Consider the following 109,337-nt stretch of genomic DNA (forward strand, 5'->3'; position numbering starts at 1 on the left):
ATCCTAAAGCGTTTCAGCTATTCACATTAGGCACCTTCGGGTGCCTTTTTTATTTCCGAAATTCAACTCAACATACATTAAAACTTTAAACTCATATTAATCAATAAGTTGAAGTTAAATTGAATTTAAAATGGAAATTGTTTTTGATTTTGGAAAAAATAGAGATAGTCTTAATTCTGCTGAGCGAAAACTACACAACGATCTTTCGTTCGCATTGGGGATGTGAATTTGGATCTTTGATGAGGAGTCGAGTGATGACTCAACAGGCAACGACGGTCGATGAACTGGCCTTTACCCAGCCGTATAGCGAGCAAGAACAGCAAATTTTGACGGCTGAGGCGGTTGAATTCCTGACTGAACTGGTGACCCGCTTTACGCCGCAGCGCAATAAGCTGCTGGCTGCACGCATTCATCAACAGCAGGAAATTGATAATGGCAAGCTGCCTGGGTTTATTTCGGAAACCGCTTCCATTCGACGCGGCGACTGGAAAATCCGCGGCATCCCTGAAGATTTGCAGGATCGCCGCGTTGAGATCACTGGCCCGGTAGAGCGCAAAATGGTGATCAACGCCATGAACGCCAACGTCAAAGTCTTTATGGCGGATTTTGAGGACTCCCTGGCCCCGGACTGGCGTAAAGTGATCGACGGGCAGATCAACCTGCGCGATGCCGTTAATGGCACCATCAGCTATACCAACGAAGCCGGTAAAATTTATCAGCTGAAACCCAATCCGGCGGTTCTGATCTGCCGCGTACGCGGCCTGCACCTGCCGGAAAAACACGTCACGTGGCGCGGAGAAGCGATTCCGGGCAGCCTGTTTGATTTTGCCCTCTATTTCTTCCACAACCACAAAAACCTGCTGGCAAAAGGCAGTGGCCCCTATTTCTACCTGCCGAAGACCCAGGGCTGGCAGGAAGCGGCCTGGTGGAGTGAGGTGTTCAGCTACGCGGAAGATCGCTTCAACCTGCCGCGTGGCACCATTAAAGCCACCCTGCTGATTGAAACGCTGCCTGCCGTATTCCAGATGCATGAAATCCTGCACGCTCTGCGCGATCACATTGTGGGTCTGAACTGCGGACGCTGGGACTACATCTTCAGCTATATCAAAACGTTGAAAAACCACCCCGATCGCGTACTGCCGGATCGCCAGGTTGTCACCATGGATAAACCGTTCCTCAGCGCCTATTCGCGCCTGCTGATTAAAACCTGCCACAAGCGCGGTGCCTTTGCGATGGGCGGCATGGCGGCCTTTATTCCGAGCAAAGACGCTGAGCGTAACAATCAGGTGCTCAACAAGGTGAAAGCTGACAAGGAGCTTGAAGCGCGTAACGGTCACGACGGCACGTGGATCGCCCATCCGGGCCTGGCCGATACGGCAATGGAAGTCTTTAACCACGTACTCGGTGACAACAAAAACCAGCTGTTTGTCACCCGTGATGACGATGCCCCAATCGCAGAAGAGCAACTTCTGGCGCCGTGCTCGGGTGAACGCACGGAAGAGGGCATGCGTGCCAATATCCGCGTGGCCGTGCAGTACATCGAAGCGTGGATCTCCGGTAACGGCTGTGTGCCCATCTACGGTCTTATGGAAGACGCGGCGACGGCAGAAATCTCCCGTACCTCTATCTGGCAGTGGATCCACCATCAGAAAACGCTCAGCAACGGCAAGCCGGTGACCAAATCCCTGTTCCGCCAGATGCTGGCCGAAGAGATGCGCGTCATTCAGGACGAGCTGGGCGAACACCGCTTTAGCAGCGGACGTTTTGATGATGCCGCCCGCCTGATGGAGCAAATCACAACCTCAGATGACTTAATCGACTTCCTCACCCTGCCAGGCTACCGCCTGCTTGCGTAAATCCACCACATAACAATATGGAGCATCTGCACATGAAAACCCGTACCCAACAAATCGAAGAACTGAAGAAAGAGTGGACACAGCCGCGCTGGGAAGGTATCCGTCGCCCGTACAGCGCTGAGGAAGTGGTGAAACTGCGTGGCTCGGTCAATCCGGAATGCACGCTGGCGCAAAATGGCGCGGCGAAGATGTGGCATCTGCTGCATGGCGGCTCCAAAAAGGGCTACATCAACAGCCTCGGTGCACTGACCGGCGGTCAGGCATTGCAGCAGGCGAAGGCCGGTATCGAAGCCATTTATCTTTCCGGCTGGCAGGTTGCGGCGGATGCCAACCTGGCCTCCAGCATGTATCCGGATCAGTCGCTCTATCCGGCAAACTCGGTGCCGTCGGTGGTGGATCGGATCAACAACACCTTCCGCCGTGCGGATCAGATCCAGTGGGCGGCAGGTATTGAGCCAAACGATCCGCGCTTTATTGACTACTTCCTGCCGATCGTCGCGGATGCAGAAGCCGGTTTCGGCGGCGTGCTGAACGCCTTTGAGTTGATGAAATCGATGATTGAGGCTGGTGCAGCGGCCGTACACTTCGAAGATCAGCTGGCCTCGGTGAAGAAATGCGGACACATGGGCGGCAAAGTGCTGGTCCCGACCCAGGAAGCGATTCAGAAGCTGGTCGCTGCGCGTCTTGCCGCTGACGTGCTCGGCGTGCCGACGCTGGTGATTGCCCGTACCGACGCGGACGCGGCTGACCTGATCACCTCTGACTGCGATCCATACGACAGCGAGTTCATTACCGGCGAGCGCACCAGCGAAGGATTCTATCGTACCCATGCTGGCATTGAGCAGGCCATCAGCCGTGGCCTGGCGTATGCACCGTATGCGGATCTGGTCTGGTGCGAAACCTCCACGCCAGATCTGGCGCTGGCAAAACGCTTTGCCGATGCTATCCACGCCAAATACCCGGGCAAACTGCTGGCCTATAATTGCTCGCCGTCCTTCAACTGGCAGAAGAATCTGGACGATAAAACCATCGCCAGCTTCCAGCAGCAGCTGTCAGACATGGGCTACAAGTATCAGTTCATCACCCTGGCGGGGATCCACAGCATGTGGTTCAACATGTTCGACCTGGCGCACGCCTACGCGCAGGGTGAAGGCATGAAGCACTATGTCGAGAAAGTGCAGCAGCCGGAGTTTGCCGCGGGCAAAGAGGGCTATACCTTTGTTTCTCATCAGCAGGAGGTGGGAACCGGTTACTTTGATAATGTGACCACGATTATTCAGGGCGGCACCTCCTCCGTCACTGCCTTAACGGGGTCAACAGAAGAAGCACAGTTCTAATCTTTTCCCCCTCTCCCTTCTGGGGAGAGGGTTGGGGTGAGGGGGAATCTATGTCGCGTGGTCTGGAATTACTGATTGCACAGACTATTTTGCAGGGCTTCGATGCCCAGTATGGTCGTTTTCTGGAAGTCACCTCCGGCGCGCAGCAGCGCTTTGAGCACGCCGACTGGCATGCGGTCCAGCAGGCCATGAAGCAGCGTATTCACCTCTACGATCATCACGTGGGTTTGGTGGTGGAACAACTGCGCTGCATTACCGACGGTAAAAACCCTGACGCGGCATTTTTACTGCGCGTTAAGGAGCACTACACCCATTTGTTGCCAGACTACCCGCGCTTCGAGATTGCGGAGAGCTTTTTCAACTCCGTGTATTGCCGGTTATTTGACCACCGCTCATTATCTCCTGAGCGGTTATTTATTTTTAGCTCCCAGCCGGAGCGCCGTTTTCGCACCATTCCGCGCCCGCTGGCGAAGGATTTTTTCCCCGACCACGGCTGGGAGAAGCTCCTGCACCGCGTGTTAACAGATTTACCGCTGCGTTTGCCGTGGGAGAATAAAGCCCGCGATATTGGCTTTATCATCGCCCATCTCCACGAATCCTTTGGCGAAGAGGTTCTCAGCCACTGCCATTTGCAGGTCGCCAACGAGCTTTTCTACCGCAATAAAGCCGCATGGCTGGTGGGCAAGCTCGTGACGCCCTCCGCCACCGTGCCGTTTCTGCTGCCCATACACCGTACCGATGACGGCGAACTGTTTGTCGATACCTGCCTGACCACCAGCGCTGAGGCCAGCATTGTGTTTGGCTTCGCCCGCTCCTATTTTATGGTCTACGCTCCGCTGCCTGCCGCCCTGGTGGAGTGGCTGCGCGAGATCCTGCCGGGCAAAACCACCGCCGAGCTGTATATGGCGATTGGCTGTCAAAAGCATGCCAAAACGGAAAGCTACCGGGAGTATTTGCGTTATGTCACCACCGCCGATGAGCAATTTATCGAAGCGCCCGGCATTCGCGGCATGGTGATGCTGGTCTTTACGCTGCCGGGGTTTGACCGGGTGTTTAAGGTCATCAAAGATACATTTGCGCCGCAGAAAGAGATGACCGCAGCGCATGTTCGTGCCTGCTATCAGCTGGTGAAAGAACACGATCGCGTCGGACGTATGGCGGATACGCAGGAGTTTGAAAATTTTGTGCTGGATAAGCGGCAGATCGATCCGGCTTTAATGGCCCTGTTACTGCAGGAAGCACCGGCAAAAATCACCGATCTGGGCGACAAAATAGCGATTAGCCATCTGTATATCGAGCGCCGTATGGTGCCGCTGAATATCTGGCTGGAACAGGCCGACGGTCAGGCTTTAAAAGATGCCATTGAAGAGTACGGCAACGCGATTCGTCAGCTTGCCGCCGCCAATATCTTCCCCGGCGACATGCTGTTTAAAAACTTCGGCGTGACCCGACACGGGCGGGTAGTGTTCTATGATTACGATGAAATTTGCTACATGACCGAGGTTAATTTCCGCGATATCCCGCCGCCCCGTTACCCGGAAGATGAACTCTCCGGCGAGCCGTGGTACAGCGTCTCACCGGGCGATGTCTTTCCCGAGGAGTTTCGCCACTGGCTGTGCGCCGACCCGCGTATTGGGCCATTGTTTGAAGAGATGCATGCCGATCTGTTTCGTGCCAGCTACTGGCGCGGGCTGCAAACGCGGATCAAAAACGGGCATGTGGAAGATGTGTACGCCTACCGTCGTAAGCAGCGGTTTTGCATCCGGTTTTCTCCCTCTCCCTGTGGGAGAGGGCCGGGGTGAGGGCAACAGATCGCACTCAATCCTAGCGAATCCCACCATACGCCAGGGTGACCTCTTTCGCCGCCTTAATCACCAGCGCACCCAGCTCGGTGACGCGATCGTCGGTCATACGGGAAATCGGCCCCGAGATGGAGATAGCGGCAAACGGTTCGCGATGCTCGTCAAAGATACAGGCCGCAATGCAGCGCAGGCCCAGGGCGTGCTCCTCGTCGTCAAACGAATAGCCGCGCTTACGGGTCAACGCCAGATCTTCTTTCAGATGCACCGGTGAAACCAGCGTGGCGTGGGTATAGGCGTGCAGCCCTTTGCGGTGCAGCAGCCCCGTCACCTGTTCCTCGCTCAGCTGTGACAGAAAGGCTTTCCCCGCGCCGGACGCGTGCATAGGCAGCTTACCGCCAATGGGGGCTGACATACGCATCAGCTGGGTACACTGTACCTGGTCAATGATGATCGCCTGATGGTCGCTCTGGTCGAGCACGGCCAGATTCACGGTCTCGCCCGACTCTTCCATTAATTTGCGCAGGATAGGATGCACAATCGCCAGCAGGTTGCGGCTTTGCAGGAAGCTGCTGCCGACGATGAACGCATGGGCGCCGACTGCCCAGTGCCCCAGCTCGCCAACCTGACGCACAAAGCCAAGCTGTTGCATGGTGGTCAGCAGCCTGTGCGTAGTGGAGTTCGGCAAACCAGCCTGTTGGGCCAGCTCCGTCAGGGCCACGCTGCTGTGCGACTCGGCTATCCATTCCAGCAGCTTCAAACCGCGTGTAAGCGATTGAACCTGTCCACCCTGTTGTGCGGCGGGGGTGGCAGCAGGTTTTCTGCCGCGTTTCGCGGGAACGGTCGTGACCATGACGATCTCCTTTTTCTGTATCGTGGAAATCATTTTCGTTTTATTTGGTGATTTTGCAACCGTTATCCTGACTGATCGGATGAGTGATAGTGAACATGTCTCATGTTACCGCCGTGTGACTTTTCCACCCTGCAAGATTGTGCCAGTATGGACCGCAGCCTTTTGGCCTGGTTGAGCGTTGTCGGGAGCAAGTGTGAGCAGCAAAGTAGAGCAACTGCGTGCGCAGTTAAATGAACGAATTCTGGTGCTGGACGGCGGCATGGGCACCATGATCCAGAGCTATCGCCTCAGTGAAGACGATTTCCGTGGCGAACGTTTTGCGGACTGGCCATGCGATCTCAAAGGTAACAATGACCTGCTGGTATTAAGCAAACCGCAGGTGATTGCGGATATCCACAACGCCTACTTCGAAGCGGGTGCGGATATCGTTGAAACCAACACCTTCAACTCGACAACTATCGCCATGGCGGATTACCAGATGGAATCCCTGTCGGCGGAGATAAACTATGAGGCGGCGAAGCTGGCCCGCGCCTGTGCCGACGCGTGGACGGCGCGCACGCCGGAGAAACCGCGCTACGTTGCCGGGGTGCTGGGCCCAACCAACCGCACCGCCTCTATTTCACCGGACGTAAACGACCCGGCGTTTCGTAACATCACCTTTGACCAGCTGGTGGCAGCCTACCGTGAATCAACCAAAGCGCTGGTGGAAGGCGGTTCCGACCTGATCCTGATTGAAACGGTTTTCGATACCCTCAATGCCAAAGCCGCGATTTACGCGGTGAAAGAGGAGTTCGAGGCGCTGGGCGTCGAGCTGCCAATCATGATTTCTGGCACCATTACCGATGCCTCTGGCCGTACTTTGTCCGGGCAGACCACCGAAGCGTTTTATAACTCCTTGCGCCACGCGGAAGCGCTCTCCTTCGGCCTGAACTGCGCGCTGGGTCCGGATGAGCTGCGCCAGTATGTGCAGGAACTGTCACGCATTGCGGAATGCTACGTCACCGCACACCCGAACGCCGGTCTGCCAAACGCCTTTGGCGAATATGATCTGGATGCGGACACCATGGCGGCGCAGATCCGCGAATGGGCCGAATCCGGTTTCCTGAATATCGTTGGCGGCTGCTGCGGTACCACGCCGGAGCACATCACCGCCATGAGCAATGCCGTGGCCGGTTTGCCGCCGCGTAAACTGCCCGAGCTGCCGGTTGCCTGCCGTCTCTCCGGCCTTGAGCCGTTGACTATCGGCGATGACAGCCTGTTTGTTAACGTTGGGGAACGTACCAACGTCACCGGTTCCGCTAAATTCAAACGCCTGATCAAAGAAGAGAAGTACAGTGAAGCGCTTGACGTTGCCCGCCAGCAGGTAGAAAGCGGCGCGCAGATCATCGACATCAACATGGATGAGGGGATGCTCGACGCCGAGGCGGCGATGGTACGTTTCCTCAACCTGATCGCCGGCGAGCCGGATATCGCTCGCGTGCCGATCATGATTGACTCCTCCAAATGGGAAGTGATCGAAAAAGGGCTGAAGTGCATTCAGGGCAAAGGTATTGTCAACTCCATCTCAATGAAAGAAGGGGTCGATATCTTTATTCACCACGCGAAGATGGTGCGCCGCTACGGCGCGGCCGTGGTGGTGATGGCCTTTGATGAAGTGGGCCAGGCGGACACCCGCGAGCGCAAAATTGAGATTTGCCGCCGTGCGTACAAGATCCTGACCGAAGAGGTGGGCTTCCCGCCGGAAGACATCATCTTTGACCCGAACATCTTCGCCGTCGCCACCGGGATTGAAGAGCACAATAACTACGCTCAGGACTTTATCGGCGCGTGTGAAGACATCAAACGTGAGCTGCCGCATGCGCTGATCTCCGGCGGCGTCTCGAACGTGTCGTTCTCGTTCCGCGGCAACGACCCGGTACGTGAAGCGATCCACGCCGTATTCCTCTACTACGCCATCCGCAACGGGATGGATATGGGGATCGTCAACGCCGGACAGCTGGCGATTTATGACGATCTGCCCGCAGAACTGCGCGACGCGGTGGAGGATGTGATCCTCAACCGCCGTGACGACGCCACCGAGCGGCTGCTCGATCTGGCAGAAAAATACCGCGGCAGCAAATCGGACGACGCTGCCAACGTCCAGCAGGCCGAGTGGCGTAGCTGGGATGTCAAGAAGCGGCTGGAATATTCGCTGGTAAAAGGCATCACCGAATTTATCGAGCAGGATACCGAAGAGGCGCGCCAGCAGGCCGCCCGGCCCATCGAGGTTATCGAAGGGCCGCTGATGGACGGCATGAACGTGGTGGGCGATCTGTTCGGCGAGGGCAAGATGTTCCTGCCGCAGGTGGTTAAGTCCGCGCGCGTGATGAAGCAGGCCGTGGCGTATCTGGAGCCGTTCATCGAAGCCAGCAAAGAGCAGGGCTCCAGCAACGGTAAAATGGTTATCGCCACCGTGAAGGGCGACGTGCATGACATCGGAAAGAACATTGTCGGTGTGGTGCTGCAGTGCAATAACTACGAGATTATTGACCTTGGCGTAATGGTGCCGGCGGATAAAATCCTCAGGACCGCGCGCGAAGTCAATGCTGACCTGATTGGCCTTTCCGGGCTGATTACCCCGTCGCTCGACGAGATGGTTAACGTGGCGAAAGAGATGGAGCGTCAGGGCTTCACCATTCCGCTGCTGATTGGCGGGGCGACCACCTCAAAAGCGCATACTGCGGTGAAGATTGAGCAGAACTACAGCGGCCCGACGGTCTATGTTCAGAACGCCTCGCGCACCGTGGGCGTGGTCTCAGCGCTGCTCTCCGACACCCAGCGCGATGACTTTGTGGCCCGGACCCGCAAAGAGTACGAAACCGTCCGCATTCAGCATGCCCGCAAGAAACCGCGCACCCCACCGGTGACACTTCAGGCGGCGCGCGATAACGATCTGGCGTTTGACTGGGCGAGCTATACGCCGCCGGTTGCCCATCGCTTGGGCGTGCAGGAGGTGACCGCCAGCATCGAAACGCTGCGCAACTACATCGACTGGACACCATTCTTTATGACATGGTCGCTGGCGGGCAAATATCCGCGCATCCTGGAAGATGAGGTTGTCGGCGAAGAGGCGAAGCGCCTGTTTAAAGACGCTAACGACATGCTCGACAAACTCAGCGCCGAGAAAGCCCTTAACCCGCGCGGCGTGGTGGGGCTGTTCCCGGCTAACCGCGTGGGCGACGACATCGAAATTTATCGCGATGAGACGCGCACTCACGTGCTGACAGTAAGCCATCACCTGCGCCAGCAAACCGAAAAGGTCGGGTTTGCCAACTACTGTCTGGCCGATTTTGTTGCGCCGAAGCTGAGTGGTAAAGCCGACTACATCGGTGCCTTCGCCGTGACCGGCGGTCTGGAAGAGGACGCCCTGGCGGATGCCTTTGAAGCGCAGCACGATGATTACAACAAAATCATGGTCAAAGCGATTGCCGATCGTCTGGCGGAAGCGTTCGCAGAGTATCTGCATGAGCGCGTACGCAAGGTTTACTGGGGCTATGCGGCGAATGAAAATCTCAGCAATGAGGAGCTGATCCGCGAAAACTACCAGGGGATCCGCCCGGCACCCGGCTACCCGGCCTGTCCGGAACATACCGAAAAGGGCACCATCTGGCAGCTGCTGGACGTTGAGGCCCATACCGGAATGAAACTGACCGAATCTTTCGCGATGTGGCCTGGGGCATCGGTATCCGGCTGGTACTTCAGCCATCCGGACAGCAAATACTTTGCCGTGGCGCAGCTGCAGCGCGATCAGATTGAAGATTATGCACTGCGTAAAGGCATGAGCGTCTCTGAAGTTGAGCGTTGGTTAGCGCCGAATCTCGGCTACGACGCCGACTGACCGTCACTTTTCCTTACAACTAACAGGGCGCTCATTGAGCGCCCTGTCTCTTTCTTACGTTTAAACCCTTATACTGACCTAAGGAAAATGAATAACGATAAGGAGGATAACCTTCCGTGCTGACCCTGTTACATCTGCTCTCGGCAGTCGCACTGCTGGTCTGGGGCACCCATATTGTCCGTACCGGCGTGATGCGCGTGTTTGGCGCACGTTTACGTACTGTTCTCAGCAGCAGCGTGGAGAAGAAACCGCTCGCCTTCTGCGCGGGTATTGGCGTAACGGCGCTGGTTCAGAGCAGTAATGCGACCACATTGCTCGTGACATCGTTTGTCGCTCAGGATCTGGTGGCGCTGGCCCCTGCACTGGTTATTGTGCTGGGCGCTGACGTGGGTACCGCGCTGATGGCACGTATCCTGACTTTCGATCTCTCCTGGCTGTCGCCGCTGCTGATATTTATCGGGGTCATCTTTTTCCTTGGGCGTAAGCAGACGCGCGCTGGCCAGCTTGGACGCGTGGGGATTGGCCTCGGGCTGATTCTGCTGGCGCTGGAGCTGATTGTGCAGGCGGTAACGCCCATTACCGAAGCCAACGGCGTGCAGGTTATCTTCGCCTCGTTAACCGGCGATATTATGCTGGATGCGCTCATCGGCGCGGTGTTTGCCATCGTCAGTTACTCCAGCCTGGCGGCGGTGCTGCTGACGGCCACGCTCACCGCCGCAGGGGCGATCTCCTTCCCGGTCGCACTGTGTCTGGTGATCGGGGCTAACCTCGGCTCGGGCCTGCTGGCGATGCTCAATAACAGCGCTGCCAATGCTGCCGCGCGCCGCGTGGCGCTCGGCAGTCTGCTGTTTAAGCTGGTGGGCAGCCTGATTATTCTGCCGTTTGTGCACCCACTGGCGAACCTGATGGACAACCTCTCTCTGCCGAAGGCAGAGCTGGTGATCTATTTCCACGTCTTCTATAACCTGGTGCGTTGCCTGGCGATGGTGCCGTTTGCTGAACCAATGGCGCGCTTCTGCGAACGGCTTATACGCGATGAACCGGAGCTGGATGCGCGCCTGAAACCGAAGCATCTGGACACCTCCGCGCTGGATACTCCTGCGCTGGCGCTGGCCAATGCCGCCCGCGAGACGCTGCGCATGGGTGATGCCATGGAAACCATGCTCGAAGGCTTGCAAAAGGTGATGCACGGCGAGCCGCGGGAAGAGAAAGAGCTGCGCCGGCTGGCGGATGATATCAACGTGCTTTATACCGCTATCAAGCTCTATCTGGCGCGCATCCCGCAGGATGAACTGGCGGAAGAGGAGTCCCGCCGCTGGGCGGAAATCATAGAGATGTCGCTTAACCTTGAGCAGGCTTCGGATATTGTGGAGCGGATGGGCAGTGAAATTGCTGACAAATCTCTGGCTGCCCGCCGTGCGTTCTCCGTCGAAGGGCTGAAGGAGCTGGAAGCCCTGCACGAACAACTTCTTAGCAACCTGAAGCTGGCGATGTTGGTCTTCTTCTCAAGCGATGTGCCGAGCGCACGCCGTCTGCGCCGCAACAAGCATCGCTTCCGTATCCTCAACCGCCGCTACTCGCACGCCCACGTTGAACGTCTGCACCAGCAGAACGTGCAGAGTATCGAAACCAGCTCCCTGCACCTGGGGCTACTGGGGGATATGAAACGCCTTAACTCATTGTTCTGTGCGGTGGCGTACAGCGTGATGGAACAGCCGGATGAAGATGACGAGCGGGATGAGTATTAATCCCTGAAAGCGCCTCGCAAAACCCATTTGCGAGGCGTGACGCTTTATAAAGAGCAATTTACTCTTCAGACCTTATATTTTGAAGGGAATAGAAAATGCTCGTTTATTACGCTACACTTCGCCAATTCATGCGCATTCCAATGGGGGTTCTCATGCGCACTACCCATGGTATTAAAAAATCGGTCAATGTCTCGTTAGCACCTGAAATTCTTGAAGAAGCGCGACGGCTTAAACTCAATCTCTCTGCTGTACTCACGACCGCTCTACAGGAGCAGTTTCGTGCGCATCAGCGCGCAGAGTGGTTAGCAGAAAATAAAGCGTCTATAGAGGCCATCAACCAGTGGGTTGATGAAAACGGCTCCTTTAGTGATTTTCAGAGGTCGTTCTGATGGAGCAATATTTTGCTTATGAGAATGAAGGCAATGGGAGAAAAGCCTATCCATGGCTTATTAATATGCAGCACCCTGTTGCTAATGTGATGAAACATGTACTTGTCGCTCCCGCCGTTGAATTAAGCCTGCTGGGCGGCATTCGTCCGCCTGCGAAAGTGTGCCCTGTCGTTGAAATCGCGGGTAAGCCCTGCGTTGTCATGATGCATATGCTGTCAGGCATATCTTCAAAAGAGTTAGGTGAACGTGTTGCCGATCTCACTGACAACAGTGCTTCATTGCGGGATGCACTCGATTTTCTGATCAACGGTTACTAGGACTTTTTTGTCAGCCGCAAGGTAAGGTATATTTCGCCCTTCACAGGAGAAACTATGCTGCCAACTCAATCAACCCGATTAAACAAATACATTAGCGAGAGCGGGATCTGCTCACGTCGCGAGGCGGACCGTTACATCGAACAAGGTAATGTGTTCCTCAACGGCAAACGCGCCACTATTGGTGACCAGGTGATGCCTGGCGACGTGGTCAAAGTGAATGGTCAGCTCATCGAACCGCGTGATGCAGAAGACCTGGTGTTTATCGCGTTGAATAAACCGGTTGGGATTGTCAGCACCACGGAAGATGGCGAGCGGGACAACATCGTTGATTTCGTTAACCACAGCAGCCGTATCTTCCCGATTGGCCGTCTGGATAAAGACTCGCAGGGGCTGATTTTCCTCACTAACCACGGCGATCTGGTGAATAAGATTCTGCGTGCCGGGAATGACCACGAGAAAGAGTATATCGTGACGGTGAATAAGCCGGTCACGGATGAATTTATTCGGGGCATGGGCGCCGGTGTACCCATCCTCGGTACCGTCACGAAAAAGTGTAAGGTGAAGAAAGAAGCGCCGTTCGCGTTCCGCATTACCCTGGTGCAGGGCCTGAATCGTCAGATCCGCCGTATGTGCGAATACTTCGGTTATGAAGTGACGAAGCTGGAACGCACGCGCATCATGAACGTCAGCCTGTCCGGTATCCCGCTGGGCGAGTGGCGTGACTTAACGGACGACGAGCTGATTGAGCTGTTCAAACTTATCGAGAACTCCTCGTCTGAAGCAAAGCCGAAGGCCAAAGCCAAACCGAAAACTCAGGCGATTAAACGCCCGGTCGTGAAAGCACCGCAGTCGGAAGAGAAAGGGCGAGGCAAGCCCGCAGGTAAACGCTTTACGCAACCGGGACGTAAAAAGAAGGGGCGTTAAGCCCCTTTTTTCCCCGGCTTGCGCGTGCGGAGAGTGTAGGTCGGGTTAGCGTAGCGCCACCCGACTGTTAAAGACGATATTCATCTGTTTTCTGTGGTTTTTCTTCTATCGGTTTGCCGGACCAGTATCCCGCCAGCAGCGAACCGGACAGGTTATGCCAGACCGAGAAGAGCGCACCAGGCAGAGCCGCCAGCGGCGAGAAGTAAATTTTCCCGAGTGCCGCTGCCAGACCGGAGTTCTGCATCCCTACTTCAATTGCCAGCGTCCGGCAGGTGGATTCATCGAAGCCAAACAGTTTCCCGCCCCAGTATCCGCCCAGCAGGCCAATGGTGTTATGCAACACTATCGCGATAATCACGACAAAGCCCACGGATGCAATGTGCGACGCAGAACCGGCCACCACGGCGCTGATGATGGCCAGAATACAGACCATCGAAAACGCAGGCAGATAGGGCTCAACGGCTTTTACCACGCGCGGGAACAGGTGGTGAATGACAAGGCCCAACGCGATCGGAATCACCACGATTTGCAAAATGCTCAGCAGCATTCCCATCACGTCCACCTGAATATGGGCGTCAACGTACAGGCGTGTTAGCAGCGGCGTGGCGATCACACCCACCAGCGTGGATACCGAAGAGATGGTCACGGAGAGCGCCACATCGCCTTTTGCCAGATAGATCATGACATTGGAGGCGGTTCCGCTGGCCACGCTGCCCACCAGCACCATCCCGGCGGAGAGGTCGGGTGGCATCTTAAAGGCCATTGCCAGCAGCCAGGCCGCAAGGGGCATCACCAGGTAGTGCAGGAAAATCCCTGCAGCAACCGGAGCCGGGCGCGAGAGCACGCGTTTAAAGTCGTCGATTTTTAGATGCACACCCATGCCGAACATAATCAGCATCAGCAACGTGGTCACCCACGGACCAATGCCCGTGAACGTAGTGGGGGTGTAATACGCGAGTATGGAGAGCAGCAGCGCCCATAACGGGAACAGCCGGGTGATGGCGGATAACATAGATATTCCTTGCAGTATTGTCGTGTTGTTTAGTTATAAAAAAGCCGGGTCTGTGCCCGGCTTATAGATATTGTTTATCGTGCTAACGAATTTTATTCAAACAAATTCTGATGAAGTTTCTGCACCACCTGTTCTGCCTGCTCAGCAGGCACCAGGAAGCAGAGGTTGTAGCTGGAGGCACCGTAGCAAATCATGCGGATATTGAACGGGTCGAGCACACCGAAGACCTCTTTGCCCACGCCACAGGCGCGCGACAGCTTATTGCCGATGATGGCTACCAGCGCCAGGTTTTCTTCTACTTCCACGCGGCACAGTTCTGACAGCTCAATCAGCAGCGACTGCGTCAGCAGGGTGTCACCCGTTGAGGTTGAACCGGTGGTGTCCAGCGTCAGTGCGATACTCACTTCGGAGGTGGTGATCAGATCCACGGAGATGTTATGACGCGCCAGGATGCCAAACACTTCCGCCAGGAAGCCGCGCGAGTGCAGCATATTATGGCTGTGCAGCGTAACCAGCGTTTGCTTACGGCGCAGGGCCAGCGCGCGGAACAGCGGTGGATTTTCGGTTTTCTTGCACACCAGCGTACCGCCCGCTTTCGGATCTTTACTTGAACCGACGAAGACCGGGATATCACTACGCACGGCAGGCAGCAGCGTTGCCGGGTGCAGCACTTTCGCACCGAAGGTCGCCATTTCCGCCGCTTCTTCAAACGCAATCACATCAATACGTTTTGCCGCAGAGACGACGCGTGGATCGGTGGTGTAAATCCCCGGGACGTCAGTCCAGATATCCACACGGGTCGCGTGCAGCGCTTCACCCAGCAGCGCCGCGGTGTAATCACTGCCGCCACGGCCAAGCGTGGTGGTGCGTCCTTTGGCTTCGCTGCCGATAAAGCCCTGGGTGATCACGATCCCCTCATTCAGACGCGGGGCCAGTTGCTGATTGGTCAGCTCGGCCAGCGCTTCCACGTCCGGCTCGGCGCGGCCAAAGCGATCGCTGGTGCGCATGATTTTACGCACGTCGAACCACTGTGCCTGAACGTTACGTTCACGCATGATTTCAACAAACAGCAGGGTGGACATGAGCTCACCGTGGCTGACCAGCTCATCGGTCAGGGCGGTGGAGGTGGCCAGAGAAGCCGCTTCTGCCAGCGTGGTGATATTTTCCAGCAGACGCTCCACTTCTTCGCGGATCACGTTCGGGTTCTGCAGACGTTCGAGGATGTCGAACTGAATTTTGCGCAGTGCGTCCAGCTTAACGAAGCGCTCGGTGGCCTCCAGCCCTTCAGACAGAGAAACCAGCAGGTTCGTCACGCCAGCAGAGGCAGAAAGCACTACCAGGCGGGTATTCGGATCGGCCAGCACCACATCGGCGCTGCGGTTCATGGCATCGTAATCTGCCACACTGGTGCCGCCAAACTTGGCGACCACAAAACTCGTCATAACAACCTCGTGTCAGGGAATGAATAAAGCGACCATGGCACAAGAATGAAACGAAAACAGGTGCAGGCGCAAAATACGGCCCTATAAATAAAATGCGGGGGAGGTCCTGTCAATGCCGGGATTATGCGGATTTTTCATGGGGGGGTACCCCTGAGAAACAGGACTTATAACAGGGCCATATTTTATGCTTCGTTTTCCCCGGTTTTGACCGACATTTCGCCGCCACGGGTGTGCGCGTCAGCAGCTATACTTTTCGGGTCTTTTCACCTGCGTTTGATGCAGGCCAGGGCAATGGCATAAAAACCATCACAATTTTTATTTGCAGGCGCTACAATCGACCGCAGTCACAATTCTCAAATCAGAAGAGTATTGCTAATGAAAAACATCAACCCAACGCAGACCGCTGCCTGGCAGGCACTACAAAAACATTTTGATGAAATGAAAGACGTCACCATCGCGGAGCTGTTCGCGAAAGATGCCGATCGTTTCAACAAATTCTCCGCGACCTTCGATGATCTGATGCTGGTGGATTTCTCCAAAAACCGCATCACCGAAGAGACGCTGGCGAAACTGCAGGATTTGGCGAAAGAGACGGAACTGGCAGACGCCATCAAATCCATGTTCTCCGGTGAGAAGATCAACCGTACCGAAGACCGTGCCGTGCTGCACGTGGCTCTGCGTAACCGTAGCAATACGCCAATTATCGTTGACGGCAAAGATGTGATGCCGGAAGTGAACGCGGTGCTGGAAAAGATGAAAGCCTTCTCTGAAGCAATCATCTCCGGAAGCTGGAAAGGCTACACCGGCAAAGCCATCACCGACGTGGTGAACATCGGTATCGGCGGTTCTGACCTCGGCCCGTTCATGGTGACCGAAGCGCTGCGTCCATACAAAAATCATCTCAACATGCACTTTGTCTCCAACGTCGATGGTACCCACATCGCCGAAGTGCTGAAGAACGTGAACCCGGAAACTACACTGTTCCTGGTGGCTTCTAAAACCTTCACCACCCAGGAAACCATGACCAACGCCCACAGCGCACGCGACTGGTTCCTGAAAACCGCAGGTGACAACAAGCACGTGGCGAAACACTTCGCAGCGCTGTCCACCAACGGTAAAGCGGTTGGCGAGTTCGGTATCGACACCGCGAACATGTTCGAGTTCTGGGACTGGGTTGGTGGCCGCTACTCTCTGTGGTCTGCGATCGGCCTGTCTATCATTCTCTCCGTGGGCTTCGACAACTTTGTTGAGCTGCTCTCCGGTGCGCACGCGATGGACAAACACTTCTCCACCACCGCACCTGAGAAAAACCTGCCGGTGCTGCTGGCGCTGATCGGTATCTGGTACAACAACTTCTTCGGCGCAGAGACCGAAGCGATCCTGCCGTACGACCAGTACATGCACCGCTTCGCGGCCTACTTCCAGCAGGGCAATATGGAATCCAACGGTAAATACGTTGACCGTAACGGCAACGCGGTGGATTACCAGACTGGCCCAATCATCTGGGGTGAGCCAGGCACCAACGGTCAGCACGCGTTCTACCAGCTGATTCACCAGGGGACCAAAATGGTACCGTGCGATTTCATCGCCCCGGCTATCACCCACAATCCACTGTCTGATCATCATCCTAAACTGCTGTCTAACTTCTTTGCTCAGACCGAAGCGCTGGCGTTTGGTAAATCCCGCGAGGTGGTAGAGCAGGAATATCGTGACCAGGGTAAAGATCCGGCCACCCTGGAACACGTTGTGCCGTTCAAAGTGTTCGAAGGCAACCGTCCAACCAACTCCATCCTGCTGCGTGAAATCACGCCGTTCAGCCTGGGTGCGCTGATTGCTCTGTATGAGCATAAGATCTTCACGCAGGGCGCAATCCTGAACATCTTCACCTTCGATCAGTGGGGCGTTGAGCTGGGTAAACAGCTGGCGAACCGTATTCTGCCTGAACTGGGTGATGACAAAGCGATCAGCAGCCACGACAGCTCGACAAATGGTTTGATTAACCGTTATAAAGCATGGCGCGCGTAATTAAATCGTCATAAAAACGTGCCGGCGATATGCCGGCATTTTTTTATCAGACAATTCCTGATGTCTGTTATTTAACTCAAATTCCCGTTATGAGTTTTATCCGAAAATACCTTTTAACCCGTTAATGAGTGCGGTTTATTTTAGGATTATACGGAGAGTTAATTTCTCCTTATGTAATTATATCTATTTGATTTTAAATAAATAATTTATTAGTTAATTATTCTTATACTTCACATTTATCCAATAGTCCGAAAACCCTTCCTCTATTTATCCGTACGGCAATCCCTCTGCTTTAGTTGTGTATACTCGAATCCGCCTGAATTTCTTTTCGGGCAAATCTCCATTCATTCATTGAAGGGAAATTGTTATGAAGAAAGTACTGTATGGCATTTTTGCCATATCTGCACTTGCGGCGACATCTGTCTATGCAGCTCCGGTCCAGGTCGGGGAAGCAGCAGGGTCGGCAGCGACGTCTGCGTCTGCGGGGAGTTCTACCGCGGCCAGCACCAGCACCGTAAGTTCAGCCGTGGGTGTCGCGCTGGCGGCAACCGGTGGCGGTGATGGCTCCAATACCGGAACCACGACCACTACGACGACCAGCACCCAGTAATTCCGGGTGTTTTAATCATAACCACACTTCGGTGTGGTTATTTCGCCCCTTCGGAGAAGAGTCGTGAAGCGACCTGCAATCATCCTGATTTGCCTGCTGTTGCAGGCGTGCTCGGCCACCACCAAAGGGCTGGGCAACTCACTGTGGGACAGCATATTCGGTACGCCGGGTGTGCATTTGACCGATGATGAACTTCAGAACATGCCGTATGCCAGCCAGTACATGCAGCTCAACGATGGTCCGCAACTGTTTGTGGTGCTCGCTTTCGATGAAAACGGGCAGCAGAAATGGGTGACGCAGGATCAGGCCACCATCGTGACGCAACATAGCCGTATTGTGAAAACCCTGCTCGGTGGCGATAACCTTCTTGAGGTCAACAACCTTGCGGCCGATCCGCTCAGCAAACCGAACCAGATCACCGACGGGGCAAGCTGGACGCGGACAATGGGCTGGACGGAACACAAGCAGGTGCGTTACGCCACTGCCCGCTCTACCTTCCGCTGGGACGGTACGGACAGCGTCAGGGTAGGCAGCGACGAAACCCGGGTTCGCGTACTGGATGAAGAGGTCACGACCGATCGGGCAACCTGGCATAACCGTTTCTGGGTGGATGATGAAGGGCAGATCCGTCAGTCCCTGCAATATTTGGGTGCCGGATTCTTCCCGGTTAAAACCACGCTGATCAAGGCCGCGAAATCATGAAAACACTTATTCGCGTTGCGCTGATCGCAAGCTTTGCCACACCGCTCGCCTGGTCTGCCGGGACGGTGAAGGTCTACACGCCGGACAGCACGCAGCCCAAAACGTTGACGAACGCCGGCCACCTGATCGATCTCGTCGGCCAGCCAAGGCTGGCAAACAGCTGGTGGACAGGTGCGGTGATCGCTGAGCGGCAGGCAACGGTGGCGGCGGAACAAAAGCACAAGGCGCTGCTCGCCAGATTAACGGGGTTAGCAGAGCAGGAAGACGGCGACGATGCGGCAGCCATTAACAGCCTTCGCCAGCAGCTTCTGGCGCTGAAGGTTACCGGAAGACAAAACATCAATCTCGATCCGGATGAAGTCCGCGTGACGGAAAAAGGTAATCCGGCCCTGGAGGGAGATTACACGCTCTGGCTCCCGGCGCAGCCTTCCACCATCACGGTGATGGGGCTTATCAGCAGCCCGGGTAAAAAACCGTTTACTCCCGGCCGCGACGTGGCGAGCTATCTCGACGAGCAGAGCCTGCTGAGTGGTGCGGATAACAGCTACGCCTGGGTGATTTATCCTGACGGGAACACGCAAAAGGCGCCGGTTGCCTACTGGAACAAGCGGCATGTCGAACCCATGCCAGGCAGCATCATTTTTGTCGGTTTTGCCGACCATTTCTGGACGAAGGCATATGACGGGCTGAATGCCGATATCCTTCATTCCCTGACACAGCGGATACCGGAATAATGAAAAAGACCTATCTCTACAGCATGTTGGCACTGTGTGTGAGTGCCGCCTGTCATGCAGAAACGTATCCGGCCCCCATTGGCCCGTCTCAGTCAGACTTCGGTGGCGTCGGTTTACTGCAAACCCCTACCGCGCGTATGGCGCGAGAAGGGGAAATTAGCCTTAACTATCGTGATAACGACCAGTACCGCTACTATTCTGCATCCGTACAGCTGTTCCCATGGCTCGAAACCACGCTGCGCTACACCGACGTACGTACGAAACAGTACAGCAGCGTGGACGCGTTTTCGGGCGATCAGACCTACAAAGATAAAGCCTTCGATCTCAAACTGCGCCTGTGGGAAGAGAGCTACTGGATGCCGCAGGTTTCCGTGGGGGCCAAAGATATCGGCGGTACCGGCCTGTTCGACGCGGAGTACATTGTCGCCAGTAAGGCCTGGGGGCCATTTGACTTCTCGCTGGGGCTTGGCTGGGGCTATCTCGGCACCAGCGGCAACGTGAAAAACCCGTTCTGCACCTACAGCGACAAATTCTGCTATCGCGACAACAGCTATCAGAAAGCGGGTTCCATTAACGGTGATCAGATGTTCCACGGTCCGGCTGCCCTGTTTGGCGGCGTGGAGTATCAGACGCCGTGGCAGCCGCTGCGCCTGAAGCTGGAGTACGAAGGTAACGACTACTCGCAAGAGTTCGCCGGAAAGATTGAGCAAAAGAGCAAGTTTAACGTCGGCGCCATTTACCGCGTCACCGATTGGGCCGACGTTAACCTCAGCTACGAGCGCGGCAACACCGTGATGTTTGGCTTTACGCTGCGTACTAACTTTAACGACATGCGGCCGCACTATAACGACAACGCGCGGCCTGCGTACCAGCCGGAGCCGCAGGATGCCATTCTGCAGCACTCCGTGGTGGCCAACCAACTGACGCTGCTGAAGTACAACGCCGGTCTGGCGGATCCGAAAATCCAGGTGAAAGGCGATACGCTGTACGTGACCGGTGAGCAGGTGAAATACCGCGACTCGCGGGAAGGGATCGAACGTGCTAACCGGATCATCATGAACGATCTGCCGGAGGGGATCCGCACGATCCGCGTAACGGAGAACCGCCTGAACCTGCCGCAGGTGACGACGGAAACGGACGTGGCCAGTTTGAAGCGCCATCTGGAGGGCGAGCCGCTGGGTCATGAAACCGAGCTGGTACAAAAACGCGTTGAGCCAATCGTGCCGGAGACGACCGAGCAGGGCTGGTATATCGATAAATCGCGCTTCGATTTCCACATCGACCCGGTGCTAAACCAGTCTGTCGGCGGGCCGGAAAACTTCTACATGTACCAGTTGGGCGTGATGGCAACGGCGGATCTGTGGGTGACCGACCACCTGCTGACCACCGGCAGCCTGTTTGGCAACATTGCCAACAACTACGACAAGTTCAACTACACTAACCCGCCGAACGACTCGAAGCTGCCGCGCGTGCGTACCCGCGTGCGTGAGTACGTGCAGAACGATGCCTACGTAAACAACCTGCAGGCCAACTACTTCCAGTACTTCGGCAATGGCTTCTACGGCCAGGTCTACGGCGGTTATCTCGAAACCATGTATGGCGGCGCGGGGGCGGAAGTGCTTTATCGTCCGGTGGACAGCAACTGGGCGTTTGGTATTGATGCTAACTACGTTAAACAGCGCGACTGGCGCAGCGCGCAGGACATGATGAAGTTCACCGACTATAGCGTGAAAACCGGCCATCTGACGGCCTACTGGACGCCGTCGTTCGCCCAGGACGTGCTGGTGAAAGCCAGCGTGGGTCAATACCTGGCGGGCGATAAGGGCGGCACGCTGGATATCTCCAAACACTTCGACAGCGGAGTGGTGGTCGGTGGTTACGCCACCATCACCAACGTCTCGCCGGACGAATACGGGGAAGGGGACTTCACCAAAGGGGTGTATGTGTCGATTCCGCTGGATCTGTTCTCATCCGGTCCAACCCGCAGCCGTGCGGCCATTGGCTGGACACCGCTGACGCGCGACGGGGGCCAGCAGCTGGGTCGTAAGTTCCAGCTGTATGACATGACCAGCGATAAGAACATTAACTTCCGCTGATAGCCCTCATCTTTTCTGTTGTAGGCCCGGTAAGCGCTTGCGCCACCGGGCAACTCATAAGCGGCGCAGCAGCCTCGCCGGGTTTCCCGCATAAACGCCTTTCTCGGTGATGGATTTGGTCACCACGCTCCCCGCACCAATCACCACCCCGTCGCAGATGGAGACCGCCAGGATGGTCGCCCCGCTGCCTATCGACACATCATTTCCCACAGTAATGCGTCCCCAGCTGTTCCGGTCAGCATTGGGTTTGCCGTCGCGAAACATATCGTTGGCAAACATCACCCCATGGCCAATGAAACAGCGTTCGCCCAGGGTGACGTACTCGCAAATGAAGGTGTGCGACTGAATTTTGCTCTCGTCGCCAATGCGCGTATTGCCCTGAATTTCAACAAACGGGCCGATAAACACACCGTTGCCAAGCACGCAGTCATAGAGATTGCAGGGCTCATACAGGGTGACATTTTCACCACAGGTTACGTTGCGAACCCCGGTAGGTCTGCACTCCATTCGTTACCTCCGTACATAAAACATAATTAAAAAATATAGATCCACGTCACATTTTTGCGTTATACAGGAACCTCGCCCTGGAGAATGAGGTGCTGTATGACATCCCTGACTCGCCCGCGCGTTGAGTTCATCTCAACTATCCTCCAGACCGTGCTCAACCTCGGTCTGCTGAGCCTTGGCCTGATCCTGGTCGTCTTTTTGGGTAAAGAGACGGTGCATCTGGCGGATGTACTGTTCGCCCCCGAGCAAACCAGCAAATATGCGCTGGTGGAAGGCCTGGTGGTCTACTTTCTCTACTTTGAATTTATCGCCCTGATTGTGAAGTATTTCCAGTCAGGCTTTCACTTCCCGCTGCGCTATTTTGTCTACATTGGGATCACCGCGATAGTGCGGCTGATCATCGTCGATCATAAATCTCCCCTTGATGTGCTGATCTACTCGGCGGCGATCCTGCTGCTGGTGATCACGCTCTGGTTGTGTAATTCGAAGCGGCTGAAGCGCGAATAGGCGCTCTGACGCGGAAGAGATGCGGTCAAAATGTGATCTATATAGATTTAATTTAAAACTATATAGTTTTAAATGTGTGGCAGTTCAGGCATACGCGGTACTGAAATTAACTGCCACATACTTAATCTATTCGACAGGTGATCTGCATGGCCCACTCTTCAATACTGGAGCGGATAACTGACGTCTCGCAAAAGCTGGCATCAGAAGTCCATCTTCGAAGTCTACGGGACAGTTTTATTATTACTGTTCCGTTCCTTGTCCTGGCTGGACTCTTCATCATGCTTAATTATGTTTTTCTCGATCCGAAAGGCATATTGAGCGGTCTGTTATCCACTGACACCCTGGTACAGCTACGCAATATTGGCGAGCGCGTTCTTAACGGAACAATGAATATTTTATCGCTGATGCTGGTGATATTAATTGCGTATCATATTGCCAGTAAGAAAAAACACCCTACGCCAGTTATTCCCGCTATGGTTGCGCTGGCGGTGTTTTATGCATTAATGCCCATTGAAACCGTGCAAACCCTGGCCGATGGTCAGCAGGTTCGGCTTACCGGGATGGTCTTCTATGGCAGTACCAATGCTGGCGGTGTCTTTCTGGCAATACTGACGGCGGTGTTATCAACAAATCTTTTTTTATGGATTTCGAAAAATAAAAAATTACAGATCCGGCTAGGAGATGATGTGCCTTCCATGGTGGTACAATCCTTCCAGTCGATGTTTTCAATTATGCTAACCGTCGCTATTTTCGCGCTGGTTGCATTTAGCGTTAATCTTTTCCTTCATACTGAAATCCCGGCGCTGATTCAGCATCTCATCCAGGCGCCGCTGGTACATTTAACGACTAATTTATCCGGTTTTCTGGTGTTAACGACCCTGACAAATCTTCTCTTTTCGTTGGGGATACATCCGGGTGGGATTATTAATCCCATTCTTGAACCTCCCTTGCTGGTAGCGATGCAGGAAAACATGTCCGCCTTTGCCAGCGGGCAGATCCCACCCCATATTATCGTTCTGCCATTTCGCGATCTGTATGGTCATATGGGAGGAACCGGGAGCACGCTGGCCCTGCTGCTGGCAGTGTTTGTTCGAAGCCATATGTCCAGCCACCGTAACTTTTCCAGAACGGTGATTGCCCCAGGCATTTTTAATATTAACGAGCCGGTCATTTTTGGTTTCCCGGTACTCTACAACCCGTTAATGATGATCCCTTTTATCCTTTATCCGCAAATTAATTTTACGATCGCGTACTTTGCAACCGCCTGGGGATGGGTCTCAAAAATTGTTGCCTACGTTCCCTGGTCAGTGCCTCCGCTTATTTCTGGCTGGCTCGGATCCGGCGGTGATTTTCGTAATGTCATTTTGCAGATCCTGCTATTAGCGCTTGGAGTCGTAATCTATTTACCTTTTTTAACCGCCTATGAGCGTTCGTTAATCAAACGCAGCAATGAAACGATAATTAACACTCTCGCCTCTGAGTCAGAAATAACGCCGCAGGAGAACAATGATATTCATCGGTTGGATGGGAAAACCATTATTCTGGCCTGTAATGAAGGCATGTCGACCTCTTTGATGGCCAGCAAAATGCGAAAATATTGCGAAAGCCAGAATTGTACACTCAACGTGTATGCCGTGAATGCAGGTAAACTGGTCGATGAATATAAAAACGCCCAGCTTATTTTGCTGGGTCCGCAAATCGCGTATCTCCAGGAAACCATTCTTCAGGATATCAATCACCACTGCCCGGTGATCCCCCTTGACCCTCAGCACTTCAGCAAACTTGATGGACCGGCGGTAATTCATGCCGCCCTGCCATACTTTAAAAAGGAATCCGTATGATTAACTGCGCCTATATTGGCTTTGGTAAAAGTGCCACGCGCTATCATCTCCCTTATGTTTTATGCCGCAAGGATAAATACAACGTAAAGCGTATTTATGATATTGCGCGTAAGCCAGAGGTTGAAGCGCAGCCGCACTATCAACACATCTGTTTTACCTCCCGGCTGCAGGATATTCTGGAAGACAATACGCTTCAGCTGGTGGTTATCTGCACCCATCCTGATAGCCATTTTGAGTATGCCCGGCTATGTCTGGCACATGGCAAAAACGTGCTGGTCGAGAAACCTTTTACAACCACCCCAGAAGAAGCGAAAACGCTGTTTGCTCTGGCGAGAGAAAAGGGCTTAACCGTCTCTCCGTTTCAGAACCGACGTTTTGATAGTTGTTATTTGACCATGAAACAGGCGATTGAGAGCGGAAAACTGGGGGAAATTGTCGAGATCGAAAGCCATTTTGACTATTTTCGCCCGGCGTCGGAAACCTGTCCCGGCAGTTATTTCGACGGCGCGTTTTATGGCCTTGGCGTGCATACGCTCGATCAAATTATCGCCCTGCTGGGGCGTCCGCAGCAGGTCGGGTACCATCTTCAGCGCCAGAGAAACCCGCTCAACCCTGACGACGCCTTCACCGTTCACCTCTATTACCCGAAGACGACCGCGATCGTGAAAACCAGCCATCTGGTGAAAATACCCGCGCCGAGATTCACGGTACACGGTACGCGAGGCTCGTTTATTCGCTATGGTATCGACCAGCAGGAAACCAGCCTGAAGGCGGGCATTATGCCTGGGGACCCAGGGTTTGGTGAAGATCGTGAATGCGCGGTGCTGGAGTATATCGATGACGCAGGATGTTCTGTCCGGGAAGAACTGCCGGCGGTACCCGGCGACTACGGACGCGTTTATGACGCGCTTTACGACACACTCTCCTCAGGCAAGGCCAACTATGTCAGCGAGCAAGAAGCGTTAACCAATCTCGACATTTTGCAAAAGGCATTTCAACAGCCAACGCCTGCCATCGTTTCTCTCGAAGAGGAGGCGTAAAGATGAAACGGCTTCTGAATTGCCGGGCCAGCGACTTTCGTGGCCCCATTACCGGCGATAGCTTACGAGATGCCATCAGCGCCAGCGAAGGGCGCGTCATTATGGCCGAAATTGCCGTGCAGGCGCCCCCGCTGTTTGCAGAGGTGACGAATGCGGAATTGTTGTGTGCGTTTGGCGCCGACCTTCTGCTGCTCAAGGGGATCCATTTTCAGCGGCCCGCATTGAACGGCGGAGAAGAACGTTTTGGCGCCGATCCTGTCAGCCAGGTGAAATGCCTGACGGGGCGTTTAACAGGCGTCAATTTTGAAGTCCTGCCCGCAGACGATCTCTCCAGCCCCGGCGCTTTTCTGCCTGCGCATCTGGAGGCAGTGCGGCATGCGGATTTTTACTGCCTGACCGGCTATGACAAACCCGGGGTGACGGCCGGGCGTATGTGTCAGGCGATAGCGGCGCTCAGGGCGCAAACCGATAAGCTGATTCTGGCCGCGAAATTTTATAATTCCGGGCTGGCGCAACCCCAGGAGTATGCTGGCTATATCAGTGCAGGCGCAGATGGCGCTATCTTTTCGGCACCAGGCGGATGCCGGGGGGCATCGGAAGGGCGCGTCAGCCACATTGCGCAGGCAGTGCAGTCGCTGGGAGGGCTTGCCATTACCACGCTGAGCAGTAGTCAGGAAGGTGCGGATTGTGCTACGGTGCGCGACATTGGCCTGGCCAGTAAACGTTGCGGTAGCGACATGCATAATTTTGGTGACGCAGGGGTGGCAGGCATGGCCGACCCGGAAGCGCTGAATGCCTTATCCCTCGCTATCCGTGGCCGACGGCACACCTGGGTGCGTATGGCTGCATCCCTGTCTCGTTAATTTGAGTCGGCCCTGTAAGGGGCCGTTTGCGGAGAGCGTTATGCCTAAGTATATGGAGATCTACCATGAAGTGCGGCGGCGCATTATGGTGGGCATCTATGCTCCCGACAAAAAATTGCCCGAAGGGGCAAGGCTCGCCGCTGAATTTGGATGTAGCGAGCTAACCATCACCAAAGCGCTGGATTTGCTCGTCCGCGAGGGACTGGTGCTGCGCAAGCGTGGGCTAGGCTCGTTTGTTAAGCGCCAGGTTTCTGCGGCAAGCAACTCACACCTGATAGGCACCGCGCAGCGCTGCGCCACTCAGGGGAAAACCCTTACCACTCGCGTGCAGTTATATACCGCCGTGCCTGCCTCTGCCGATATCGCGCAAAAATTGCAAATCCCTGAGGGTGAACTGGTGCATGAAATCCACAGGGTACGCGTCATAGCGGAGATCCCTTCCATCGTGGAGTACACCTGGATGCCTGTCGCGCTGTTTCCTCGTCTGGCTCTGAGCCATGTTCAGCATTCCATTTACGCGTACATTACCCATGAGCTGGGGTGTACCGTCCATAGCGCACATATGAAAGTCACCGGGCGAAACGCCAGCGAGCAGGAAAGGGTGTGGCTGGAGCTGACCGAACCCACCACGCTTATTCAGGTGGAGCAGACGGCATTTCTCGATAACGGCAAGCTGTTTGAATACTCCTGCGCCCGCCATCTCTGGCATACCTTTAACTTTGAGACTGACTTTGTGCGTGTCTGACCCATAAAAAAATGGCGCTCCGAAGAGCGCCTAACAACAGTCACAAGTTGGGTTAATACAATACGTCTAAAGTTGAGGGTTGCAGTGGCATAACAGATGAAACTTAACCTTTCACACCGCCCGCCGTCAGGCCGTTGACCAGCCAGCGCTGCGCCAGCAGGAACACCACGGTAATCGGGATGGCAGAGAGTACGGCCGCCGCGGCAAAGTCGCCCCACAGGTAGTTTTGCGGGTTGAGGTATTGCTGCATACCCACGGCCAGGGTGTAACTATTCACATCACGCAGTAACAGAGACGCGACCGGCACTTCGGTGATGGCGGCGATAAACGACAGGATAAACACCACCGCCAGGATAGGCACCGACAGTGGCAGCAGAACCAGACGGAACGCCTGCCATGGTGTCGCGCCATCCAGCGCCGCCGCTTCTTCCAGCGAGCCGTCGATGGTTTCGAAATAACCTTTGATGGTCCACACATGCAGGGCGATACCGCCAAGATAGGCGAAGATCACGCCGCCGTGGGTGTTCAGGCCGATAAACGGCACATACTGGCCCAGGCGGTCAAACAAGGCATACAACGCGACCAGAGACAGTACCGCCGGGAACATCTGGAAAATCAGCATCCCTTTCAGCAGTGAGGCCTTGCCCGGGAACTTCATACGGGCGAAGGCGTACGCACAGGTGGTGGAGAACGTCACAATGCCGATCGCGGTGATGGTCGCCACTTTCACCGAGTTCCACAGCCACAGCAGTACCGGGAACGGCGGCGGGGTAACGCGGCCATCGGCATGCTCTACGCTGAAGCCCAGCGCAAGCTTCCAGTGCTCCCAGGAGATTTCGTCCGGGATCAGGCTGCCGGTAGCGAAGTTACCCGAACGCAGGGAGATGGCGATGACCATCAGCAGCGGGAACATGATCGCCGCAATAAAAATCAGCAGCCCTAAATGCGTCGCCAGGAGGCGCAGTTTCTGAGATTTGGGTTGTACCATAGCCATGATCGATGCCCTCCTTAGTCAAATTTCATACGTGTGGCTTTCAGGTTCACTATCGCCAGCGCGCCAACCAGCAGGAAGATCAGGGTGGCAATCGCTGCCGCCAGACCAAAGTCCTGACCGCCGCCGCCTTCAAAGGCGATGCGATAGGTGTAGCTCACGAGCAGGTCGGTATAGCCGGCTGGCGTGGTGGTACCGAGACGATCCGGGCCACCGTTGGTCAACAGCTGAATCAGCACGAAGTTGTTAAAGTTGAAGGCAAAGCTGGCAATCATCAGCGGAGTCAGCGGCTTGATGAGCAGCGGCAGCGTAATCTTAAAGAAGTTCTGGAACGGACCCGCGCCATCCATTGCCGAGGCTTCATACAGGTCGTCCGGGATAGCCTTCAGCAGGCCCATGCACAGGATCATCATGTACGGATAACCCAGCCAGGTGTTGACGATGATAATCATCGAACGGGCGGTGGTCGGGTCGCTGAACCAGGCCGGTTTGATGCCGAACAGCGCGCTCAGCATCATGTTGATTTCACCGAAGCTCTGGTTAAACAGCCCTTTGAAAATCAGAATTGAGATAAACGACGGTACGGCATACGGCAGGATCAGCAGCACGCGGTAGATCGCTTTGCCTTTCAGGGCTTCCCACTGCACGAGGCAGGCCAGCACCATACCCACGGCAACGGTCAGGAGTACCGTCAATACGGAGAAGACCACCGTCCAGACGAAGATAGCAAAGAACGGCTTCTGGATCCCTTCGTCGGTAAACACGCGGGTAAAGTTGTCCCAGCCGATAGTCACGGTATAGCCCGGGCTGAGTTTGTCATCGCCCCAGCTGCCGTCGGCGTTTACAGACTGATAGAAACCAATATCGTTGTTCGGACGGTACTTCACGCCGCTCTGGTTATTCGTCAGCGTGCCGTCATCCGCCAGGGTATAGAGTGGCTGCGTGCCGGAAAACTGGCGCAGCGAGCTCATGGTCACTTTGCTTTCATCTGGCAGCACGGCGGTGAGCTGAGTCAGCGCCTGACGGTTCTGGGTAATGATACGCAGGTTAGCGCGTTCGCCTTCCGGCAGGGCAGGGGCCTCTTTTAAGGCCAGCTTCTGCTCGCCGCCAAATTTGAAAGCGTCGGAAATATAGGTTTTGCCGCTCTCGCCGTCAGTCAGTGCTAATTTCCATTCGTCACCCGCAGGATACAAACCAAAGTTGAAGGTCTTGCCTGCCTGATAAGAACGGTCCAGAAGCACCTGAGTGGCGCGCTCTTGCGCGAGCTGGTTGGTGCTGCTGTAGTTAGTGAATGCGATAGCGATAGTACAGATCAGCGGGAACAGGACAAACAGCCCCATCCCGGCCACGCCCGGATAGACATAACGCCAGGCATATGCCTTACGGTTGGCGAAAATATACAGGCCAGCAGAGCTTAAAATCAGCGTCATGATGGCGAACAGATATTCCCCTTGTACGTACATTAAAACAACAAGGTAACCCACCAGCAGACAGAGCAGACCGATCGCTGACCACTTCAGCACGTCGCTTTGCCACCAATGTTTCTTTTTAATGACATCCATGGGGTTCTTCCTCTACAACGTTTGATCTTTTCTCCCTCTCCTGGGGGAGAGGGCCGGGGTGAGGGCGTGCGGATAGCGACAACCCTCACCCTAACCCTCTCCCAGAGGGAGAGGGGACTACGGCATTACTTAGTAATACGACCCTGCGCATCTTTCAGCGCGGCATCGACAGTCTGACGACCGCTTGCGGCGTTAATCACCGCAGTACGGGTGGCATACCAGAACGCGGCCATCTGTGGGATGTTCGGCATGATTTCGCCTTTCTGGGCGTTATCCATGGTTGCCGCGATACGTGGGTCTTTTGCCAGCTGATCCTGGAAGGATTTCAGCGCAACGGCACCCAGCGGTTTGTCCTTGTTCACTTCATCCAGACCCTGATCGGTCAGCAGGTAGTTTTCGAGGAACTCTTTCGCCAGCTCTTTGTTCGGGCTGGCGGCGTTGATACCTGCGCTCAGCACACCAACAAACGGTTTAGACGGCTTGCCGTTGAAGGTTGGCAGCAGCGTCACGCCATAGTTGATTTTGCTCTTGTCGATGTTGGTCCAGGCCCACGGACCGTTGATGGTCATCGCGGTTTCGCCTTTGTTGAACGCCGCTTCCGCGATGGAGTAATCGGTATCCGCGTTCATGTGTTTGTTCTTGATCAGATCGACCAGGAAGGTCAGACCCGCTTTCGCACCCGCGTTGTCCACGCCCACATCTTTGACGTCATATTTGCCGTTTTCAAACTTGAACGCGTAACCGCCATCGGCAGCAATCAGCGGCCAGGTGAAGTACGGCTCCTGCAGGTTGAACATCAGCGCGCTCTTACCTTTCGCTTTCAGCTCTTTATCCAGTTTCGGGATCTCTTCCCAGGTTTTCGGCGGGTTAGGCACCAGGTCTTTGTTATAAATCAGAGACAGGGCTTCCACTGCAATGGGATAAGCGATCAGCTTGCCGTTATAGCGAACGGCGTCCCAGGTGAACGGGAACAGTTTGTCCTGGAAGGCTTTATCAGGCGTGACTTCCGCCAGCAGGCCGGATTGTGCATAACCCCCGAAACGGTCATGCGCCCAGAAGATGATGTCCGGGCCGTCACCGGTTGCCGCAACCTGCGGGAATTTCTCTTCCAGCTTGTCCGGGTGTTCTACGGTGACTTTGATACCGGTGTCTTTTTCGAATTTTTTACCCACTTCGGCCAGGCCGTTATAGCCTTTGTCGCCGTTAATCCAGATAACCAGCTTACCTTCTTCAATTTTGGCGAGAGCCGGTGCGGAAATCATCATTGCTGCAAGGGCGGACAATGCGAAAACGCGTGCGCCAGTCTTGATCTTCATATCTGCCATCCTTTTTTGGTGATGTGCTCGTGGATACATAAGGTGGTTCAACGTCACTCAGTCTCCTTATTTGACATCCTCTTTCCATCCTCCCAACCCCTACGCCCCACCCCCGGTTTGTGTGATCTGTGTTGCATAAATTTAAGTTATGAGTGCTGGCGCACATAAAAACACGCTGAATTTTGCAGGTGGCTTCACGAATTTTGCCTCAGCCCGCCAGCTGCGGTCGCAGAGCCTGCTCTCTCATCCTCCCGCCTCCTCCCCCATAAAAAAGCCGGGGGGTGGAGGATTCGCGAAAGTAATGGATACCCCATAGTGAACTTATCTTGAATGTTTCTGTCGGTGACAGGTTGTAACGAAGGGAGAAGGGCATGGCGAGCGTACAGCTGCGTAATGTAACGAAAGCCTGGGGCGACGTAGTGGTGTCAAAAGACATCAATCTCGACATCCATGAAGGTGAATTCGTGGTGTTTGTTGGCCCATCTGGCTGCGGTAAATCAACTCTGCTGCGTATGATTGCCGGTCTTGAAACCATCACCAGCGGTGATTTGCTGATTGGTGATACCCGAATGAACGACATTCCGCCTGCCGAACGTGGCGTTGGCATGGTGTTCCAGTCTTATGCACTTTATCCCCATCTCTCCGTCGCCGAGAACATGTCCTTTGGCCTGAAGCTGGCGGGGGCGAAAAAAGAGGTGATTAACCAGCGCGTCACGCAGGTGGCGGAAGTGTTACAGCTGGCACACCTGCTGGAGCGTAAACCGAAGGCGCTTTCCGGTGGTCAGCGCCAGCGCGTCGCGATTGGCCGTACTCTGGTTGCCGAACCACGCGTCTTCCTGCTGGATGAACCGCTTTCTAACCTGGATGCCGCGCTGCGCGTCCAGATGCGTATCGAAATCTCCCGTCTGCATAAACGTCTTGGCCGCACGATGATTTACGTCACCCACGATCAGGTCGAAGCGATGACGCTGGCCGACAAAATTGTGGTGCTGGACGCAGGCCGCGTGGCACAGGTGGGTAAACCGCTGGAGCTTTATCACTATCCGGCAGACCGCTTTGTTGCGGGCTTTATTGGCTCGCCAAAGATGAACTTCCTGCCCGTCAAAGTCACGGCGACAGCCATTGAACAGGTACAGGTGGAGTTGCCAAACCGTCAGCAAGTCTGGCTGCCGGTCGACAGCGCCAACGTACAGGTGGGGGCCAACATGTCCCTCGGTATTCGTCCTGAGCATTTACTGCCGAGCCACATCGCCGATGTGACGCTGGAAGGTGAAGTTCAGGTCGTCGAACAACTTGGTCACGAAACACAGATTCATATCCAGATCCCCGCCATCCGTCAGAACCTGGTCTACCGCCAGAATGACGTGGTGTTGGTAGAAGAGGGTGCCACATTCGCTATCGGTTTGCCGCCAGAGCGTTGCCATCTGTTCCGCGAGGATGGCACTGCATGTCGTCGGCTGCACAAAGAGCCAGGCGTTTAAGCAATCCCAAAAGAAGACACGAAACCGACAGGTCAAGTGTTCAAAGAAAAGCAATGATCTCAGGAGATAGAATGATGATTACTCTGCGCAAAGTCCCTCTGGCACTCGCCATTGCGGCAGGCATTATGTCTGCCCAGGCAGGCGCTGTAGACTTTAAAGGTTATGCTCGTTCCGGCATTGGCTGGACCGGGAGTGGCGGTGAACAACAATGTTTCCAGGCAACCGGTGCTCAAAGTAAATACCGTCTCGGTAACGAATGTGAGACGTACGCTGAGCTGAAACTGGGCCAGGAAGTGTGGAAAGAGGGCGACAAGAGCTTCTATTTCGACACTAACGTAGCGTATTCCGTTTCTCAGCAGAACGACTGGGAATCCACCAGCCCGGCCTTCCGTGAAGCTAACGTGCAGGGTAAAAACCTGATTGAGTGGCTGCCAGGCTCCACCATCTGGGCCGGTAAGCGCTTCTATCAGCGTCATGACGTCCACATGATCGACTTCTACTACTGGGACATCTCAGGTCCTGGTGCCGGTATTGAAAACATCGATCTGGGCTTTGGTAAACTCTCTCTGGCAGCTACCCGCTCTTCTGAATCAGGCGGTTCTGCAACCTTCGCCGATCGTGATGCCAACGGCGACCGTGTTTATGACAACGTTGTACCTAACGACGTCTTCGACGTGCGTTTAGCCGGTCTGGAAACCAACCCGGGCGGTACGCTGGAGCTGGGCGTTGACTATGGTCACACCAACATTCCTGATGACTACTACCTGCAGCCTGGCGCTTCTAAAGATGGCTGGTTATTCACTGCTGAACACACCCAGAGCATGATGAAGGGCTTCAACAAGTTCGTACTGCAGTACGGTACGGATTCCATGACCTCTAACGGCAAAGGTATTCCACAGGGCGGTAGCGTTGATAACGATGGCTCCATGTGGCGTGTGCTGGACCACGGTGCAATCACCCTGGCAGACCGTTGGGACCTGATGTACGTCGGTATGTACCAGAACATCGATCGTGACAACAACAACGGTACCGAGTGGTGGACCGTGGGTGTTCGTCCGATGTTCAAATGGACGCCAATCATGAGCACCCTGCTTGAAGTGGGCTACGACAACGTCAAATCTCAGAGAACTGACGAGAAGAACAGCCAGTACAAAATCACCCTGGCACAGCAATGGCAGGCAGGCGACAGCATCTGGTCCCGTCCTGCTATCCGTGTCTTCGCAACCTACGCGAAGTGGGATGAGAAATGGGGTTACGCAAACAACAGCGACACTGGCTACACCTCCGGTGTGGCTTACAGTGACACCTCTGCGAAAACCTTCAGCCGTGGCGACAACGATGAGTGGACCTTCGGCGCCCAGATGGAAATCTGGTGGTAATTCGTTAGACCCGACGTAATGACCTGAAAAGAGGGGCGCAAGCCCCTCTCTCCTTAGGGTGCTGCGCGCTATTGCCTGGCCACCGCAGTGCTCACGCTATCAGAGGTAATAACAATGAAAATGAAGAAAAGTCTCGTCGCGCTGTGCCTCTCTGCGGGGCTGTTAGCCTGTGTTCCGGCCGTCTCCTTTGCAGACGTGAATTTCGTGCCACAAAATACCAGTGCTGCGCCCGCTATCCCGGCAGCGGCACTCCAGCAACTGACATGGACGCCGGTTGATCAATCCAAAACGCAGTCGACTCAGCTCTCTATGGGTGGCCAACAATTGAACGTGCCGGGGATTTCTGGCCCTGTTGCGGCTTATAGCGTACCGGCGAACATTGGTGAATTGACCCTGACGCTGACCAGCGAAGTGAACAAACAGACCAGTGTGTTTGCGCCAAACGTCTTGATCCTCGATCAAAACATGACGCCATCGGCGTTCTTCCCGAGCGACTATTTTAGCTATCAGGAACCGGGCGTAATGAGTGCGGACCGCCTGGAAGGCGTTATGCGCCTGACGCCTGCTCTGGGTCAGCAAAAGATTTACGTGCTGGTATTCACAACAGAGAAAGATTTGCAGCAGACAACAAAGCTGGTTGACCCGGCGAAAGCTTATGCCAAAGGCACCGGTAACTCTGTCCCGGATATTCCGGATCCGCTTGCCCGCCATACCACTGATGGCCTGGTCAAACTGAAAGTTTCCACCAACAGCGCTTCCAGCGTACTCGTTGGCCCACTGTTTGGCTCGTCTGGTCCTGGTCCGGTGACTGTGGGGAATACCGCTGCACCTGTTTATACCGCGCCAGCGGCTACGGCAGCCGCGACCGCAGCCCCAGCTCCGGCGAAAAAAGCTGAGCCGGTACTGAACGACACCGAAGAATACTTCAACAACGCCATTAAGCAGGCGGTGAAGCGCGGCGATGTCGATAAAGCGCTGAAACTGCTTGATGAAGCCGAACGTTTAGGTTCAACCACTGCCCGTTCCACCTTTATCAGCAGTGTAAAAGGCAAGGGGTAACCGTTTCCCCACAGTGCTGATTTGTTAGTAGTTTAGTGCGCCTGAGTGGGCGCACTTTTTTTCGTGCCGCTCGCGCTGTTGCACCATTGTTGCGATAGTGATCGCTAAATAACGTTTGACCGCCCTCAATGCGCTTTTCTGCGATACAATGCCATTACGTTATGTATCGGAGAGTCCGGCATGTCACACCCTGCGCTAACGCAACTGCGTTCGCTGCGCTATTTCGACCAAATACCTGCGCTTGACCCGCAGCAGCTTGACTGGTTGCTGCTGGAAGATTCCATGACTAAACGTTTTGAGCAACAGGGCAAGACGGTTACGGTGACGATGATTCAGGAAGGGTTTGTCACCTCTGCTGACATTGCCAGTGAGCTGCCGCTGTTACCAAAAGAAGAACGCTACTGGTTGCGTGAAATTCTGCTCTGCGCGGATGGTGAGCCGTGGCTCGCCGGACGAACCGTGGTGCCTGAATCCACCCTTTCCGGGCCAGAGCTGGCACTGCAACGGCTGGGAAATACCCCGCTCGGGCGGTACCTTTTTACCTCGTCTGAACTTACCCGTGATTTTATTGAAATTGGACGCGATGCCGAACTGTGGGGACGTCGTTCCCGTCTTCGCCTGAGCGGTAAACCGTTAATACTGACGGAGCTTTTTTTACCGGCATCGCCGTTGTACTGAGAGGAAGAAAAAAATGGAGTGGAGCCTGACGCAGAACAAGCTGCTGGCCTATCACCGCTTAATGCGTACCGATAAACCCATCGGCGCGCTACTGCTGTTGTGGCCGACATTATGGGCGCTATGGGTGGCGACGCCGGGCGTTCCACCGCTGTGGATCCTGGGCGTGTTTGTGGCCGGTGTCTGGCTGATGCGTGCGGCGGGCTGTGTGGTCAATGACTACGCCGATCGTAAATTCGACGGACATGTGAAACGGACAGCCAATCGTCCGTTACCCAGCGGGCAGGTCACAGAGAAAGAGGCCCGCGTGCTGTTTATCGTGCTGGTGCTGCTCTCCTTCCTGCTGGTGTTAACCCTCAACACCATGACCATCCTGCTTTCCGTTGCGGCTCTCGCGCTGGCATGGGTCTACCCGTTTATGAAACGCTATACCCATCTGCCGCAGGTGGTGCTCGGCGCGGCGTTTGGCTGGTCGATCCCAATGGCGTTTGCGGCGGTCAGCGAGTCGGTACCGCTGAGCTGCTGGCTGATGTTCCTGGCGAACATTCTCTGGGCCGTGGCTTATGACACGCAATATGCGATGGTCGACCGCGATGACGATCTGAAAATTGGCATTAAATCGACCGCCATTCTGTTTGGTCGTCACGACAAGCTGATTATCGGTATCCTGCAGGTTGCGGTGCTGGCGCTGATGGTGGCGATTGGCCGCCTGAACGGGCTCAACTGGGAGTTTTACTGGTCAGTGCTGGTGGCGGGGCTGCTGTTTGCTTATCAGCAAAAGCTGATCGCAAAGCGTGAGCGTGACGCCTGTTTTAAAGCGTTTATGAATAATAACTACGTGGGCCTGGTGCTGTTCCTGGGGCTGGCGATGAGCTATTTTGGCTGAAAAAAAGCCCGGTGACGCTGAAGCTTACCGGGCCTGCATGATATGAAGCGTCAGATTGTGAGCCGGGTAAGGCGAAGCCGCCACCCGGCTTTTTCACATCACTCGCCCTGCGTCGCACTCTCAATCGTCAAACGCACGTCGGAGGTAATCAGCTCTGCCAGCATCTGATACACCTTCAGCGTCTCTTCCGGCTCGGCATCGCCCGTGTCGCTAATGAACCCTTCATCACGCAACGTCAGTACCAGTGAACTGAAGACCGCTTTGTCGAAGAATTCCGGGGCGTTGATGCCGTGCAGAACGGAAAGGCGCTGTGCCAGCGTCCGGCTCTCTTTCTCCAGCGTACCGCGGTTAATGGATGGGTTCGCGCTCAGCAGCCAGAAGGTGATAGCGTAGCGCTGCAGTGTTTCACGCGCACCCGCCGCCAGCAGTTGCAGCGTACGGGAGCGTGACGGATTGATATGCAGCTCGTCGTTAACAACGGTAATTAGCCCCTGACGACGCAGCTCCTCGGTCATTTTATCCAGCTCAATCGCCAGCTCATCTTTGCTCCAGCGCAGGAACAGCTCTGCTTTCAGCATCGGATAGAGCGTCTCTACATGACGCAGCAGCTCCTGACGAGAAATACGGCGATGCTGGGTAATGATCGCCGCCATCAGCGACGGCAGCATCAGCATATGCGCGATATTGTTACGATAGTAGGTCATCAGCACCGCCTGCTCGCGCGGGAGAATGATGATGTCGCCAATCGTATCTTTCTCGACTTCAAACTTGTTCATCTGCAGCGCATGGTCGATCAGCTCGCTCGCCGTGCTGGCAGGCGTCGTTGAATCCACCGAGTAGGGAACGTTGCGCATCAGGTCAAGATAGCAATCCAGCTGCTCCGTAAGCTGTTCACGGGTCAGGGAGCGTTGACGTGACGCCAGCAGCGCCGTACAGCACAGGTTCATGGCGTTTGCGGCACCGGCGTTGTTAATACGCACCATCAGCTCAGCCGCGATACCGTTAACCGTTGGCGTCAGCCAGGCTGGACGCACCGCTTCGATAGGATCGATAGACTCGCGCCAATCGGGAACATGGTTGTTCAGATACGTCATCAACGGCATCGGCTCGCCGAAGTTTACGTAGCCCTGACCAAGATTGCGTAGCTTGCTCAGCCCGCGCAGCATCTGCGGCAGGCTCTCTTTCTCTTTAGTCGCCCCGCGCAGCTCTTTGGCGTAAGTTCCCACTTCCATGACGTGCTCATAGCCAATGTAAATGGGCACCAGCGTGATGGGACGAGTGCCGCCGCGCAGCATCGCCTGGATGGTCATCGACAGCGTGCCGGTTTTCGGATCCAGCAGACGGCCGGTTCGTGAACGGCCCCCCTCCACGAAGTACTCAACGGAATAACCGCGGCTGAACAGCTCGCCCAGATATTCACGGAATACGGTGGAGTAGAGCTTGTTGCCCTTAAAGGTACGACGAATGAAGAACGCCCCCAGACGGCGGAAAATCGGGCCTGCTGGCCAGAAGTTCAGGTTGATACCGGCTGCGATGTGCGGTGGCACCAGCCCCTGGTGATAGAGCACATACGAGAGGAGCAGGTAGTCCATGTGGCTGCGGTGGCAGGGCACATAAACAATTTCATGGCCGTCATGCGCCAGTTGGCGAACGCGCTCGGCGTTATGGACGTTAATGCCCTGATAGAGGCGGTTCCATGTAAAGCCCAGGATGCGGTCAGAAAGACGGATCATCTCATAGGAGAAGTTCGCGGCAATCTCTTCCATCAGCGCAATGGCGTTCTGCTGTGCTTTTTCATGAGAAATCTTTTTACTGCGCGCTTCGTCTTCAACAGCACGGGCGATCGCTTTGGAAGCCAGCAGCTTGTTGAAGAGATCCTGACGCGCCGGAAGGCGAGGGCCAACGGCGGCCAGACGCTGACGAGCGAAATGCATGCGCGCCACGCGCGCCAGTTTTTGCGCGATGATCTTATCGGTGCCGTGCTCGTCGGCCATCCGGCGTAGCGAGACGGAAGGGGAGAAGCGCACAAAGCTGTCGCGCCCCAGCCAGGAGACGGCGAAGAATTTCTGGATGCCATTAAGCATGCGTAACGGTGGGTTCTCTTCCCCTTTTTCGCGGCCCGGACGACGACCAAACATCACCGACACCGGCACCATCTGCACATCCAGATCGGGATTGCTGCGATGCAGGTCGAGATAGTCGTGGAACAGCTTAATGGACTCTTCTTTTGGCGTGTAATAGGTAAACACGCGTGGCCCACCGTGAATGAACACGTATCGCGGCAACAGCGTACCGTCGACTTCTAACGGTTCAAGCGGGTCAGGTAAATCATGCGCCAGACACTGGGCGCGAAGCGTCAGCAAGTCTGCCTTCGAGTTGTAAGGCAAAACATACATAATAGGGCGCGACGTATCGAGCCCCAATTCCAGCGCGGGTTCTGCTGGGATAGACTTACTTTTTACCAGGACGCTTAATGGTAAATTAAGTAATTTGTAGTAAATTCGTGGCCAGCCAGACATAAACGATGTAAAGCCTCTGGTTAATAATGCAATTGCGGCGCAAGGATAACAGAAAGCGCGCGAAATTACTGTTGTTACCCGTCATACTTCAGGCTACAGCGCAACACGTTGCGCCTCCTGTTATTGACGCTATTTCAAATAAAAGGTTCTTTTAATGGCCAATAATACCACTGGGTTAACCCGTATCATTAAAGCTGCTGGCTATTCCTGGAAAGGTTTTCGCGCCGCTTGGGTCAACGAAGCCGCGTTTCGCCAGGAGGGTGTCGCCGCGATTGTCGCGGTGATTATCGCCTGTTTCCTTGATGTTGATGCCATTACCCGCGTGCTTCTGATCGGCTCCGTGCTGTTGGTGATGATAGTGGAAATTATTAATAGCGCTATTGAGGCCGTTGTGGACCGTATTGGCTCTGATTTCCACGAACTTTCTGGCCGGGCAAAAGACATGGGCTCTGCTGCCGTGTTGCTGGCGATTATCACTGCGGTCATCACCTGGGTCACGCTGCTTTGGTCACATTTCCGATGAGCCTCGAGGAATAATTAAGTCCCTGGTTTTTTGTGCAGTTTTTGGTTCCAAAATCGCCTTTGACTGTATATACTCACAGCATAACTGTATATACACCCAGGGGGCGGAATGAAAGCGTTAACGACCAGGCAGCAAGAGGTGTTTGATCTCATTCGGGATCATATCGGCCAGACGGGTATGCCACCCACGCGTGCGGAAATCGCGCAGCGTCTGGGCTTCCGTTCTCCGAACGCTGCCGAGGAACACCTGAAAGCGCTGGCGCGTAAAGGCGTAATTGAGATTGTATCGGGTGCTTCACGCGGTATCCGCCTGCTGGTGGAAGAAGAGACGGGCATTCCGCTGGTGGGGCGCGTCGCGGCAGGTGAACCTCTGCTGGCGCAACAGCATATTGAAGGCCACTACCAGGTTGATCCCGGCATGTTCAAGCCGAGCGCGGATTTCCTGCTGCGTGTAAGCGGTATGTCCATGAAAGACATCGGTATTCTTGACGGCGATCTGCTTGCGGTACATAAAACGCAAGACGTGCGTAACGGCCAGGTTGTGGTGGCACGCATCGATGATGAAGTCACCGTTAAACGCCTGAAAAAGCAAGGTAATACGGTTCAGCTGCTGCCGGAAAACAACGAGTTTTCCCCGATTGTGGTAGACCTCCGCGAACAAAACTTCTCTATCGAGGGGCTGGCGGTAGGGGTCATTCGCAACGGAGAATGGTTGTAATCTCATCCTGACAGGCTACGGATCTGCCGTGGCCTGATTCCTTCTCCACTCCCGGTATTTTTTCATGTCACTGCTTACGGCATCCGATAAGGCATTGTGGCGTCTTGCACTGCCGATGATTTTTTCCAATATCACCGTTCCTCTGCTGGGGCTGGTGGATACGGCAGTTATTGGTCACCTTGATTCACCCATCTATCTGGGCGGCGTGGCGATTGGCGCGACGGCGACCAGCTTCCTTTTTATGCTCCTGCTCTTTTTGCGCATGAGTACCACCGGGCTTACGGCGCAGGCGTACGGTGCTAAAGATCCTTTGCGTCTGGCGCGTGCGCTGGTTCAGCCGTTAATTCTGGCGCTTGGGGCAGGCGCGTTAATCGCTATATTACGTACCCCACTGATTGATCTGGCGCTGCATGTCGTTGGCGGCAGCGAGGCGGTACTGGAGCAGGCACGACGCTTCCTTGAAATTCGCTGGCTCAGCGCGCCCGCGTCGCTGGCCAATCTGGTTCTGCTGGGGTGGTTACTCGGCGTGCAGTATGCCCGCGCGCCCGTAATCCTGTTGGTGGTAGGCAACCTCCTCAACATCGTGCTCGATCTCTGGCTGGTGATGGGCCTGCACATGAACGTACAGGGTGCGGCACTGGCGACGGCGATTGCCGAATACGGGACGTTTATCCTTGGTCTGTGGATGGTCTGGCGGGTGCTTGTCATGCGGGGGATTTCCCTTGCTCTGCTCAAGAGTGCATGGCGAGGCAATATCCGCACCCTGCTGGCGCTTAATCGCGACATTATGCTGCGCTCATTGCTGCTGCAGCTCTGTTTCGGCGCACTGACGGTCTTTGGCGCCCGGCTTGGGCCAGATATCGTCGCGGTGAATGCCGTTCTGATGACGCTGCTGACCTTTACCGCCTATGCACTGGATGGCTTTGCCTATGCTGTGGAAGCGCATTCCGGCCAGGCATACGGCGCACGTGAAAGTGGTCAGCTGCGGGATGTCTGGCGGGCGGCCTGTCGGCAGTCGGGGCTGGTGGCGCTGACGTTCGCGCTGATTTACGCCTGTTTTGGCGAACAGATTATTGCGTTACTCACCTCCCTTCCTGCACTGCGCGAGCTGGCAAGCCATTACCTCATCTGGCAGGTCATTTTGCCGGTGGTGGGGGTCTGGTGCTATCTGCTGGACGGTATGTTTATTGGCGCGACGCGAGGAGCGGAGATGCGTAACAGCATGGCGGTGGCGGCGGCTGGTTTTGCCCTGACGCTGCTCACGCTCCCCTGGCTGGGTAACCATGGTTTATGGCTCTCCCTGGCGGTCTTTCTCGCGTTGCGGGGCCTGTCACTGGGCTTTATCTGGCACCGGCACTGGCAAAACAATACCTGGCTTCCTTCCCGCAACGATATATCGTGACGGTTAAAGATTCCGAATATGAAATCAACTGCCGAATCCTTAACTACAATTATTATCACGTCCAGCAGAAAAGAACGTAACGGACGTTACGACCCGACGCTTAACTAAGAGGACACGATGATGAATAAAGACGAAATCGGCGGCAACTGGAAGCAGTTCAAAGGTAAAGCGAAAGAACAGTGGGGTAAGCTGACGGATGACGATATGACGGTCATCGAAGGTAAACGCGATCAGCTTGTCGGTAAAATTCAGGAACGCTACGGTTACGAGAAAGACCAGGCGGAAAAAGAGGTCGGCGACTGGGAAAAACGCAACGACTACCGTTGGTAACCGTGTGATACCCGACAGTACAAGGAAGTACTCCCTGAGGGCGGCCATAGGCCGCCTTTGTTTTGGCTGTTAACGCGGCTTTTTCTTTACGAGGATAGAGTGGTCATGGTGGCACGCGTCCTGATGCCGACAGGCCTCCACTTCTACACACGCAGAGCATAATCCGTGTGCTTCAATGACGTTATGGCGCAAGGCAAAGCCCATTCTGGCCGCCAGCGTATGCATAATATCTTCTACGCCTTCCGCCCCTTCTTCTTTCACCACGCCACAACGGTCGCAGATAAACATGGCCGACGTATGGGTTGGCTGGTCAAAAAGATGACACAACACATAACTGTTTGTGGATTCGACCTTATGTACAAACCCTTGTTCCAGCAGAAAATCTAGCGCACGATAGACCGTAGGCGGTTTAGCCTGTGGCTCGCTTTCGCGCAGCAGGTCGAGCAGGTCGTATGCGCTGATGGCGCCCTGCTGCAGGGTCATCAGACGCAAGACTTCAAGGCGCTGCGGAGTCAGGCGCACATTGCGTTGCGCGCACAGCTTCTCTGCCTGCGCTAACAGCTCTTTTGTGGACTTATCCATTTAGCACCTCGGATGTTATAGGCTGGAAAACCCTCACTTTACCATGTTCTGGTAAAAACGCCGAGATCCGCCAGGCTGTGCTATACCTGACCCATCGCAAACCGGGAAATTAATGATGAAAAAACCTGACTGTATTCGGCACTGGCGAGACGTGGAAGAGCCAGATAATTCAACCTATCCCGACAGCAACGAGCTTTTCTCCATCGGTGCACCGCTGGCTCGTCACCTGGGGCTCAGGCGAATCGGTATTCACCACGAGCGTTTGCCGCCCGGGCGTCGAACCTCCTATCCCCACGCGGAAAGCGACGAAGAGGAGTTCATCTATGTGCTGGAAGGGTATCCGGAAGCCTGGATTAACGGCTATTTGTGGAAGCTTGAACCCGGCGACAGTGTAGGCTTTCCCGCTGGTACCGGCGTCTGCCATACCTTTATTAATAACACCGAAGAAGAGGTGCGATTACTGGTCGTTGGCGAGGCTAACAAGAAGCACAACCGAATCTACTATCCGCTTAATCCGGAGTATGCCGCCACGCGTGAAGATCGCTGGGTTGATCATCCCCCTCAGTTCTTTGGGCCGCACGATGGAAAACCTGGGAAAAAATAATTTCCTCTTCTATAAATATTGAGGGTCGTCACAAATAACAACAGGCCTGTCCGGAGTTTTACTTAAGGAAATAGCGGGTCTTTTTGTACTTATTCACAGCAATAGTTCGTTCCTGTTTGGGTGATAACAAACAGGGTGATGTTATTAACGACAATAAGACGAGCATACTGTGAAAAAACATTTTAAATTTTCGGTGGTTAGCATCGCTGTCTCCCTGTTTATGGCAAATCAGGCGGGAGCAGCCAATACCTGGACAGAATCACGTAGCGACGCAATGGGTGGCACGGGCGTCGCTTCGGGCAGCTATGGCAGCGGGGCGTTAATCAACCCTGCGTTGTTGGCAAAGGCGAAACCGGACGATGATGTGACGGTTATTTTACCGTCCGTCGGCGTGCAGGTGACGGATGAAGACAATCTTCAGGATGAGATTGATACCATCAACGATAAAATCAATCACTATAAGGATGTGGTTGATAGCCTGACCCCCATCGAAGTGATTACCAACCCGCTGGGCTCAATCGATCAGTTCCAGGGAGCGGCAAAAGATCTTGCCGATGAACTGGACTATCTCAAAGGCAAAACCGCACGCGCTACGGCGGGCGCGGGGATTGCGGTGAGTATCCCTAACGATGTGCTCTCCGTGGCCTTTATGGCGAAAGGCTATGCCCACGGGCGCGTCAGCTCTTCCATCGATCAGCAAGATATTGATTATCTGCGCAGTATCCAAAACAGCGATGCGGTGGCGGCGGGCGTGGCACTGGATGCGGCGCTAAACGGTACCGATCAAATCACGAAAAACCTTAACTCTACAGCGTCTGGCCGGGCGGCAATTGTCTCCGATTATGGTGTTGCCATTGCCCGTCAGTTCGATCTGGGTGGCGTCCCGGTTTCCCTTGGCGTCACGCCAAAACTGCAGAAAACCTGGATCTACAACTACACCACCTCAATTTACGATTACGACAGTAACAAGTGGAACGACAGCCGCTACCGGAAAGACGATACCGGCTTTAACGTGGATGCCGGTATCGCGGCCGATTTCGGCGAGCACTGGACGGTCGGCGTGAGCGGGCAAAACCTGATGTCGCGCGATATCGACACCAAGGACATTCGCATCCGCAACGGGCGCACGGGGGAAGTGGTGAGCTATAAAGACACCTATCAAATCCGTCCGCTGGTGACGGCCGGTGCCGCCTGGCACAACGATCTGGTGACCCTGACCGCCGATGGCGATCTGACAGAAACCAAAGGCTTTAAAAGCGAAGATACCTCGCAGTATGTTGGCGTAGGTGCGGAAGTGACGCCGCTGAGCTGGCTGGCCGTGCGGGCGGGTTATCGTGCCGATATGAAAGGGAATGACAGTAACGTCTTTACTGGTGGTGTCGGTTTTGCACCGTTTAACACGGTCCACGTCGACCTGATGGGGCTCTACGGTGAAGATGAAACCTGGGGCGCAGGGGCGCAGTTGAGTATGACGTTCTAAAGGGCACCGGAGGCGTTGCGCCTCCGGCTTTTCTTTATGCTATAGTAGCGCCCCTTTTCCACCAGATGCTTAAAACTTCGCCATGTCGTCAGAACACCAGACTGCCTTTCCCGCACACCGTTTCTCCATTGCGCCCATGCTCGACTGGACGGACAGACACTGCCGCTATTTCCTGCGCCAGCTCTCCCGCCATACGCTGCTGTACACCGAAATGGTCACCACCGGTGCAATTATTCACGGTAAGGGCGACTATCTGGCGTACAGCGAAGAAGAGCATCCGGTTGCCCTGCAGCTGGGGGGCAGCGATCCGGCTGCGCTGGCGCACTGTGCGAAGCTGGCAGAAGAACGTGGCTACGACGAAATTAACCTTAACGTTGGCTGTCCGTCCGATCGCGTGCAAAACGGCATGTTCGGCGCCTGTCTGATGGGGAACGCACAGCTGGTAGCGGACTGCATCAAGGCGATGCGTGATGTGGTCTCCATTCCGGTGACGGTGAAGACCCGTATCGGTATTGATGACCAGGACAGCTACGAATTCTTGTGTGATTTCATCAATACGGTTGCCGGAAAGGGCGAGTGCGAGATGTTTATCATCCATGCGCGTAAAGCCTGGCTCTCTGGCCTTAGCCCGAAAGAGAACCGCGAAATTCCGCCGCTGGACTACCCGCGTGTGTATCAACTGAAGCGGGACTTCCCGCACCTGACCATGTCGATCAACGGTGGTATCAAGTCGCTCGACGAGGCCAAAACACATCTGGCGCATATGGATGGCGTGATGGTCGGTCGCGAGGCATATCAGAATCCGGGTATTCTGACGACGGTCGATCGCGAGATCTTCGGCGTTGAAGGCGCAGACACTGACCCGGTTGCCGTGGTGCGGGCCATGTATCCGTACATTGAACGTGAGCTGAGTAACGGCACTTACCTTGGCCATATCACGCGTCATATGCTTGGCCTGTTCCAGGGGATCCCGGGCGCACGCCAGTGGCGTCGCTATCTGAGCGAGAACGCGCATAAAGCTGGCGCGGATATCGAAGTGCTCGAACAGGCGCTACGCCTGGTTGCTGATAAACGATAAATCTCGCTAAAAATTCGTCAAATTCACCACGCTCCGCACAGCCTTGCGGGGCGTTTTGCTTTTATAACAACACGTTAGTGTTGGCATGGATCTTGTAATGGTTGCGACATCATTCGGGAACTCGTGGGAGAGAACCATGCTGGAACTGCTTTTTGTGATTGGCTTTTTTGTCATGCTGTTAGCCACCGGCGTGTCGCTGCTCGGCATTCTGGCAGCGCTTGTGGTGGCGACAGTGGTCATGTTTATTGGCGGATTATTTGCCCTGACGATCAAACTTCTGCCGTGGCTGCTGCTGGCCGTTGCGGTGGTGTGGGTAATACGGGCGATTAAATCACCAAAACTGCCCACTTATCAGCGTAATAACCGCTTTCGTTACTAAGGTATTGAGGGGTTCGTCACATACCTGCAACTTTTCCGGCGGCATTGCTTAGAACGGAATAGGATTTACTTATCGAATCTGTCACTATGGCTGCCGCTAAAGAATTCATCGAGCTGTACCCTACATACAGCCGAACTAAAAAAAGAAAGGGCTTCCTCAGGGAAGCCCAATTTCTTTTATGGGATCAGGGAATTAACAGACTTGACCCCTGCGTTGACCGGCTCTCCAGCACCTCATGCGCACGTTGCGCATCGCTTAGCGCGTACTTCTGCGCATCTGCCACATCCACTTTGATGACCCCGCTGGCAATCAGCGAGAACAGTTCGTTACTGGCTTCGAGCAACTCTTCGCGATTGGTGATGTAGCCCTGCAGGGATGGACGAGTCACATACAGCGAGCCTTTCTGGTTCAGAATACCCAGATTCACACCGGTCACCGCGCCTGACGCGTTACCGAAGCTCACCATCAGACCGCGGCGCTGCAGGCAGTCCAGAGACGCTTCCCAGGTATCTTTCCCTACCGAGTCATATACCACGCGCACTTTTTTGCCGCCGGTTACCTCTTTTAAGCGTTCAACGATGCTCTCTTCCCGGTAGTTAATCACCTGCCAGGCGCCGGCCTGCAGTGCGCGCTGGGCTTTTTGCGCGCTCCCCACGGTGCCTATCAGTTTTGCGCCTAACGCTTTGGCCCACTGGCAGGCGATGAGCCCTACGCCGCCCGCAGCCGCATGGAACAGGAACTGCTCGTCGGGTTTGATTTCATAGGTTTTGCGCAGCAGATAATAGACCGTCAGCCCTTTAAGGAAGGAGGCCGCGGCCTGTTCAAACGAAATGGCATTGGGCAGGAGGGCAACTTTGTCAGCCGGAACGTTGTGCACGGAGCTGTAAGCGCCCAGCGCCGATTGCGCATACACCACGCGATCGCCTTCTTTAACATGCTTAACGGCGCTGCCCACTTTGCTGACCACGCCCGCCGCCTCGGTACCCAGACCGCTCGGCAGTGACGGCGGTGGATAAAGACCGCCGCGAATATAGGTGTCGATGTAGTTAATGCCGATGGCTTTATTTTCAACCTGCACTTCATTTTCGCCAGGCGCGGCGGGGGTAAACTCCACCGCGTTGAGTACGTCAGGGCCACCATGCTTGTGAAATTCAATACGTGTTGCCATGCTTCCTCCAGAATGTGGTAATCTTTCGACCCACTCTTTATCTCGGTAACTCCATTCACTATGGCAGGAAACAAACCCTTCAACAAACAGACTGAACCTCGTGAGCGTGATTTTCAGGTCGCCGGGTTAAAAGTCCCGCCGCACTCGATTGAAGCGGAACAGTCGGTGTTGGGCGGTTTAATGCTGGATAACGAGCGCTGGGACGACGTCGCCGAGCGCGTCGTGTCCGACGATTTCTACACCCGCCCGCACCGCCACATCTTCACCGAAATGGCGCGCCTGCAGGAGTCTGGTAGCCCGATTGACCTGATTACGCTCGCGGAATCGCTGGAGCGGCAGGGGCAACTGGACAGCGTTGGCGGTTTTGCTTATTTAGCAGAACTGTCGAAAAACACGCCAAGTGCAGCGAACATTAGCGCTTATGCGGACATCGTTCGCGAACGCGCCGTTGTTCGTGAGATGATCTCGGTCGCGAATGAAATCGCCGAAGCGGGCTTTGATCCGCAGGGTCGCACCAGCGAAGACCTGCTCGATCTCGCGGAATCCCGCGTCTTTAAAATCGCTGAAAGTCGCGCCAATAAAGACGAAGGCCCGAAAAACATCGCCGATGTGCTCGATGCCACCGTCGCCCGTATTGAACAGCTCTTCCAGCAGCCGCACGATGGCGTAACCGGAGTTAACACCGGCTATGACGATCTCAATAAGAAAACCGCAGGCCTGCAGCCGTCGGATTTGATTATCGTCGCCGCGCGTCCGTCGATGGGTAAAACCACCTTTGCGATGAACCTCGTCGAAAACGCGGCGATGTTGCAGGATAAACCGGTCTTAATCTTCAGTCTGGAGATGCCATCTGAGCAGATCATGATGCGTTCTCTGGCGTCGCTTTCTCGTGTGGATCAGACCCGTATCCGTACTGGTCAGCTCGACGATGAGGACTGGGCGCGTATCTCCGGCACCATGGGGATCCTGCTGGAAAAACGTAACATCTATATCGATGACTCCTCCGGCCTGACGCCGACAGAAGTGCGCTCCCGTGCACGCCGTATCGCCCGCGAGCATGGCGGTATTGGCCTTATCATGATCGACTACCTTCAGCTGATGCGCGTGCCGTCGCTCTCCGATAACCGTACGCTGGAGATTGCGGAAATTTCCCGCTCGCTCAAGGCATTAGCCAAAGAGCTGCATGTGCCTGTCGTGGCGCTCTCGCAGCTTAACCGCTCCCTGGAACAACGTGCCGACAAACGCCCGGTCAACTCCGACCTGCGTGAATCCGGCTCCATCGAGCAGGATGCCGACTTAATCATGTTCATCTACCGTGATGAGGTTTATCACGAGAACAGCGACCTGAAAGGGATCGCCGAAATTATTATCGGTAAACAACGTAACGGCCCTATCGGTACGGTACGTCTGACCTTTAACGGACAGTGGTCGCGTTTCGACAACTATGCCGGTCCTCAATATGATGATGAGTAATTTCTAAGGAAATCAAATGCAAGCGGCAACTGTTGTGATTAACCGCCGCGCTCTGCGACACAACCTGCAACGTCTGCGTGAACTGGCTCCTGCCAGTAAACTTGTTGCAGTCGTGAAAGCGAACGCTTACGGACACGGTCTTCTTGAGACCGCGCGAACGCTCCCCGATGCCGACGCCTTTGGCGTTGCCCGTCTTGAAGAAGCCCTCCGTCTGCGCGCGGGGGGGATCACCCAACCGATTTTGCTGCTCGAAGGCTTTTTTGAGGCTGCAGACCTGCCGACCATTGCAGACCAGCATCTGCACACGGCGGTACACAACGAAGAACAGCTTTCCGCCCTCGAAACCGCTGAGCTGAGCGAGCCAGTCACCGTCTGGATGAAGCTCGACACGGGCATGCACCGTCTGGGCGTACGTCCGGAACACGCGCAGGCGTTTTATCAGCGTCTGTGCCAGTGCAAAAATGTCCGCCAGCCGGTAAATATTGTCAGTCATTTTGCCCGGGCTGATGAGCCTGACTGCGGCGCTACTGAACAACAACTCGACATCTTTAACACCTTCTGCGAAGGCAAGCCGGGGATGCGCTCTATCGCGGCCTCCGGTGGCATTCTGCTGTGGCCGCAGTCGCACTTCGACTGGGCGCGTCCGGGGATTATTCTTTACGGCGTATCGCCGCTGGAGAACAGACCCTGGGGGCCGGACTTTGGCTTCCAGCCGGTGATGTCCCTGGTGTCTAAGCTGATTGCGGTGCGTGAGCACAAGGCGGGGGAACCGGTGGGTTACGGCGGCACCTGGACCAGCGCGCGTGACACCCGGCTGGGTGTGGTGGCGATGGGGTATGGCGACGGTTATCCACGTGCTGCGCCGTCCGGTACGCCGGTTCTGGTCAATGGCCGCGAAGTGAAGATTGTCGGTCGCGTGGCGATGGACATGATTTGCGTAGATCTCGGCCCCGATGCCCAGGATAAAGCGGGCGACGATGTGGTGATGTGGGGTGACGGTTTGCCCGTCGAACGCATCGCGGAAATCACGAAAGTGAGTGCTTACGAACTAATAACGCGCCTGACATCAAGGGTGGCAATGAAGTACATCGATTAAACTGCTGTGAATGCCGGGGGGCAGCGTTGCCTGACCCGGCATGGAACAGGTTAAACGCTCGATCTTCTGTCATATCCGGTTTATTGTTGAATTCCCTGCCTCATCGAATTCCGGAGAACCATCGCGTGTTTCAGAAAGTTGACGCCTACGCCGGCGACCCCATTCTCTCCTTAATGGAGCGTTTCAAAGAAGATCCTCGCAGCGACAAAGTGAATCTCAGCATTGGTCTGTATTACAACGAGGACGGCATTATTCCTCAGTTGAAAGCCGTTGCTGAAGCGGAAGCGCGTCTTAACGCCGCCCCGCACGGTGCTTCTCTTTATCTGCCGATGGAAGGGCTCAATACTTACCGTAACGCCATCGCGCCGCTGCTGTTTGGTGCCGATCACGCGGTGCTCGCACAAAAACGTGTTGCAACCATCCAGACCCTGGGCGGTTCAGGTGCGCTTAAAGTGGGTGCGGACTTCCTGAAAAAATACTTCCCGGATTCAGGGGTATGGGTCAGCGATCCCACCTGGGAAAACCACGTGGCGATTTTTGAGGGGGCCGGCTTTAAGGTGGCGACCTATCCATGGTTCGACAGTGAAACCAACGGCGTGCGCGTTGACGCGCTGCTGGAAAAACTGAATACCCTGCCAGAGCGCAGCATTGTGCTGCTGCACCCGTGCTGCCACAACCCGACCGGGGCAGATCTCACCAACGCCCAGTGGGATGCGGTGATTGAGGTGCTGAAAGCGCGCAACCTGATCCCCTTCCTCGACATCGCCTATCAGGGCTTTGGCGCAGGGATGGAAGAAGATGCCTATGCCATCCGTGCCGTGGCCAGCGCCGGGCTGCCTGTTCTGGTCAGCAACTCGTTTTCAAAAATCTTCTCCCTGTACGGCGAGCGCGTGGGTGGCCTCTCTGTGGTGTGCGAAGACGCCGAAGCGGCAGGTCGCGTACTGGGGCAACTGAAGGCGACCGTGCGCCGCATCTACTCCAGCCCGCCAAACTTTGGCGCGCAAGTGGTGGCGACCGTGCTGGGAGACGAACAGCTAAAAGCCAGCTGGCTTGCAGAAGTGGAATCCATGCGTAAGCGTATTCTGTCGATGCGTCAGGAGTTGGTTAACGTGCTGAAAGAGGCCGTACCGGGGCATAACTTCGACTATCTGCTTAAACAGCGCGGGATGTTTAGCTACACCGGGCTGAGCGCCGCACAGGTTGAACGTCTGCGCGAAGAGTTCGGCGTCTACCTGATTGCCAGCGGACGTATGTGCGTGGCGGGTCTGAATGCCAGCAACGTTCATCGCGTGGCGCAGGCATTTGCTGCAGTAATGTAAGTACTTACTCACCATCCCTCTCCCCGTGGGAGAGGGCCGGGATGAGGGCATCAGGCCGCACAAACAGGTTGCCCGGCATTCTGTGATCTTCTTCTTTTTATCCAACCTCATAAGCAAAAACTCCTTCCCTTCATCTCCCGCTGGGGTTATGGTCGGATAGATTTTTGACCAGTCGCTCAAATTAAAACGATAACAAACTGAATATTCAGGGGAAAATATGCGCAAGATCACACTGGCGCTCAGCGCCGCCTGCTTATTGTTCTCGCTTAACAGTACGGTCGTCGCGCGCGCTTCCGCACCGACGCCGCTTTACACCGGCACTACCGCCGCTATTCTGGCTGAACAAGCCCCCATTCACTGGGTCTCTGTAGCCCAGATTGAAAACAGCCTGATGGGCCGCCCGCCAATGGCTGTGGGCTTTGATATTGACGATACCGTCCTCTTCTCCAGCCCCGGGTTCTGGCGCGGTAAAAAAACATACTCACCGGACAGCGAAGCGTATCTGAAAAACCCGGAATTTTGGGAAAAGATGAACAACGGCTGGGACGAATTCAGCATCCCGAAAGAGGTGGCCCGCGCGCTTATCGCCATGCATGTAAAACGCGGCGACAGCATCTACTTCGTTACCGGACGCAGTCAGACCAAAACGGAAACCGTCTCTAAAACCCTGCAGGATGATTTCCTGATCCCGGCGGCCAGCATGAACCCGGTGATTTTCGCGGGTGACAAACCGGGACAAAACACCAAAACCCAGTGGCTGGAGCAGAAACATATCAAAGTCTTCTACGGTGATTCAGACAACGATATCAGCGCCGCGCGTGATGTGGGAGCCAGAGGGATCAGGGTGTTACGCGCCTCAAACTCGACCTATCGCCCGCTGCCAATGGCCGGGAAGTTTGGCGAAGAGGTCATTGTGAACTCAGAGTATTAAATCGTTGGCGGCGAGTTTGGCTCTTTTTTAATCAAATCTCGTCGCTGCGGGTTTTACCTTTCGTCTTCTTGCTGCACACTTAGAAAGATTCACTTTCATAACGGAGCAGCACATGTGGTACCAACAAACCCTGACCTTAAGCGCTAAACCTCGCGGATTTCACCTGGTGACGGATGAAGTTATCGGGCAGATCCGCGATCTGTCGCGCGTCAAAACGGGTTTGCTGCATCTGCTGCTTCAGCACACGTCGGCCTCTCTCACGCTTAATGAAAATTGCGATCCCACCGTCCGGTCTGATATGGAGCGGCATTTTCTGAAAACCGTTCCGGACAACGCCTCCTACGAGCATGACTATGAGGGGGCGGACGACATGCCTTCGCATATCAAATCTTCTCTGCTGGGCGTATCGCTAATGCTGCCGGTACACAACGGGCGGCTTCTGCTGGGAACATGGCAAGGGATCTGGCTGGGAGAACATCGCATTCACGGTGGTTCGCGTAAAATTATCGCAACGCTACAAGGGGAATAAAGATGACAATTTCGGAGCTACTGCAGTACTGCATGAGTAAGCCAGGCGCGGAGCAGAGCGTTCACAGCGACTGGAAAGCCACGCAGATTAAAGTGGGAGATGTGTTGTTTGCGATGGTGAAAGAGGTGGAAGGCCGCCCGGCGGCGTCGCTTAAAACCAGCCCGGAGCTGGCGGAGCTATTACGTCAGCAGCACGACGACGTCCGGCCGAGCAAACATCTGAACAAAGCGCACTGGAGTACGGTCTATCTCGACGGTTCACTCCCGGGGTCGCAGATTTACTACCTGGTGGACGCGTCTTATCAGCAGGCGGTTGAGCTGCTGCCGGAAGCGACCCGACAGCAACTCTCCGTGTGACAATTACAGCAACGGTTTAAGGAAGCGCGCGGTGTGCGAGGCTTCGCACTCTGCAACGGTCTCTGGCGTACCGGAGACGAGGATTTCACCGCCGCCGCTGCCGCCTTCCGGGCCGAGATCGACAATCCAGTCCGCGGTTTTAATCACGTCCAGGTTGTGCTCAATGACCACAATGGTGTTGCCCTGATCGCGAAGCTGATGCAGAACGTCGAGCAATTGCTGGATATCTGCAAAGTGCAGACCGGTGGTCGGCTCATCGAGAATGTACAGTGTCTGCCCGGTTCCGCGTTTGGATAGCTCACGCGCCAGCTTCACGCGCTGCGCTTCACCTCCAGAGAGCGTGGTCGCTGACTGCCCCAGACGAATGTAGGTCAGGCCTACGTCCATCAGCGTCTGCAGCTTACGCGCCAGCGCAGGAACGGCATCAAAGAACTCGCGCGCCTCTTCGATGGTCATGTCCAGCACTTCGTGGATGGTCTTGCCTTTGTACTTAATCTCCAGCGTTTCACGGTTATAGCGTTTGCCTTTGCACTGGTCGCACGGCACGTAGATATCCGGCAGGAAGTGCATCTCAACCTTGATCACGCCGTCGCCCTGACAGGCTTCACAGCGGCCGCCGCGAACGTTAAAGCTGAAACGTCCTGGCGTGTAGCCGCGCGAACGCGCTTCCGGTACACCGGCGAAGAGTTCACGGACGGGCGTGAAGACGCCGGTATAGGTCGCCGGGTTGGAACGTGGCGTACGGCCAATCGGGCTTTGGTCGATGTCGATAACTTTATCGAAATGCTCCAGCCCCTGAATGTCGCGGTACGGTGCAGGTTCGGCCAGCGTCGCGCCGTTCAGCGCCGTCTGCGCAATCGGGAACAGCGTATCGTTGATCAGCGTCGACTTACCGGAACCGGATACGCCGGTGATACAGGTAAACAGCCCGACGGGCAGCGTCAGCGTCACGTCTTTCAGGTTGTTGCCGCGAGCGCCGGTGAGCTTCAGCACTTTTTCCGGGTTCGCCGCCACGCGCTGTTTCGGCACTTCAATTTTGCGCTTGCCGCTCATGTACTGGCCGGTTAACGACTCTGGCACCGCCATGATGTCTTTCAGAGTACCTTCCGCGACCACCTGGCCGCCGTGCACGCCCGCGCCCGGGCCGATGTCGATCACATGGTCGGCAGCACGGATAGCATCTTCGTCGTGCTCGACCACAATCACCGTGTTGCCGAGGTTACGCAGATGAATAAGCGTTCCGAGCAGACGCTCGTTGTCGCGCTGGTGCAGGCCGATGGACGGTTCGTCCAGGACATACATGACGCCCACCAGGCCCGCGCCAATCTGGCTGGCCAGACGGATACGCTGGGCTTCACCGCCGGACAGTGTCTCTGCGGAGCGGGAAAGCGTCAGGTAGTTCAGGCCGACGTTCACCAGGAATTTCAGACGGTCGCCGATCTCTTTCAGCACTTTTTCGGCAATCTTCGCACGCTGGCCGGAGAGCTTCAGGTTGTTGAAGAAGTCCATTGCGTGACCGATGCTCATGTCTGAGATGGTCGGCAACGCCGTGTTTTCGACAAACACGTGGCGCGCTTCGCGACGCAGACGCGTGCCCTCACAGGTGGCGCAGGAGCGGTTGCTGATAAACTTCGCCAGCTCCTCGCGCACCGCGCTGGATTCGGTCTCTTTGTAGCGGCGCTCCATGTTGTGCAGCACCCCTTCGAACGGGTGGCGACGCACGGAGGTATCGCCGCGATCGTTCATGTATTTGAACTCGATGTTCTCTTTACCGGAACCGAACAGGATCACTTTGTGCACGTTCGGGCTCAGGCTGGCCCACGGCGCCTCCACGTCGAACTTATAGTGCTCTGCCAGCGATTTAAGCATCTGGAAGTAGTAAAAGTTACGCTTATCCCAGCCACGGATCGCACCGCCAGCCAGCGACAGTTCAGGATTCTGGATCACGCGGTCCGGGTCAAAATACTGCTGTACGCCCAGGCCGTCGCACGTCGGGCAGGCTCCCGCCGGGTTGTTAAAGGAGAACAGACGTGGCTCCAGCTCACGCATGCTGTAGCCGCAAATCGGGCAGGCAAAGTTGGCGGAGAAGAGCAGTTCTTCCGCGTTCGGGTCGTCCATATCGGAGACCACCGCCGTACCGCCAGAGAGTTCCAGCGCGGTTTCAAAGGATTCCGCCAGACGGGTCGCCAGATCGTCACGCACTTTAAAGCGGTCAATCACCACTTCGATGGTGTGTTTTTTCTGCAGCTCCAGCTTCGGGGGATCGGACAGGTCACACACCTCGCCGTCGATACGGGCGCGGATATACCCCTGGCTTGCCAGGTTTTCCAGCGTTTTGGTGTGCTCGCCCTTACGCTCTTTAATGATTGGGGCAAGCAGCATCAGGCGTTTGCCTTCTGGCTGCGACAGCACGTTATCCACCATCTGGCTCACGGTCTGCGCCGCCAACGGCACGTCGTGATCCGGGCAGCGCGGCTCTCCTACGCGGGCATACAGCAGACGCAGGTAGTCATGAATTTCGGTAATGGTACCGACCGTTGAACGCGGGTTGTGGGAGGTGGACTTCTGCTCAATAGAGATAGCAGGCGAAAGCCCCTCGATATGGTCTACATCCGGTTTTTCCATCAATGACAGGAACTGGCGCGCATACGCAGAGAGTGATTCAACGTAACGGCGCTGTCCTTCGGCATACAGGGTGTCGAAAGCCAGTGAGGATTTGCCAGACCCCGAAAGCCCGGTCACGACGATGAGTTTGTCGCGAGGGATTATGAGGTTGATATTCTTGAGATTGTGGGTGCGGGCGCCCCGAACTTCGATCTTATCCATTCACCTTTCCCGGTTGGAACACGGATTGCCTGGTTTGTTTGAAGGACAAACGGCTGTCAGAAACGGCTAATTATGACACAATTTAACCTGTTTGAATATACAGTATTGGAATGCATTTTCTGAATAGCTGTGTAACAATGCCGAGTTCGCGAGAGATTTCTGAACCCGCCACGCAACTATGCAAATTGACGCGTGGAAATGGTACACTCGCGCGTTTACACTATTAAGAAACGTATTCAGGAGACACGAACATGGCCAGCAGAGGCGTAAACAAGGTGATTCTCGTCGGTAATCTGGGCCAGGACCCGGAAGTACGCTACATGCCGAGTGGTGGCGCAGTTGCCAACATTACGCTGGCTACTTCCGAATCCTGGCGTGACAAAGCGACCGGTGAGATGAAAGAGCAGACCGAATGGCACCGCGTTGTGCTGTTTGGCAAACTGGCAGAAGTGGCCGGTGAGTATCTGCGTAAAGGCTCTCAGGTGTATATTGAAGGCCAACTGCGTACCCGCAAATGGACCGATCAATCCGGTCAGGAAAAGTACACCACTGAAGTGGTGGTAAACGTTGGCGGCACCATGCAGATGCTGGGTGGCCGTCAGGGCGGCGGCGCACCAGCAGGTGGCGGCCAGCAGCAGGGCGGTTGGGGCCAGCCTCAGCAGCCACAGGGCGGCAACCAGTTCAGCGGCGGCGCGCAGTCTCGTCCACAGCAGCAGTCCGCACCGGCACCGTCTAACGAACCGCCAATGGACTTCGACGACGACATTCCGTTCTGATTGTCTTCAGCACTAAAGAAAGCCCTGCTGTTGCAGGGCTTCTTGTTTAATTCTCATCACGTTATATTTGGTGCCTGACCCATCTCATCCGCGAGGAGCTATGCCACAACAACTCTTTGATCCCGCAGACGTTCAGAAGACATTCGCAATGCTCACGGTGGATAACCACAACGCTGCGTTGCTGAACGAAATTTCTCCTTGCGCGTCAGTGGATGAAGAACTGTGCTTTGGCCCATTCCCGCCGGGATATCATTTTGTCAGAGCTGAAAATCGAATTGCTGATATTCCTAATGAGCACTTTGAACTGGCGCTGGTCAATGAAATTACGCAGGAGATTGTTTACTACAATCGCGTGATTTATCAGAAAGATGCATTTTTAAATTACATGCCAGTGACGCAAATTCTGATATGGCGCTCGCCTAAACCGTCGCACCGTGGCGTGTTGCGCGATTTGCCAGGAAAAGTGTTTTCTCAGTATTTGCTGGAAAAATACAATGTCATCATCACAGACCGTCACCAGACACGTGATGGTATGAGTTTCTGGCAATCACGTCTGTATGATGCTATCGCCAGCGGCCATCATTTGTACGCCTATGACATGATTACCTGTGAAATGAGACCGATAATGAAAGACAGCGATATCGGCAATCAGGTTGATTGGCTATGGGGCGATGAGGAGCATCATCAGAACCGGCTGGCGATCATCAGTAAACTCCCGCTGCCTGCTGTGGATTGATGCCTTGAAAATAAAAAAGCCTCGTAAGAGAGGCTTTTAACATGCTGTTATGAAACGACCATCAGGTAATCACCATCGGCCAGTCTGGTGGCGTATGGCTCATTGCCTCAACCATCACTACTTTAATATTTTCCCAGACGGCGGCAATATCCAGCAGGGTGATACCAAGCAGACCCGTTGCAAACCAGCAAGCCGCGCCCAGTCCTAACAGCGTACTGATAACCGCAAGACCCGCGTAGTCAGATTTACGAAACTGAATGTTCAGCGTGCTGGCTAAAAACATCAGTACCGCACTCAACAAAGGCCAGCGCAGGAGAACCATGCTGGTCGTAATGGTTGCCATAAAACCCATCCTCTCCAAAACAGACGAACTGAATGAAACAGTGTTTCTCGTTACATGAGATGTGTGAACTATATCACATTTGTTGATTTATTCGCCAGTGTCTGTGCGAGCAGATTGGGGATTTTATTACGCTGAAAAAGAGAGGCGGCAGGATGGGGTTGCCTTCGACATCGGCGGATGCGAACCCACCACGTGCCGGGAGCAACCTCCTTCGAACGAGCGGAGGAGGGCAACGGCGTTCCCAGCGATGCCTTTTTATAAGTGAAGCGTTATTCTCTGCTGATCCTGGAAATAATGTGGTAATAGCCGAACGTTTATAAAACATTGATCAAATTACATCCGCGCAAATAGTATAAAACGTCATGTTGATGTTGTACTTTTTTCATGCTGCCAGAAGTTTGGCTTAATCAACGATCCTCTGTTGCGTTATCTTCAATCCCCCCGTTCAGGCTGGATAAATATTTCCCTTAATAGAAACGGAACGAATACTTTTAGTTTAGCTTACGGACAAATATTATCGTCATAACGAAATTTAAGATTTTTAATACTAAAAGTCAGTTGCTAACTTCGCATGATTCATGCAACGTAATCACCTGTTTATCAAAGCATCCGGCCTTCATTACTACAGGCGTACAACATGCAGGGATATAGGGCGGGAAATGAATCGTAGCGCGCGGCGCAAGATGCTCAGAGTGGTAGGGATCATCATGGTAGTTATGCTGCCGGTGATGCTTGCGCTATGGTTTGCCCAGCTAAGAGCAGTGTCGGAAACAAGCGCGCAGTTACGCACATTTGCTGAACTGGCTTTAGACAAAACTGAACTGGTTATTGAACAGGTTGATCTGGCCCGGACCGAAGCGGAAAAATATCAGGGTAAAGTTTGTACGCCGTCACATCGGCAATATATGTTGAACGTGGTTCGCGGCCGTCTGTTCATCGCTGATTTAATTTATGCCGAAGGCCAGAATTTTCGTTGTTCATCCATTTTTACCCCGGATCGGCCCTATGCGATCTCCCCCGCTAATTACATCCGAAAACCCGATATCGCTATCTATTATTACCGTGATACGCCATTTTTCACTGGCTATAAAATGACATATATGCAGCGCGGGAATTATGTCGTGGTGGTTAATCCGCTCTCGTACAGTGAAGTGATGTCCACCGATCACTCTCTCTCATGGGGCGTGTACGATACGGTAACGAATGCCTTCTTTTCCGTCAGTCAGAAAGCCAACGTTTCTTTATTAAACTCGATGATTCGGGATAAGGACGTGGTATTTCAAAAAGATGACCGTTTTTATACGGTGGTAAAATCGGATAAACGTCCGATTGCCGCCATCGTTTCAACGTCGAATAAACGCTTCTATGAAACGCTCTACCATCAGGCGACGTTGACGCTGCCGCTGGGAATGATCTGTAGCATCATTATTTTGCTGGTCTGGTCGCGCACCCACCGTGAGCTGAACTCCCCAGGACGATTGCTGCATCGGGCGCTGAATAAACGTCAGCTTTGTGTCCATTATCAGCCAATCATCGATATCAAGAATAATCAGTGCGTGGGGGCAGAGGCGTTGTTACGCTGGCCTGGTTTTAACGGGCCTGTCATGAGCCCGGCGGAATTCATCCCGCTGGCGGAAAAAGAGGGGATGAGCGAACGCATTACGGATTATGTTGTAGAAGAGGTCTTCAGCGATCTGGGCCATTTCCTGGCCGCGCATCCTGACCTCTATATTTCGATCAACCTGTCGGCGACGGATTTTCACTCTTCGCGGCTGATCGCCATGATTTCCGACAAAGCGCGGCACTATGCCGTGCGTGCGCAGCAGATCAAAATCGAAGTGACGGAGCGCGGATTTATTGATGTGCCGAAAACTACGCCGGTTATCCAGGCTTTTCGTCAGGCGGGTTATGAAGTGGCAATCGACGATTTTGGTACAGGTTACTCGAACCTGCATAATCTCTACTCGCTGAATGTCGATATTCTGAAAATCGACAAATCCTTTATCGACACCCTAACCACCAACAGCACCAGCCATCTTATCGCCGAGCATATTATCGAGATGGCGCAGAGCCTGCGGCTCAAAACCATTGCGGAAGGGGTAGAAACTGCCGAGCAGGTAAGCTGGTTGTTGAAGCGCGGCGTACAGTTCTGTCAGGGATGGCACTTCGCGAAAGCGATGCCGCCCCAGGAGTTTATGACCTGGCAGCAGCAACCTTTGCACTGATAAACCTTAATTCAACTGGTGACGGTAATCGCTTGGCGTGCGGTCAAACTCGCGGCGAAACACGCGGGAAAAGGTTTGTTGCGACACATACCCCAGATCCATCGCGATATCAAAAATAGGCCGCTGCGTAGAGCGTAACGCCTGCGCTGCCAGCAGTAACCTGCGCTGACGAATGTACTCACCCAGCGTCTGGTGCATTACGGTCCGGAACATTCTCTGTAAATACCATTTCGAATAGCCCGACTTTTTCGCGACCACATCAATGTTCAACGGTTGGTCGATATGTTCATCAATCCATTCAATAAGTGTCTGAATAATTTGCTGATGCGACATAAGGTTGCCCTCTGTAGATACAACTTTCCTGGTTGATTCGTCGTTTTCTCTGTGGGGGAGTATAATTCCTCAAGTTAACTTGAGGTAAAGAGGTTTTATGGAAAAGAGATTGCCGAGAATAAAAGCGCTTTTGACCCCGGGTGAAGTGGCTAAGCGAAGCGGTGTGGCAGTATCGGCGCTCCACTTCTATGAAAGTAAAGGGTTAATCAAAAGCATCCGTAACGCCGGAAACCAGCGGCGCTACACCCGTGACGTGCTCCGCTACGTGGCGATTATTAAAATTGCGCAACGAATCGGAATTCCCCTGGCCACCATCGGTGAAGCGTTCGGCGTGTTACCGGAAGGCCACACGCTGAGCCCGAAAGAGTGGAAAGAGCTTTCATCCCAGTGGCGAGAGGAGCTGGACCGGCGTATTCATACGTTGGTGGCGCTGCGTGACGAACTTGACGGGTGCATCGGTTGCGGTTGTTTGTCGCGCAGCGATTGCCCGTTACGCAACCCCGGTGACAAACTGGGCGAACAGGGGACGGGGGCGCGGCTGCTGGAAGAAGATTGAGATCTGTTTGCCGGGTGGCGGCTGCGCCTTATTTGGCAACAAAACATAATAAAGAACTAAAGCGCCACATTAGGGCGCTTTAGTTTTTTCCGGTCTTTGTCTTTCTCTCTATCCCGCTGGCTCACGGGAGGGTTTCCCCCGACATCAGCACCCCTCATGTCGAGCTGGTTGAGGAGGTTCCGGTTTGTGCTGACACTTTAATTCTATGTAAGGGCCGCTTTTTCGCCAGTCACCGGGGCCGCTTTTTTGGCGAATATTTTTCGCGGTGTTGTTCAATTTTCTATAGTTAAAAAGTATGAATAACAGGAGACCACTATGCTCACGGTACATCACCTTAACCAGTCGCGCTCACACCGCGTGATCTGGGCTCTGGAAGAACTTTCTCTGCCCTATGAGATTGTTCACTACCAGCGCGAAAAAACGATGCTGGCTCCCGAGTCCCTTAAACGCGTGCATCCGTTGGGCAAGTCTCCGGTCATTGAAGACAACGGGCTGATCCTTGCTGAATCCGGTGCCATTCTGGAGTATCTGCAGGAAACCTACGACGCAGAATCGCAGCTTAAGCCGCTGGATCCTGCCCACAAGGTGCAATACCGCTTCTGGCTACACTATGCCGAAGGTTCTCTTATGCCGCTGCTGTTAATGAAGCTGGTATTTAGCAGCCTCGGTAAACCGCCCGTGCCGTTTGGAATACGCACGCTGGGGAAAGCGCTGGGTCAGGGCGTGCAAAAAGCCTATCTCAACCCCCAGCTCGAAACCCACGCGCGTTTTATTGAATCTCACCTGGCTGAAAATAGCTGGTTTGCCGGAGAGACTCTCAGCATGGCCGATATTCAGATGAGTTTCCCGATTTTTGCCCTGCTGGCACGTGGCGGTGTCGAGGATCTTCCGCACACACATGCCTGGAAGAAAAAGGTCGAAAATCGTCCTGCCTGGCAGAGAACCCTGGAACAAGGTGGGCCGTTAACGATCCCTGGCGAGGCGTAATTTGTAACCCCATTGCGCATAAACGATAACGTTTGCGCATCCTCTGCTTATTTCTTCATCGTCATAAGGGAAATTTAGCGAAAAACGAGAAAGTTCAGTTGAAAAGGGCGGTGATTAGGCTGGATAATCGTTTGCCTAAATTTGACCACCCGTTTTGTAAGCGCGGAGCTAAACGTTTGCTTTTTTTGTGACGCCCCTTTTCGTCGCAAACGCAGCACAAGGATTTGACGTTTTGCTGGCAGTGGAGTCTCCACCACGCTTACGGACTTTCTATAAAAACTCTCAGGGGATGTTTTCTATGTCTACGCCATCCGCGCGTACCGGCGGTTCACTTGACGCCATCTTTAAAATTTCTGCTCGCGGCAGCACCGTGCGCCAGGAAATCGTTGCCGGTCTGACAACGTTTCTGGCAATGGTGTACTCCGTCATCGTTGTGCCGGGCATGCTCGGTAAAGCAGGATTCCCACCGGCAGCGGTTTTCGTTGCAACCTGTCTTGTCGCCGGTGTTGGCTCCATCGTAATGGGGCTGTGGGCGAATCTGCCGATGGCGATTGGCTGTGCCATTTCCTTGACCGCCTTCACCGCGTTTAGCCTGGTGCTGGGCCAACACATCAGCGTACCGGTTGCCCTGGGAGCCGTCTTCCTGATGGGCGTGCTGTTCACCATTATCTCGGCAACCGGCATTCGTAGCTGGATTTTGCGCAACCTGCCGCACGGCGTAGCACACGGCACCGGTATCGGTATCGGGCTGTTTCTGCTGCTGATTGCCGCCAATGGCGTGGGTCTGGTCATTAAGAACCCGCTGGACGGTCTGCCGGTGGCGCTGGGTCACTTCGCCAGCTTCCCGGTGATCATGTCCCTGATTGGCCTGGCGGTGATTATTGGTCTGGAAAAACTGAAAGTCCCAGGCGGCATTCTGCTGACCATTATCGGTGTGTCCATTGTTGGCCTCATTTTCGATCCGACCGTGCATTTCTCTGGTATTTTTGCCATGCCGTCACTGAGCGATGACAACGGTAACTCCCTGATTGGCAGCCTGGATATTGTCGGCGCGCTGAACCCGGTGATCCTGCCAAGCGTGCTGGCGCTGGTGATGACGGCGGTGTTTGATGCCACCGGTACCATCCGTGCGGTGGCCGGTCAGGCGAACCTGCTGGATAAAGATGGTCAGATTATCGACGGTGGCAAAGCGCTGACCACCGACTCCCTGAGCAGCGTCTTCTCGGGTCTGGTAGGGGCTTCTCCGGCTGCGGTCTATATTGAGTCTGCTGCGGGCACCGCGGCAGGCGGTAAAACTGGCCTGACCGCCATTACCGTTGGTGTGCTGTTCCTGCTGATCCTGTTCCTCTCTCCGCTCTCTTATCTGGTGCCAGCCTACGCTACGGCTCCGGCACTGATGTACGTCGGCCTGCTGATGCTGAGCAACGTGGCGAAAATTGACTTTGCGGACTTTGTGGACGCGATGTCAGGCCTGATCACTGCGGTATTTATCGTGCTGACCTGTAACATCGTGACCGGCATCATGATCGGCTTCGCGTCGCTGGTGATTGGTCGCCTGGTCTCCGGTGAGTGGCGCAAGCTGAACATTGGCACCGTGGTTATCGCCGTTGCGCTGGTGGTGTTCTACGCGGGCGGCTGGGCAATCTAAATTGTCCTTTGATGCGAAAACGGGTGGCTCAGGCCGCCCGTTTTTATTTTCAGGACTCATCCCGTTGCCTTTTGCGTTACTCTGGGGAAGATAGAATAAAAGGCACGACGCCTTCCGTAGTACATAAGTAACACAGCAAACAGGGAACGCATGGAAATCTTTTTCACAATACTCATCATGACCCTTGTGGTCTCATTATCCGGGGTGGTTACACGCGTACTGCCCTTTCAGGTCCCCCTGCCATTAATGCAAATTGCCATCGGCGCGCTGCTGGCGTGGCCGACGTTTGGCCTGCACGTTGAGTTCGACCCGGAACTGTTCCTCGTGCTGTTTATCCCGCCACTGCTGTTTGCTGATGGCTGGAAAACACCCACGCGCGAGTTTCTGGAACATGGGCGCGAGATCTTCGGTCTGGCACTGGCGCTGGTCGTCGTGACCGTGGTCGGGATTGGTTTCCTGATCTATTGGGTGGTTCCGGGGATCCCGTTAATCCCCGCTTTTGCGCTGGCCGCAGTCCTGTCGCCAACCGATGCCGTGGCGCTGTCCGGCATTGTGGGTGAAGGGCGGATTCCGAAGAAAATCATGGGCATCTTACAGGGAGAGGCGCTGATGAACGACGCCTCCGGTCTGGTTGCCCTGAAGTTCGCCGTGGCCGTCGCAATGGGAACGATGATCTTTACCGTGGGTGGCGCGACCCTGGAATTCTTTAAGGTTGCTATTGGCGGTATCCTGGCGGGCTTCGTGGTGAGCTGGCTGTATGGCCGCTCGCTGCGCTTCCTCAGCCGCTGGGGCGGTGATGAACCCGCAACGCAGATCGTACTGCTGTTCCTGCTGCCGTTTGCCTCCTATCTGATTGCCGAACACATTGGCGTGTCGGGCATTCTGGCAGCGGTCGCGGCAGGGATGACCATCACCCGTTCCGGCGTAATGCGCCGCGCGCCGCTGGCCATGCGTCTGCGTGCAAACAGCACCTGGGCAATGCTGGAATTTGTCTTTAACGGCATGGTCTTCCTGCTGTTGGGTCTGCAGCTGCCGGGCATTATGGAATCCTCTCTGGTGGCGGCGGAGGCCGATCCGAACGTTGAAGTCTGGATGCTCTTTACCGACATCGTGCTGATCTACATGGCGCTGATGCTGGTGCGCTTCGGCTGGCTGTGGACGATGAAAAACTTCAGCGTGCGCTTCCTGAAGAAAAAGCCGATGGAGTTTGGTTCGTGGACCACGCGTGAGCTGCTGATTGCCTCCTTTGCGGGGGTACGCGGGGCGATTACCCTGGCCGGTGTGCTCTCCATTCCGTTGCTGTTGCCGACGGGCGATGTCTTCCCGGCGCGTTATGAACTGGTCTTCCTGGCGGCGGGCGTGATCCTGTTCTCACTGTTTGTCGGGGTGATTATGCTGCCGATTTTGCTGCAGCATATCGACGCCGGGGACGCCACGCAGCAGCATAAAGAGGAGCGGATTGCCCGCGCTGCCACTGCCGAAGTGGCCATTGTCGCTATTCAGAAAATGGAAGAGCGCCTGGCCGCCGATGCCGAAGAGAACATCGACAATCAGCTGCTGACGGAAGTGAGCTCACGCGTGATTGGTAATCTGCGTCGCCGGGCTGACGGCCGTAACGATGTGGAAAGCTCGCTGCAGGAGGAGAACCTGGAGCGCCGGTTCCGTCTGGCGGCGCTGCGCTCCGAGCGTGCCGAGCTGTACCACCTGCGCGCCACGCGGCAAATCAGTAATGAAACGCTGCAAAAGCTGCTGCACGATCTGGATCTGCTGGAAGCGTTGTTGATAGAGAATCAGTAACGCTGTTTTTGCCCGGTGGCGCTGCGCTTACCGGGCCTACGTGCTCGATCGGTTCCCTCTCCCTGTGGGTTGAGGGATCCCCATAAAATAATGCCTGCACGGAGGACCCCCTCTCCCTTGAGGGAGAGGGTTGGGGTGAGGGGGAACATATGGCTGTAGAGGTCATTCCGTTCACTTTATGTTCCTTGCTACTCTGTAACGGCATGACTTGTGAACGTGCCAGGGCGGCTCAATCGCCACCGCCCTGGCGACCCGGGCTCCCGGCGGTAAATCGCCGCTTCGCGGTGCCCTCGGCTTATTCCTTCCGGCTTATCGGGGACGGGCGGATGTAACGTCCCTGTAAAGCCGCCCTCTCGGCGCATCCATGCGCCTCGCCCCGGCCTGCAGGAAACGCCTCAGCGATTTACAGCCGGACCAGGGCGTCGCTGTAAGTCATTCATTTTCCTGAAGCAACATTCATCGCTTCCGGTAAAAAATTACAGGGGATCCCTCAGCCCTGTGGGAGAGGGTTAGGATGAGGGCACCCAAAATCCCTCACAACATTGCAGCCACGCCTGGGCGCTGTGCGACAAATATATCCCTTCTCGCCAGATCATCCCCAGTTGCCAGTGCAAATCGCTTTCGAGTGGGATCCAGCGCAGCGTGTTTTTATCCAGACGCTCGCAAATCGGCTGCGGCAGAATGGCAATTCCCACGCCTGCCTGCACCATCGCTGCCAGGAAATCCCACTGGCCGCTGCGCACCGCAATGCGCGGCTTCACGCTATGTTGATTAAACAGCGTCATCAGCTGGCGGCTGAGGGCGAAATCTTCGTTGTAGATCAGCAGAGGGTATTCACCGAGCAGCTCAGGTTTCACTGAATCTCGCTTCAGCCAGTCGCCGGAGCGGGGAACCAGCACGCACAGCGGATGGCTAAAGAGCGGAAGCGTCGCCAGACCGCTCTCTTCCTCAGCGGGGAGGGCTGTCATGGCGACGTCCAGCTCGCCGTTGGTTACGGCCTGCTGGACGGTTAACCCACCAAACTCCGAAATTTTGAGTTCAACGCCGGGGTAACGCTGGCGAAACAGGCTAATCGGCCCGGCCATCATCATCCCGACCATCGGCGGAATACCAAGGCGCAGCACCCCTTTGGTCAGGTGGTTAATATCGTCTAGCTCCGCTTCCAGCTGACGAAACTCGGCCAGGATCGCCAGGCCACGTTCAAACACCACGCGCCCGGTATCGGTAAGCAACAGCTTGCGTCCGTCGCGGATCAGCAGGGTACAGTTGAGTTCATCTTCGAGGTTTTTCAGCATTTTGCTGATGGTGGGCTGGGTAACAAATAACTTCTCCGCTGCGCGGGTAAAACTCTGCTGGCGAACCACTTCGACAAAATAGCGCAGCGTTCTTATGTCCATGATTATTCCTCGAAACTATACCTTCGATGATTTTAATTCATTTCAGTCCATACCGTGCGCTCACTATACTGGCGCCTCGTCTCATTTTTGAGGAAAACCCCCATGGCCGTGGCGTTAAGCCGTGTTACGCCTGCCGTTGTGCAACGACTCCAGGTACCGGTTCAGGTACTGCTCTACGCGGGACTGTTTGTTTTTGCGGAATATCTTGTCGGCTGGCTGCATCTGCCGCTGCCTGCCAACCTGGTGGGGATGGTGTTGATGCTGACGCTCATTCTCTGCCGCGTTATCCCCCTTAGTTGGGTGCGTGCCGGCGCGCGCTGGCTGCTGGCAGAGATGTTGCTGTTCTTTGTTCCTGCCGTGGTGGCGGTGGTGAACTATGCGCAACTGCTGATGGTGGACGGCTGGCGGATCTTCGCGGTCATCGCCCTGAGCACGCTGATGGTGCTGGGCGCCACCGCCTGGGTGGTGGACAAGGTTTATCGCTTCGAGATCCGCAGGCAAAAAACATGACTAACTTCCAGATAAGCGTGCTGTGCCTGATTGCCACGCTGGTTATCTACTTTGCCAACAAACGCCTGTATCGTCGCTTTCACGCGCTGCCGCTGATGCCGCTGGTCTTCACGCCGATCCTGCTGGTGCTGATGCTGGTTTTTGGCCATATCTCCTGGCAAAACTACATTGGCGAATCCCACTGGTTGCTGTGGCTACTGGGGCCGGCCACCATCGCCTTTGCGGTGCCGGTGTACGACAACCTGAATATCATTAAACGTCACTGGATGTCGCTCAGCGCGGGGGTGATTACCGCCACGGTGGTGGCGGTCTGTAGCTCCGTCTGGCTGGCGCGGCTGTTTACGCTGCCCGATGAAATTCAGCGTAGCCTGGCCGTGCGCTCGGTAACGACGCCATTTGCTCTGGCAGCCGCTAAACCGCTCGGCGGACAGCCGGATCTGGTGGCGCTGTTCGTGGTTGTCACCGGTGTCTTCGGTATGGCGGTGGGCGATATGCTGTTTCTGCGGCTTTCTATCCGTGAAGGGTTGGCAAAAGGGGCGGGATTTGGCGCGGCGTCACACGGCGCGGGAACGGCACGCTCTTATGAGTTGGGTCAGCAGGAGGGAGTTGTAGCAAGCCTGGTGATGATGCTCTCCGGCGTGTTGATGGTGCTGATTGCGCCGCTGGTGGCGTGGGTGATGTTCTGAACTCCCCGGCCCGAAGGCCGGGGATCAAGACTCAGTGTGCGCGGCCTTGTTCCACGCCCAGGCCGGTTTGCGAGCGGATAAACTGGGCGCGGAATTTCTCACGCTCCAGGTTCCCCTCCGGCGAGTTGTCGGTTGCAGAAAAGATCCAGATACCGATAAACGCCACGGCGATTGAAAACAGCGCCGGGTACTCATACGGGAAGAGCGCCTTTTCGTGACCGAGGATCTGCACCCAAATCGTCGGGCCGAGGATCATCAGAATCACCGCAGTCAGCAGCCCCAGCCAGCCGCCTACCATTGCGCCACGGGTGGTCAGTTTAGACCAGTACATGGAGAGCAGGATGATAGGGAAGTTACAACTCGCCGCAATCGAGAAGGCCAGCCCCACCATGAAGGCAATGTTCTGCTTCTCGAAGAGGATCCCCAGCAGGATCGCCACCACACCCAGAATCAGTACGGTGATTTTGGAGACTTTGAGCTCTTCACGCTCGGTTGCGCCTTTGCGGAACACGTTCGCGTACAGGTCATGCGACACCGCAGATGCTCCGGCAAGCGTAAGCCCGGCAACCACGGCAAGGATGGTGGCAAAGGCCACTGCTGAGATAAAGCCGAGGAACAGGTTGCCGCCTACCGCATCCGCCAGATGCACTGCCGCCATGTTATTCCCGCCAATCAGCGCGCCCGCCGCGTCTTTAAATGCCGGGTTCGCTCCCACCAGCATGATGGCGCCAAAACCGATGATAAAGGTCAGTATGTAGAAGTAACCCATAAACCCGGTGGCGTAGAAGACGCTCTTGCGCGCTTCGCGGGCATCGCTCACGGTGAAGAAACGCATCAGGATATGTGGCAAGCCTGCGGTACCAAACATCAGACCCAGACCGAGTGAAAGCGCGGATATCGGGTCTTTCACCAGCCCGCCCGGGCTCATGATCGCTTCCCCTTTCGGGTGGACCGCCATTGCTTCGGTAAACAGGTTGTTGAAGCTAAAGCCGACGTGTTTCATCACCATAAAGGCCATGAAGCTCGCACCGAACAGCAGCAGAACCGCTTTGATAATTTGCACCCAGGTGGTTGCCAGCATGCCGCCAAACAGGACGTACATCACCATCAGCACACCCACCAGCACCACCGCGACGTGGTAGTTCAGGCCGAACAGAAGTTCGATCAGTTTGCCTGCGCCAACCATCTGGGCGATCAGATACAGCGCCACCACCACCAGCGAACCGCAGGCGGAGAGAATACGAATCGGACCCTGCTTCAGGCGATACGAAGCCACGTCAGCAAAGGTGAAACGCCCCAGGTTGCGCAAGCGTTCGGCGATCAGGAACAAAATGATCGGCCAGCCCACCAGGAAGCCGAGAGAGTAGATCAGACCATCGTAGCCGGAGGTGTACACCAGCGCGGAGATCCCAAGGAAAGACGCGGCAGACATAAAGTCGCCCGCAATCGCCAGCCCGTTCTGGAAACCGGTAATATTACCACCCGCAGTGTAGTAATCATTACGGGAACGGACGCGTTTCGACGCCCACCAGGTGATATACAGCGTCAGCACCACGAAAATCAGGAACATGATAATCGCCTGCCAGTTGGTTGGCTGGCGCTGAACCTCGCCGGTAATGGCATCTGCGGCGTGTGCCGCAAAGGGAAGTGTGGCGGCAAGCGCCGTCAGGACTCTCTTCATGATGCTTTTACCTCACGCAGTACCGCTTTATTAAGACGATCGAATTCGCCGTTCGCGCGCCAGACGTAGACGCCGGTCAGCACAAACGAAATCACAATCACGCCAATGCCAATCGGAATGCCCCGTGTGACGCTGGTGCCCTCATGCAGCGGCGTACCCAGCCAGTGTGGGGCAAAGGCGATAAGCAGAATAAAGCCGACGTAGATAATCAGCATGATGATGGAAAGTAAGAAGGCAAACCGTTGCCGTTTATCAACGAGCTCCCTGTAGTGCGCACTATTCTCTATCTGCTGACAAATATCGTTATTCATCACAGAAATCTCCAGAAGTAAGGTTGGTTTGTTTTATCCCCTCTCCCCTATGGGGAGAGGGTTAGGGTGAGGGGAGGAAGGTGCGGTCTGATGCCCTCACCCCGGCCCTCTCCCACAGGGAGAGGGAGAAAAGATTACGAAGGCATTGCGATGGACTGCTTCTCTTCGAGCAGTTTTTCCACCACGCCCGGATCGGCGAGCGTTGAGGTATCACCAAGGTTGCTGGTGTCCCCTGCCGCAATTTTGCGCAAGATACGGCGCATAATTTTGCCGGAACGAGTTTTCGGCAGCGAGTCAGTCCAGTGCAGTACATCCGGCGTGGCAAGCGGGCCAATCTCTTTGCGGACCCAGTTGCGCACGTCGGCATACAGTTCTGGCGATGGCTCTTCACCGTGATTCAGCGTCACGTAGGCGTAAATCGCCTGGCCTTTAATGTTGTGCGGGATCCCCACAACGGCGGCTTCGGCAATCTTCGGATGCGATACCAGCGCGGATTCAATCTCCGCGGTGCCCAGACGGTGGCCGGAGACGTTCAGCACATCGTCCACGCGCCCGGTGATCCAGTAATAGCCATCCTCGTCGCGACGCGCGCCGTCACCGCTGAAGTACATGTTTTTAAAGGTTGAGAAGTAGGTCTGCTCGAAGCGTTCGTGGTCGCCAAAAAGCGTACGTGCCTGGCCCGGCCAGGAATCGACGATCACCAGGTTGCCTTCGGTGGCGCCATCCAGCGGATTGCCTTCGTTATCCACCAGCGCAGGCTGGACGCCGAAGAACGGTTGGGTCGCTGAACCGGCTTTTAAGCGGGTTGCACCCGGCATTGGGGTGATCATGAACCCACCGGTTTCGGTCTGCCACCAGGTGTCCATTACCGGGCATTTTTCGTTGCCGATCTTCTTCCAGTACCACTCCCAGGCTTCCGGGTTGATAGGCTCGCCGACGGAGCCGAGGATGCGCAGGGAAGAGCGGTCAGTGCCTTCTATCGCTTTATCCCCTTCCGCCATCAGCGCACGGATCGCCGTGGGCGCGGTGTACAGAATATTGACCTGGTGCTTATCGACCACCTGGCACATCCGCGCCGGGGTTGGCCAGTTTGGTACACCTTCAAACATCAGCGTTGTTGCACCGCAGGCCAGCGGGCCGTACAGCAGATAGCTGTGACCGGTGACCCAGCCCACGTCGGCGGTGCACCAGTAGATATCGCCCGGATGGTAGTCGAAAACGTATTTAAAGGTGGTGGCCGCATAGACCAGATAGCCACCGGTGGTATGCAGTACGCCTTTCGGTTTGCCGGTGGAGCCGGAGGTATAGAGGATAAACAGCGGATCTTCCGCGTTCATCTCTTGCGGTTGATGCTGGTCGCTTGCTTTTTCAATCAGGTCACTCCACCACAGGTCGCGCCCTTCATTCCAGTCGATCTTGCCACCGGTACGCTTAAGGACGATAACGTTGCTGACGGTTTTGACGTTCGGGTTTTTCAGCGCTTCGTCGACATTTTTCTTCAGAGGAATACCGCGCCCGGCGCGCACGCCTTCATCAGCGGTGATCACCAGTTTCGAACTCGAGTCGACAATACGCCCGGCAACCGCTTCCGGCGAGAACCCGCCAAAGATAACGGAATGGATCGCGCCGATGCGCGCGCAGGCCAGCATCGCCACCGCCGCTTCCGGCACCATCGGCATATAGATGGCGACCACATCGCCTTTTTTAATGCCCTGGTCCAGCAGCACGTTAGCGAAGCGGCACACGTCGCGGTGCAGCTCTTTATAAGAGATATGTTTGCTCTGAGAGGCGTCGTCGCCTTCCCAGATAATGGCCGTTTCGTTACCGCGTTCGGCAAGGTGGCGATCGAGGCAGTTCGCCGCAAGGTTTAGCGTGCCGTCTTCATACCATTTAATAGAAACGTTACCCGGCGCAAAGGAGGTGTTCTTCACCTTCTGGTAAGGTTTGATCCAGTCAAGAATATGGCCCTGCTCGCCCCAGAAAGTGTCAGGATCAGAGACAGATTGCTGATACTTCTCGTGGTACTGCTCCGGGTTGATCAGGCAACGGTCCGCAATGTTAGCGGGAATGTCGTGTTTGTGTATTTGGCTCATGGCTTTTTTTCTCCTTGTAAGATGTTAATAATATGTCGCAAAAACGTTAATAGTAGGGGCTTTACAAGCTTTGTTTATTATTTGGGCGGCAGATCACGCATTGTTTGAAGCGTATGAAAAATGAGCGAATGAAACTTTGAAGAAAAATAATTTACCGGACGGATTATTCACATTTGCGCATAAAAAATCGTTTTTATAACAAATGGTTATTTATGAGAATTATCGTAAACTCGCGTCATAACGGCTTTTCGTAGTGAAATGCGTTGTTCTTTAAGGCTTGCGCAACACACCGCGCAGATGATACTCATACGCCGCGTTAAAAAATCCCATAAACCAACGCAACACAATTCATACCCTTTCAGTATGTCTCCATATTCATGCAGTCTGCATGAATAGGGCGCTTCATTGAGGAAGTCAGTTTCTATGAAAAACGTTAAAGTCAGCCTGGCCTGGCAAATCCTGCTGGCCCTTGTGCTGGGTATCCTGCTGGGTAGCTATCTCCATTATCACAGCGACAGCCGCGAGTGGCTGATTGCGAACTTGCTCTCCCCGGCGGGCGATATCTTTATTCATTTGATCAAAATGATCGTGGTGCCAATTGTCATCTCGACGCTGGTGGTCGGTATTGCCGGAGTCGGTGATGCAAAACAGCTGGGCCGCATCGGTGCAAAAACCATTCTCTATTTCGAAGTGATCACGACGATTGCCATCATCCTTGGCATTACCCTGGCGAATGTCTTCCAGCCAGGCTCCGGGATCGATATGTCGCAACTCGCGACGGTGGATATTTCGAAATACCAAAGTACGACCGCTGAAGTGCAGAGCCATGCGCACGGCCTGATGGGCACCATCCTGTCGCTGGTGCCGACTAACATTGTGGCGTCGATGGCGAAGGGCGAGATGCTGCCTATCATCTTCTTCTCGGTGCTTTTTGGTCTGGGTCTTTCCTCTCTGCCTGCCACGCACCGTGAACCGCTGGTCACCGTGTTCCGCTCCATCTCTGAAACCATGTTTAAAGTGACCCACATGGTGATGCGTTACGCGCCGGTTGGGGTGTTTGCGCTTATCGCGGTAACCGTGGCGAACTTCGGTTTTGCCTCCCTGTGGCCGCTGGCGAAGCTGGTAATTCTGGTGCATTTCGCCATCCTGTTCTTCGCGCTGGTGGTACTGGGCATTGTGGCGCGCCTGTGTGGGCTGAGCATCTGGATCCTTATCCGCATTCTTAAAGATGAGCTGATTCTGGCGTACTCCACGGCCAGCTCTGAAAGCGTGCTGCCGCGTATTATTGAGAAGATGGAGGCTTATGGTGCCCCAGCTTCTATCACCAGCTTCGTGGTGCCAACCGGCTACTCCTTTAACCTGGACGGCTCGACGCTGTACCAGAGCATCGCAGCCATCTTTATTGCCCAGCTGTACGGCATTGATCTGTCGCTGTGGCAGGAAATTGTGCTGGTACTGACGCTGATGGTGACCTCAAAAGGGATCGCGGGCGTGCCGGGAGTCTCCTTCGTGGTGCTGCTGGCGACGCTTGGCAGTGTCGGTATTCCGCTGGAAGGCCTGGCGTTTATCGCCGGTGTTGACCGTATCCTCGATATGGCGCGTACGGCGCTGAATGTGGTTGGAAACGCGCTGGCGGTGCTGGTTATCGCCAAGTGGGAACACAAGTTCGACCGTAAAAAAGCGCTGGCGTATGAACGCGAGGTGCTGGGTCGTTTTGATAAGACGGCTGACCAGTAACATCCAAAGCCCGGTGGCGCTGCGCTTACCGGGCCTACGGGTTTTGTAGGCCGGGTAAGGCGAAGCCGCCACCCGGCACTTTATTCTCCGCTCAACGCATCAAACTCTTCACATCCCGTATCAAACCCTTCCGTACAGCTCAGGTTCAACCAGTAGAGCGCCTTCTGTTTATTGGGCGTGATAAAGCCTTTCTCGCCCTGCTGGAACAGCATCCCTGCCCAGTATTCGGCATAGCCAGTGCGTGACAGAGACGAGCTGCGCTTAAACCACGATGCCGCCAGAGCATCGTCCTGGGCCACTTCTACACCGTTGGCATAAATCAGACCCAGCAGCATTTGCGCATCTACCGCAGAGTCGTTGTCGATATCTTCGGTGGCCGTCTGCAGCAGTTTGATGGCCTGCGGGTAGTCTGTTTTGCCACCCTGGGTATTCACCAGAACGCGTGCCAGCATAATGGCGCCACGCTTGCTGCCCGCAATCGTGGCCTGCTGTGCCAGCGCTTTAGCCTGAGCGTAATCGCCCTGAGTAAAGTGGATCTGAGACAACAGGGCCATGGCATCGATGTCGCCCCCTTTTGCCGCTTTCTCTGCCCACATCGCCGCCTGCTTGCTGTCGCCGGAGCTGAACCAGGTGTCGGCGAGATAATACTGAGCGCGTGCATCGCCCGCCTCCGCCTGTGCTTTGTACTGGCTGCCAATCTCATCGGCATGGACGAACGACGTAAAAATTAATAACAACAGTAAAAATGGTTTCATGGATTCTTATCATCTGGGTACACGCCGCGCAGTATAATCGCGGCCATAGAATAAAAAAAAGGGTGCGTTAAGACCTCAGCATCCTGCAAGCCGGGCGGAACTGTCGTTCCGCCCGCAGAGGTTAGCCTGCAACGCAGGCTAATTTCGCCGCCACCTCCTGATGTTCACTCTTTATTGTCAGTTCGCATAACTTTCCGCGAGTAATAAAGGTAAAGATCACTATCGTCAGGCAGATAATAAAGACAATGCCTAACGCAGTTTTTAATGGCGTCATGCCTTTTACTCCTTGTCAAAAAAAGAATAAGAGGCTACTCTCAACCTGTAGGTTGTTGAGGGGTAGCCTCGGGTAAATGAATATTTCCCGGGGCTTTCCACTTTCTGTCCCTCAACAATGCTCAAGACAGAAAGTCTTAAGCACCCGCCGCACATCTTATCCATCTGAATCAAAATGCAAAGATGTAATTCTTTTTCGTGCAATTTACATTATTTCTGCGAGCAGCTTACAAGATTAATAATTGATATTTTTAATGAGTTAAGCGGAAATAAAAAGGGAGTGAATATTTCACTCCCTTTATTCATCGATTAAATAACATCATTATCCCATCGCACTTTCGCGCAAGCGGGCTTTCAGCTTGTTATATTCGTCGATCACATACTGTTCCGCAGCGTGCTGATCCGCAATCGGCTCCACGCGTACGGCGCAGTACTTATACTCCGGCGTTTTGGTTATCGGGCTTAAGTTCTCCGTCACCAGTTCGTTACAGGCGCCTATCCACCACTGGTAGGTCATGTACACCGCCCCTTTGTTGGGACGATCGCTGACCTGCGCACGGGTAATGATCCTACCTTTACGCGAGTTCACCCATACCAGCGCTTCGTCTTCAATGCCAAGACGTTCAGCGTCAGCGGTGTTGATCTGCGCATAACCTGGCTCATCCGCCAGCGCTGCCAGCGCCGCGCAGTTGCCGGTCATCGAACGGCAGGAGTAGTGGCCCACTTCACGCACGGTGGAAAGCACCATTGGATACTCATCAGTGAGTTTATCAATGGGGGCAACCCAGTCGCAGGTGAAGAACTGTGCCAGCCCATTCGGGGTGTCGAATTTCTCTTTAAAGAGATACGACGTGCCCTGGTCGGCCTCAGACTCATCCCGGCACGGCCACTGGATATACCCCAGTTCACCCATTTTTTCATAGGTTGCACCGTAGAAGTCCGGACACAGATGCCGCAACTCGTCCCAGATCTCCTGAGTGTTGTTGTAGTGCATCGGATAACCCATGCGGGTGGCAATTTCGCTGATGATTTGCCAGTCGGTTTTCAGATCCCACTTCGGCTCCACCGCTTTAAAGAAGCGCTGGAAGCCACGGTCTGCCGCCGTGTAAACCCCTTCATGCTCGCCCCAGGACGTTGACGGTAAAATCACATCCGCCGCTGCCGCGGTTTTGGTCATAAAGATGTCCTGAACAATCACCAGCTCCAGATCCTCAAACCCTTTACGCACTGCAGAGAGCTCGGCGTCGGTCTGGAGAGGATCTTCGCCCATGATGTAAGCCGCCCGCACTTCACCATGTGCCGCCCGGTGCGGCAGCTCGCTGATGCGATACCCGGTGTGCTCCGGCAAACTTTCCACGCCCCACGCTTTGGCAAACTTCGCGCGGTTTTCCGGGAACTTCACGTACTGATAGCCCGGATAGGTGTCCGGCAGCGCACCCATATCGCAGGCACCCTGCACGTTGTTCTGACCGCGTACCGGGTTCACCCCGACGTGTGCTTTGCCAAGGTTGCCGGTCAGCATGGCGAGGCTGGTCAGGGAACGCACGGTTTCCACGCCCTGATAGAATTGGGTCACGCCCATGCCCCACAGAATGGCGGCGGTTTTCGCTCCGGCGTACATCCTTGCTGCCTGACGGATCTCCTGCGCGCTGACGCCGGTGATCGCTTCGACAGATTCTGGCGTATAGCCTTCGACAATTTTCCGATACTCTTCAAAACCTTCCGTACGGGTGGCGACAAACGCCTGGTCGTAGAGGTTCTCCTCAATAATGACGTGCCCCATGGCGTTCAACAGCGCGATGTTCGAGCCGTTTTTCAACGCGATGTGCATATCTGCAATACGAGCCGTTTCGATTTTGCGCGGATCGCAGACGATGATTTTCGCCCCGTTCTGTTTGGCGCGAATAACGTGGTTCGCGACAATCGGGTGAGAATCCGCCGGGTTATAGCCGAAGATAAAGACGAGATCGGTGTTGTCTATCTCGTTAATTGCATTACTCATTGCGCCGTTTCCGACCGACTGGTGCAGACCTGCAACCGATGGGCCGTGTCAGACGCGAGCGCAGCAGTCGACGTTATTGGTTCCAATAACGGCGCGCGCGAATTTTTGCATTACATAGTTGGTTTCGTTACCCGTCCCGCGCGATGACCCGGTGGTCTGGATCGCATCCGGGCCATATTTAGCCTTAATGGCGCTCAGGCGGGTGGCGACGTAGTCCAGCGCCTCGTTCCACGAGACGGCTTCCAGCTTGCCACCGCGTTCACGGCGGATCATGGGGGTTTTCAGGCGCGGGGTGAGAATTTGGGTATCGTTAATAAAATCCCATCCGTAGTACCCTTTCAGGCACAGCGTGCCCTGGTTGGTTTTCCCCTGTGCGGCCTCCGCCCGGACGATTTTGCCGTTATCGACCACCAGGTGGATCTTGCAACCTGAGGCACAATAAGGGCAAACCGTGACGACTTTTTTCATCAGTCTGCTCCAGTTAATCATTTCGCAGCCATAATGCAGCTTTTATGCCATGTTTTTAGTGTGGTTATCACTCGACTTTACGGGCGTTCTCCTGGCAAAACCCTGACGAAAAGCAGGCAATCGTCAAAATTGACGTGTCGAAAAGGCAGCGGATGTGACATGGGTTGTAATTCCGTCACGTAAAAATCCATTTGGCTGGAGCCGACGGCAGAATAGTTCAGACTTAACATAATCCCCTGACGGAAGCATGCGATGAAACCGGCGATTCTGGTGGTTGATGACGATACGGCAGTGTGCGAGCTGCTGCAGGATGTGCTCAGCGAGCACGTCTTTACGGTGCTCGTCTGCCATAACGGACAGGACGCACTGAACCGGGTTCATCAGGAACCGGGAATTGCCCTGGTCCTGCTGGACATGATGCTGCCGGATATCAACGGCCTGCAGGTCCTGCTGCAGTTGCAAAAGCAACGCCCGGATCTGCCGGTAGTGATGCTTACCGGGCTGGGGAGTGAGTCTGACGTGGTGGTAGGGCTGGAGATGGGTGCCGACGACTACATTGGCAAACCGTTTAATCCGCGTGTGGTGGTCGCCCGGGTTAAAGCCGTGCTCAGGCGTACCGGAGCGCTGGCGGCCGACACGCCCGCGCCACGAGTGGCGGGCATTGCTTTTAATGGCTGGACGCTGGATACCACCCGCTGCGAACTGATCGATCCGCAGCGTAACCCCGTACCGTTGACCCAGGGTGAATACGGCCTGCTGCTGGCGCTTACCCAGAATGCCCGCCGGGTACTGAGCCGCGAGCAGCTGCTTGAGCTGACCCACAGCGAAAGTGCCGATGTGTTTGACCGCACCATCGACGTGTTGATCATGCGCCTGCGCCGAAAAATCGAAGCCAATCCGCACCAGCCCGCATTAATCAAAACGATCCGCGGGCTGGGCTACGTCTTTGCCGCCGATGTCTGTCATCCCGATAGGGCGGCGTAAGTGCTTATGTTATGGCAGCGACAATAAGCGCGGCGAAAATCGCCGTGATGACCAGGTACTTCAGTGCGTAATAGAGCTTCCGATTACGCTTCTTCAGACGCTGACCGCGTTCTCGCCCGGCGTGCACATATTTGAAGATACGGTTGATTCCCCCGGTGCGGTCGTTATCGTCATTGGGGGAGCTGGCCGCTGACATCAGCGTTGTCCCGACCCAGTGGTTAACCGCCTGCGCCCAGCGCCATTTCATCGGACGTTCGATATCGCAGAAGAGAATAATCCGCGTGTGATCCGATTTATTCTCCGCCCAGTGCACGTAAGTTTCATCAAAGATGACAGCCTCACCGTCACGCCAGCTGTGGCGCTGCTGGTCAACCTCTATAAAGCAGCGATCGTCATTTGGCGTGACCAGGCCTAAATGGTAACGAACCGAGCCGGCGTAAGGATCGCGATGCTTGCCGAGCTTCGCGCCCGCCGGGAGTTCGGCAAACATTGCCGCTTTCACGGATGGGATCTCACTCACCAGTTGTGTCGTAACGGGGCACAGGGTCTGAGCCGAGGGATGCGCATCGGCATACCATTTGAGATAAAACCGTTTCCAGCCGCGTTTAAAGAAGGTGTTAAAACCGGCATCGTTATGATTTTGTGCCGCCTTAATATGATCCTGCAAACGCAGCGCCTCTTCGCGAATGACCTCCCAGTTTTCCGTCAGTTTATTTAATTCCGGAAAGCGCTCGGTTTCAAAAAAGGGCTGTCTGGCGGGCAGCGAAGAGAACGCCGTCATAAACATATTGATAGGCGCCATAAAGGTGGAGTGGTCGAAAAGTTGACGGGAAAGCGTCTGTTTTTCTTTGCCGCGCGAATGCGCATAAATAACACTGATAATAAATATAGCGATGATAATTGCTGCGAACATTTTTCCTTGTCCTCTGTATCTCTCATTTCGGAAAAGCGTGTGGGCAATATGTTGCCCACGCCGAATGTGCCAGACGCAGAGAGTGTAGTTCGGCTATGCAAAATTCATAGAACTGTAATCAAAAATCGCAATTTTTGTTAATTTAGGCGCTGCTCTCCTGTATAAAGCGCGTCAATTCCTCCAGCGTTTTTGCTCCATCAATGGCATTCGCGGCCAGCAGGCTTGCCCGGGCGCAGGCATGCGCCAGGTAAATACTCTCTGCCAGCGGCAGCGATTCATGACAGCCATATAAGAAACCGGCACAAAAGGCGTCGCCCGCGCCGACGCTGCCAATAATCTCCTCCTGAGTCAGCCTCCATGAGGGGATCCAGCGTCCTTCTTCGTTTGCGGCTTCTCCCCAGGCACCTTCCGGGCAGTGGATCACCACCCGCTGCCGGACGCCTGCCGCCAGCAGCTGCGAGGCGGCTTCAGCGATGTGGGCAACGTGCGGTGCGTCGTTGCCGTCGCGCATCTCAAGGCCGCTAAATTCTCCGGCTTCCAGTTCGTTAATGACCAGATAATCGAGATGACGCAGGGCAGGGAGGACCAGCGGCTGATAGCGCGGATCGCCCTTACGGGAGACCAGATCGAGCGAGGTTTCATACCCCTGTTCGCGCATCTGCGCCAGCAGCCGTGCGCTGCGGGTGCCGTATTCGTCATCTGGCATATCCAGACTGTCGAGCAGCAGCAGGTAGCCGAGGTGGAAGATTTTCATTGTGCCGTCGAGACGGTCAAACGCGGGGAGATCCAGCAGGCGGTTGGCCCCGGGAGAGTGGAAAAAGGTGCGCTGTCCGCTGGGGTCGGTCATCACCTGCGACATGGAGGTTGGCGCAAAGGTGGTGCGCTGTACGCGCTGCCGATTGACGTGATACTGGTCGAGCATTGCCAGAATGTAGTCCCCGTCGCTGTCTTCGCCAATCAGCCCCACCGCCTGCAGCGGCAGGCCGACGTGCATTTTCGCCAGCGTCAGCAGGACGTTAAGCGGCGCGCCGCCGGTGGAACGCTCGCTGTGGGTAATTTCTGCCAGCCAGCCGCGTTCCGGCCATTGCACGATCTGGTGAACGTGATCCACCAGCATATTGCCCGCGGCGATGATCCCTTTGCGTTCCATTATGCCTGCCCCGCGCTGCCAAAGATGCGCATCTGTTCGGCGACCGTATCGGTAATCGCCTCTTCTATGCCCAGCAGCAGCTCGGCAAACTCATCGTACAGCGGCTGGCGGTTGGCCATACGCTGCTCAACGGCGGAAAGCGCGGCCTGGGACATGCCGGTATAGAAGTTGATTTTATGAATACCAAGTTCAATGGCGCGACGAAAATCAGCATCGCTGATCCCGGAGCCGCCGTGCAGCACCAGTGGCAGGCCGGTCTGCTGGCGAATGGCGTCCAGACGGGGGAAATCGAGCTTTGGCTCGCCTTTATACTTGCCGTGCGCGTTGCCAATGGCGACGGCCAGCGCGTCAATGCCGGTTGAATCGACAAATTCCCGTGCCAGCTGCGGGTCGGTATAGTACGCTTCATCCGCATGGCCGTAGAGCGCTCCGCCTTCATCGCCACCGACGGCACCTAACTCTGCCTCCACCGACACGCCCACCGCGTGACACATCTTCACCACTTCACGCGTCTGACGAATATTCTCCTCGTAGCTCAGTGTCGAGCCATCGAACATCACGGAGCTGAACCCTAAGCGCAGGGCGCGCACCACGGCGTCAAAGTGCAGGCCGTGGTCGAGGTTGAGTACCACGGGGATCGCGTGGCGGGCGGCTTCGAACTTAATCGCTTCGACAAGCGACTCCAGCGACACATATTTAAAATGCACTTCGGCGATGTTGATGATAAAAGGCGAGCGCTCCTGCTTCGCCGCGGCAAACAGGGCGCGCAGGAAGTGGGTGTCGAGAACGTTGAACGCGCCCAGCGCGTAACGATGTTGCCTGGCGCGCGCAAGACCGTCGGCAAGAGAAATCAATGGCATCATTTACCCCTTATATCCGAAACAGGTTGTACTCGTTGCACAGCACAAGCACCGCCGGTTCGTCTTCTTCGATGTTGTTATAGCGGGCAACGGGCTGCAAAAAGTGGTTGTCGTGTTCATCGTCATTGACCGATGACACTTCGCCCACCAGCACGTCGCCAAAACCGCGTTCACCCCAGAAACTGTGGTACAGGCCGGGCGTCAGACAGATGCTCTCCCCTGGTGTAAGGCGCAGCTGGCTGCCGGGGGCGTGGGTCTGCTGGCAACCGTCTATTGTGACGGTGACGTCCGTGTTTTCGGTCTCTGCCTGTGCACCGGCATTCCATAACTCAATAATGAGATTTCCACCGCCGCGGTTGATGATGTCCTCCCGTTTGCGCCAGTGAAAATGCATGGGCGTGAGCTGACCGTCGCGTACGTGCATGATTTTTTCGGCGTAGCATTTTTCATACGGCGTGCCGTTTGGTGAGCCGTTGCGCAGGGTAAACAGCGTGAGCCCCTGCGCGGCAAAGCTGCTGCCGCCAAAGGCTGTTACGTCCCAACCGAGCTTAAGATCAAACACTTCCTGCCAGGCGGCCTGATCGAGCTGTTGCCATTTTGTGGGTGGGAAGCTGGCAAAAGGGGGGAGATGCACGTCGTGCATGGAGAAAAACTGCCGCGTGTGGCCGAGGATTTCGTTGATTTCGGAGCGTTTCATGGAGACTCCTTGTGTTTTTTGTCGGCCCAGTCCCCTCTCCCTGTGGGAGAGGGTTAGGGTGAGGGCATCGGGCCGCGCAATTGTTACTTAACCGTCCACCCCTTATACGTGCCGACGTTCTTTTTATCGATCATCGTCACCGGGATCAGCACAGGCTCTTTCGGTGCCGGTTTGCCCTGTAGAATGTCATAGCCGATCTCAACCGCTTTTGCCGCCATGACCTGCGGATCTTGTGCCGGCGTCGCCACAAACAGGGAGTTTTCCCGCTTCAGGGCTTCTTCGCCGTCCGGGCTACCGTCCACACCAACGATAAAGAACTCGTTGCGTTGCGCTTGTTTCGCCGCCAGATCGGCACCGATCGCGGTCGGATCGTTAATCGCGAAGACGCCATCGATCTTCGGATTGGCCGCCAGCAGCGAGGTCATGACTTCCAGACCCCCTTCGCGGCTGCCCTTGGCGTTCTGGTTATCGGAGAGCACTTTGATATCCGGGTGTTTTTTGAACTCTGTCTGGCAACCTTCCACACGGTTCTGGACGGCAGAGACCGGCGGTCCGTTGATGATCACTACATTGCCTTTGCCGTTCAGGCGGTCGGTGATGTACTTACAGGCCATTTCGCCCGCCTGGGTGTTATCGGAGGTGATCGTCGCGTCTGCACCTTCTGCCGCCACGTCAACCGCGACCACCACGATCCCGGCCTCTTTCGCGCGTTTCACCGCCGGGCCGATCCCTTTAGAATCTGCGGCGTTGAGGATGATCATGTCCACTTTGGCGGCAATAAAGTTGTCGATCTGCGCCACCTGCTGGCCCAGATCGTACCCGCTGGAGACCAGCGTCACTTTGACGTTATCCCCCGCCAGCTTGCGCGCCTCCAGCTCGGCACCTTTGGTGATCTGCACGAAGAACGGGTTGGCCAGGTCACCCACCGTTACGCCGATGGACTGCAGATCTTTCGCCTGCGCAAACGGTGTTGCGGCAAGCAGCGCGCCAGCACAGAGCGCGGTCACTAAGGGCTTCAATCTCATGCTCTCTTCCTCACGTAGGGTATTGTTGTTATGCACTTTGATGGTGTCGGGTACGGTATTTGTCGATCAGCACCGCAATGATGATCACCGCCCCTTTGATCACCAGTTGCCAGAAGTAGGAGACGCCCATCAGCGTCATGCCGTTGTTGAGGGTGGCGATAATCAGCGCCCCCACCAGCGTGCCGGTGATCGTGCCGATCCCGCCAACGAAGCTGGTGCCGCCGAGGATCACCGCCGCAATCGCATCCAGCTCGTAACCCATGCCCAGGTTTCCGTTGGCGCTGTAGAGGCGCGACGCGCTCATCACACCGCCTAACCCGGAGAGCAGGCCGCTCATGCCATACACAAACAGCAACACCAGCCAGACTTTGATGCCCGTTAAGCGTGCCGCCTGCATGTTGCCGCCTACCGCATAGATGTGAACGCCAAGCGTAGTGCGACGCAGGATAAACCAGCACACCACAATCACCGCCAGGGCAATCACCACCAGCCACGGCACGGGGCCAAGATAGTTATTGCCTATCCACTCAAAATTGATGTTCGAGTTAATCACCGTCGTGCCATCGGCCAACAGGTACGCTGCGCCCCGCAGAGCCGTGTAGGTGCCGAGGGTGACAATAAACGGTGGCAGTCCGGCAAAGGCCACCAGCGCGCCGTTGAACAGCCCCAGCACCAGGCCGAGCATCAGCGCGGCGGGAATAGAGAGCCCGGCGAATTCCGGTATTAACGACACCACCATCGCGGCGACAGCCGTGGTACCCAGAATAGACCCGACGGAGAGGTCAATCCCCCCGGTCAGGATGATGAAGGTCATCCCTGCCGCCAGCACGATGTTGATCGACGCCTGGCGGGTAATGTTGAGCAGGTTGCTTTCGGTAAAGAAGTTAGGGGCGATAAAGCCAAAAACCGCCACGATCAGGATGAGAATGGGCAAAATGCCGACCGTTTGCATCAGATCGCTCATCAGCATTTTTTTGGCGGAGGCAGATTTTGCCACCTGCTGCGGATGGGTTGGAGTTGTCATAGTTGCACCGCCTGATGATGTGAGTCGTTCACGCCGGTTGCCAGCGTCATGATGTTTTCCTGAGAGATGTCGTGTCCGTGGAGCTCCCCGGCGATGCTGCCTTCACGCATGACATAGACGCGGTCGCTCATGCCCACCACTTCCGGCAGTTCGCTGGAGATCATCAAAATCGCCACGCCCTTGCGCGCCATCTGGTTCATGATGCGGTAGATTTCGCTTTTTGCGCCGACATCGACACCGCGCGTCGGTTCGTCGAGGATCAGAATACGCGGACCAATCGCCACCCAGCGGGAGATCAGCAATTTCTGCTGATTACCGCCTGACAGACCGCCCGCGCGGACCTGTGCGTGAGGCACGCGGATATTCAGCAGGGCGATGGCATCGTCAGAAATGGACTGCGCTTTTTTGCGGTTAAGCATGCCGAAGGTGGCGTCGCGCTCCAGCGTCGCCATGGTGATGTTCTCCTGCGCCGCCAGCTCCAGGAACAGCCCCTGCTCCTTGCGGTTCTCGGTAAGAAAACCGATCCCGTTTTCTATGGCCGCGCGCGGGGAGTGGATCACCACCGGCTCGCCGTCCACTTCAATCATTCCGCCGGTGGCTTTACGTACGCCAAAGATGAGCTGTGCCAGTTCGGAGCGACCGGCACCGACCAGCCCCGCCAGGCCGACGATTTCCCCTGAGCGCACCTGCAGGCTGCAGGGTTGGACTTTTTTACCGTCGGTGAGGTGATGCACGTTAAGACGCGGGCTGCCGAGCGGGATATCGCGCTCTTTGTTGAACAGATCGCTTAAGGGGCGACCCACCATCATTTTCACCAGCTCAGATGCGTTCAGTTTGTCGCGCGTCAGGCTACCGACGTATTGCCCGTCACGCAGGACGCTGACCCGGTCAGAGAGTTCGTACACTTCCGCCATGCGGTGGCTGATATAGATGATCGCCATCCCTTCATCCCGCAGGCGCAGGATCAGCTCAAACAGACGATGGGTTTCACGCGAGGAGAGGGCGGCAGTGGGTTCATCCATCACCAGAATGCGGCTGTTACGGTGCAGCGCGCGGGCGATTTCCACCTGCTGTTGTTCAGCGATAGTCAGCTTCATCACCAGGTCGGTGGCGTTGAAGTTTGCACCCAGACGGTCGATGACCGCCTGAGCCTGAGCGGCCATCTCTTTACGCTGCACCAGTCCGCCGCGCGAGAGTTCGCTGCCAAGAAAGATGTTTTCCGCAACCGTCAGGTTGGGGGCGAGTTGCATCTCCTGATAGATCAGGGTAATGCCTGCGGCCAGCGCATCCTTCGGGCCTTTAATGTGATACGGCTGACCGTCAATCAGGATCTCGCCGCTGGTCGCGGTGTAGGCGCCCGCGAGGATCTTCATCAGCGTGCTTTTTCCCGCGCCGTTTTCACCCATCAGCGCGTGGATCTCACCGGGAAAGACCGTCAAATCCACACCCTTGAGCGCGTGGAAGTTGCCAAACGTTTTGGCAATGCTGCGCATCTCCAGTACCGGGGTTCTGCTCATGGCGGATCTCCTGTGAAGGTTGATATCTGCACTTCATCACAGGTGCGTAAATGCAAAATGTCAGAAGCCGTTCATATTTGTCATAGTTATGAATAGCTAATCGCCGTCACATTTCTCTTTTCCCTCTGCCTGTGGGAGAGGGCCAGGGTGAGGGCACCCATTTGCAGAGGAGCCCAATCCCATGCCATCACGCTCGCCGTTCTTCGCCAGCGCCCGCGGTCGTCTGCTGATCTTTAATCTGTTGGTGGTGGCGGTGACGCTGATGGTCAGTGGTGTGGCGGTGCTGGGTTTTCGGCATGCCAGCCAGATCCAGGAACAGGTACAACAGCAGACGCTGGATGACATGACCGGCAGCATGAATCTCGCCCGCGATACCGCCAGCGTGGCAACCGCGGCGGTACGGCTTTCGCAGGTGGTGGGGGCGCTGGAATACAAAGGAGAGGCCGAGAGGCTGAAGCAGACCCAAATGGCGCTGCGGCACTCGCTGGAACAGCTCGCAGATGCGCCCTTAGCGCAGCAGGAGCCGGGGCTGGTGGCGCGCATTATTCGTCGCAGTAATGAGTTACAGCAAAGCGTGACGGGCATGCTGGAGCGCGGACAGCGGCGCCATCTGCAGCGTAACGCGCTGCTTAGCTCGCTGTATCAAAGCCAGAGCTATTTACGCCATCTGCAGGATATTAACCGTCGGTTTGGCAGCAACATCCCGGATGCGCAGCAGCTTGCGGAAATGGACAGGCTGATTCTCGCCGCCATCGATACCCCCTCACCGCGCGCCACCCTACAGCAGCTGGACGCCGTTACCGCAACGTTGCCCCATCGCGCGACGCAGCCCGTGGTGAATCTTGTTCTGCCCGATTTCAACGACGAGCTACGCAGGCTTGCCCCGCTGTCAAAGCAGCTTGAAGAGAGCGACCTGGCGATAAGCTGGTATATGTTCCACATCAAGGCGCTGGTGGCGATATTAAATAGCGATATCAATCAGTACGTTGAGCAGGTAGCGGAGGCTTCCCGGCTGCGTACGGCCCAGAGTCATCAGGAGCTGCGGTCCATCAGCGTATTTATCAGCATATTCGCCGTACTGGCGCTGATCATCACCGGTTGCGCCTGCTGGTATATCTACCGCAATCTGGGCTCCAACCTGACGGCGATCTCCCGGGCGATGTCGCGTCTTGCCCACGGCGAGCAGGACGTTTCGGTGCCCGCGCTGCAGCGGCGTGATGAGCTGGGAGAGCTGGCTCGCGCGTTTAACGTCTTTGCCCGCAATACCGCCTCGCTGGAGCACACCACCCGTCTGCTGAAAGAGAAAACCTCCCAGATGGAGATCGACCGCATCGAGCGTCAGGGACTGGAGGAGGCGCTGCTGCACAGCCAGAAGATGAAGGCCGTTGGTCAACTGACGGGCGGGCTGGCACATGATTTCAACAACCTGCTGGCGGTGATAATCGGTAGCCTGGAGCTGACCGATCCCGACTCCAGTGATGCCCCACGTATCGCCCGCGCGCTCAATGCCGCCGAGCGCGGTGCGTTGCTGACCCAGCGTCTGCTGGCTTTTTCCCGCAAGCAATCCCTGACTCCGCATGCGGTAGAGATGAAACCGCTGCTGGAGAATCTCAGAGAGCTGATGCGCCACTCCTTGCCCGCCACCCTGAGCCTGGAGATAGAGGCTCAATCCCCGGCCTGGCCGGCGTGGATTGACGTTGGCCAGCTCGAAAACGCCATTATCAACCTGGTGATGAACGCCCGCGACGCGATGGAGGGGCAGACGGGCGTGATTAAGATCCGCACGTGGAATCAGCGCGTCACCCGCAGTGACGGGCGCAGGCAGGATATGGTGGCGCTGGAGGTGATCGACCGCGGCAGCGGTATGACGCAGGAGGTCAAATCCCGGGTGTTCGAGCCGTTCTTCACCACCAAGCAGACCGGCAGTGGCAGTGGGTTAGGGCTGTCGATGGTGTACGGTTTTGTGCGTCAGTCCGGCGGCCGCGTCGAAATTGAAAGCGCGCCGGGACAAGGCACCACCGTGCGGCTCCATCTGCCGCGCTCAACGCTGCCCGTCGTCCCTGAAGATGAAACGCACTCTGCCACCGCATCCGCTGAAAACGAACGGCTGGTGCTGGTCCTGGAAGATGAGGCCGATGTTCGTCAGACCCTGTGCGAGCAACTGCATCAGCTTGGCTACCTGACCCTTGAAGCGGAAAGCGGTGAGCAGGCACTGAACATGCTGGCGGCCTCGCCGGATATCGGCATGTTTATCAGTGATCTGATGCTGCCGGGCAGCCTGAGCGGGGCGGAGGTGATTAACCACGTGCGCAGCCACTACCCGCAACTGCCGGTGTTGTTGATCAGCGGTCAGGATTTACGTCCGACGCACAACCCGCAGTTGCCGGATGTAGCGCTACTGCGCAAACCGTTTACCCGCGTACAGCTGGCGCAGGCGCTGCGGAAAATCAGCGCTTAAACAGCGAATTTAGGATTTCATCAAGAGCCTGAGTAAAGTCGGCGATGCTAATCTGCGCAAAATTTAGCGGATTAAGATATAAAGGGAATTATGCCGGTACTCACAAGAGGGGACTCACAAATGATCGTGATGCCTACAACGTACAGCCCGAATACGGTTGCCAGGTCATTTACGCTCGTAGATGAATTTGAACTCTCCGGTCGGGTGTTACATGTCATTTATGACAGCCAGACGCCCCGGGCTGCAATTATTGAAGCAGATATCGAAACCTTTGATGGCGTTCCCCGGCATCGGGTTGTTGCTGCTCTGGATTTACAGCATAAAGCCCATCTGGGAAAGGACATTATCGCAGTCGAACGATGCTGGGAAGATACTCGCGTTGTCCAGGTAGAAGGCATTTGTGTCGATCCTGCCGAACGAGACAAAGGGCTGGCGACTCGTCTCTATGAAGCGTTGGTCTTACATTGCGGCGTGACCTTAATCAGCGACTTCGAGCAATATGAGGGTGGAAAGATGCTCTGGCAGAAAATAGCCCGTGAATCCGACCAAATCGCTGTTTTTGTACTCGACACAGAGCAGGGAGCATTCTGGCCTTATGATGGCAGCAAGGTGATATATGACGGAGGATGTATTCCTGAAGACCGCATCTGGAGTCATTCTCCGGACCAAAAATGCTCCGGGATTGTGCTGGTCGCAGAGAATAAACAGCGAGTGCGTCAAATAATGGAAGCGTCGCCTCGCTAAAGAATTTGAGATTCCTCCGCTACCTCTCCCGTTTGCGGTTAATTACCGTAAGGCCAGTTCACCTGCGAGTCTGGCCTTATGAAACGTTACTCTACCGCTCTGTTATTTGGTCTGCTGTCACTCTCCAGCCAACTGGCGCATGCCGATGTGATTGATGATGCCATTGGCAACATTCAGCAGGCGATCAACGATGCCTATAACCCCGGCAGCAGCCGCAGCAACGATGATGACGATCGTTATGACGATGACCGTCGCATTGATAGCCGTCAGTATGACGACCGCCGTCGGCAGCTTGAAGACAGACGCCGCCGTTTAGACGAGCGTCAGCGCCAGTTAGATGACGACAGACGACGCCTGGAAGAGGATGAGCGGCGGTTAGAAGAGGATTACGATCGCGGTTAAGTGCGGCCTGTTGCCCTTACCTCAACCCTCTCCCACGGGAGAGGGAGAAAACCTAATCCAGCACCAACACCATGCCGTCATATCCCGCTTCGATGCCGTCCGGCAGCGGGTTATCCATCATCCACACGTCAAACTGATGGCTGATATGGGTCAGGATCACCTGCGGGCAGCCAATCACCTCGTTCAGTGCCACCACGGTGTTTAAATCGCAATGGTTGCGCGGCGTCTGTGGGCGCGGTTCATGGCTACAGTCGATGATCATCGCCTGTGGCTGGTTGTTGAGCAGAAATTTCACCGTTTTCTCCGGCAATCCGGCGGTATCAGAGAGCCACGCCACGCGGCTGTGGGCGGACTCCAGCAGATAACCAAAGGTGAGCTTCGAGTGGTTGAGCGGCAGCGGCGTCACCCGCAGGCCCTGCAGCTCAAACATCACAAACGGCTCCAGCGTATGGCTGAAATCCAGAATGCCCGGGTGTTTGAAGAGATCGTCACATCCGGCTTCATCCGGCGGGCCGTAAACGGGGATCGTCGCGCCAACGCCCCAGCGCAGAGGAAACAGCCCCTGAACGTGATCCATATGGTAGTGGGTCAGCAAAAACTGCTGAAAGCTGCCGGCTGGCCAGTCGTCCATCAGGTGCGGAATACCCGCGTCCAGTAGCGTCACCGCATCATTGAATTTGACGGCCGCGCTACAGGGCCGACGACGATAATTCTCCTGCAGACGTGCCCGGCGGCATGCCGCGCAATCGCAGCCAAAGACCGGGACCAGCTGGGCACTGCCGGTGCCCGTTAACGTGATGGTCAGACTCATCGTGCACCTCTACAACGGTTTGGTGAAACGAAAATGGCTCTGCGTATACCCTTCACGAACATAAAAACGGTGGGCGTCCAGCCGCCGGACGCTGGTGGAGAGCTCCGTCAGCTCCGCGCCAGCCTGCCGCGCGGTGTCCTCTGCCCATGCCAGCAGTTGGCTCCCCACTTTAAGACCACGCGCCTCGGGCATCACCACCAGCTCCTGGATTTCGCCGATCCATCTGGCGTGGTGCAGGTGAAACTGCATATGCAGGCCAATCATACCCACTACCTGTCCATTCAGATCTGCCAGCTGATAACGCATATTGTGGTCCTGCAGATTGGCCAGATACCCGGCGTGGAACGCCTGATGATCAAATTCGGCCTGTTTTAACTCGCAGATCAGCGCGTAAACGATTTGCGCATCATCAGCTGTGGCGGGGCGAAGCGTGCAGTCAGGCATGCTGTTTCTCCTTCTGACGGATAAGCGATAAAACGTTATCGACTGACTGTAGCAAACTTCCGTCGTTGTTGAGGATGTGGCAATCCGCCGGGGTATAGCGCGCTGCGCGTTCGAGCCGCTGCGCGATCTCTTTTTCGCTTTCGCGTCCGCGGCTTTGCAGGCGGCTGCGCAGGACATCCGGCGAAACCTGCAGACAGACCGGCAGCAGCGCCGAGGCATACCGGGCGCGTGCCTGGGGCAGATGCGCACGAGAGCCGTTGACCAGCACGTCAAAACCCGCGTGTAGCCACAGGTCGATCTCAATACCGATCCCGTAGTAGTAGCCGTTGGCGTGCCAGCTGAGCGCCAGCAGATTCTGCCCGGCGCGAGTGAAAAATTCCTGTTCGCTCAGGGCGATATGGTTTTCACTACCGGCATTCGCCGCCCGGGTAATATAGCGATGTGCGACCAGCAGCTGCGGGTGTTCCCGCTGCCGTAAGGCGGACAGCAGGCTGTCCTTCCCGGAGCCGGAGGGCCCCATTAACCAGATGACTCTTCCCATCAGAACACCCTTTTTCCCTGACGCCAGACGTGGTCGATATGGATGTGCTCGCCCTTACGGTGGGCCAGCACCAGATCCGCCCGTTTTCCTTCGGCTATCTCGCCCCGGTCGTGAAGATTAAGCGCCGATGCCGGGTTCTTCGTTACCAGGCGAATCGCCTGCGACAGCGTGAAGCAGTTGCTGTCGTCATCCGCGACACGGAAGGCGGCGTCCAGCAGGCTGGCGGGGTAGTAGTCGGAAGAGAGGATATCCAGCAGGCCGAGCGAGGCGAGTTTGCTTGCCGCCACGTTGCCGGAATGCGAGCCGCCGCGCACGATGTTCGGTGCCCCCATCAGCACGTTCATGCCATGCGCGCGGGAGGCTTCTGCCGCCTCAAATGTGGTAGGAAATTCAGCGATCACGCTGCCAAGCTGGTGGGATTCGCGGACATGATCGTGCGTGGCATCATCATGGCTGGCCAGCGCGATGCTACGGTCCCGGCACATTGCGGCAATCGAAACACGGTTCGGCTGTGACCACTGTGCCGCCAGCGCCAGCTGCTCTTCCTCGTAGCGCGCCATCTCCACATCGTTTAGAGAATATTTGCCCTGGTAATACTCGCGGTATTTTTCGAGGCTGGCGAACTGGCGCTGCCCCGGCGAGTGGTCCATCAACGAGACCAGCGACACTGGCTCGCGGTCTACCAGCTTTTCAAACAGCGGCAGGGTGGTGTGATGCGGCAACTCGCAGCGCAGGTGCAGGCGATGTTCGGCGCGGTTAAGACCGCGCTTTTGCGTCTCTTCCACGGCGTTGATCATCTTTTCCAGATTCTCCAGCCGATCGCCGCCGTCGCGTACGTCACCAATCGCCACCGCATCCAGCACGGTGGTGATGCCGCTGGCAACCATCAGCGCGTCGTGGCTGCTCATCGCCGAATGGGCGGGCCAGTCCACCTTCGGCCGTGGGGTGAAGAATTTATCCAGATTATCGGTGTGCAGCTCAATCAGCCCTGGCAGCAGCCAGCCGCCTTCGCCGTCCATCGCTTCGGGCAAATGGCTTCGGGTTTCGGCATACGCGCGGATCGCGCCGTCGCGGATCTCAATCGAGCCGTCGATGACCTCATCTTCCAGCACCAGCCTGACGTTATTGATAATCATATGTTTGTCCCCATCGGGTGCAATCTGTCCGCCACGCGGTTGCGAACGCTCTCGTCGTGGAAGATCCCGACGATCGCCGCGCCGCGCGCTTTGGCCTGTTCGATCAGTTCCACCACTGCCGCGCTGTTTTTGCTGTCGAGCGAAGCGGTGGGTTCATCAAGAAGTAAAATCGGGTAGTCGACGATAAACCCGCGAGCGATATTCACGCGCTGCTGTTCGCCGCCGGAAAAGGTCGACGGGGCAAGATGCCAGAGGCGCTCGGGCACATTGAGGCGCGTCAGCAGGCTGGCGGCTTTGGCGGCGCAGGTTTCGCGCGGCACGCCGAGATCCAGCAGCGGCTGCATGACCACATCCAGAGCGGAGATCCGCGGGATCACCCGCAGAAACTGGCTCACCCAGCCGATCGTCGAGCGGCGAACTTCCAGCACCTTACGCGCGGGGGCCTGAACCAGGTCGACCCATTCATCGGCGTGGCGAATATGAATGTGCCCCTCGTCCGGCAGATAGTTGGCGTACAGGGAGCGTAGCAGGGTGGATTTTCCGCTGCCGGAGTGGCCGTGCAGCACCACGCATTCGCCGCTGTTCACCTTCAGAGAGGCATTTTGCAGCACCGGCAGACGCACGCCGTTTTGCTGGTGGAGCACAAAAGTCTTACTTACGTTTTCTACGTGGATCATTTTGGCCTCGTGGCGTTTTCTTGCCGGGTGGCGCTTCGCTTACCCGGCCTACAAGGTACGGCGTTCGTTTTGCCGGGTGGCGCCCTCAATTCTGCAACACGGATGACACCAGCAGCTGGGTGTAAGGATGGAGCGGATCGTCGAGCACGCGGTCGGTTAACCCACTTTCCACCACCTGACCCTGCTTCATTACCAGCAGACGGTCTGCCAGCAGGCGAGCGACGCCCAGATCATGGGTGACAATCACCACCGCCAGGTTTAGCTCCACCACCAGACCGCGCAGCAGGTCGAGCAGGCGCGCCTGCACGGAGACGTCCAGCCCACCGGTGGGTTCATCCATAAACACCAGCTTCGGGTGGGTGACCAGGTTACGGGCGATCTGCAGGCGCTGCTGCATGCCGCCGGAGAAGGTGGTGGGCAAATCGTCGATGCGCGAGGCGGGGATCTCCACATCGGTCAGCCAGCGCTGTGCGGTTTCCCGGATGTTGCCGTAGTGCCGCGCGCCGGTCGCCATCAGCCGTTCGCCGATATTGCCTCCCGCCGAGACCTGACGACGCAGCCCGTCCAGCGGATGCTGATGTACCACGCCCCATTCGGTGCGCAGCAGGCGGCGACGTTCAGCCTCGCTCATGCCATAGAGGGAGGCGCCCTCATACAAAATCTCGCCGTTCTGCGGGGCCAGGCGCGCGGAGATGGACTTCAGCAGGGTGGTTTTACCCGAGCCGGATTCACCGACAATTCCCAGCACCTCGCCCGGCCACAGCTCGAACGAGACGTCGCTGAAGCCTTTGCCCGGCGCGTAAAGGTGGGTCAGGTTGTTCACTGAAAGCAGCGGTTTCATTGGCTGTTCGCCTCGCTCTGTTGGCGGCAGTAATCGGTGTCGGAGCAGACAAACATCCGTTTGCCCGTATCATCCAGCACCACTTCATCCAGATAGCTGTGCTTCGAGCCGCAGATGGCGCACGGCTCGTCCCACTCCTGCACCGTGAACGGGTGGTCATCGAAATCGAGACTCTCCACGCGGGTGTAGGGCGGGACGGCGTAGATGCGCTTTTCGCGCCCGGCACCGAACAGCTGCAGGGCAGGCATCATGTCCATTTTCGGGTTGTCGAATTTCGGGATCGGCGACGGATCCATCACGTAGCGCCCGTTGACCTTCACCGGGTAGGCGTAGGTGGTGGCGATATGGCCGAAGCGGGCGATATCTTCATACAGCTTCACCTGCATTACCCCGTACTCTTCCAGGGCGTGCATGGTGCGGGTTTCGGTTTCGCGCGGCTCAATAAAGCGCAGCGGCTCCGGGATCGGCACCTGGAAAATCAAAATCTGATCTTCCGTGAGCGGCGTTTCGGGAATGCGGTGGCGGGTCTGGATAAGCGTCGCATCTTCGGTTTTTTCGGTGGTGTTGACGCCCGTCACGCGCTTAAAGAAGTTGCGAATCGACACGGCGTTGGTGGTGTCGTCGGCTCCCTGGTCGATGACCTTCAGCACGTCTGACTCACCGATGACGCTGGCGGTAAGCTGAATGCCCCCGGTGCCCCAGCCGTAAGGCATCGGCATTTCTCGACCACCAAACGGCACCTGATAGCCGGGGATAGCGACCGCTTTCAGGATGGCGCGGCGGATCATGCGTTTGGTTTGCTCGTCCAGATAAGCAAAGTTGTAGCCGCTTAGGTTAGCCATTTTCACGCTCCCGTTGCAGACGTTTCAGCAGTTCCAGTTCGGCCTGGAAGTCAACGTAATGCGGCAGCTTGAGGTGCGAAACAAAGCCCGCCGCCTCGACGTTATCCGCATGGGCCAGCACGAACTCTTCGTCCTGTGCCGGGCCGGAAATCTGTTCGCCGTAGTCCGGCGCCTGCAGGGCGCGGTCAACCAGCGCCATCGCCATGGCTTTACGCTCGCTCATGCCAAAGACCAACCCGTAACCACGGGTAAAGTGTGGGGTGTCGTCGTCAGGTGCGACAAAACCATTCACCATTTCACACTCGGTCATTAGCAGTTCACCGACGTTCACAGCAAAACCCAGCTCTTCGGGGATGATTTCGACGTCGAGATAGCCGCTGCGGATCTCCGCCGCAAACGGGTGGTTACGCCCGTAGCCGCGCTGCGTTGAATAGGCCAGCGCCAGCAGATAGCCTTCGTCCCCGCGCATCAGCTGCTGCAGGCGAGACGAGCGTGAACAGGGGTAAACGGGAGGCGTGCGGGTGATGTCGTCGGGTTGTGCTCCGGTCTCTTCTTCAGCCTTTGCCAGACCCTGCTTCGCCAGCAGGCTAAAGACGTGCGGAGACGCTTCCTGCCCGGTCTCCGTGGTGCTGAGCGGCGGCGTTTCGCCGTTCGCCAGCAGGGTGAAATCCAGCAGGCGGTGGGTGTAGTCGTACGTAGGGCCAAGGAGCTGGCCGCCGGGAATATCTTTATAAACGGCGGAAATTCGCCGCTCCAGGCGCATTTCTGCCGTATTGACCGGCTCGCTCACCGCCAGGCGGGGAACGGTGGTGCGCCAGGCGCGCAGCAAAAAGATGGCTTCGACGTTGTCGCCGCTGGCCTGCTTCAGCGCCAGCGCTGCCAGCTCGCGGTCGGCGACGCCGCCTTCGGTCATCACCCGATCCACCGCCAGGTTCAACTGCTGCTCAATCTGGGCGACGCTCAGCTCGGGAAGCTGTTCATCACCCCGTCGTCTGTGCGCCTGTAGCGCATGGGCGGCGGCGATGGCCTTCTCGCCCCCTTTGACGGCAACGTACATCAGCACACCTCCACGTGGGTGGTTCGCGGGATCGCCAGCAGGCGCTCGCCGCAGGTCAGGATCAGGTCAATGCCCAGCGGGAACGGATGCGGGCGTTCGGTCAGCTCATGAATAATGCACTCCGGCAGCTGTGGCGCGACCATGCGTTCGTCGGCAATCCCCGCCCCGGTCAGGCGCAGCATGCGACCACCGCTCAGGCTGGCGACCTGCAGGAGCAGCGTGGCGCTGGTCTCCGGTGCTACCGCGCTGCCTTCACTCAGGGCATTGAGCTGCTCATGGCTGATTTGCTCATCGGCAACGGCAAACACCGCCTGACGGGGCTGCTCAACCAGCGGGGCGTTAGTGTGAAAACGCAGATTCTGGCTGGCGATGTCATTGGATAACGTCCCCGAAAGCCACACCGGGGTATCGTTGTCGGCGAGAGTCAGCAGTACGCTGGTGGTCGCCAGGTTCAGCGGCAGCCAGCCCTGGGAGAGCTGATGCAGGGAGACAATCACGCCAGGCTCGCTCATGGCTTTCAGCAGGCGACGAAAACTGTGTTGGGCATCCTGGACAGCCAGGGTAAAAGCGGGTTGAAGCGTCATGCGTTATCTCCGCGAACAAGCGTAAAGAAGTCGACCCGGCTGGTATTGACTTGCGCCTGACGTGCGGCAGTGCGCGCGGCGAGGTCGGCTTCCAGCGGGGCAATCAGGGTTTCCATCAGGGTCTGGAAATGGGGTTGTTCCTGCAGCAGGGCGTCGATCACCGCGCAGCGCTCGGCGTGCGGTTTATCGCGACCGAGCACGTAGCTGTAACCCAGCGTGCCGCTGCTCAGACGAATGACCGCGCGGGTGAGGGCGGCATCACCGGCGAAAAAGCGCTCCCCGGTACCGCCCATTCTTGCCTGGATCTGTACCAGGCCAATTTCCGGCGCGCGGAGCGTTTCATAGTCTGGCGTCAGGTTAAGCGCGTTCATGCGGCTCGCCAGTGCAGCAGGCTGGCTATGGGCCAGGGCGCGCATCCAGCGCTGACGGGTGGAGGTGTCGAAATGCATTCAGTGCTCCATGGTGAATTCAATCATGTCGGCGCGGGTCAGGCTGACGGAGTACTCCGTTGCGTTGATCTCGCCGTCACGGTGGTTGAGGGTGCGCACGCAGAGCAGCGGAGCCATGTTGGGGATCTCCAGCACCTTGCTCTCTTTCGCCTGCGCGCGGCGGGCGCTGATACGCGTCTGGGTACGTTTGAGCACAAGACCCGTGGCGTCCTGCAAAAAGTCATGCAGTGAACCGCTGGAGAAGTGTTGCAGCACCGGCCAGAGGCTCAGGTCGCTGAAGTAGTGATCTATCTGGCAGACTGCCACGCCATTGACCCGGCGCAGGGTGCGCAGATGCACAACGTTGTCGCCCTCCTGAATACCCAGCGCATCGGCTACATGGCTGGAGGCCGGACGCAGCACGGAGAGCAGTTTTTCGCTGGTGGGATGGCTTCCCTGGTCGAGCAGGTTCTGACTAAAGCGCGCCTGGGCATTGAGCGGGTAGTCGAACGGGCGCATCAGCACCAGCACGCCGACGCCCTGACGGCGCTGTACCCATCCGCGCTCAACCAGCTGATCGATGGCGCGGCGCAGGGTGTGGCGATTCACTTCATAGCGGTCGGCAAGCTGCTGTTCGGCTGGCAGGTAGTCTCCGCAGCGATAATGGGTGCGCAGCTCCACTTCGAGCTTTGCTGCAATCTCTTGCCAGCGGGTAGGGTAACTGGTCGGATGTCTGGATAAGTGCATACCAATCAAAGCCTCGCTTCTCAGATGAAGTGCTTACGCAAACGTTGAGAGAGGAAATCCAGCAGGCTGACGGTGATGATGATGAGTACCATCAGGGCGCAGGTTTGCTGGAACTGGAAACCGCGGATCGCCTCCCACAGGGTGACGCCAATGCCCCCTGCGCCGACCATGCCGACGACGGTGGCGGAACGGACGTTAGATTCGAAGCGGTAGAGCGAATAGGAGATCAGCAGCGGCATGACCTGGGGCAGCACGCCGTAAAGGATCTCTTCAATTTTGTTGGCGCCGGTGGCGCGAATACCTTCGACCGGGCCGGGTTCAATGGCTTCCACGGCTTCGGAAAGCAGCTTGGAGAGCACGCCGGTGGTGTGGATGAACAGCGCCATCACCCCCGCGAACGGCCCCAGACCCACGGCAACCACGAACAGCATCGCGAACACCATTTCGTTAATGGCGCGGCAGGCGTCCATCAGGCGGCGCATCGGCTGATAAACCCACCACGGAACGATGTTTTCCGCGCTCATCAGGCCAAACGGAATGGAGAGGATGACGGCCAGGGCGGTCCCCCAGACGGCGATTTGCAGGGTGACAGCCATTTCGCCGAGATAGTCCTGCCACTGGCTAAAATCGGGCGGGAAGAAGTCGGCAGCGAAGGTGGCCATGTTACCGGCGTCTTTAAACAGCAGCAGCGGATCCATCTCCGCGCCCTTCCAGGAGATAACCAGCACCGCCAGCAGGATGGCCCAGCTAAATAGCGAGAACCAGCTGCGTTTCGGCGGTGGGAGGGTGATGGTTTGCATGTTGACTCCTTTGTGTTTAGTTCCCTCTCCCACAGGGAGAGGGAGAAAAGCGTTACTGCACCGCTTTATTCACACTGGTCATTGCACCAAGCGCGGCGGTCAGGCGGTCCAGGTCTTCCAGCTGGGCCTGAATAGCTGCCACTTTGCTGGTCTTCTCCTCGTCCTTAAGCCCCTTGTTGTCCTTCACGCCCTGCATCTCTTTAAACAGCGCCAGCTGGCGAATCGGGACCAGTTGCAGGTCGCTCGACGGGCGGAACGGTGCCCAGCCCAGGCGCGTCAGCACGGCTTTCTCTTCCGGCGTTTTGCCGTAGGTCATAAAGAAGTCGTACACCTTGTCCTTGGTGCCTTCAGAGAGGTTTTTGCGCCAGACAATCGGGTCTCCCGGGATGAGAGGGGATTTCCAGATCACCTTCAGCTCTTTCAGCTTGTCCGGTGCGGAGGTCTTCAGCTTGTCGAGGTTTTCGGTGTTGTTGGTGGCGACGTCCACCTGCTTGTTGGCCACGGCCAGGGCGTTGGTTTCATGGCTGGCATTGACGGTGCGTTTGAAATCGGTGGCAGAGGCATTATTTTTGGCGAAGACGTAATAGCCCGGCACCAGGAAGCCAGAAGTGGAGTTCGGATCGCCGTTGCCGAAGGTCAGTTCTTTGCGTTTGGCGAGCATATCGTTGAGGTTATTGATCGGGCTGTCTTTGTTGACGATCAGCACGCTCCAGTAACCCGGAGAGCCATCTGCAGCAACGGTCTGGGCAAAGACCTGGCCGTTTGCACGATCCACCGCTTCCATGGCGGAGAGGTTGCCATACCAGGCGATGTCCACTTTGTTAAAGCGCATCCCCTGGATGATGCCCGCGTAATCCGGGGCGAAGAAGGCGTTTACTTTGATCCCCAGTTTGGTTTCCATATCTTTCAGGAAGGGTTCCCACTGAGGCTTCAGGTTCTGCTGTGATTCCGTCGAAATAATGCCAAAGTTCAGCGCTTTTTCCTGCTCCTCGGCGTACGCAGGGCTTAACAGGGTGCTGATGCTGAACATGCTGGTAAAAGCCAGCGCGGCAACCGTTTTATAGCTCATTTCCATTCCTCGTAGTGGGGACGTTATGCAGCCTTCGCGTTCTCTTCGACACGGTTAATGCTGCGGTAGAGATGGTCAAAACGTTCGTTATCAAACTGGTGGCTTGCGCCATCAAAGAACACATGTCCCTGACGCAGGGCGACAATGCGCTCGCAGTAGCGCAGGGCGTAATCCACCTGATACAGCGTCACCACCACGGTGATGCCGTCGTTCTGGTTAATGTCATGCAGGGTTTCCATCACGATGCGGGCGGATTCCGGATCCAGCGAGGCGATGGGCTCGTCGGCAAGGATGATTTTCGCTTTCTGCATCAGGGCACGGGCGATGGCCACGCGCTGCTGTTGTCCACCGGAGAGGGTGGAGACGCGCTGATGGGCGAAGTGCGCCATGCCTACGCGGGTGAGTGCCCGCAACGCCTCTTGCTTCTGTAACGGGGAGAACCAGCGCAGACAGGTGCGCCAGAATGGGGTGCTGCCGAGCGCGCCAATCAGCACGTTCTCCAGCACCGTCAGTCGATTTACCAGATTAAATTGCTGGAAGATGCAGCCTGTCTGCGCGCGGCTTTTGCGGATATCCCGCGCCAGTCGCCCTGCGCGCTGTACGGTGTTGCCCAGCAGTTCGACGTGGCTTTCCGGGATGCTATCGCCGGTAATCAGGCCGCTTAAGTGACGCAATAGGGTGGATTTACCTGAACCGGATGGCCCCAGCAGCGCTACCATGTCGCCCTGCTGGACGGTCAGATCAACGGCATGCAGAGCCTTGTTGTGATGAAAGGTCTTGCTCAGTTTCTCTACGCGGATGACGGTTTGCATATGCTGGGCCTCACAATAAATGTGGCCTCATGCTGGCGCATCAATATGACATTTGGGTTAAGTGCAGGTTGCGGGAGTTTGAAGAGTTGAAGTGAAAACGATGACAATCTTTCCAGGCCCGGTCAGCGCAGCGCCACCCGGGGTTGTTGCCGGATGCGCTGCGCTTATCCGGCCTACGAACTTTGTTGCTGCTTAACGACGTTAATCATCCACGGCACGCCGTATTTGTCGGTGACCTTACCGAAACCGTGCGCCCAGAAGGTCTCCTGCCAGGCCATTTCAATATTTCCGCCATCCGCGAGATTGTCGAACCAGCGTTTGCCTTCATTGACATCCTGTGTGTCGAGAACCAGCGTGAATCCGGCATACTGCGCCTTACTGCCCGGCGGCAGGCCATCGCTCATCATGATATCGCTGCCCGCAATGCGAACGTTGGAGTGGGCTATAGCGGAGTCCGGGAACTGCATGCCAGACGGGCAGCCTTCTTCGCTGCTCTCGCTTTTTGGCATTTCGCCGAAGGTGATTTTATAGAGGAGTTCTGCGCCGACGGCCTGCTGATAAAAGGCGGTTGCCTCTGCGCAGTTGCCGGCGAAAGAGATGTAGGGACTTAACGGCATAATCTTTACCTCACGTAAGAAAAGCCCATTAAGTGTAGTGGGTGTGTGCCCGGTAAGCGAAGCGCCACCGGGCGGGCAAATCAGTTCTTTTTCACAAACTCAGATTTCAGTTTCATTGGACCAAAACCGTCAATTTTGCAGTCGATATTATGATCGCCTTCAACCAGACGGATATTCTTCACTTTGGTCCCGATCTTCAGCATGGAAGAGCTGCCTTTAACCTTCAGGTCTTTGACGACGGTGACGCTGTCGCCATCTGCCAGCAGGTTACCGTTAGCATCTTTTACAATCAGCACGTCAGCATCCTGTGACGGCTCTGCGTCGTTCCATTCGTGGGCGCATTCCGGGCAGATGAACATGCCATTATCTTCATAGGTGTATTCAGAATTGCATTTCGGGCAGTGTGGAAGTTGCATCGGGGGTATCCTCAAAAAAGTGCTTAACACGCTGGAAAGTGCCAGCAAAATGACGGCAGAGCGCCGAAAAAGAGGGCAAGTATAACGCAAATCCACACGATTGTCGGTGATATTGTTTAATAAAAAAAAACCGAAAAGCGTGTTGCGGGTGACACTTTCTGTCAGTCGGTTAAGCGATGCTAACGCCATTAACGTGTTGGGAAGAATTGACACTGAATATATCGAATATTTTATTGCGGCAAATTGCTACGTTCCGCCATTTCGGATAAGGTGAAGCGACACATTGTTATTTATCGCCGGTTTTCGTCGTCGTACATCTGTTATGACGCTGAACCATTCCCTCTCTTTTTAGGTGGGTAAATAATGATGATATATCCTGAAGTTTCTTAAAAATGGGCTAGGCTTTTTATCTTTTGACTATCAGGTCAGGAGAAAAGCTTTTCACGCCATGCAAGGATAGCGATTTATTTCTGATTGTCTTCAATCAGTTATATTTCGGTGAACATGTTTTCCACACGTGATCATATAAGCCGAAAAACATAATTAAAACCCGGTGGCTTAATAAAAGTAATAAATTTGCGTTAAGGAAAGGCTTTTATCATGCACACACAGACAATTTTTGAATTAAGCCAGGAAGCAGAACGGTTGCTACAACTCGCCCTGCAAAACCTTGATACCTTGAAATCAATGCCGATAGCGATGCTGGAGAGTACCGCGACGGCCATTACGGGTGAAAAGAACAACGTTTTACCTTTGCATTTTAGCGCGCGTGGTGTCGAAGCACAGCAGGCGATGCTGAATAGTGAATTGCGCAAAATAACCCGTCTGGAAATGGTGCTGGCTATTGTTGGAACCATGAAGGCGGGGAAATCGACCACCATTAATGCGATTGTGGGCACCGAAGTATTGCCCAACCGCAACCGTCCGATGACGGCGCTTCCGACCCTTATTCGTCATACGCCGGGCCAGAAAGAGCCGGTACTGCATTTTACGCATGTCTCTCCCATTGATGATTTGATCCAACTGCTACAGAAAAAGCTCTGCGATGACGATCGCGGTAAGCTGGCGCAGCGTCTGGAAATCGATAAAGACATGAATACGCTGCTGGAGAGAATTGAAAGAGGCGAGGCTTTCGAGAAGCACCACCTTGGGGCGCAGCCGATATTTCATTGTCTGAAAAGCCTGAACGACCTCGTGAGGCTCTCTCAGGCGCTGGACGTGGCCTTCCCATTCTCTGAGTACGCGGCGATAGAGCATATACCGGTGATTGAGGTGGAGTTTGTGCATCTTGCGGGTCTGGATGCGCACCTGGGGCAGCTGACGCTGCTGGACACGCCTGGGCCAAATGAAGCCGGGCAGCCCCATCTGCAAAAAATGCTCACCGAACAGTTGTCCCGCGCCTCCGCGGTGCTGGCGGTGATGGACTATACCCAGCTCAAATCGATTTCTGATGAAGAGGTTCGTCAGGCCATTTCGGTAGCGGGAAAATCGGTGCCTTTGTATGCGCTGGTGAATAAATTCGACCAGAAGGATCGCAACAGCGACGATGAAGAGCAGGTCAGGGCGATGATCTCCGGGACCTTAATGAAAGGGAACATCTCTCCGGGACAAATTTACCCTGTTTCGTCGATGTGGGCCTATCTGGCAAACCGCGCCCGCTATGAGATGGCGAACCATGGGCAGCTACCGGATCACCAGGAACAGCGCTGGGTACAGGACTTTGCCGAGGCCGCGCTGGGGCGTCGCTGGCGTACGGCGGACCTGGACGATATCGAACATATTCGCCATGCGGCTGATTTGCTGTGGGAAGATTCGTTATTTGAACAACCTATCCGCAAACTGATTTACGCCGCCTATGCCAATGCGTCGTTATTTGCGCTGCGTTCGGCGTCGCATAAGCTGCTCAACTATGCCCAAAATGCCAGAGAGTATCTCGATTTTCGCTATCAGGCCCTGACGGTGGCCTTTGAATCGCTGGAACTGAATATTACGCGTCTTGAAGAGGATATGGCTCTGCTGCAAACGCGGCAGCGCGTGGCCAGCGAAGAAGTCAAACACGAAGTGGAGCAGGCCCTCCACGCCACTGACGATTTTATGGCGTTGCAGAAAGGAGCCCTTCAGCAGGCGATTGGCCATATCTTCAACAGCCACACGCTACTTGATTTGGCAGGTATTGATCCGCTGAATCATCGGCAGGAGGCGCTGACGCAGCTGGTGCTGGATGATGAGAGGCAGGCGCAAACGGTACTGAACAGCATCCGCTCCGCCTGCGAGCAGGTCATGCTGGACGCACAGACGAAAATCAGCCGGGAGCTGGCGCTTCGCTTCGATCAGCTGGAGTCTACGCTGGCGCGTTCGCTGAATGAGGCGATGCGGCCCATTGAGCTGCGTATTAAAGAGCAGCTCAGCCATGCCGGTTTTCGGGCGCGGATCAGTTTCCCGGCATTTCAGGCAAATCAGCTGAACTTCAATACGCGGGCGCTGTTTACTGATGCCATCGCGGAGGATACCCGTCCGGCAGGCCAGCCATCGGCTGCGGGAAGTGTACGGGAAACGGTGTCGCGCTGGCTGAACAATCCTGGCTGGGGCTGGGAAGATTATGTGGCGACGCGCACGCGATACGTTATTGATATTGCGCAGCTGCATGACAAGTTTATGCAGCATATTGATCAGTTTTGTGAACAAATCCGTAAAGCTTTAACCGCGCAGGTCGATGTCTCTGTTACGGCGGGTATGGCAACGTTCTTTGCAGAATTTTCGTTATGCCTTGCCGGGTTACAGGAAAGCTTGCGTGATAGCCTCGCAGTCCGTCAGCAAAATGAGCATTCGACCCGATCGCTCAGCCAGCTGTTGAAACAAAGTATCACGACTGCGACGTGGATTCAGGAAGATACCCGACTGTTACGCGATGATATTCAAACTCTTTTCGCGGCAGAGCAACCATGACAACACAGCTACTGGACGGTCCCGGGCGGACGCTGGAGTGTATCCATCCTAAATTTATGGTCGATCTGGTCCAGGGGGTAGACGCGCCGCGTCATACCCATCTGGGGCCGCAACAGCTGCAGTTTCGTGAGCGTTTGACGCAGGAGATCATGACGCACACCCGGCTGCGACCGTGGGCAATGGCGGGAATGCTCAACGAAAATGCGGCTCTGCGCCTGGGGCTGGCGGAAAAGCTGGCCGGCATGCTGGATCCGGGGCATCTCGCGCTGACGCGTATGGCCGATAAACTGGTTGCCCTGCGCCAGCAAACCTCTCTGCGTACGCAGCCCTCGCCGGGCCTGGTTCAGCAGTACGCTGAACTCTCTTCCCATTTTCTTCAACGCGCAGCCTATAAAGAAAAGGCGTTGTCCCAGCGTGGGTTAACGGTGCAGGCGGGCGATCATAGCGAGCAGATTTTTACCCGCTGGCGGGCGGGACACTATGATGGCTGGTCGCTGGCCGGGCGTTGCTACATTGTGCTGGAAGAGTTGCGCTGGGGAGCATTTGGCGATGCCTGTCGTCTGGCGAATGCGGACGTGGCGGCAATGCTCAAGGATAACCTGCGCAGCATGGCGGCAAATTATCTGGCGCAGGGGATCAATGCTTCTCCCACTACCCGCCATTTTTATCACCAGTGGCTCACAACCCCCTCTACGCCGGGGAGCATCGATCATAAAGATATGCTGGGCTGGCTGGGGGACTGGTGTCAGGCGGACAGCCACCCGGTGAGCTGGTCAGTAACCCAAAACTGGCAAACGGTCGCGCTGGGTATGCCGAGACTCTGTTCGGCAAAGCGGCTGGTGGATGGGATGGTGGAAGAAATTTTTGGTTGAACCCCTCACCCGGTGGGCAGAGGGGGGTCTTATGCGGTGCGTTAATGATGAAGCTCTACCGCTTTCGGTTCTGTATCCGGCTCGGGGAGATTGCCGAAGCGCTTCGCATACAGGGCCGTGATGATGGGCACCAGAATGGCGGTGACGATCACGCTGGCGGCAACCAGCGCCGTTGCCGAGGCCGCAACCGGTTCGAAAGCCGGGTTAATCTGGGCAATGATCACCGGATTCGCCACGGCGGCCCCGGCGGCTGAAGAGGCGGCTACACCTGCCGTTCCGTTTCCTCCGCCAATTACGCGATCGGCAATGATCAGCGGAATGCCGGTGATAATGATAACAGCCACGCCCAGGACAATACCCAGCAGACCGGTATCGAGGATCACCTTCAGGTTAATGGTATTCCCCAGCGCGAAGCCGAAGAACGGGATCAGCACCGGCGTGGCTTTGCTGAAGAAATCGCGCAGATCGTGGTCCAGATTCCCCAGCGCAAAACCGATCAGGAAAGGCAGGATCGCGCCGACAAAGTGGTGTGGTTCAAACGAGGCCAGCCCCGCCGAGCCCAGAATCAACATCGTCATCAGCGGACCGGACTCCAGAGACATCAGCACAAAGGCGCCAGACTCCTCTTTTGTGCCGTACTGGTTCATCAGGCTGGCATAGAGCCCACCGTTAGTCATATCCATCGCGGAGACAATGGCCAGAACGGATAATCCGGCGAAGAATCCGGTCTGAATGCCATTCTCCGGAATGAACAGTGCACAGACCATTGCCACAACCCAGGCAACCGCAATTTTCGTTATAACCAGCGTTCCGGATTTACGTAATACGGTACCCGTTGCCCGCAGGTTAATAGATGCTCCAATACAAAAGAACCAGACGGCCAGAATGGGCACGGTTCCCGTAATCATTCCTTTTGTGAAACCACCAAAATAAGCACCGGTATCAGGTGCCAGGGTATTCAGAATGGCGCCAAGCACCAGAGGAACCAGCATCATCCCGCCGGGGATGCGTTCTATTGTGGCTTTAATCTTCATGTACAACCCTCACATCGTGTCCCGCGTGGCGGACGGAATGCTATCGAAAATAAAATCAACAAATTCAATTAATTGAAAGGATGCTTAGCCTGGCGCTTCGTTATCCTTTCAGGGAAATTAATCGCGCGCTCTTGATTCATGCCGCTCAAAAGCCCGCTGGACGTTGCGTTCGGATTTATCATGCGATCATTGGAATGATGATTCAATGAAAATAAAACAGTGTTTTAGTTATCTCTATCACATATTCGGCGTAAATATTCGAACCGCGTTTTAATATTTAAAATTTATGTAAATCTGATGTGACGCAGTATGGTTTTGAGAATTGTTGTTCAGGCGATAATAACGTGCGTGAGCATGTTCTTTTTTGGTGGATAAGAAAGAGCTGATGGGCGGAAATTGACAAATATTGAACTCAGTTGACGATACGGAAAAATATATGTGAAGTTGATCACAAATATAAACGCTGGTAGGGTAAAAAGGTCATTAACTGCCCAGACAGGCGTCAACAGGTTCGGTTGTATCGACGTAAAACGTCAATGTAAGTAAACCTGCTACGCTTGAATAAGGCGATTCGCATGGAGCGGATCCCCGTTTCACGGTTCACCAGATGGCCGGTGAAATGGACAGGGCTGAGTCTACGAGGAAAGCTATGCTTAGAAGGAAAAAGATTAAACCCATCACGCTTCGCGACGTCACCATCATCGATGATGCAAAACTGCGTAAAGCGATCACTGCCGCCTCGCTCGGTAATGCGATGGAATGGTTCGATTTTGGTGTCTACGGCTTCGTGGCCTATGCGTTAGGTAAAGTGTTCTTCCCCGGCGCCGACCCCAGCCTGCAGATGATTGCCGCGCTGGGTACGTTCTCGGTTCCCTTCCTCATTCGCCCGCTGGGTGGTCTGTTCTTCGGTATGCTTGGTGATAAATATGGTCGTCAGAAGATCCTGGCCATCACCATTGTCATTATGTCGATCAGTACATTCTGTATTGGCCTGATCCCGTCTTATGCTTCGATTGGCATCTGGGCGCCAATATTGCTGCTGCTCTGTAAGATGGCTCAGGGATTCTCCGTAGGGGGAGAATATACCGGTGCCTCGATCTTCGTTGCAGAGTACTCCCCGGACCGTAAACGTGGCTTTATGGGAAGCTGGCTGGACTTTGGTTCCATTGCCGGGTTCGTCATGGGTGCGGGCGTGGTGGTGCTGATTTCAACCGTGGTTGGTGAGGCGAACTTCCTTGAATGGGGCTGGCGTATTCCGTTCTTCCTCGCGCTGCCGCTGGGGATCATTGGCCTGTACCTGCGTCATGCGCTTGAAGAGACGCCTGCGTTCCAGCAGCACGTTGATAAGCTTGAGCAGGGTGACCGCGAAGGTCTGCAGGATGGCCCGAAAGTCTCCTTTAAAGAGATCGCGACCAAACACTGGCGCAGCCTGCTGGTCTGTATCGGCCTGGTGATCTCCACGAACGTGACTTACTACATGCTGCTGACCTACATGCCGAGCTATCTGTCGCATAACCTGCACTACTCGGAAGACCACGGTGTGCTGATCATTATCGCCATCATGGTGGGTATGCTGTTTGTGCAACCGATTATGGGGCTGTTGAGTGACCGCTTTGGCCGTCGACCGTTCATTATTCTGGGTAGCGTTGCGCTGTTTGCCCTTGCTATTCCGGCATTCATTCTGATTAACAGCAATGTGCTGGGCCTGATTTTTGCCGGCTTGCTGATGCTGGCGGTGATCCTCAACTGCTTCATCGGGGTGATGGCCTCTACACTACCGGCCATGTTCCCGACGCATATTCGCTACAGTGCGCTGGCGGCGGCCTTTAACATCTCGGTTCTGATTGCCGGTCTGACGCCGACGCTTGCCGCCTCTCTGGTGGAAAGCACGCAAAACCTGATGATGCCCGCTTATTACCTGATGGTTATCGCGGTGATTGGTTTGATTACGGGTATTACCATGAAGGAGACGGCGAACCGTCCTCTGAAAGGGGCGACGCCTGCGGCGTCGGATATTCAGGAAGCGAAAGAGATCCTGCGCGAGCACTACGATAACGTCGAGCAGAAGATTGAAGATATTGACGCAGAGATTGAAGAACTGCAGAAGAAACGCTCCCGACTGGTGGACCAACATCCACGCATCAACGAGTAATCAAAAAACCCGCCGCTGGCGGGTTTTCTTTTATTAGCATCCTGCGGCGATGTAATCGCCATTGGCGCTAATGGGGATCACCGTCAGGAACAGGATGGTCGCAAACAGGATCAGAACAATCCCGCCGGCAATCTTGACCGCCGGAACCAGCCACTTTAGCGAGGCGCCGCCGCCAAACCAGGCGACCGTGCGCTCCCGGGCGTAACGCACGGCCAGCGATAGCCCCATAATCGACAGCGCGGTTCCCAGTGACATGGTCATTACCGCGGCCATTCCCCAGGTGACGATGCCCAGCGCATTCGAAAACATCAGGATCATAATGGCCCCACTGCACGGACGCGCGCCGATCGCCAGAATTACACCCAGACGGGTTTTCCAGTCACCCTGCGCAAGGTCTGCCCCTACGCCGTGATGGCCGCAGCCACAATGTTCATCATGCTGGTGAAGGGGCGTGATGGCGGAGATTGCCATCCTGCGCGGGCGCAGGCTTTTCAGCGCCTGGTAAATGATAAACGCGCCGAATGCGCCAATGAGGACCGCGCTTATCTTCTCGACATACCAGCGGCTGGTACTGATATCCCCGGACGCCAGGTTAAACCCCACCGCCAGAATAAAGACAAACAGAATGGCGCTGACGCCCTGCAGCATACTGCCAAAAAACGGAACGACCCGGGCAGCCAGTTCGCTCTCTTTATTTGTACTGAGATAGGTAGTGACAATGAATTTGCCGTGCCCCGGCCCGATAGCGTGAAGTACGCCATAGAAGAACGCGCCGGTTAATAGCCATAAGCCACCGCTGTACTGATGGTTATTAAGCTGCAACAGGTACATCACCAGATAACGGTGCAGGGTGATTTGCGTAGCAAGACACCATTGGATGAAAGCCCCCCAGTGTGCGTGCAGAGTGAAGCCCGCAATAAGGAGTAGCAGCGTCATGAGGCCAGCGCCAGGAATGCGCCAGTCTCGGGTGAGGCGTTGTGTGATCATGGATATTGTCTGTCAGGGAAAATATTTGCCAATAGTATAGTTGATTATCCCCCTCAATCCGTGGGTTCTTATGAAGCTTACGCGTTGTATTGTGGATAAGTCTGTGTGTAAAAGGGTATAAAGCGGGGTTTTGCTGGGGAATACAGCAGTCAGTCATCTTTTTGCAACTTTTCGGTTGCGGTCGCTCGGGAACTCCCTATAATGCGCCTCCATCGACACGGCGGATGTGAATCACTTCACAAACAACCCGGTCGGTTGAAGAGAAAAAATCCTGAAAATCAGGGTTGACTCTGAAAGAGGAAAGCGTAATATACGCCACCTCGCGACAGAGCGCTGAAGTGCGTCGCAACTGCTCTTTAACAATTTATCAGACAATCTGTGTGGGCACTCAAAGTGACATGGATTCTTAACGTCCTCGGACGATAAATGAATACCAAGTCTCAACGAGTGAACACGTAATTCATTACGAAGTTTAATTCATTGAGCATCAAACTTTTAAATTGAAGAGTTTGATCATGGCTCAGATTGAACGCTGGCGGCAGGCCTAACAC

At 55.6% G+C, this 109,337-nt stretch carries 99 protein-coding genes and 1 pseudogene; 55 read left to right on the top strand and 45 right to left on the bottom strand.

Annotated elements, in window-relative coordinates; all coding sequences use genetic code 11:
* The first annotated feature begins 254 nt into the window (after window positions 1-254).
* Genes aceB through aceK form a run of 3 tightly spaced genes read left to right on the top strand, consistent with a single transcriptional unit; the run spans window position 255 to window position 4,995 of the window.
* Entirely contained in the window at window positions 255-1,856 is a 1,602-nt protein-coding gene (gene aceB, locus APU11_RS24550; RefSeq protein WP_058650683.1) for a malate synthase A, read from the top strand.
* Between the two features lie 32 nt (window positions 1,857-1,888).
* Complete coding sequence (gene aceA, locus APU11_RS24555; protein WP_038418438.1) at window positions 1,889-3,193, top strand: isocitrate lyase; 1,305 nt, start codon at window positions 1,889-1,891, stop codon at window positions 3,191-3,193.
* A 50-nt stretch (window positions 3,194-3,243) separates the two neighbouring features.
* Entirely contained in the window at window positions 3,244-4,995 is a 1,752-nt protein-coding gene (gene aceK, locus APU11_RS24560) for a bifunctional isocitrate dehydrogenase kinase/phosphatase (protein WP_058650684.1), read from the top strand.
* A 22-nt stretch (window positions 4,996-5,017) separates the two neighbouring features.
* On the opposite strand, the gene iclR is transcribed toward aceK, so the two are convergent.
* On the bottom strand, window positions 5,018-5,845 hold the full coding sequence (iclR, locus tag APU11_RS24565) for a glyoxylate bypass operon transcriptional repressor IclR (RefSeq protein ID WP_013095025.1): 828 nt from the start codon (window positions 5,843-5,845) through the stop codon (window positions 5,018-5,020).
* Between the two features lie 193 nt (window positions 5,846-6,038).
* Between iclR and metH the strand changes: the two genes are divergently transcribed.
* The 5 genes from metH to rluF all read left to right on the top strand — a co-directional run bounded on the left by metH (window position 6,039) and on the right by rluF (window position 13,100).
* Window positions 6,039-9,722 carry a methionine synthase gene (metH, locus tag APU11_RS24570; RefSeq protein ID WP_058650685.1) on the top strand — a complete coding sequence of 1,228 codons (3,684 nt, stop codon included), beginning with the start codon at window positions 6,039-6,041 and terminating at the stop codon, window positions 9,720-9,722.
* Between the two features lie 116 nt (window positions 9,723-9,838).
* Complete coding sequence (locus APU11_RS24575; RefSeq protein ID WP_013095027.1) at window positions 9,839-11,470, top strand: Na/Pi cotransporter family protein; 1,632 nt, start codon at window positions 9,839-9,841, stop codon at window positions 11,468-11,470.
* A gap of 95 nt (window positions 11,471-11,565) precedes the next feature.
* Window positions 11,566-11,859, top strand: a complete 294-nt coding sequence (locus APU11_RS24580) for a type II toxin-antitoxin system CcdA family antitoxin (protein ID WP_020686614.1) — start codon at window positions 11,566-11,568, stop codon at window positions 11,857-11,859.
* Complete coding sequence (locus APU11_RS24585) at window positions 11,859-12,176, top strand: CcdB family protein (protein WP_023621410.1); 318 nt, start codon at window positions 11,859-11,861, stop codon at window positions 12,174-12,176. The genes APU11_RS24580 and APU11_RS24585 overlap by 1 nt, the downstream gene beginning before the upstream one ends.
* Window positions 12,177-12,230: 54 nt before the next feature.
* Window positions 12,231-13,100 (top strand): 23S rRNA pseudouridine(2604) synthase RluF, encoded by an 870-nt coding sequence (gene rluF, locus APU11_RS24590; RefSeq protein ID WP_023621411.1) that lies wholly within the window; start codon window positions 12,231-12,233, stop codon window positions 13,098-13,100.
* Window positions 13,101-13,167: 67 nt separating this feature from the next.
* Here rluF and panS read toward each other — a convergent pair whose 3' ends face one another.
* Both panS and lysC read right to left on the bottom strand, forming a co-directional pair.
* Window positions 13,168-14,112, bottom strand: coding sequence for a ketopantoate/pantoate/pantothenate transporter PanS (panS, locus tag APU11_RS24595; RefSeq protein ID WP_013095031.1), 945 nt, complete (start codon window positions 14,110-14,112; stop codon window positions 13,168-13,170).
* Between the two features lie 92 nt (window positions 14,113-14,204).
* Entirely contained in the window at window positions 14,205-15,554 is a 1,350-nt protein-coding gene (gene lysC / locus APU11_RS24600) for a lysine-sensitive aspartokinase 3 (RefSeq protein ID WP_040023622.1), read from the bottom strand.
* 375 nt (window positions 15,555-15,929) lie between these two features.
* Here lysC and pgi point away from each other — a divergent pair, with 375 nt between their 5' ends.
* From pgi to APU11_RS24625, 5 genes are all read left to right on the top strand, one after another.
* The gene (pgi, locus tag APU11_RS24605; RefSeq protein WP_020686615.1) at window positions 15,930-17,579 is read left to right on the top strand and encodes a glucose-6-phosphate isomerase; all 1,650 of its coding nucleotides are present in this window, start codon (window positions 15,930-15,932) and stop codon (window positions 17,577-17,579) included.
* A 367-nt stretch (window positions 17,580-17,946) separates the two neighbouring features.
* Window positions 17,947-18,189, top strand: a complete 243-nt coding sequence (yjbE, locus tag APU11_RS24610) for an exopolysaccharide production protein YjbE (RefSeq protein ID WP_013095034.1) — start codon at window positions 17,947-17,949, stop codon at window positions 18,187-18,189.
* A gap of 63 nt (window positions 18,190-18,252) precedes the next feature.
* A complete protein-coding gene (locus APU11_RS24615; protein WP_013095035.1) occupies window positions 18,253-18,891 on the top strand; it encodes a YjbF family lipoprotein in 639 nt (212 codons plus the stop codon).
* Entirely contained in the window at window positions 18,888-19,625 is a 738-nt protein-coding gene (locus APU11_RS24620) for a capsule biosynthesis GfcC D2 domain-containing protein (protein WP_072200518.1), read from the top strand. The genes APU11_RS24615 and APU11_RS24620 overlap by 4 nt, the downstream gene beginning before the upstream one ends.
* Entirely contained in the window at window positions 19,625-21,721 is a 2,097-nt protein-coding gene (locus tag APU11_RS24625) for a YjbH domain-containing protein (RefSeq protein WP_029882648.1), read from the top strand. Before APU11_RS24620 ends, APU11_RS24625 begins: the two co-directional genes overlap by 1 nt.
* 54 nt (window positions 21,722-21,775) lie before the next feature.
* Here APU11_RS24625 and APU11_RS24630 read toward each other — a convergent pair whose 3' ends face one another.
* Window positions 21,776-22,228, bottom strand: coding sequence for an acyltransferase (locus tag APU11_RS24630; protein WP_058650686.1), 453 nt, complete (start codon window positions 22,226-22,228; stop codon window positions 21,776-21,778).
* Between the two features lie 96 nt (window positions 22,229-22,324).
* Between APU11_RS24630 and psiE the strand changes: the two genes are divergently transcribed.
* The 5 genes from psiE to APU11_RS24655 all read left to right on the top strand — a co-directional run bounded on the left by psiE (window position 22,325) and on the right by APU11_RS24655 (window position 27,224).
* On the top strand, window positions 22,325-22,735 hold the full coding sequence (gene psiE / locus APU11_RS24635; RefSeq protein WP_000202963.1) for a phosphate-starvation-inducible protein PsiE: 411 nt from the start codon (window positions 22,325-22,327) through the stop codon (window positions 22,733-22,735).
* Between the two features lie 146 nt (window positions 22,736-22,881).
* Entirely contained in the window at window positions 22,882-24,576 is a 1,695-nt protein-coding gene (locus APU11_RS24640) for a PTS transporter subunit EIIC (protein ID WP_058650687.1), read from the top strand.
* The gene (locus tag APU11_RS24645) at window positions 24,573-25,616 is read left to right on the top strand and encodes an oxidoreductase (protein WP_058650688.1); all 1,044 of its coding nucleotides are present in this window, start codon (window positions 24,573-24,575) and stop codon (window positions 25,614-25,616) included. The genes APU11_RS24640 and APU11_RS24645 overlap by 4 nt, the downstream gene beginning before the upstream one ends.
* 2 nt (window positions 25,617-25,618) lie before the next feature.
* Window positions 25,619-26,479 (top strand): hypothetical protein, encoded by an 861-nt coding sequence (locus APU11_RS24650; RefSeq protein WP_038980809.1) that lies wholly within the window; start codon window positions 25,619-25,621, stop codon window positions 26,477-26,479.
* A 40-nt stretch (window positions 26,480-26,519) separates the two neighbouring features.
* The gene (locus APU11_RS24655) at window positions 26,520-27,224 is read left to right on the top strand and encodes a GntR family transcriptional regulator (RefSeq protein ID WP_029882653.1); all 705 of its coding nucleotides are present in this window, start codon (window positions 26,520-26,522) and stop codon (window positions 27,222-27,224) included.
* 103 nt (window positions 27,225-27,327) lie between these two features.
* On the opposite strand, the gene malG is transcribed toward APU11_RS24655, so the two are convergent.
* From malG to malE, 3 genes are all read right to left on the bottom strand, one after another.
* Entirely contained in the window at window positions 27,328-28,218 is an 891-nt protein-coding gene (malG, locus tag APU11_RS24660; RefSeq protein WP_058650689.1) for a maltose ABC transporter permease MalG, read from the bottom strand.
* A 14-nt stretch (window positions 28,219-28,232) separates the two neighbouring features.
* Window positions 28,233-29,777 carry a maltose ABC transporter permease MalF gene (malF, locus tag APU11_RS24665; protein WP_020686620.1) on the bottom strand — a complete coding sequence of 515 codons (1,545 nt, stop codon included), beginning with the start codon at window positions 29,775-29,777 and terminating at the stop codon, window positions 28,233-28,235.
* 125 nt (window positions 29,778-29,902) lie between these two features.
* Entirely contained in the window at window positions 29,903-31,093 is a 1,191-nt protein-coding gene (gene malE / locus APU11_RS24670; RefSeq protein WP_014830274.1) for a maltose/maltodextrin ABC transporter substrate-binding protein MalE, read from the bottom strand.
* Window positions 31,094-31,464: 371 nt separating this feature from the next.
* Between malE and malK the strand changes: the two genes are divergently transcribed.
* The 5 genes from malK (at window position 31,465) to ubiA (ending at window position 36,573) form a co-directional block, all read left to right on the top strand.
* A complete protein-coding gene (gene malK / locus APU11_RS24675) occupies window positions 31,465-32,574 on the top strand; it encodes a maltose/maltodextrin ABC transporter ATP-binding protein MalK (protein ID WP_008500080.1) in 1,110 nt (369 codons plus the stop codon).
* A 71-nt stretch (window positions 32,575-32,645) separates the two neighbouring features.
* Window positions 32,646-33,953, top strand: a complete 1,308-nt coding sequence (locus APU11_RS24680; RefSeq protein WP_013095047.1) for a maltoporin — start codon at window positions 32,646-32,648, stop codon at window positions 33,951-33,953.
* 114 nt (window positions 33,954-34,067) lie between these two features.
* Window positions 34,068-35,012, top strand: a complete 945-nt coding sequence (malM, locus tag APU11_RS24685) for a maltose operon protein MalM (protein WP_023622494.1) — start codon at window positions 34,068-34,070, stop codon at window positions 35,010-35,012.
* Window positions 35,013-35,192: 180 nt separating this feature from the next.
* A complete protein-coding gene (gene ubiC, locus APU11_RS24690; RefSeq protein WP_013095049.1) occupies window positions 35,193-35,690 on the top strand; it encodes a chorismate lyase in 498 nt (165 codons plus the stop codon).
* Window positions 35,691-35,703: 13 nt separating this feature from the next.
* A complete protein-coding gene (gene ubiA, locus APU11_RS24695; protein WP_013095050.1) occupies window positions 35,704-36,573 on the top strand; it encodes a 4-hydroxybenzoate octaprenyltransferase in 870 nt (289 codons plus the stop codon).
* 98 nt (window positions 36,574-36,671) lie between these two features.
* Here ubiA and plsB read toward each other — a convergent pair whose 3' ends face one another.
* Window positions 36,672-39,092: a glycerol-3-phosphate 1-O-acyltransferase PlsB gene (plsB, locus tag APU11_RS24700; RefSeq protein WP_013095051.1), complete on the bottom strand. Its 2,421-nt coding sequence runs from the start codon at window positions 39,090-39,092 to the stop codon at window positions 36,672-36,674.
* Window positions 39,093-39,246: 154 nt separating this feature from the next.
* On the opposite strand from plsB, the gene APU11_RS24705 reads away from it, so the two are divergent.
* From APU11_RS24705 to APU11_RS24720, 5 genes and pseudogenes are all read left to right on the top strand, one after another.
* Window positions 39,247-39,615 carry a diacylglycerol kinase gene (locus APU11_RS24705; protein WP_023620295.1) on the top strand — a complete coding sequence of 123 codons (369 nt, stop codon included), beginning with the start codon at window positions 39,247-39,249 and terminating at the stop codon, window positions 39,613-39,615.
* A gap of 108 nt (window positions 39,616-39,723) precedes the next feature.
* Window positions 39,724-40,332, top strand: coding sequence for a transcriptional repressor LexA (gene lexA / locus APU11_RS24710; protein WP_013095053.1), 609 nt, complete (start codon window positions 39,724-39,726; stop codon window positions 40,330-40,332).
* A gap of 64 nt (window positions 40,333-40,396) precedes the next feature.
* Window positions 40,397-41,734 carry an MATE family efflux transporter DinF gene (gene dinF, locus APU11_RS24715; protein ID WP_044159015.1) on the top strand — a complete coding sequence of 446 codons (1,338 nt, stop codon included), beginning with the start codon at window positions 40,397-40,399 and terminating at the stop codon, window positions 41,732-41,734.
* Window positions 41,731-41,805 (top strand): annotated as a pseudogene (locus tag APU11_RS29185) (hypothetical protein); the annotation flags it as partial. The gene dinF and the pseudogene APU11_RS29185, both read left to right, overlap by 4 nt.
* A 49-nt stretch (window positions 41,806-41,854) precedes the next feature.
* Entirely contained in the window at window positions 41,855-42,064 is a 210-nt protein-coding gene (locus APU11_RS24720; protein ID WP_020686626.1) for a CsbD family protein, read from the top strand.
* Between the two features lie 69 nt (window positions 42,065-42,133).
* Here the strand turns inward: APU11_RS24720 and zur are convergent, their stop codons facing one another.
* A complete protein-coding gene (zur, locus tag APU11_RS24725) occupies window positions 42,134-42,646 on the bottom strand; it encodes a zinc uptake transcriptional repressor Zur (protein ID WP_013095057.1) in 513 nt (170 codons plus the stop codon).
* Between the two features lie 115 nt (window positions 42,647-42,761).
* On the opposite strand from zur, the gene APU11_RS24730 reads away from it, so the two are divergent.
* From APU11_RS24730 to pspG, 4 genes are all read left to right on the top strand, one after another.
* Window positions 42,762-43,250, top strand: coding sequence for a cupin domain-containing protein (locus tag APU11_RS24730; protein ID WP_023620296.1), 489 nt, complete (start codon window positions 42,762-42,764; stop codon window positions 43,248-43,250).
* 169 nt (window positions 43,251-43,419) lie between these two features.
* Entirely contained in the window at window positions 43,420-44,730 is a 1,311-nt protein-coding gene (gene traF, locus APU11_RS24735; protein WP_020686628.1) for a conjugal transfer protein TraF, read from the top strand.
* 82 nt (window positions 44,731-44,812) lie between these two features.
* On the top strand, window positions 44,813-45,808 hold the full coding sequence (dusA, locus tag APU11_RS24740) for a tRNA dihydrouridine(20/20a) synthase DusA (protein WP_013095060.1): 996 nt from the start codon (window positions 44,813-44,815) through the stop codon (window positions 45,806-45,808).
* A gap of 136 nt (window positions 45,809-45,944) precedes the next feature.
* Window positions 45,945-46,187, top strand: coding sequence for an envelope stress response protein PspG (gene pspG, locus APU11_RS24745; protein ID WP_013095061.1), 243 nt, complete (start codon window positions 45,945-45,947; stop codon window positions 46,185-46,187).
* A gap of 184 nt (window positions 46,188-46,371) precedes the next feature.
* On the opposite strand, the gene APU11_RS24750 is transcribed toward pspG, so the two are convergent.
* A complete protein-coding gene (locus tag APU11_RS24750) occupies window positions 46,372-47,355 on the bottom strand; it encodes a quinone oxidoreductase (protein WP_013095062.1) in 984 nt (327 codons plus the stop codon).
* A gap of 60 nt (window positions 47,356-47,415) precedes the next feature.
* Here APU11_RS24750 and dnaB point away from each other — a divergent pair, with 60 nt between their 5' ends.
* The 6 genes from dnaB to APU11_RS24780 all read left to right on the top strand — a co-directional run bounded on the left by dnaB (window position 47,416) and on the right by APU11_RS24780 (window position 53,059).
* Window positions 47,416-48,828, top strand: coding sequence for a replicative DNA helicase (gene dnaB / locus APU11_RS24755; RefSeq protein ID WP_013095063.1), 1,413 nt, complete (start codon window positions 47,416-47,418; stop codon window positions 48,826-48,828).
* Between the two features lie 16 nt (window positions 48,829-48,844).
* Window positions 48,845-49,924: an alanine racemase gene (gene alr / locus APU11_RS24760; RefSeq protein WP_013095064.1), complete on the top strand. Its 1,080-nt coding sequence runs from the start codon at window positions 48,845-48,847 to the stop codon at window positions 49,922-49,924.
* A 125-nt stretch (window positions 49,925-50,049) separates the two neighbouring features.
* Complete coding sequence (tyrB, locus tag APU11_RS24765) at window positions 50,050-51,243, top strand: aromatic amino acid transaminase (protein ID WP_038418465.1); 1,194 nt, start codon at window positions 50,050-50,052, stop codon at window positions 51,241-51,243.
* 217 nt (window positions 51,244-51,460) lie between these two features.
* Entirely contained in the window at window positions 51,461-52,174 is a 714-nt protein-coding gene (aphA, locus tag APU11_RS24770) for an acid phosphatase AphA (RefSeq protein WP_013095066.1), read from the top strand.
* A gap of 112 nt (window positions 52,175-52,286) precedes the next feature.
* The gene (locus APU11_RS24775) at window positions 52,287-52,703 is read left to right on the top strand and encodes a secondary thiamine-phosphate synthase enzyme YjbQ (RefSeq protein WP_013095067.1); all 417 of its coding nucleotides are present in this window, start codon (window positions 52,287-52,289) and stop codon (window positions 52,701-52,703) included.
* 2 nt (window positions 52,704-52,705) lie between these two features.
* Window positions 52,706-53,059, top strand: coding sequence for an MmcQ/YjbR family DNA-binding protein (locus APU11_RS24780; protein WP_013095068.1), 354 nt, complete (start codon window positions 52,706-52,708; stop codon window positions 53,057-53,059).
* 3 nt (window positions 53,060-53,062) lie between these two features.
* On the opposite strand, the gene uvrA is transcribed toward APU11_RS24780, so the two are convergent.
* Window positions 53,063-55,885, bottom strand: coding sequence for an excinuclease ABC subunit UvrA (uvrA, locus tag APU11_RS24785; protein ID WP_013095069.1), 2,823 nt, complete (start codon window positions 55,883-55,885; stop codon window positions 53,063-53,065).
* A 251-nt stretch (window positions 55,886-56,136) separates the two neighbouring features.
* Here uvrA and ssb1 point away from each other — a divergent pair, with 251 nt between their 5' ends.
* The gene (gene ssb1, locus APU11_RS24790; RefSeq protein ID WP_003860284.1) at window positions 56,137-56,661 is read left to right on the top strand and encodes a single-stranded DNA-binding protein SSB1; all 525 of its coding nucleotides are present in this window, start codon (window positions 56,137-56,139) and stop codon (window positions 56,659-56,661) included.
* Between the two features lie 100 nt (window positions 56,662-56,761).
* Entirely contained in the window at window positions 56,762-57,397 is a 636-nt protein-coding gene (locus tag APU11_RS24795; protein ID WP_038418467.1) for a hypothetical protein, read from the top strand.
* 61 nt (window positions 57,398-57,458) lie between these two features.
* Here the strand turns inward: APU11_RS24795 and APU11_RS24800 are convergent, their stop codons facing one another.
* Window positions 57,459-57,740, bottom strand: coding sequence for a YjcB family protein (locus APU11_RS24800; protein ID WP_008503385.1), 282 nt, complete (start codon window positions 57,738-57,740; stop codon window positions 57,459-57,461).
* Between the two features lie 659 nt (window positions 57,741-58,399).
* Between APU11_RS24800 and APU11_RS24805 the strand changes: the two genes are divergently transcribed.
* Window positions 58,400-59,965, top strand: coding sequence for an EAL domain-containing protein (locus APU11_RS24805; RefSeq protein WP_060578737.1), 1,566 nt, complete (start codon window positions 58,400-58,402; stop codon window positions 59,963-59,965).
* 6 nt (window positions 59,966-59,971) lie between these two features.
* Here APU11_RS24805 and soxS read toward each other — a convergent pair whose 3' ends face one another.
* Window positions 59,972-60,298: a superoxide response transcriptional regulator SoxS gene (gene soxS / locus APU11_RS24810; RefSeq protein ID WP_013095071.1), complete on the bottom strand. Its 327-nt coding sequence runs from the start codon at window positions 60,296-60,298 to the stop codon at window positions 59,972-59,974.
* 97 nt (window positions 60,299-60,395) lie between these two features.
* Between soxS and soxR the strand changes: the two genes are divergently transcribed.
* From soxR to APU11_RS24830, 4 genes are all read left to right on the top strand, one after another.
* The gene (gene soxR / locus APU11_RS24815; RefSeq protein ID WP_013095072.1) at window positions 60,396-60,854 is read left to right on the top strand and encodes a redox-sensitive transcriptional activator SoxR; all 459 of its coding nucleotides are present in this window, start codon (window positions 60,396-60,398) and stop codon (window positions 60,852-60,854) included.
* 315 nt (window positions 60,855-61,169) lie between these two features.
* Window positions 61,170-61,841 carry a glutathione S-transferase gene (locus APU11_RS24820; RefSeq protein ID WP_013095073.1) on the top strand — a complete coding sequence of 224 codons (672 nt, stop codon included), beginning with the start codon at window positions 61,170-61,172 and terminating at the stop codon, window positions 61,839-61,841.
* Window positions 61,842-62,139: 298 nt separating this feature from the next.
* Entirely contained in the window at window positions 62,140-63,489 is a 1,350-nt protein-coding gene (ghxP, locus tag APU11_RS24825; protein ID WP_013095074.1) for a guanine/hypoxanthine transporter GhxP, read from the top strand.
* Window positions 63,490-63,639: 150 nt separating this feature from the next.
* Window positions 63,640-65,286 carry a Na+/H+ antiporter gene (locus tag APU11_RS24830; protein WP_013095075.1) on the top strand — a complete coding sequence of 549 codons (1,647 nt, stop codon included), beginning with the start codon at window positions 63,640-63,642 and terminating at the stop codon, window positions 65,284-65,286.
* Window positions 65,287-65,795: 509 nt separating this feature from the next.
* Here the strand turns inward: APU11_RS24830 and APU11_RS24835 are convergent.
* Complete coding sequence (locus APU11_RS24835) at window positions 65,796-66,683, bottom strand: LysR family transcriptional regulator (protein ID WP_058650690.1); 888 nt, start codon at window positions 66,681-66,683, stop codon at window positions 65,796-65,798.
* A gap of 102 nt (window positions 66,684-66,785) precedes the next feature.
* Here APU11_RS24835 and APU11_RS24840 point away from each other — a divergent pair, with 102 nt between their 5' ends.
* Both APU11_RS24840 and APU11_RS24845 read left to right on the top strand, forming a co-directional pair.
* On the top strand, window positions 66,786-67,193 hold the full coding sequence (locus APU11_RS24840) for a CidA/LrgA family protein (protein WP_013095077.1): 408 nt from the start codon (window positions 66,786-66,788) through the stop codon (window positions 67,191-67,193).
* Complete coding sequence (locus APU11_RS24845; protein ID WP_013095078.1) at window positions 67,190-67,879, top strand: LrgB family protein; 690 nt, start codon at window positions 67,190-67,192, stop codon at window positions 67,877-67,879. The genes APU11_RS24840 and APU11_RS24845 overlap by 4 nt, the downstream gene beginning before the upstream one ends.
* Window positions 67,880-67,910: 31 nt before the next feature.
* Here the strand turns inward: APU11_RS24845 and actP are convergent, their stop codons facing one another.
* The 3 genes from actP to acs form a co-directional block, all read right to left on the bottom strand.
* Entirely contained in the window at window positions 67,911-69,560 is a 1,650-nt protein-coding gene (actP, locus tag APU11_RS24850) for a cation/acetate symporter ActP (RefSeq protein ID WP_013095079.1), read from the bottom strand.
* Window positions 69,557-69,871, bottom strand: coding sequence for a DUF485 domain-containing protein (locus tag APU11_RS24855; protein WP_013095080.1), 315 nt, complete (start codon window positions 69,869-69,871; stop codon window positions 69,557-69,559). The genes actP and APU11_RS24855 overlap by 4 nt, the downstream gene beginning before the upstream one ends.
* A gap of 134 nt (window positions 69,872-70,005) precedes the next feature.
* Complete coding sequence (acs, locus tag APU11_RS24860; protein WP_058650691.1) at window positions 70,006-71,964, bottom strand: acetate--CoA ligase; 1,959 nt, start codon at window positions 71,962-71,964, stop codon at window positions 70,006-70,008.
* 423 nt (window positions 71,965-72,387) lie between these two features.
* Between acs and gltP the strand changes: the two genes are divergently transcribed.
* Window positions 72,388-73,701, top strand: a complete 1,314-nt coding sequence (gltP, locus tag APU11_RS24865) for a glutamate/aspartate:proton symporter GltP (RefSeq protein WP_013095082.1) — start codon at window positions 72,388-72,390, stop codon at window positions 73,699-73,701.
* Between the two features lie 80 nt (window positions 73,702-73,781).
* Here gltP and APU11_RS24870 read toward each other — a convergent pair whose 3' ends face one another.
* The 3 genes from APU11_RS24870 to fdhF form a co-directional block, all read right to left on the bottom strand.
* Window positions 73,782-74,456 (bottom strand): tetratricopeptide repeat protein, encoded by a 675-nt coding sequence (locus tag APU11_RS24870; protein ID WP_029883707.1) that lies wholly within the window; start codon window positions 74,454-74,456, stop codon window positions 73,782-73,784.
* A gap of 121 nt (window positions 74,457-74,577) precedes the next feature.
* Window positions 74,578-74,730, bottom strand: coding sequence for a Hok/Gef family protein (locus APU11_RS24875; protein WP_013095084.1), 153 nt, complete (start codon window positions 74,728-74,730; stop codon window positions 74,578-74,580).
* Between the two features lie 321 nt (window positions 74,731-75,051).
* Complete coding sequence (gene fdhF / locus APU11_RS24880; RefSeq protein ID WP_077681898.1) at window positions 75,052-77,199, bottom strand: formate dehydrogenase subunit alpha; 2,148 nt, start codon at window positions 77,197-77,199, stop codon at window positions 75,052-75,054.
* Window positions 77,200-77,451: 252 nt separating this feature from the next.
* Here fdhF and APU11_RS24890 point away from each other — a divergent pair, with 252 nt between their 5' ends.
* Window positions 77,452-78,183, top strand: coding sequence for a response regulator transcription factor (locus tag APU11_RS24890; RefSeq protein ID WP_013095088.1), 732 nt, complete (start codon window positions 77,452-77,454; stop codon window positions 78,181-78,183).
* A gap of 4 nt (window positions 78,184-78,187) precedes the next feature.
* On the opposite strand, the gene lpxO is transcribed toward APU11_RS24890, so the two are convergent.
* From lpxO to APU11_RS24925, 7 genes are all read right to left on the bottom strand, one after another.
* Window positions 78,188-79,096 carry a lipid A hydroxylase LpxO gene (gene lpxO, locus APU11_RS24895; RefSeq protein WP_023622256.1) on the bottom strand — a complete coding sequence of 303 codons (909 nt, stop codon included), beginning with the start codon at window positions 79,094-79,096 and terminating at the stop codon, window positions 78,188-78,190.
* 142 nt (window positions 79,097-79,238) lie between these two features.
* Window positions 79,239-80,249, bottom strand: a complete 1,011-nt coding sequence (locus APU11_RS24900; RefSeq protein ID WP_096897056.1) for a carbohydrate kinase family protein — start codon at window positions 80,247-80,249, stop codon at window positions 79,239-79,241.
* Window positions 80,246-81,106, bottom strand: coding sequence for a ketose 1,6-bisphosphate aldolase (locus tag APU11_RS24905; RefSeq protein WP_058650693.1), 861 nt, complete (start codon window positions 81,104-81,106; stop codon window positions 80,246-80,248). Before APU11_RS24905 ends, APU11_RS24900 begins: the two co-directional genes overlap by 4 nt.
* Window positions 81,107-81,116: 10 nt before the next feature.
* Window positions 81,117-81,803: a D-lyxose/D-mannose family sugar isomerase gene (locus APU11_RS24910; protein WP_020684559.1), complete on the bottom strand. Its 687-nt coding sequence runs from the start codon at window positions 81,801-81,803 to the stop codon at window positions 81,117-81,119.
* Window positions 81,804-81,886: 83 nt separating this feature from the next.
* Complete coding sequence (locus tag APU11_RS24915) at window positions 81,887-82,828, bottom strand: ABC transporter substrate-binding protein (RefSeq protein ID WP_058650694.1); 942 nt, start codon at window positions 82,826-82,828, stop codon at window positions 81,887-81,889.
* Between the two features lie 28 nt (window positions 82,829-82,856).
* On the bottom strand, window positions 82,857-83,852 hold the full coding sequence (locus APU11_RS24920) for a ribose ABC transporter permease (protein ID WP_013095095.1): 996 nt from the start codon (window positions 83,850-83,852) through the stop codon (window positions 82,857-82,859).
* On the bottom strand, window positions 83,849-85,369 hold the full coding sequence (locus tag APU11_RS24925) for a sugar ABC transporter ATP-binding protein (RefSeq protein ID WP_013095096.1): 1,521 nt from the start codon (window positions 85,367-85,369) through the stop codon (window positions 83,849-83,851). The genes APU11_RS24920 and APU11_RS24925 overlap by 4 nt, the downstream gene beginning before the upstream one ends.
* A 181-nt stretch (window positions 85,370-85,550) precedes the next feature.
* Here APU11_RS24925 and APU11_RS24930 point away from each other — a divergent pair, with 181 nt between their 5' ends.
* The 3 genes from APU11_RS24930 to yjdP all read left to right on the top strand — a co-directional run bounded on the left by APU11_RS24930 (window position 85,551) and on the right by yjdP (window position 88,973).
* Window positions 85,551-87,827: a hybrid sensor histidine kinase/response regulator gene (locus APU11_RS24930; protein WP_058650695.1), complete on the top strand. Its 2,277-nt coding sequence runs from the start codon at window positions 85,551-85,553 to the stop codon at window positions 87,825-87,827.
* Window positions 87,828-87,947: 120 nt separating this feature from the next.
* Entirely contained in the window at window positions 87,948-88,571 is a 624-nt protein-coding gene (locus APU11_RS24935; protein ID WP_013095098.1) for a GNAT family N-acetyltransferase, read from the top strand.
* Window positions 88,572-88,649: 78 nt separating this feature from the next.
* Entirely contained in the window at window positions 88,650-88,973 is a 324-nt protein-coding gene (gene yjdP / locus APU11_RS24940; RefSeq protein ID WP_013095099.1) for a DDRRRQL repeat protein YjdP, read from the top strand.
* Window positions 88,974-89,025: 52 nt separating this feature from the next.
* Here the strand turns inward: yjdP and phnP are convergent, their stop codons facing one another.
* The 16 genes from phnP to APU11_RS25020 all read right to left on the bottom strand — a co-directional run bounded on the left by phnP (window position 89,026) and on the right by APU11_RS25020 (window position 100,795).
* Entirely contained in the window at window positions 89,026-89,784 is a 759-nt protein-coding gene (phnP, locus tag APU11_RS24945; RefSeq protein WP_020684564.1) for a phosphonate metabolism protein PhnP, read from the bottom strand.
* Between the two features lie 9 nt (window positions 89,785-89,793).
* Entirely contained in the window at window positions 89,794-90,228 is a 435-nt protein-coding gene (gene phnO, locus APU11_RS24950; RefSeq protein ID WP_048970948.1) for an aminoalkylphosphonate N-acetyltransferase, read from the bottom strand.
* Window positions 90,221-90,772, bottom strand: coding sequence for a ribose 1,5-bisphosphokinase (phnN, locus tag APU11_RS24955; protein ID WP_086528220.1), 552 nt, complete (start codon window positions 90,770-90,772; stop codon window positions 90,221-90,223). The genes phnO and phnN overlap by 8 nt, the downstream gene beginning before the upstream one ends.
* The gene (gene phnM / locus APU11_RS24960; RefSeq protein ID WP_023621468.1) at window positions 90,769-91,905 is read right to left on the bottom strand and encodes an alpha-D-ribose 1-methylphosphonate 5-triphosphate diphosphatase; all 1,137 of its coding nucleotides are present in this window, start codon (window positions 91,903-91,905) and stop codon (window positions 90,769-90,771) included. The genes phnN and phnM overlap by 4 nt, the downstream gene beginning before the upstream one ends.
* A complete protein-coding gene (gene phnL / locus APU11_RS24965; RefSeq protein WP_058650696.1) occupies window positions 91,902-92,582 on the bottom strand; it encodes a phosphonate C-P lyase system protein PhnL in 681 nt (226 codons plus the stop codon). Before phnL ends, phnM begins: the two co-directional genes overlap by 4 nt.
* Before the next feature lie 85 nt (window positions 92,583-92,667).
* Window positions 92,668-93,423 carry a phosphonate C-P lyase system protein PhnK gene (gene phnK, locus APU11_RS24970; RefSeq protein WP_013095105.1) on the bottom strand — a complete coding sequence of 252 codons (756 nt, stop codon included), beginning with the start codon at window positions 93,421-93,423 and terminating at the stop codon, window positions 92,668-92,670.
* A complete protein-coding gene (gene phnJ / locus APU11_RS24975) occupies window positions 93,420-94,265 on the bottom strand; it encodes an alpha-D-ribose 1-methylphosphonate 5-phosphate C-P-lyase PhnJ (protein WP_013095106.1) in 846 nt (281 codons plus the stop codon). Before phnJ ends, phnK begins: the two co-directional genes overlap by 4 nt.
* Entirely contained in the window at window positions 94,258-95,322 is a 1,065-nt protein-coding gene (locus APU11_RS24980; protein ID WP_038980855.1) for a carbon-phosphorus lyase complex subunit PhnI, read from the bottom strand. The genes phnJ and APU11_RS24980 overlap by 8 nt, the downstream gene beginning before the upstream one ends.
* Window positions 95,322-95,906 carry a phosphonate C-P lyase system protein PhnH gene (phnH, locus tag APU11_RS24985; RefSeq protein WP_013095108.1) on the bottom strand — a complete coding sequence of 195 codons (585 nt, stop codon included), beginning with the start codon at window positions 95,904-95,906 and terminating at the stop codon, window positions 95,322-95,324. Before phnH ends, APU11_RS24980 begins: the two co-directional genes overlap by 1 nt.
* Entirely contained in the window at window positions 95,903-96,355 is a 453-nt protein-coding gene (phnG, locus tag APU11_RS24990; RefSeq protein WP_014830324.1) for a phosphonate C-P lyase system protein PhnG, read from the bottom strand. Before phnG ends, phnH begins: the two co-directional genes overlap by 4 nt.
* Window positions 96,356-97,081: a phosphonate metabolism transcriptional regulator PhnF gene (gene phnF / locus APU11_RS24995; RefSeq protein ID WP_013095110.1), complete on the bottom strand. Its 726-nt coding sequence runs from the start codon at window positions 97,079-97,081 to the stop codon at window positions 96,356-96,358.
* Between the two features lie 20 nt (window positions 97,082-97,101).
* Complete coding sequence (phnE, locus tag APU11_RS25000; RefSeq protein WP_014830325.1) at window positions 97,102-97,881, bottom strand: phosphonate ABC transporter, permease protein PhnE; 780 nt, start codon at window positions 97,879-97,881, stop codon at window positions 97,102-97,104.
* A 52-nt stretch (window positions 97,882-97,933) separates the two neighbouring features.
* Entirely contained in the window at window positions 97,934-98,950 is a 1,017-nt protein-coding gene (phnD, locus tag APU11_RS25005; protein WP_058650697.1) for a phosphonate ABC transporter substrate-binding protein, read from the bottom strand.
* 23 nt (window positions 98,951-98,973) lie between these two features.
* The gene (gene phnC, locus APU11_RS25010) at window positions 98,974-99,762 is read right to left on the bottom strand and encodes a phosphonate ABC transporter ATP-binding protein (RefSeq protein ID WP_058650698.1); all 789 of its coding nucleotides are present in this window, start codon (window positions 99,760-99,762) and stop codon (window positions 98,974-98,976) included.
* A gap of 173 nt (window positions 99,763-99,935) precedes the next feature.
* Window positions 99,936-100,379: a VOC family metalloprotein YjdN gene (gene yjdN / locus APU11_RS25015; protein WP_023621457.1), complete on the bottom strand. Its 444-nt coding sequence runs from the start codon at window positions 100,377-100,379 to the stop codon at window positions 99,936-99,938.
* 80 nt (window positions 100,380-100,459) lie between these two features.
* Window positions 100,460-100,795 (bottom strand): zinc ribbon domain-containing protein YjdM, encoded by a 336-nt coding sequence (locus APU11_RS25020; RefSeq protein WP_013095115.1) that lies wholly within the window; start codon window positions 100,793-100,795, stop codon window positions 100,460-100,462.
* A 600-nt stretch (window positions 100,796-101,395) separates the two neighbouring features.
* Here APU11_RS25020 and crfC point away from each other — a divergent pair.
* Both crfC and APU11_RS25030 read left to right on the top strand, forming a co-directional pair.
* Window positions 101,396-103,741: a clamp-binding protein CrfC gene (gene crfC / locus APU11_RS25025; RefSeq protein WP_058650699.1), complete on the top strand. Its 2,346-nt coding sequence runs from the start codon at window positions 101,396-101,398 to the stop codon at window positions 103,739-103,741.
* Window positions 103,738-104,613: a diguanylate cyclase regulator RdcB family protein gene (locus APU11_RS25030; RefSeq protein ID WP_029882903.1), complete on the top strand. Its 876-nt coding sequence runs from the start codon at window positions 103,738-103,740 to the stop codon at window positions 104,611-104,613. Before crfC ends, APU11_RS25030 begins: the two co-directional genes overlap by 4 nt.
* Window positions 104,614-104,654: 41 nt before the next feature.
* On the opposite strand, the gene kdgT is transcribed toward APU11_RS25030, so the two are convergent.
* The gene (kdgT, locus tag APU11_RS25035; RefSeq protein ID WP_013095118.1) at window positions 104,655-105,647 is read right to left on the bottom strand and encodes a 2-keto-3-deoxygluconate transporter; all 993 of its coding nucleotides are present in this window, start codon (window positions 105,645-105,647) and stop codon (window positions 104,655-104,657) included.
* Between the two features lie 649 nt (window positions 105,648-106,296).
* On the opposite strand from kdgT, the gene proP reads away from it, so the two are divergent.
* The gene (gene proP / locus APU11_RS25040; protein ID WP_013095119.1) at window positions 106,297-107,799 is read left to right on the top strand and encodes a glycine betaine/L-proline transporter ProP; all 1,503 of its coding nucleotides are present in this window, start codon (window positions 106,297-106,299) and stop codon (window positions 107,797-107,799) included.
* 33 nt (window positions 107,800-107,832) lie between these two features.
* Here proP and APU11_RS25045 read toward each other — a convergent pair whose 3' ends face one another.
* Window positions 107,833-108,786, bottom strand: coding sequence for a nickel/cobalt transporter (locus APU11_RS25045; protein WP_038418498.1), 954 nt, complete (start codon window positions 108,784-108,786; stop codon window positions 107,833-107,835).
* Between the last annotated feature and the right edge of the window lie 551 nt (window positions 108,787-109,337).

It is taken from the genome of Enterobacter sp. 50793107, assembly GCF_001463365.1.
Taxonomy (GTDB): domain Bacteria; phylum Pseudomonadota; class Gammaproteobacteria; order Enterobacterales; family Enterobacteriaceae; genus Enterobacter; species Enterobacter cloacae.

Excerpts from the sequence above, each read along its gene's own strand:
- aceB (WP_058650683.1), top strand. The coding sequence starts at position 255 with ATGACTCAACAGGCAACGACGGTCGATGAACTGGCCTTTACCCAGCCG.
- aceA (WP_038418438.1), top strand. The coding sequence starts at position 1,889 with ATGAAAACCCGTACCCAACAAATCGAAGAACTGAAGAAAGAGTGGACA.
- aceK (WP_058650684.1), top strand. The coding sequence starts at position 3,244 with ATGTCGCGTGGTCTGGAATTACTGATTGCACAGACTATTTTGCAGGGC.
- iclR (WP_013095025.1), bottom strand. The coding sequence starts at position 5,845 with ATGGTCACGACCGTTCCCGCGAAACGCGGCAGAAAACCTGCTGCCACC.
- APU11_RS24580 (WP_020686614.1), top strand. The coding sequence starts at position 11,566 with ATGCTCGTTTATTACGCTACACTTCGCCAATTCATGCGCATTCCAATG.
- APU11_RS24585 (WP_023621410.1), top strand. The coding sequence starts at position 11,859 with ATGGAGCAATATTTTGCTTATGAGAATGAAGGCAATGGGAGAAAAGCC.
- rluF (WP_023621411.1), top strand. The coding sequence starts at position 12,231 with ATGCTGCCAACTCAATCAACCCGATTAAACAAATACATTAGCGAGAGC.
- panS (WP_013095031.1), bottom strand. The coding sequence starts at position 14,112 with ATGTTATCCGCCATCACCCGGCTGTTCCCGTTATGGGCGCTGCTGCTC.
- lysC (WP_040023622.1), bottom strand. The coding sequence starts at position 15,554 with ATGACGAGTTTTGTGGTCGCCAAGTTTGGCGGCACCAGTGTGGCAGAT.
- pgi (WP_020686615.1), top strand. The coding sequence starts at position 15,930 with ATGAAAAACATCAACCCAACGCAGACCGCTGCCTGGCAGGCACTACAA.
- yjbE (WP_013095034.1), top strand. The coding sequence starts at position 17,947 with ATGAAGAAAGTACTGTATGGCATTTTTGCCATATCTGCACTTGCGGCG.
- APU11_RS24620 (WP_072200518.1), top strand. The coding sequence starts at position 18,888 with ATGAAAACACTTATTCGCGTTGCGCTGATCGCAAGCTTTGCCACACCG.
- APU11_RS24625 (WP_029882648.1), top strand. The coding sequence starts at position 19,625 with ATGAAAAAGACCTATCTCTACAGCATGTTGGCACTGTGTGTGAGTGCC.
- APU11_RS24630 (WP_058650686.1), bottom strand. The coding sequence starts at position 22,228 with ATGGAGTGCAGACCTACCGGGGTTCGCAACGTAACCTGTGGTGAAAAT.
- psiE (WP_000202963.1), top strand. The coding sequence starts at position 22,325 with ATGACATCCCTGACTCGCCCGCGCGTTGAGTTCATCTCAACTATCCTC.
- APU11_RS24640 (WP_058650687.1), top strand. The coding sequence starts at position 22,882 with ATGGCCCACTCTTCAATACTGGAGCGGATAACTGACGTCTCGCAAAAG.
- APU11_RS24645 (WP_058650688.1), top strand. The coding sequence starts at position 24,573 with ATGATTAACTGCGCCTATATTGGCTTTGGTAAAAGTGCCACGCGCTAT.
- APU11_RS24650 (WP_038980809.1), top strand. The coding sequence starts at position 25,619 with ATGAAACGGCTTCTGAATTGCCGGGCCAGCGACTTTCGTGGCCCCATT.
- APU11_RS24655 (WP_029882653.1), top strand. The coding sequence starts at position 26,520 with ATGCCTAAGTATATGGAGATCTACCATGAAGTGCGGCGGCGCATTATG.
- malG (WP_058650689.1), bottom strand. The coding sequence starts at position 28,218 with ATGGCTATGGTACAACCCAAATCTCAGAAACTGCGCCTCCTGGCGACG.
- malF (WP_020686620.1), bottom strand. The coding sequence starts at position 29,777 with ATGGATGTCATTAAAAAGAAACATTGGTGGCAAAGCGACGTGCTGAAG.
- malE (WP_014830274.1), bottom strand. The coding sequence starts at position 31,093 with ATGAAGATCAAGACTGGCGCACGCGTTTTCGCATTGTCCGCCCTTGCA.
- malK (WP_008500080.1), top strand. The coding sequence starts at position 31,465 with ATGGCGAGCGTACAGCTGCGTAATGTAACGAAAGCCTGGGGCGACGTA.
- APU11_RS24680 (WP_013095047.1), top strand. The coding sequence starts at position 32,646 with ATGATGATTACTCTGCGCAAAGTCCCTCTGGCACTCGCCATTGCGGCA.
- malM (WP_023622494.1), top strand. The coding sequence starts at position 34,068 with ATGAAAATGAAGAAAAGTCTCGTCGCGCTGTGCCTCTCTGCGGGGCTG.
- ubiC (WP_013095049.1), top strand. The coding sequence starts at position 35,193 with ATGTCACACCCTGCGCTAACGCAACTGCGTTCGCTGCGCTATTTCGAC.
- ubiA (WP_013095050.1), top strand. The coding sequence starts at position 35,704 with ATGGAGTGGAGCCTGACGCAGAACAAGCTGCTGGCCTATCACCGCTTA.
- plsB (WP_013095051.1), bottom strand. The coding sequence starts at position 39,092 with ATGTCTGGCTGGCCACGAATTTACTACAAATTACTTAATTTACCATTA.
- APU11_RS24705 (WP_023620295.1), top strand. The coding sequence starts at position 39,247 with ATGGCCAATAATACCACTGGGTTAACCCGTATCATTAAAGCTGCTGGC.
- lexA (WP_013095053.1), top strand. The coding sequence starts at position 39,724 with ATGAAAGCGTTAACGACCAGGCAGCAAGAGGTGTTTGATCTCATTCGG.
- dinF (WP_044159015.1), top strand. The coding sequence starts at position 40,397 with ATGTCACTGCTTACGGCATCCGATAAGGCATTGTGGCGTCTTGCACTG.
- APU11_RS24720 (WP_020686626.1), top strand. The coding sequence starts at position 41,855 with ATGAATAAAGACGAAATCGGCGGCAACTGGAAGCAGTTCAAAGGTAAA.
- zur (WP_013095057.1), bottom strand. The coding sequence starts at position 42,646 with ATGGATAAGTCCACAAAAGAGCTGTTAGCGCAGGCAGAGAAGCTGTGC.
- APU11_RS24730 (WP_023620296.1), top strand. The coding sequence starts at position 42,762 with ATGAAAAAACCTGACTGTATTCGGCACTGGCGAGACGTGGAAGAGCCA.
- dusA (WP_013095060.1), top strand. The coding sequence starts at position 44,813 with ATGTCGTCAGAACACCAGACTGCCTTTCCCGCACACCGTTTCTCCATT.
- pspG (WP_013095061.1), top strand. The coding sequence starts at position 45,945 with ATGCTGGAACTGCTTTTTGTGATTGGCTTTTTTGTCATGCTGTTAGCC.
- APU11_RS24750 (WP_013095062.1), bottom strand. The coding sequence starts at position 47,355 with ATGGCAACACGTATTGAATTTCACAAGCATGGTGGCCCTGACGTACTC.
- dnaB (WP_013095063.1), top strand. The coding sequence starts at position 47,416 with ATGGCAGGAAACAAACCCTTCAACAAACAGACTGAACCTCGTGAGCGT.
- alr (WP_013095064.1), top strand. The coding sequence starts at position 48,845 with ATGCAAGCGGCAACTGTTGTGATTAACCGCCGCGCTCTGCGACACAAC.
- aphA (WP_013095066.1), top strand. The coding sequence starts at position 51,461 with ATGCGCAAGATCACACTGGCGCTCAGCGCCGCCTGCTTATTGTTCTCG.
- APU11_RS24775 (WP_013095067.1), top strand. The coding sequence starts at position 52,287 with ATGTGGTACCAACAAACCCTGACCTTAAGCGCTAAACCTCGCGGATTT.
- APU11_RS24780 (WP_013095068.1), top strand. The coding sequence starts at position 52,706 with ATGACAATTTCGGAGCTACTGCAGTACTGCATGAGTAAGCCAGGCGCG.
- uvrA (WP_013095069.1), bottom strand. The coding sequence starts at position 55,885 with ATGGATAAGATCGAAGTTCGGGGCGCCCGCACCCACAATCTCAAGAAT.
- ssb1 (WP_003860284.1), top strand. The coding sequence starts at position 56,137 with ATGGCCAGCAGAGGCGTAAACAAGGTGATTCTCGTCGGTAATCTGGGC.
- APU11_RS24795 (WP_038418467.1), top strand. The coding sequence starts at position 56,762 with ATGCCACAACAACTCTTTGATCCCGCAGACGTTCAGAAGACATTCGCA.
- APU11_RS24800 (WP_008503385.1), bottom strand. The coding sequence starts at position 57,740 with ATGGCAACCATTACGACCAGCATGGTTCTCCTGCGCTGGCCTTTGTTG.
- APU11_RS24805 (WP_060578737.1), top strand. The coding sequence starts at position 58,400 with ATGAATCGTAGCGCGCGGCGCAAGATGCTCAGAGTGGTAGGGATCATC.
- soxS (WP_013095071.1), bottom strand. The coding sequence starts at position 60,298 with ATGTCGCATCAGCAAATTATTCAGACACTTATTGAATGGATTGATGAA.
- soxR (WP_013095072.1), top strand. The coding sequence starts at position 60,396 with ATGGAAAAGAGATTGCCGAGAATAAAAGCGCTTTTGACCCCGGGTGAA.
- APU11_RS24820 (WP_013095073.1), top strand. The coding sequence starts at position 61,170 with ATGCTCACGGTACATCACCTTAACCAGTCGCGCTCACACCGCGTGATC.
- ghxP (WP_013095074.1), top strand. The coding sequence starts at position 62,140 with ATGTCTACGCCATCCGCGCGTACCGGCGGTTCACTTGACGCCATCTTT.
- APU11_RS24830 (WP_013095075.1), top strand. The coding sequence starts at position 63,640 with ATGGAAATCTTTTTCACAATACTCATCATGACCCTTGTGGTCTCATTA.
- APU11_RS24835 (WP_058650690.1), bottom strand. The coding sequence starts at position 66,683 with ATGGACATAAGAACGCTGCGCTATTTTGTCGAAGTGGTTCGCCAGCAG.
- APU11_RS24840 (WP_013095077.1), top strand. The coding sequence starts at position 66,786 with ATGGCCGTGGCGTTAAGCCGTGTTACGCCTGCCGTTGTGCAACGACTC.
- APU11_RS24845 (WP_013095078.1), top strand. The coding sequence starts at position 67,190 with ATGACTAACTTCCAGATAAGCGTGCTGTGCCTGATTGCCACGCTGGTT.
- actP (WP_013095079.1), bottom strand. The coding sequence starts at position 69,560 with ATGAAGAGAGTCCTGACGGCGCTTGCCGCCACACTTCCCTTTGCGGCA.
- APU11_RS24855 (WP_013095080.1), bottom strand. The coding sequence starts at position 69,871 with ATGAATAACGATATTTGTCAGCAGATAGAGAATAGTGCGCACTACAGG.
- acs (WP_058650691.1), bottom strand. The coding sequence starts at position 71,964 with ATGAGCCAAATACACAAACACGACATTCCCGCTAACATTGCGGACCGT.
- gltP (WP_013095082.1), top strand. The coding sequence starts at position 72,388 with ATGAAAAACGTTAAAGTCAGCCTGGCCTGGCAAATCCTGCTGGCCCTT.
- APU11_RS24870 (WP_029883707.1), bottom strand. The coding sequence starts at position 74,456 with ATGAAACCATTTTTACTGTTGTTATTAATTTTTACGTCGTTCGTCCAT.
- APU11_RS24875 (WP_013095084.1), bottom strand. The coding sequence starts at position 74,730 with ATGACGCCATTAAAAACTGCGTTAGGCATTGTCTTTATTATCTGCCTG.
- APU11_RS24890 (WP_013095088.1), top strand. The coding sequence starts at position 77,452 with ATGAAACCGGCGATTCTGGTGGTTGATGACGATACGGCAGTGTGCGAG.
- lpxO (WP_023622256.1), bottom strand. The coding sequence starts at position 79,096 with ATGTTCGCAGCAATTATCATCGCTATATTTATTATCAGTGTTATTTAT.
- APU11_RS24905 (WP_058650693.1), bottom strand. The coding sequence starts at position 81,106 with ATGCCATTGATTTCTCTTGCCGACGGTCTTGCGCGCGCCAGGCAACAT.
- APU11_RS24910 (WP_020684559.1), bottom strand. The coding sequence starts at position 81,803 with ATGAAACGCTCCGAAATCAACGAAATCCTCGGCCACACGCGGCAGTTT.
- APU11_RS24915 (WP_058650694.1), bottom strand. The coding sequence starts at position 82,828 with ATGAGATTGAAGCCCTTAGTGACCGCGCTCTGTGCTGGCGCGCTGCTT.
- APU11_RS24920 (WP_013095095.1), bottom strand. The coding sequence starts at position 83,852 with ATGACAACTCCAACCCATCCGCAGCAGGTGGCAAAATCTGCCTCCGCC.
- APU11_RS24925 (WP_013095096.1), bottom strand. The coding sequence starts at position 85,369 with ATGAGCAGAACCCCGGTACTGGAGATGCGCAGCATTGCCAAAACGTTT.
- APU11_RS24930 (WP_058650695.1), top strand. The coding sequence starts at position 85,551 with ATGCCATCACGCTCGCCGTTCTTCGCCAGCGCCCGCGGTCGTCTGCTG.
- APU11_RS24935 (WP_013095098.1), top strand. The coding sequence starts at position 87,948 with ATGATCGTGATGCCTACAACGTACAGCCCGAATACGGTTGCCAGGTCA.
- yjdP (WP_013095099.1), top strand. The coding sequence starts at position 88,650 with ATGAAACGTTACTCTACCGCTCTGTTATTTGGTCTGCTGTCACTCTCC.
- phnP (WP_020684564.1), bottom strand. The coding sequence starts at position 89,784 with ATGAGTCTGACCATCACGTTAACGGGCACCGGCAGTGCCCAGCTGGTC.
- phnO (WP_048970948.1), bottom strand. The coding sequence starts at position 90,228 with ATGCCTGACTGCACGCTTCGCCCCGCCACAGCTGATGATGCGCAAATC.
- phnM (WP_023621468.1), bottom strand. The coding sequence starts at position 91,905 with ATGATTATCAATAACGTCAGGCTGGTGCTGGAAGATGAGGTCATCGAC.
- phnL (WP_058650696.1), bottom strand. The coding sequence starts at position 92,582 with ATGATCCACGTAGAAAACGTAAGTAAGACTTTTGTGCTCCACCAGCAA.
- phnK (WP_013095105.1), bottom strand. The coding sequence starts at position 93,423 with ATGAAACCGCTGCTTTCAGTGAACAACCTGACCCACCTTTACGCGCCG.
- phnJ (WP_013095106.1), bottom strand. The coding sequence starts at position 94,265 with ATGGCTAACCTAAGCGGCTACAACTTTGCTTATCTGGACGAGCAAACC.
- APU11_RS24980 (WP_038980855.1), bottom strand. The coding sequence starts at position 95,322 with ATGTACGTTGCCGTCAAAGGGGGCGAGAAGGCCATCGCCGCCGCCCAT.
- phnH (WP_013095108.1), bottom strand. The coding sequence starts at position 95,906 with ATGACGCTTCAACCCGCTTTTACCCTGGCTGTCCAGGATGCCCAACAC.
- phnG (WP_014830324.1), bottom strand. The coding sequence starts at position 96,355 with ATGCATTTCGACACCTCCACCCGTCAGCGCTGGATGCGCGCCCTGGCC.
- phnF (WP_013095110.1), bottom strand. The coding sequence starts at position 97,081 with ATGCACTTATCCAGACATCCGACCAGTTACCCTACCCGCTGGCAAGAG.
- phnE (WP_014830325.1), bottom strand. The coding sequence starts at position 97,881 with ATGCAAACCATCACCCTCCCACCGCCGAAACGCAGCTGGTTCTCGCTA.
- phnD (WP_058650697.1), bottom strand. The coding sequence starts at position 98,950 with ATGAGCTATAAAACGGTTGCCGCGCTGGCTTTTACCAGCATGTTCAGC.
- phnC (WP_058650698.1), bottom strand. The coding sequence starts at position 99,762 with ATGCAAACCGTCATCCGCGTAGAGAAACTGAGCAAGACCTTTCATCAC.
- yjdN (WP_023621457.1), bottom strand. The coding sequence starts at position 100,379 with ATGCCGTTAAGTCCCTACATCTCTTTCGCCGGCAACTGCGCAGAGGCA.
- APU11_RS25020 (WP_013095115.1), bottom strand. The coding sequence starts at position 100,795 with ATGCAACTTCCACACTGCCCGAAATGCAATTCTGAATACACCTATGAA.
- crfC (WP_058650699.1), top strand. The coding sequence starts at position 101,396 with ATGCACACACAGACAATTTTTGAATTAAGCCAGGAAGCAGAACGGTTG.
- APU11_RS25030 (WP_029882903.1), top strand. The coding sequence starts at position 103,738 with ATGACAACACAGCTACTGGACGGTCCCGGGCGGACGCTGGAGTGTATC.
- kdgT (WP_013095118.1), bottom strand. The coding sequence starts at position 105,647 with ATGAAGATTAAAGCCACAATAGAACGCATCCCCGGCGGGATGATGCTG.
- proP (WP_013095119.1), top strand. The coding sequence starts at position 106,297 with ATGCTTAGAAGGAAAAAGATTAAACCCATCACGCTTCGCGACGTCACC.
- APU11_RS25045 (WP_038418498.1), bottom strand. The coding sequence starts at position 108,786 with ATGATCACACAACGCCTCACCCGAGACTGGCGCATTCCTGGCGCTGGC.